This window comes from Bradyrhizobium sp. JYMT SZCCT0428 (assembly GCF_018131075.1).
Classification (GTDB): domain Bacteria; phylum Pseudomonadota; class Alphaproteobacteria; order Rhizobiales; family Xanthobacteraceae; genus Bradyrhizobium.
This window is the reverse complement of record NZ_JAFCLS010000031.1, coordinates 1-103,513: the sequence shown is the minus strand read 5'-3', so window position 1 is coordinate 103,513 and position 103,513 is coordinate 1. Positions and strand designations below refer to the sequence as shown.

Sequence of the window (103,513 nt, the reverse complement as noted above, 5' to 3'; positions counted from 1 at the left end):
AAAACCGAAAACACCCGCTCGGCCTATCCGCTCGACTTCATCCCGAACGCCTCGCGCACCGGACGTGCCGGCCAGCCGAAGAACGTGGTGATGCTGGCCGCCGACGCCTTCGGCGTGCTGCCGCCGATCGCAAAGCTGACCCCGGCGCAGGCGATGTATCACTTCCTGTCCGGCTACACCGCCAAGGTGGCGGGCACCGAGCGCGGTCTCGGCAACGAGCCGCAGCCGGAATTCTCCACCTGCTTCGGCTCGCCGTTCCTCCCGCTTGATCCGTCGGTCTACGGCAACATGCTGCGCGAGCTGATCGCCAAGCACAATGTCGATTGCTGGCTGGTCAACACCGGCTGGACCGGCGGCAAATACGGCACCGGCAGCCGGATGCCGATCAAGGTGACGCGGGCGCTGCTCACCGCGGCGCTCAACGGCTCGCTTCGCAATGTCGAATTCCGCACCGACAAGTATTTCGGTTTTGCGGTGCCGACGGCGCTGCCGGGCGTGCCCGGCGACATCCTCAACCCCGTCAACACCTGGAAGGACAAGGCCGAGTTCGACAAGACCGCGCGTGCGCTGGTCGGCATGTTCCAGAAGAATTTTGCCAAGTTCGAAGCCCAGGTCGACGCCGACGTCCGCGCTGCTGCGCCCGAGGTCAAGCTCGCGGCGGAGTGATCCGAACGTCATTCCCGGAAATGAAGAAGGGCGACCGCAAGGTCGCCCTTCTTTTTCACAGAGCGCTTGTTCTTGATACGGCCGCTTCTTGCTATCGTCCTTGCAGCATCGCGTTTGTCGGCGTCCGGCGGTCGGTGATCTGCAGGCCGAACAGGCTGCCGATCAGTTCGACCGCGACGCGCGCGGTGCGGCCGCGCTCGTCGAGGAACGGGTTGAGTTCGACGATGTCGACCGAGCGCACCAGTTCCGAATCATGCAGCAGTTCCATGATCAGATGCGCCTCGCGATAGGTGGCGCCGCCGGGCACGGTGGTGCCGACACCCGGCGCGACCGCCGGATCGAGAAAATCGACGTCGAAGCTGAGATGCAGCACGCCATTCTTCGCCTTCACGCGTTCGATGACGCGGCGGATCAGCACGCCGACGCCGAACTCGTCGAGCGCGCGCATGTCGGCAATGGCGACGCGGCGGTCCTGGACCAGTTTCTTTTCCAGGGGATCGATCGACCTGATGCCGAACAGATCGAGTTGATCCGGCGTGATCGACGCGCGCGGCTGCTCGCCGAGCAAATCGTCAAGCCCGCCTTCGCCGCACAGGAACGCCGAGGACATGCCGTGCATGTTGCCGGTGATGGTGGTGTGGGGCGTGTTGTAGTCGGCATGCGCATCGAGCCACAGCACGAACAGCGGCCGGCCCTGTTCTTTCCAATAGCGCGCGACGCCATTGACCGATCCCATCGAGAGCGAATGATCGCCGCCCATGAAGATCGGCACCGCGCCGGATCGCGCCAACCCGTAGGCGCGCTCGCTGAGCATCCGAATCCAGGTTTTCACCTCGTCGTAGAATTTGGCGTTGGCAGGCGGCGGCCCGTCCGGCGTGACCTTCGATATCGCGAGATTGCCGTGATCCTCGACGGCAAATCCCAATTGGTCGAGCACGCGCGCGATGCCCGCGGTCCGCAGTGCATCGGGACCCATCAGCGTGCCGGCCTGCGAAGCACCAATTTCGATGGGGATGCCGAGCAGGGCGATATCGGGCTTCTTGGCGTCGGGTTCGGACATGAGCCGCCTTCCAGGACCGTAGGGAACGGAAGATGAGGCCCGTATGTTCCCTTACGCCTTGAAATACGCGATTTGCGTCGTCGTTGCGAGCAGCCGTCCGTTCGGCGACCACAATTCACCGTTCTGATCGCCATAAGACTTGTGGAAAATCTTGGCGTCGGCCACCGCCAGCACGCGCGTAATGTCTTCCGCGGCGAGGTCGGCGGCGTCGGCGTGGAAATAGGTCGTGATCGACACCGTGCCGAACGGCACCAGCTCCCGCCTGGCGTGGAAGATGCGGCCGAAAAACGCGTCCGACATCGACATCAGCGACAGCGCGTCGATCTTCCGCGGCACCCGGTCGCCGATCCACAGTTTCGAGAACGAATTCGGCTCCGCCGACGACGCCGAGCCCCAGCCCGGCTCGCCCTCGACGAAGCGGAAATCATACTGCTTGACCCAGGGCGCGGCGACCTTCCCGTAAGGCAGCGTCTGCTCGTAGGGTTTTGACGACGGGAACGGCGCCTGCGGGTGCGACCAGGACGGGCGGCGCTCGGCGAACACCGCGGTGGCCAGCGTCGCCACCTCGCCGCCATCTTGCGTCATCTCCACGCACCAATGCTGCGTCGAGCGGTTGGCCTTGACCAGCCGTACGTCGAGATCAAACGCGCCTTGCGCGACGGGCGCGCAGAAATTGACGGTGAGCGACAACGGATCGCCTGATCGTTGCGGGTGGTCCATGAGAGCGCGCAGGATTGTGGCCGCCGTGCAGCCGCCGAACGGGCCGACAAAGGCCCAGTAATCCTCGCTGGTCTTGCCCTGCCAGCGGCTGTCGCCGGCGGTGACCTGCGTGGCGTCGTCGAACAGATGCGGTGTCTTGGTGAGCATGGATACTTCCGTCATTGCGAGCGATAGCGAAGCAATCCAGAGGCGACAAAGCAAGACTGGATTGCTTCGTCGCTATCGCTCCTCGCAATGACGCTCTGTGGTCTGGGCGGCAGTATCACCACCCTCATCGTACATTCAATGATGTGGCAGGTAATGGCTTTGGGGAAATTTCTCCGTCATGGCCGGGCTTGACCCGGCCATCCACGTCTTCCTTGCTTACGAGAAACAAAGACGTGGATGCCCGGGACAAGCCCGGGCATGACGACCGAGAGGGATCGCCGGAATTCAGCCCGACACGCCGCGTTGGGCATCCTGCTCCTGCACGGGCGCGCTTGGGAGCACCGGCACGTGCCAGATATCCTCGGCGTATTCGCGGATGGTGCGGTCGGAGGAGAACCACGGCATCCGCGCCACGTTGAGGATCGAGGCCCGCGTCCACGCTGGCATCACCTGCCAGCGGGCATCGATGCCGCGTTGCGCCTCGTAATAAGAATCGAAATCGGCGGCGCACATGTAGTGGTCGAACTGGCGCAGCGTGTGACCGATCGCCTCGAACCGCGCGGGGTCGCCGGGCGAGAAGTCGCCGCTCTCGATCGCGCTGATCGCCCGCGACAGCCGTGGCGAGCGGCGGATCACGTCGGAGGCATCCAGTCCCTGGCGGCGCCGGACCATCACGTCGCCGGCTTCCATGCCGAAGATCGCGATGTTTTCCGCGCCGACATGGTCGCGGATTTCGATGTTGGCGCCATCGAGCGTGCCGATGGTCAGGGCGCCGTTGAGCGCGAGCTTCATGTTGCCGGTGCCGGAGGCTTCCATGCCGGCGGTCGAGATCTGTTCGGACAGGTCCGCCGCCGGGATGATCACTTCGGCCAGGCTGACATTGTAATTGGCGAGGAACACGATCTTCAGCCGTCCCGCGACCACGGGATCGTTGTTGACGATCTCGGCGACGTCGTTGATCAGCTTGATGATCAGCTTGGCGGTGCGATAGCTCGCCGCGGCCTTGCCGGCGAAGATTTTCACCCGCGGCACCCAGTCGCGCTGCGGTTCGTCCTTGATCGCCTGATACAGCGCAACCGCTTCGAGGATGTTGAGCAGCTGCCGCTTGTATTCGTGGATGCGCTTGATCTGGACGTCGAACAGCGCCGACGGATCGACCTTGATGCTGAGGCGCTCGCCGATCACCCGCGCCAGCGCCAGCTTGTTCTGCAGCTTGACGTCGCGGAACCGCTGCTGGAACGAATTGTCGCCGCAATGGTCTTCGAGGCGCTGCAGCTGCGAGAAATCGTCGAGCACGGCTTCGCCGCAGGTTTCGCGCAACAGGCCGGTGAGTTTCGGGTTGGCCAGCATCAGCCAGCGCCGGAAGGTGATGCCGTTGGTCTTGTTGGTGATGCGCTGGGGGTAAAGATGATTGAGATCGTGGAACACGGTCTCCTTCATCAGGTCGGAATGCATCGCCGAGACGCCGTTGATGCGGTGCGAGCCGACAAAGGCCAGTTGTCCCATCCGGACCCGGCGGCCGGAGCGCTCGTCGATCAGCGACACCGAGGCGCGGAAGTCGATATCGCCGGGAGCGCGTTGCTCGGCCAGCGCCAGATGCGCGGCGTTGATGCGGTAAATGATTTCAAGGTGCCGCGGCAGCAGCCGTTCGAACAGTTCGACCGGCCAGGTCTCGAGCGCTTCCGGCAGCAGCGTGTGGTTGGTGTAGGACAGCGTCGCGACCGTGATCTTCCAGGCTTCTTCCCAGCGGAAATTATGCAGGTCGACCAAGAGCCGCATCAGTTCGGTGACGGCAAGGCTCGGATGGGTGTCGTTGAGCTGTACGGCGGCCTTTTGCGCCAGGCTGCGCAGCTGCCCATCGGCGGCGAGGTGCCGCTTGACCAGATCCTGCAGCGAGGCGGAGACGAAGAAATATTCCTGGCGCAGCCGCAATTCGCGGCCCGCCGCGCTCTCGTCGTTCGGATAGAGGAATTTGCAGATCGATTCGGCGCGCGCTTCCTCGGCCACCGCGCCGAGATAGTCGCCGGTGTTGAAGGCGTCTAACCGCAGCGGATCGGGCGAGCGCGCCGACCACAGCCGCAGCGCGTTCACATGCTGGCCGCGCCAGCCGACGATCGGGGTGTCGTAGGCGACGGCCTGCACGGTTTCGCCGGGATGCCAGCTGGCGCGTTCGCGCCCTCTGTCCGCGACATGGGTGACATGGCCGCCGAAATGCACCTGATAGACCACTTCGGAGCGCTGGAATTCCCAGGGGTTGCCGAAGCCGAGCCACTCGTCGGGATATTCCTGCTGCCAGCCCTGCGCGATGATCTGGCGGAACAGGCCGAAATCATAGCGGATGCCGTAGCCGATGGCGGGAATGGCGAGGGTGGCCATGCTTTCCATGAAGCAGGCCGCCAGGCGCCCGAGGCCGCCATTGCCGAGCGCCGCATCCGGCTCGCAATTGCGCAGGTCCGACAAATCGACGCCGAGATCGCCCAGCGCCGCCTCGAACAGCGGCAGCAGGCCCATATTGTTCAGCGCGTCGGTAAACAGGCGCCCGATCAGGAATTCGAGCGAGAGGTAATAGACCCGCTTGCGGCCGGCGTCGTAATTATCCTTCTCGGCGGTCAGCCAGCGGTGCACGATGCGGTCGCGCAGCGCCAGGGCTGCGGCCTTGTACCAGTCGCGCTTGGTCGCCATGCCGGTGTCCTTGCCGATGGCAAGCCGCAGCTTGGCGAGGATCGCGCCCTTGATTTCGGAAAGCGCCAGTTCGTCGATCGGTTGGCCCGGCACCGGAAAACTCCCTGCGAATGCTTGTTCTTGCAACGCGTCAATCCCTGCAGTTCAGACTCACGAAACGATACGCGCCTTGCACCACAACCGAAACTATCCAGACGTTTGTTGTGCACCGCGCTGGTATGTTTTTATGCAAGGACCGGGCCGATTTGGAGGCATCGGCACGCCGATTTCGGTGCTAGAATGGCATTTGAAAGCAGTGATATCACGCCAGTTGAGGGGAGGCCGCGCCATGAGATTGATCATCGAGATCGCCGCTGCGACGCTTCTGGTGTTCTGCATCAGCGCCACCAGTGCCGCGTTCGCCGCCGGCAAGGCCGGCAAAACCGCCGATGGATTGGGCTGCTCGTTCAGCGTCGCGAAGAATGCGTCGCCCGCCGCCCGCTGTGCGGCGATGAAGCGGCAATGCGGCGGAAAATTCTACGCCAATTATTGCGGCGGCAGGATGCTGTCGGCGATGTGATTGATAGTCGTAGCCCGGATGGGGCGAAGCGCAATCCGGGATTGGCCAAACCACACATGGTTAGGTTCCCGGATTACGCTGGCGCTTCAACCGGGCTACGTGGCGCGGCGTTGTTCCGCCAGATCGCCAACACACGCGAGTCGTCAAAACATCACATGCCTCTGCTAGCAGGCGGCATGACCTATCTCTATTTGGGCATCGCGATTCTCTCGGAAGTCGTGGCAACAACCTTCCTGAAACTGTCTGATGGTTTCAGCAAGCCGCTGCCATCGCTGGTGACGGTCGCGGGTTACGCGGTGGCGTTCTACTTTCTCTCGCTGACGCTGCGAAGCCTACCGACGGGCGTGGTCTATGCCGTCTGGTCGGGCGTTGGCGTCGTCCTCATCGCTACGATCGCCTGGGTGTTCCAGAGCCAGAAGCTGGATACGGCGGCGCTCTGCGGCATGGGACTGATCGTCTCCGGGGTCGTTGTCATCAATCTGTTTTCCAGCGCTTCGTCGCAGTGAAGGGGCCGCGGTACTGAAGCATCGCAGCACTCATCAACCTGCCAATCGTATCTCGCTATGCCGCCATGCGCGAACGTCGCCCGCGCTCTCGATATTTCCGGCTTCGGCCAATGCCTGGATGCGCGCAGCCAGCATTTCCGAGTCGATGGGCCATGCAAGGGCTTTGCAGCGAATAGCAATGTCGCCGATAACCCGGGCGGTCTTCTGCCAATTCGGTTCCAGAGCGGAAAAGATCAGTTCGTCGAGATCGGCCTGGGACACGGACTTGGGGAGCACGACATCCGCCCATTGCAGGGTCGAATCGATCGAGGACTCTTCGTCCGATGGCGGTCGCAAATCCGGATAGCGATCGTAAATAGCTCGCAAAAGTCCGAAATGCAGCGCGGAAACGATCTCTCCAAGGGGATCGGCGAGTGCTGCCCGATCCTGTTGATCAAGGTCAGCTATGATGGTGCTTGCTCGGTCCATGGCCGCGGCATCATCGTGCAAGTGCCTGGCAATGTCGGTAGCCTGCGTCCGGTCCATGTCGAGATCCCACAAACTCAACTCATTGGAACAAATTAAGAACACTTTAGCAAGTACTTGATATATCATTGTGATTCGGCGCCGTGCCGACACAATATCTAGGGTCTATCACTGGTATCGAGGACTACATGTCCATGTCCACCATCGCCTTCGATCAATTCGCGCTCACCCGTATCGCCGATTTCGCGCGCTCGCTGTCGCGGCTGCATCAGGCCTCGCGCCGCCAGCCGGTCGACGACGACGCCATCGACCGTGAGTTCAACGCCGTCTGCATGTCGGTCTGGGGTTACACGACCGACGATTTCAGCGACGACCTGTTCTCGATCGCCGATCACGCCTGGCTCGATTCGCTCGATGAGGCCCATGCGCGGATCTTTGCCGCCGAGCAGGGCTATGACCTCGTCGACGACCAGGGCATGCTGTCGGACTGGTGGGGCTATTGCTGGATGATCCTCGCCGAAAAGCGCGGCCTGCTGACGCCGGAAAACCGCGCCGCGGCGCGTGCGGCGATCGAGGAAAAATATCTGTCGGCGCCGAACGTGATCGGGGTGATCGTCGGGCGGTGATGTAGATTGTCCTCATCCTGAGGAGCGCGCTCTTGCGCGCGTCTTCGAAGGATGCAGGCCCGTCTGTGGCCTCATGGTTCGAGACGGCGCTGAAGAAGCGCCTCCTCACCATGAGGGTTTATGAATTCGTTTAATTCACTTCCGCCCGCTTCGCCGCCTTCGGCGCTGTGCTCTTCGGCACCACCGTCGCCGGCATCGCGATTTCGTTTCGCGTCTCGGGCATCACGGTTTCACCGACCATTTCAGCGCTGACAGGTGCGACCTTCATTTCGCCGAGCCGGGCGCGGACGCTGGCGGTGAGGCCGGGATAGGACGACACCGGCGTGAATTCGGCGGTCTGATCGGCGCCGAGGCGGACGCCGGTATAGGCCACCAGGCCGTCGGCGGTGGCGACGACGTCACCCGAGCGCAGCGAGGTGTCGAGCGCGAGGTCGACCGGCGCGAGGCCCGACGGGCTTCTGCCGTTGCAGGTGCAATCGGCGCGCAGAGCCTTGCGGTAGGCGAAGGCGTTTTCACTGTCGGCGTAGCGCTCGCCATTGCTGGCCGATGCGCTGTCGATATTGCTGCCGTAGAACACTTTGGTGGTGCTGGCGGGACAGAACGCCTGGCACATCTGAACCGGCGTGGCGTTGCCGCGCGTGGTCAGCGGAAAATATTTGCCGTCGCAGCTTCGCACACAAAAGGCGGGTCCGGAGCCGGCGACACGCGGCGCGGGTGCGGGTTGGGCTGGCGGCTGATTGAGGCCGAACGGATCGGCAAAGAAATTCGCCTGTGCCGGGGCTTGCCGCGCCTGCTGTTTCTGGCCACCGCCAAAGAACATGTCGAACAGGCCTTCGGCCGATACGCTGCCCGGCACCAGCATGAAAGATGCTGCAAGCGTGGCGGCGGAAATAGAGGTCGCGCGGCGCCGCATGCGCGAAAAAGCCAACTCTGTACGCAACGCTAACTCCACCCAACGCAACACTTACGCAACCGACGCGAAACAGGCGTCAGTGGATTCACCATAATCCGGGATGGTAAACGAGCTGTGAGCAAGCGCTCGGCGGCGGGAAAAGAATTGGTGTCTCTCTTCGTCATTGCCGGGCTTGACCCGGCAATCCATCTTCTTGGAGTAAAGCTCTTGCGAAGATTGATGGATGCCCGGGTCAAGCCTGGGCATGACAACTGAGGGAGCGGTCGACCTCAGCTCTTTAAAAATTCACTGGCCTTGTAGAGCGATCGAAACTGTATGCCCGCTTCGGCAAACGCTTCGGTCGCGCCCTCTTCGCGATCGACCATGGTGAACACCAGCACGATCTCGCCGCCGGCTTCGCGCACGGCCTCGGCCGCCTTTAGCGCCGAACCGCCGGTCGTGGTGACGTCTTCCACGATCACGATGCGCTTGCCTTGCAGGCTCTCGCCCTTGGCGAGGCCCTCGACCGCAAGGCGGGCGCCGTGCTCCTTAGGCTTCTTGCGCACGAAGAAGGCCGCAATCGGATGGCCCTTGATCCACGATAGCTGCGCGATCGCGCCGGCCAGCGGCACCGCGCCCATTTCCAGGCCACCGACGTAGTCGAGCTGGTCGTCCTTCAGCGCCTCATAGGTCAGTTCCGCCAGCAGCGCCGCGCCCTCGGGGTCGAGCATGGTCGGCTTGAGGTTGAAGTAGAAGTCGCTCTTGCGGCCCGAGGCCAGCGTGATCTCGCCGCGGCCGAACGATCGCTTGCGGATGATCTCGGCGAGGCGGGCGCGGGAGGCTGACTTGGACAAGGCGTATTCCCAAAGGTTTGAGGCGGGCGGCAATCTATCGGTGCTTTCCCTTTCATTCCAGAGCCGATCTGGCCAAATCAACAGGGCGCGGCAATGTGCCGGGCCCCCGCCGGGCGCAGGGAAGCCCCCTCGGAAACGGCGGTTGTAAGGCCGCAAGCTTCCGCGCTACGGGAAGTCCAAGCCTTATTGGGGGAAACCGTAGATGACCATCGAACTGCACACCTGGAACACGCCGAACGGCCGCAAGATTTCGGTCGCTCTGGAGGAAATGGGGCTGCCCTACAAGGTGATCCCGGTGAACATCAGCAAGGGCGAGCAGATGGCGCCCGCCTTCCTCAAGCTCAGCCCGAATAACAAGATTCCCGCGATCGTCGATCCCGATGGCCCGGACGGCAAGCCGGTCAGCATTTTCGAGTCCGGCGCGATCCTGCTTTATCTCGGCGAGAAGACCGGCAAGTTCCTGCCCAAGCCGCTCAGCGACCGCATCCCGGTCTATGAATGGCTGATGTGGCAGATGGGCGGCTTTGGGCCGATGCCCGGCCAGGTGCACCATTTCATCGCGCTGGAGAACGAAACCAACCGCGCCTATGGCCTGAAGCGCTACATGGACGAGACTCGCCGGCTCTACGGCGTGCTGGACCGCCGGCTCGACGGCCGCGACTTCGTCGCGGATGCGCTGTCGGTCGCCGATTTCGCGATCCTCGGCTGGGCCTGGCGCCACCCGCGCCACAAGGTGGAGTTGAAGGATTTTCCGAATGTCGAGCGCTGGTACAACGCGCTGATGGCCCGCCCGGCGACGAAGCGCGGGATGGAAGCGAAGCTGGATTGAGATGTTCTCCCTCGCCCCGCGCTTGCGGGGAGAGGGTTGGGGTGAGGGGCTCTCTCCGCGAGTTCTGCGCGCGTTGAGACCTGTACCCCCTCACCCGGCGCTGCGCGCCGACCTCTCCCCGCAAGCGGGGCGAGGTTAAAAAGTTCACGCCTTCCTTGCCTCAAACGCCATCTTGACGGCGAGTCCCGCCAGCACCGTCCCCATCAGCCAGCGCTGCAGCAGCAGCCAGCTCGGCCGCGTGCCGAGGAACAGTGCGATCGATCCGGCCGCCAGCGCGATCATCGCGTTGACGCTGACGCTGATCACGATCTGGATCGCGCCCAGCGCCAGCGACTGCGTCAGCACGCTGCCGACGGTGGGATCGATGAACTGCGGCAGCAATGCCAGATAGAGCATCGCGATCTTCGGGTTCAGCAAGTTCGTTACAAAGCCCATCGCGAACAGCTTGCGCGGGCCATCGACCTGCAGCTTCTTCACCTGAAACGGCGAGCGGCCGCCCGGCTTCAGCGCCTGCCACGCCAGCCACAGCAAATAGGCCGCGCCCGCAAAGCGCAACGCGTCGTAGGCGTAGGGAATGGCGAACAACAGCGCGGTGATGCCGAACGCCGCGCACAGCATGTAGAACACAAACCCGAGCGCCACGCCGCCAAGCGAGACGATCCCGGCTGCCGCCCCTTGCGTGATCGAGCGCGAGATCAGGTAGATCATGTTCGGCCCGGGCGTCAGCACCATGCCGAGCGAGACGAGAGCAAAACCGAGCAAGGCTGACGTGTGGGGCATGAGGGGACTCGCGAGGGAATGCGCACGTTTCTAGCGCCAGACACGCCGCGATGTCATTTCGGAAATTGTACGGAGTGCAATTCGGCGGCGAGCCCAGTGCGCTCCCTCTCCCGCACTTGCGGGAGGGCTGGGCTGGGGGTCTCGCCCAGCAATGGGCGTCAAAGTTTGGCGCGAGAGCCCGCACCCGCCGCGCTCTGGCGCGCAAGTGCGGGAGAGGTAAGAATCAATGCGCCTCGTCCCAATTATTCGCAGCTCTTGCATCCACCTGCAGCGGCACCGAGAGCAGCACGGCCGGGAATGGCGCGTCCTGCATCACGTGCTGCACCACAGGCAGCGTCGCCGCGACTTCCTTCTCGGGCACTTCGAAGATCAGTTCGTCGTGAACCTGCAGCAGCATCTGCGCCGAGAGCTTCTCCTCGGCCAGCGCGTCTTCCATCCGGATCATGGCGCGGCGGATGATGTCGGCGGCGGAGCCTTGCAGGCGGGCGTTGATCGCGGCGCGCTCGTTGAAGGAGCGGACCGAGGCGTTGCTCGCCTTGATATCGGGATAGTGGCATTTGCGGCCGAACAGCGTCTCGACATAGCCGTTGGCGCGGCAGAAATCCCGTGTCGCATCCATGTAGGCGCGGATGCCCGGAAAGCGCTCAAAATATTTCTTGATGTAGGCTGACGCCTCCTCGCGCGCGATGCCGAGCTGATTGGCGAGGCCAAACGCCGAGATGCCGTAGATGATGCCGAAATTGATGGCTTTCGCGCGGCGGCGCACCTCGCTCGGCATGTCCTTGATAGGCACGCCGAACATTTCGGAGGCCGTCATGGCGTGGATGTCGAGCCCGTCGCGGAAGGCCTGCTTCAGCACGGGAATATCGGCGATCTCGGCCAATAGCCGTAGCTCGATCTGCGAATAGTCAGCCGACACCAGCTTGTGGCCGGGCGTCGCAATAAAGGCGCGGCGGATCTTGCGGCCGTCCTCGGTTCGAACCGGGATGTTCTGCAGGTTCGGTTCGTTGGAGGACAGCCGCCCGGTGGTGGTCGCGGCCAGCGCGTAGGTGGTGTGAACGCGATGGGTCTGCGGATGGACATATTCCGGCAGCGCATCGGTGTAGGTCGATTTCAGTTTCGAGACCTGCCGCCATTCCAGAATTTTCTTCGGGAATTCGTGGCCCTGCTCGGCGAGTTCATCGAGCACCTGCGCCGAGGTCGACCATGCGCCGGTCTTGGTCTTGCTGCCGCCGGTGATGCCCATCTTGCCGAAGATGATATCGCCGATCTGCTTGGGGCTGCCGACATTGATCGGCTCGCCCGCGATTTCCTGCAGCTCGGCTTCGACCCGCGCGGCGGTCTGGGCGAATTCGCCCGACAGCCGCGATAACACTTGTCGATCGATCGAAATGCCGCGGCGTTCCATCCGCGCCAGCACGCTGACCAGCGGCCGTTCCAGCGTCTCATAGACCACGTTCATGCGCTCGGCGACGAGGCGCGGCTTCATCACGCGCCACAGCCTCAAGATCACGTCGGCGTATTCGGCCGAGTAGGCGGTGGCCTTGTCGACCTCGACCTGATCGAAGGTGAGCTTGTTCTTGCCGCTGCCGACAAGATCGCCATAGCTGATCAAGGCGTGGCCAAGCCAGCGCTCCGCCAGCCCGTCGAGCCCGTGGGCATTACGGCCGGCGTCGAGCGCGTACGATATCAATTGCGCGTCTTCGACATTGCGCAGGGTGACGCCATGCTGCGCCAGCATCACGGCGTTGAACTTGATGTTGAAACCGACCTTCAGGATGCCGATCGATTCCAGCAGCGGCTTCAATGCGGCGAGCGCGTCGCTCGGCTTGATCTGGTCCGGCGCGAGGCCGGCGTCGAACAGCCCGGAGCCGCCGCCGGATTGCTTGTGGGCGAGCGGAATGTAGGCGGCCTCGTTTGGTCCCAGCGCCAGCGCAATGCCGCAGATGTCGGCCTGCATCGGATCGTCAATGTTCGCCTGCGCATCGATCGCGAAATGACCGACATCGTGCGCGCGTGCGATCCAGGCTTTGAGTTGATCGGGGCTCCGGATGGTCTGATACTTGGTGCGATCAACCGGAATTTTACGCGCGGCTTCGGCGCGGGCGGCGGCGAGCGAAATGGGCGTGCCCTTGGGGCTTGCCGCTTTGTCCTGCTTGTCGGCCCCTGGTTTTGCCGTAGCAGGCGGGCTGGCAAAGAGGTCGCCGGTAGCGCCGCCGGCCGCTCTGGCCGTGGCGGGCGCGGCAGCACTCTTGTTGCCGGCCGCAGCTTCCACGTCGGACGGATCGATCTGCGAATAATCGGCAACGCGGCGGGTGAGGGTGGAGAACTCCATCGCCTTGAGGAACGCGATCAGCTTTCGGGCGTCGGGGTCATGGACGGCAAGATCATCGAGCGGCACGTCGAGCGCGACCTTGTCGTCGAGCAGCACCAGCTGGCGCGAGATCCTGGCCTTCTCGGCATTCTCGATCAGCGCCTCGCGCCGCTTCGGCTGCTTGATCTCACCGGCGCGGAACAGCAATTGCTCGAGATCGCCATATTCGACGATCAGTTGCGCCGCGGTCTTGATGCCGATGCCGGGCACGCCCGGCACGTTGTCGGTGGAATCGCCCGCCAGCGCCTGCACCTCGACCACCTTCTCCGGCGGCACGCCGAACTTCTCGATCACTTCGGCAATGCCGATGCGGCGGTCCTTCATGGTGTCGTACATCACGACCTTGTCGGTCACGAGCTGCATCAGATCCTTGTCGGAGGAAACGATGGTGGTGGTGGCGCCGCGCTCGCCCGCGATCCGGGCATAGGTCGCGATCAAATCGTCGGCCTCGAAGCCGCCCTGCTCGAGGCAGGGCAGGTCGAAGGCGCGCACGGCGTCGCGGATCAGCGCGAATTGAGGGATCAGATCGTCCGGCGCCGGCGGCCGGTGCGCCTTATAATCGGGGTAAAGCTTGTTGCGGAACGTGATCTCTGACTTGTCGAAGATAATCGCCAGGTGGGTCGGCCGGTTGTCCTCGGGCATGTCGCGCAGCAGCTTCCACAGCATGTTGCAGAAGCCGAGCACGGCATTGACCTGCAGCCCGTCGGATTTGCGGTTCAGCGGCGGCAGCGCGTGATAGGCGCGGAAGATGTAGGAGGAACCGTCGACCAGAAAGACATGGTCGCTCTTGCCCGGAACTTTGGCAGGCGCCTTGGTTTCAGCCTTTGTTTCTGCCTTGGTCTGAGACTTGGTCTCGGACTTGGCGGCGGCTTTGGCGGGGGCGGGTTTGTCGGCTTTGGGGGCTATTTTCGGCATGGCCGAAATTTAGGGATTTTTGGCAAGGATTGACAGCCTCGGCGGGCGATTTTCCACGCTGTCATCAGCTGCCATTGGGCCGGAATCTGGGATTGCCCAGCAAGCAATTTTCGTCGTCCCTGCGCACGCAGGGACCCATAATCCCGGAGGGTAGTTTTGCATCGGGCTGGGGCGACAGCGAATGTAACCACGGAGAGCGGTGGCTATGGGTCCCTGCGTTCGCAGGGACGACGATGGAATTATTCTGCCGCCTGCAGCACTGGGCCGGCCTTTTTCGGCGCGATCCAGAACGCGCCGGGGCGATCGAACAGGAAGTTGGCATGCAGCGCCAGTGCCAGCCGCCAGATCGCCAGCGCACCGACGACGCCTGCGGCGGTGACGATCAGCGAGATCGTGCCGACGTCAAGGAGTCCGCTGCGGAGCATCAGCGCCCTTGTCGCGGCCATCGGCAGGAAGAAGGCGAGATAGATCACGATCGAATGCTCGCCGCAAAAACGCAGGAAATTGAGCCAGCGCATTCGCGCCAAAAGCGTGCCCATCACGATGATAGCGCCGGCGCCGGCAAATCCCAGTGCGAGCGAGACCAGCGGCAAGTCGCTGTAGCCCGCAATGACCAGGCCGCCATTGATCAAGGCCCACAATGCCAGACCCGTGAGCGCCAGTGCGGGCTGCGCCCGCGCGCGATCCGACACGGCGAAGACGTAGGAAGCCAGCCAATAACCCGCATAGAAATAGACGAAGCGCGCGCAGAATTCGTCGATCACGGTCCAGCCGGTCGCGACATGCGCCATTTCCAGCAACGCGGCGGCGGCAAAGATCGCTGGCGGAGGCGCGCTGCGTGTCAGTTTTGTGACGACGAAGAAGATCGGCAGCAGATAGATGAACCACAGCGTGCCAAACGGCTCGATGAAGGATTCCAGATACAGATAGCCGACATGTGCCCAACCGGTCCCGGCGGCAAAGGACGGCGCCTTGAAACCGAACTGGATCGTCACCCACAGCACGTAGAAATAGGCGAAATGCACCACCTTGCGGTCGAGATAGGTGCGCCAGTCGCGGTCGATTACGACCGCCAGGAACAGGCCTGAAATCAGGAAGAAATCCGGCATCCGGAACGGTTTGGCGAACATGACGAGCCAATGCATGAAGCCGGTCTGGCCCGCTGCGGCCTCGACCCCCAGCACCGAATGCATCATCACGACCATGACGATGCAGATGCCCTTGGCATAGTCGACCCAGTCCACGCGTCCGGCCACGAAAGACGTGGCGCGTTCGGCGACAGGCAATGTGCCGTTTGGTGTCATGGATGTCCTGTTTTGGCCCGTTGGCGGCGCATCATCGGCCCGATCCGTTGCTTTCTCCTTTATTCATACAAATGACATGCCGGTTTTCTTGCCGGTTTCTTGCCGTTCTCCGGCGCTTTTCCGGTTTCCTCTTTGCCGCCAAATGCTTTAAGAGGCGGGCACCGTTAACCATCAAAAACAGGCTGTTTTCATGCGCATTGCCATGATTGGCACGGGCTATGTGGGGCTGGTATCCGGCGCCTGTTTTGCCGATTTCGGTCACCAGGTTACCTGCGTGGACAAGGACGGCGACAAGATCGCGGCCCTCAGGCGCGGGGAGATCCCGATTTTCGAGCCCGGGCTCGACGCGCTGGTGGCTTCCAATGTGAAGGCCAAACGGCTGGATTTCACCACCGACCTGACCGGGCCGGTTGCGGACGCCGACGCGGTGTTCATTGCGGTCGGCACGCCGTCGCGGCGCGGCGATGGTCACGCGGATTTGAGTTACGTGCATGCCGCCGCGCGCGAGATCGCCGCCGTGCTCAAGGGCTTTACGGTGGTGGTCACCAAATCGACGGTGCCGGTCGGCACCGGCGACGAGGTCGAGCGGCTGATCCGCGAGGTCAATCCGTCAGCCGATGTGGTGGTGGCGTCCAATCCGGAATTTCTGCGCGAGGGCGCGGCGATCCGCGATTTCAAGTTCCCCGACCGTATCGTGGTCGGCACTTCGGACGAGCGCGGGCGCAAGGTGCTCGGCGATATCTACCGGCCGTTGTCGCTCAACCAGGCGCCGCTGATGTTCACGGCGCGGCGCACCGCTGAGCTGATCAAATACGCCGCCAATGCGTTCCTCGCCACCAAGATCACCTTCATCAACGAGATCGCGGACCTGTCGGAAAAGGTCGGCGCCGACGTGCAGGAAGTCGCGCGCGGCATCGGGCTCGACAACCGCATCGGCTCGAAGTTCCTGCATGCCGGCCCCGGCTTCGGCGGCTCGTGCTTCCCGAAGGACACCCGCGCGCTGGTGAAGATCGCGCTCGATCACGACGTGCAGCTGCGCATCGTCGAAGCCGTGCTTGGAGTCAACGACAACCGCAAGCGAGCGATGGCCCGCAAGGTGTCAAACGCGGCCGGTGGCAGCTTGCGCGGCAAGACGGTCGCGGTGCTCGGCCTCACCTTCAAGCCCGACACCGACGATATGCGCGAGGCGCCGTCACTTCCGCTCATCACCGGGCTGCTCGACATGGGCGCCAAGGTCCGCGCCCACGATCCGGTCGGCATCGAGCAGGCGCGCAAGGAATTGCCCGATATCGAATATTGCGACGATCCCTATGACTGCCTGCGCGGCGCGGACGCCATGGTTGTCGTGACCGAATGGGTGCAATACCGCACCCTCGACCTGGAGCGCGTGAAGCGCGAGATGGCCAAGCCGGTGGTAGTCGACCTGCGCAACATCTATCGCCCCGAGGACATGGCGGCCCACGGCTTCACCTATGACAGCGTGGGACGGGGATCTGACACCGGCGTTTGATGGCTTCTTGAACTGCGCCACCGCTATTTCCGTCATGGCCGGGCTTGTCCCGGCCATCCACGTCTTGTTTTCTGACCGTTCGAGAAAGAAAGACGTGGATGCCCGGCACCCGTCTCCGCTAAAGCTTCGACGTGGCCACGAATGGTTGGCCCGCCGAAGCTTTAGCGAAGGCGGCAAGGCCGGGCATGACGAATGAGTGAAAAACTTGCCCCTGACCTTCGACACGCCACTTCCGATCGACGCGGCTCTCCCCGAGCTGACGCGCACGCTCGAAAGGCACAACGCCGCGGTGCTGGTGGCTCCGCCCGGCGCCGGCAAGACGACGCGGGTGCCGCTGGCGCTGCTGGACGCGCCCTGGCTCAAGGGCAAGAAGATCATCATGCTGGAGCCGCGGCGGATCGCGGCGCGCGCCAGTGCGGAGCGGATGGCCAAGACGCTCGGCGAGCGCGCCGGCGAGACCGTCGGTTATCGCGTTCGCTTCGGCTCCAAGATATCGCGCGCGACCCGGATCGAGGTCGTCACCGAGGGGATTTTTTCGCGCCAGATTCTCGATGATCCCGAACTGAGCGGTGTTGCCGCTGTGCTGTTCGACGAATTCCACGAACGATCGCTCGACGCTGATCTCGGTCTGGCGCTGGCGCGCGATGCGCAGACCGGTCTGCGCGAGGATTTGCGCATTCTCGTGATGTCGGCGACGCTCGACGGTGCGCGGGTCGGCAAACTTTTGGGCGACGCCCCGGTGGTCGCCAGCGAGGGCCGCGCCTTTCCGGTGGAGACGCGCTATCTTGGCCGCAAGTCCGACGCGCCGCTGGAGCGGCAGATGGCGGATGCGATCGCAACCGCGCTGCGCGCCGATCCCGGTTCGGTACTGGCGTTCCTACCGGGCGCCGCCGAAATCCGCCGCACGCAGAATTTTCTCGGCGAACGGGTCCATGATGCCAGCGTCGAGATCGTGCCGCTGTACGGGGCGCTCGATGCCGCGGTGCAGGATCGCGCGATTCAGCCGGCGCCCAAGGGGCAGCGCAAGGTGGTGCTGGCCACCTCGATTGCCGAGACGTCGCTGACCATTGAAGGCGTTCGGATTGTCGTCGATTCCGGCATGGCGCGGGTGCCGCGCTATGAGCCGGATATCGGCCTGACCCGGCTGGAAACCGTGCGTGCCTCGCGCGCGGCGGTCGATCAGCGCCGCGGCCGCGCCGGCCGCACCGAGCCCGGCGTCTGTTACCGGCTGTGGGACGAGCCGCAGACCGCATCGCTCGCCGCCTACACGCAGCCCGAAATTCTCTCGGCCGATCTGTCCTCGCTGGTGCTCGACCTCGCGCAATGGGGCGTGCGCGATCCCGCGACATTGGCATTCCTCGATCCACCGCCGGCGCCTGCTTTGAAGGAGGCCAACAGTCTTCTTTCCGAACTCGGCGCGCTCGATGGCGACGGCCGGATCACCGCTGAGGGCAAGAGCCTGCGTGCGCTGGCGCTGCCGCCGCGGCTGGCGCGCATGATCGTGGATTCGCATCGCGCCGGCACGGGCGCGGAGGCCGCCGAAATCGCCACTGTTCTGACCGAGCGCGGCCTCGGTGGCGACAGCATCGATCTCGATTACCGGCTGGATCAATTCCGCCGCGACCGTTCGACCCGCGCCTCCAGCGCGCGCAGTCTGGCGCAGCGCTGGGCCTCGCAGGTTGCCGCCGAAGCGCCGGCTTCGTCCGCGCAAGCGGACGGCGATCTGAGCACCGGCGTCATGCTGGCCTTTGCCTTCCCCGATCGGGTCGCGCGCAACCGGGGAAACGGCAGTTTTGTGCTCGCCAACGGCAGGGGGGCGGCCGTGGAACAGACCTCGTCGCTGGCGCGCGCGCCCTATATCGCGGTCGCCGAACTGACCGGCACCGCCGCGCAGGGCCGCATTCTCTTGGCGGCGCCGATCGCGCAGGAAGAGATCGAACTGCGCTTCGCCGACCAGATCGAGAACGCCGAGGAGATCACGTTCGATCGTGGCGCGATGGCGCTCCGTGCCCGGCGCAAGCGCAGCCTGCACGCCATCACGCTGTCGGAAGCGCCGATGGCGCTGCAGCCCTCGGCGGAAACCGCAAAAACATTTGCGGCCGGATTGGTCGCGGCGGGGCTCGACAAATTGCCGTGGTCGAAATCGCTGAAGCAATGGCGCGACCGCGTCATGTTCCTGCGCAAGGCGGAAGGCGAAAGCTGGCCTGATCTGTCCGACGACGCGCTCGCTGCCACAAGCGAGGCGTGGCTGGAGCCCGTTCTCTACGACAAGACTTCGCTGAAGGAGTTGTCACCAGGCGATCTCTCGGACGCGCTGATGTCGCTATTGCCGTGGGATTTGCGCGCGCGGCTGGAGCGCGAGGCGCCGACCCATTTCGAGGCGCCGACCGGCACCATGCTGGCGATCGATTATGAAGCCGAGCAGGGGCCGACGATTGCGGTGCGGCTGCAGGAATTGTTCGGGCTCAACAGCCATCCCTCGATCGCCAAGGGCGCGGTGCCGCTGGTGCTGGAGCTGCTGTCGCCGGCGCAGCGGCCGGTGCAGGTGACGCGCGATTTGCCCGGGTTCTGGCGCGGCAGTTACGCAGCTGTGCGTTCCGACCTGCGCGGCCGCTATCCCCGGCATCCCTGGCCGGAAGACCCGGCCAATGCCTTGCCGACGCGGCGGGTCAAACCGCGCGGCACGTGAACCCCATAGGCTTGTCATTGCCGGGCATAGTAGGCTGCCTTGCGCAGACTACGTAAACTTGTCTGCGCCCCCGGCAATCCATCCTTTAATGAAGAGCATTTTACGAAGATTGATGGATGCGCGGGTCGAGCCCGCGCATAACAGCCTTGGGCGTTAACGCTTCGCTCATCCTTTTCGTCAAAATGGCAGCCTCGGCCGGCGTTGTTAGTCGCGGCTTGGCCGGCGCCGTGGTGTTATCGGCGGCAAAAGCGTTTTCGATGGAAGTGGACTCCCGGTTCGCGTGAAGAAAACGCGTCAAAACCAAAAGTCCCAAATGTAGCGTATCGAGTGTGGCGTCATGCGTAACCTGATGATTCTTGCCGCCGTCCTGGTTGCCCTCGGCAGCTTCATGGCCCAGATGGCGGATAAGTTTACGCCGGCGCTCGCCAATACTGCTCCGCCAAAAGCGCAGGCCGCAGCAACAGTCGCGCAGGCCAGCGGCCGCAGCCTCAGCATTCCCAGAGACGCACGCGGGCATTTCCAGACCGATGGCCGGATCGACGGTCAGCGCGTCGATTTCATGGTCGACACCGGCGCTTCGCTGGTGGCGCTGAACGAGAAGTCCGCGGCGCGGTTCGGCCTGCGCCCCTCGCGCGGCGATTACAATGCCACCGTCACCACCGCCAACGGCACCATCAAGGCTGCGCGCGCGCGGATTGCCATGATTGACCTCGGCGGGATTGTGGTGCGCGACGTCGACGCCATGGTGCTGCCCGACGAAGCCCTTTCGGAAAATCTCCTTGGCCTGTCGTTCCTGTCGAAGCTGAAGCGCTTCGAATACGCCAATGGCCGACTGGTGCTGGAGCAATAGAGCGTTTTCGAGCGAAGTGGATGCCGGTTCGCGTGAAGAAAACGCGTCAAAACAGGAATTTAGAGCTTCAGTCCTGATGCAATCAGAGCTGAAGCTCTAGGCAGTTCTGCCTTCAAATCCGCCGCAATTAATCGCCAAAAGCCGCTAATCCCGCCTTCCGCTGCAGTCAGGCTTTCGCTAAGCCTGCGGCGCAGCCCTTCTATGTCTCAAGAGGCCATCCCCCATGTTTCCGAAGCCGAAATCCGTGCTGGTTCCGAATACCTATGCCTATGAATCCGAGCCGATGGTGAAGGCGACGGGTTTTCGCGAATATGACGCGCGCTGGCTGTTCGGCAAGGAAATCAACCTGATGGGCATTCAGGCGCTGGGCATGGGGCTCGGCGCGCTGATCGCGGAACGCGGCGTCAAGCAGGAAATCGTGACCGGGCACGATTTCCGCGGCTATTCGGCCTCGATCAAATACGCGCTGATTTCGGGCCTGATGGCGGCGGGCTGCAAGGTGCACGACATCGGGCTCGCGGTGACGCCGATGGCCTATTTCGCGCAGTTCGACCTCGACGTGCCCTGCGTCGCCATGGTCACCGCATCGCATAACGACAATGGCTGGACCGGTGTCAAGATGGGCGCCAACCGGCCGCTGACCTTCGGCCCCGACGAGATGACGCGGCTGAAGGAAATCGTGCTCAACGCCGATTTCAAGAACAAGGCCGGGGGCTCCTATCAATTCCACGAGAATTTTCCGGCGCGCTACATCGCCGACCTGACCCAGCGCCCGAAGCTGAAGCGCAAGCTGAAAGTCGTGGTCGCCTGCGGCAACGGCACTGCGGGCGCGTTCGCGCCGCAGGTGATGGAAGCGATCGGCTGCGAGGTGATCCCGCTCGATACCGAGCTTGATCACACCTTTCCGAAATACAATCCGAACCCCGAAGACATGGAGATGCTGCACGCGATCCGCGACGAAGTGCTGAAGCACAAGGCCGATGTCGGTCTCGGCTTCGACGGCGACGGCGACCGTTGCGGCGTGGTCGACAACACCGGCGAGGAGATCTTTGCCGACAAGGTCGGCGTGATGCTGGCGCGCGACATGTCGGCGATCCACAAGGATGCGCTGTTCGTGGTCGACGTGAAGTCGACCGGACTTTTCGTCACCGATCCCGTGCTGCAGAAGCAGGGCGCCAAGACCGAGTATTGGAAGACCGGCCATTCCTACATGAAGCGCCGCACCAACGAGCTGGGCGCGCTGGCAGGCTTCGAAAAGTCCGGGCATTTTTTCTTCAACAAGCCGTTCGGCCGCGGCTATGACGACGGCCTGGTCTCGGCGATCGCGATCTGCGAGATGCTCGACCGCGCCACCGGCAAGTCGATGGCGGACCTGAAGGACGCGCTGCCGAAAACCTGGTCGTCGCCGACGATGTCGCCGCATTGCGCCGACGAGACCAAATACGGCGTCGTCGACGCCGTGGTGAAGCATTTCGAGGCGCTGCAGAACAAGGGCGAGAAGGTCGCAGGCCAGAAGATCCGCGATCTTGTCACCGTCAATGGCGTGCGTGTCACCGTCGAAGATGGCAGCTGGGGCCTGGTGCGGGCGTCTTCCAACAAGCCGGAGCTGGTGGTGGTGGTCGAGAGCCCCGTTGCGGAGCAGCGGATGCACGACATGTTCGAGGCGATGAATGTGGTGCTGCGCACCCATCCCGAAGTCGGCGAGTACAATCAGAAGATTTGAAATTGACTTGTCATTGCCGGGCTTGACCCGGCAATCCATCCTCTTCGCGAAAGTTTTCTGAGAGGATTGATGGATACGCGGGTCATACGCGAGCGGAAGCGACGCCGTCCTTCAGACGGCTATGCCCGCGTATGACATTTGTGTACGTGGCGCCTACGCCGCGTGAAGCGAGCCGAGGAAGCTGTCGACCTCGGATTTCAGCCGGTCCGATTGCGACGACAGGCCATTCGCGGCATCGAGCAACCGTTCCGTCCCGCGGCCGGCTTCATCGGAAGCCCGGCTGACGCTGAGGATGCTGTCGTTGACATCCCTTGTGCTGTTCGCGGCCTGCTGCACGTTACCGGCGATCTCGCGCGTCGCGGCGCCCTGCTGATCGACGGCGGCCGCTATCCCGCTTGAGATCTCGTCGATCTCGGCGATGGTGCCGCTGATCACCTGGATGGCGTTGACGGCCTCGCCGGTGGCGGTCTGGATGGCTTGAATCTGCGCGGAAATTTCCTCCGTCGCGTTCGCGGTCTGATTGGCCAGCGCCTTGACTTCGCTCGCCACCACCGCAAATCCCCTGCCATGTTCGCCGGCGCGGGCGGCTTCGATCGTGGCGTTCAGCGCCAGCAGATTGGTCTGGCTGGCGATGCTCTGGATCAGCGTCACCACTTCGCCGATCTTCTGGGTGCCGGCGGCCAGTCCCTCGACCACGGCGTTGGTGCGACGCGCCTCTTCGGCGGCCTTGTTGGCGATCTCGGCGGAGCGCGTCACCTGCTGGGCAATGCTGTTGATCGAAGCCGCGAGCTCTTCGGTCGCCGCCGCCACGGTTTCCACGTTCGCCGAGGCCTGCGTCGATGCGGCGGCGACCGTGGCGGTCTGCCGCGTGGTTTCGGCGTTGCTTTCGCCCATCGAAGCCGACAGGCCCTGCATCTCGCTGGCTGCCACGGCGACGGCCTCGACGACGCCACTGATCCTGCGCTCGAAGCCGGCGGAGAGTTCGCGCCTTGCGGCATCGCGGTCGCGCTTGGCCTGCTCGGCCATGTTGCGGTCGGCAGTAGCGCGCGCTTCGGCAGCGCTTGCCGCATCGGCCTCCGCGGTCTTCCGTGCCGCCATTTCGAACAAATGGGTGACCGTGGTCGTGAGCCAGATCAACACGCCTGCCTCGATAAGGAGGATGACGGCGTGGAGAACGACGCGGCCAAAGTCGGAGCCGCCGGGATAGACCGCGGCCGGCAGCAGGAAGTTCAGCGTCAGGTGGTGCAGCGCGACAGCCACCGTACCGAGGACGATCGGCCGGTAGTCGCAATAGGCGACCAGACAGGCTAATGCTGCGAAGAAGTACATGTGCATGTCGACCTGCCAGCGATGTCCCGCGAGCTGGAAGACAAACATGGCGACATCGGCCATCAACGCGACCGCAACGATCAGGCGGGTGGAAAGTCCGTTCCCCGACATGCGCCACGACACGGTCGCGGCCAGCGCCATTGTGGCCATGAATGCGGCCGGCACCAGCCAGTCGGCGTCGCGCGCCATGCCGATGACGAGAGCGATCGGAACATGCAGCCAGAGCACCGCGAGCAATATCTTGCTGGCGGTTTCGCGCAGGATTACCAGGTCTTCGCTTTCGAAGGTCATTCCCAGCTCCCAAATTGTAGGTCGTGAAGTACGCGTTTATTTCGTGAAGCAGGCCGCGATCGCTTGCGGGTCCATGGTTAGCCAGGCGCCGGCTTTGCGCAGCTGCGTCAGCCCGTCATTGTCGTCCGGTCGCACGATCAGAAGGGCCGGAACGGCGGTCGTCCTGACGATGGCGGCGTTGGCGGACGCGGTAGCAAGGAAGGCTTGCTGGTCGCTCCACCATGGCGGGAAAGCCACCGCTACGACCTCGGTGCCGGTCCTGACCTGCAACGACAGTGCTGCGATTCCGATCCAGCTCGCGATCAGCAGCGCGGCAGCGTTCAGCCAGACAGGCCGTCGGGTCGTTGGAGTGATTTCCCCCCGCTCCATCACAAAACAATATCGTGACGAAGCTAACGGCGCGTAAACCTTCAGCCTCAGGTAGCGTTAGGGGTGCAATGATGTCCGGCGGTTACGCCGCCGGCACCGGCAGTGCGGTGACCGACTTGATCTTCTCCATCGCAAAGCGCGAGGTGACGTTCTTCAGCGGCACGGCGCTGATCAGCTTCTTGTAGAACACGTCATAGCTTGCCATGTCGGCGACCACCACGCGCAGCATGTAGTCGACGTCGCCCGCCATCCGGTAAAATTCCATCACCTCGGGCATGGCGCTGACGGCACTGGCGAAGGTCTTCAGCCAGGCCTCGGAATGGTCCGAACTCTCGACCGAGACGAACACGGAGATGCCGAGCCCGATCTTGTTCTGATCCACAAGGGCAACCCGGCGCAGGATCACCCCGTCGGCCTCTAACCGCTGGATGCGCTTCCAGCATGGCGTCGAGGACAGCCCGACCCGGTCACCGATCTCGGCTACCGACAGCGAGGCGTCCTCCTGCAGCACCGTCAGGATTTTGCGGTCAATGGCGTCAAGGCGGCGATTGGCTTCGTGAAGCTGGACGGCAATGTCGGTCATGAGAAGAATGTTCCATGAATGAGGCTTTCATTCCTCATATATAGAAAATTCTTCTATAGCAAGCCTATCTTATTGGCCGGTCGAGGCTGGGTTGGTATTCTGGCCTTGCCTCAAAAGCTCTTCAACTTCAATGCGTTGCGGAGCAGCAAAGGCGCCGCCAAATCGGGTGCATTTCAAGGCCGCGGCAGCCGAGGCAAACCGAAGCGCCTGCCGCAATTCCTGCCCCTCGGTGATCGCGAGCGCGAAGGCGCCGTGGAACACGTCGCCGGCGCCGAGGGTGTCCACCGTGTGGATCGGGAAGGCCGGGGTTTCCTGGATCTCCTGATTCTCGTCGAGCCAGATCGTGCCGCGCGCACCGCGGGTCCCCGCCAGGAACGACTTGGTCAGCTTGGCGATCTTCTTCAGCGCCTGGGCGTCGTCGGCGACATCAGCGGTCTCCTGCAGCGGCTCGCTCGAGAACACCAGATGCGAGGATGCATTGAGCAAGCCCTCGCGCAGCGACATCGCGCGGTCGACGTCGACGATCACAGGGATGCCGCGCCGTTGCGCCTCGGCGCATAGATCCGTGCAGAATTCGGCGCAACGGCTCTCGGTGAGAATGGCGGCACAATCGTCCAGCAGCGTGTCGAAGTCGGGCAACTTGACCTTCCACAGCTCCGGATCGCGGAAAGTCACGATGGTGCGCTCGCCGGAAGGATCGATCATCACAGCCGAGATCGGGGTCACCAGGCCGGGCATGTGGATGAGATGTTTCGTCTCAATGCCCTCATGCGCCATCTGATCGAAGATGAAGCGGCTCGATGTTTCCTTGGCATCGCCCATCGGCCCGCAGATCGAGGCGCGGCCACCGAGCCTGACGATGCCGATCGCGCCATTGAGCGCGTTGCCGCCGCAGATCTCGTCGAATGCGGTGGCGTTCTCCTTGGAGCCGCGCCCGGGAACACCTGGCGTATGAAAGGTCAGGTCGCGCACCGGCATGCCGATGCACAGGATGCGCGGCGGGATCTTTGGCGCTTTATCGTGAAAATTCATGCCGGAATCCGTCATGCGGGTTCCTCCGTGTGCTGGAACCCAGAAGAGAGTCCGGGGGTAATGATCTGGTCCATCGGAGAGTTCCCGCTATGCGCCCGAATCGCTACCCCCATGCACCCAGCGGCCGATCAAATGGTGAGCGATCGCGAACGGATGCGCGGCAAACATGCCGTCGGGGTGTGTGCGGCTGTGCATCAGGGCCACTTCGTCGCGAGTGAACCAGCGCGCATCCTCCAGCTCGGCCTTGTCGACCACGATTTCGTCCGAGGTTGCGCGTGCGGCGCATCCGATCATCAGCGACGACGGGTAGGGCCATGGCTGCGTCATGTAATAGGTCACGTCGGTGCAGCGAATCCCGGATTCCTCGAAAATCTCGCGCCGGACCGCGTCCTCGATGGTTTCGGCGACCTCGACGAAGCCCGCCAGGCACGACCACATTCCCGGCAAAAACTGCTTCTGCCGTCCCAGCAGACATCTGTCGCCATGAGTGACCAGCATGATGACGACCGGATCGGTGCGCGGAAAATGCTCGGCCTTGCAGTTCGGGCAGTCGCGCTTCCAGCCGCCCTCCTTCATCGCGGTGCGGGTGCCGCAATTGGCGCAATAGCCATGGCGCTGATGCCAGGTCACCATCGATTTCGCCGTCGCGATCGCCGAGAGCTGTTCGGTCGGCACCGCGCCCTGCATCACCATGCCGCGCAGTTCGGTGACCGCGACGTCGTCGCGCGTCAGCAGCCTTTCTACCGCCGCCGCCGCGATCCCCATGCCGAAAACAGGCGCACCGTCGCGCAGGCCCAGAAAGATCGTGCCCGGATTGGCGCCCAATTTGACGGCCTCGTCGACGCTGAGCAGGACGCGTGATCCTCCGGCCTCCTGCCGCACCACCAGCGAGTCGCGGTAGATCACATAGGCGCCGGCGTCGCGGTGGCTTTCCAGCGCGAACAGTTTTTCGTCATTGCCGCGCAGATGGGCGGCGCGGTCGAGAATGTGAGTAACGAAGGCCGGCTTGCCGAGCGGAAACGAATCGAAAATTGACATGAATTCAACCTAGCCAAATCTTGCGGCGGAGCGCGCTGATGAAATTCTGGACTTCCTCGGCGTCATGCGCCAGTGGCGGCATCACGCCCCAGACCGGCCGCGGCCAGGCGGCGTCGCTGGTGCGGCGCGCGACGACGTGAACATGGAGCTGTGGCACCAGATTGCCCAGTGCCGCGATATTGAGCTTGTCGCATTTGGTGATCTCTTTGAGAGCACGGGCGACGCGCGAGACTTCCGTCATCAACTGCGCCTGGGCTACCTCGTCGAGATCGATGATTTCCACCGCCCCCTCGCGGCGCGGCACCAGCAGCAGCCAGGGGTAATGCGCGTCCTTGATCACCAGCACCCGGCACAGCGGCAGGTCGCCGATATCGATGGTGTCTTTCTTAAGCTGGGAGTGCAGCGACCAGGCGGCGTCGGACATACGTATTTCCCCGTCATGGCCGGGCTTGTCCCGGCCATCCACGTCTTTCTGGTTGGGAACCGAGGAAGGCGTGGATACCCGGCACAAGGCCGGGCATGACGGCAAGTAAAGCCTTTCCGCGTTTCTGCACAAGTCCCGCAAACCCCCGCTCACCCCGCTTGCTTTCCGGCCCTTTTGGCCCCAAATAAGGACCGGGAGATTGGCGGTGGACGAGCCACTCGCCAACCGGGTCAGGTCCGGAAGGAAGCAGCCCTAACGAGGTCCGGATCGGGTCGCTCGTCAGTCTCCTACCTGTTTTTCGAGCGAATCGCGCTGAATGCGGCGAGGCCGCTTTTGGCGCTCGATTCCTCTCCCGTTCCGCAAGCCGGCCTTGAGAGACAATCAATTGCGGATCGACCGATGAGTGATGCTGGCGCTCCCCAAGAAAAGCCTGAAGCCAATGCAGGCGGCCTCGATCTCGGTGGGCTGCCCGAGGCCGGAAAGCCCTACCGGGTTCTGGCGCGCAAATACCGCCCCTCCAGCTTCGAGGACCTGATCGGCCAGGAGGCCATGGTCCGCACCGTTTCGAATGCGTTCGAAACGGGGCGAATCCCGCAGGCCTGGATCCTGACCGGGGTGCGCGGGGTCGGCAAAACCACCACGGCGCGGATTCTCGCCCGCGCGCTCAATTACGAAATGGCTGACGGCTCGGCGAAGGGACCGGCGATCCAGATGCCCACGCTCGGCGTGCACTGCCAGGCGATCATGGAAAGCCGGCACATGGACGTGCTGGAAATGGACGCCGCATCCCATACCGGCGTCGACGATGTCCGCCAGATCAATGACAGCGTGCGCTATGCACCGGCCTCTGCGCGCTACAAGGTCTACATCATCGACGAAGTCCACATGCTGTCGACGGCCGCCTTCAACGCGTTCCTGAAGACGCTGGAGGAGCCGCCGGAGCACGCCAAATTCGTGTTCGCGACCACCGAAATCCGCAAAGTGCCGGTCACGGTGCTGTCGCGCTGCCAGCGTTTTGACCTCCGCCGCGTCGAGGCCGATGTACTGATGGGACATCTGTCCAACATCGCGACCAAGGAAGGCGTTGAGGTCGAGCCCGAGGCGCTCGGCATCATCGCGCGCGCCGCCGAAGGCTCGGTGCGCGATTCGCTGTCGCTGTTCGATCAGGCGATCGCGCATGCGGCCGGCACCGTGCGCGCGGACGCGGTGCGACAGATGCTCGGGCTTGCCGATCGCACCCGCGTCATCGACCTGTTCGAATCGCTGGCGCGCGGCGATATCGCCAGCGCCTTCAAGGAATTCCGCGAGCAGTACGACGTCGGCGCCGATCCCGTGGTGGTGCTGTCGGATCTCGCCGAATTCGTCAATTTCGTCACCCGCGTGAAAGTCGTGCCGGCGACTGCCGACAACGTCGCCTATGGCGAGACCGAACGCGTGCGTGCCCGCGATTTTGCGGCAAAATTGTCGATGCGGGTGCTGTCGCGGATGTGGCAGATGCTCCTGAAAGGCATCACCGAGGTGCAGACCGCGACGCGGCCGGCCGCGGCCGCCGAAATGGTGCTGGTGCGCATCGCCTATGTCGCCGACATGCCGACGCCGGACGAAGCGATCAGGATGCTTGAACAAAACGGCGGCGGCTCGCCGGTCGTTTCGGCAAGTGCTGCGCCCTCGCGCGCGGCGCCGGCCTCGACCGTGTCTTCCATGTCGTCAGCACCGATGCGCGCGCCCACGGCGCAAAGGTCCCGCGCCGAGGCGTCCGCGCGCCCGCAAATGGCGGCGCCAGCGCCGGAGTCGCAGTCCGCGCCCGCTTTGCGAATCACCAGCTTTACGCAGCTCGTCGCGCTGGCCGGTGAGAAGCGCGATCTGCTGATCAAGGCGGCACTCGAGGCCGACATGCGATTGGTGCGCCTGGAGGATGGGCGGCTGGAAGTCGCGCTCGAGCGCCACGCGGCGCGGGCGCTGGTCAGCGATCTCTCCCGCAAGCTGGAACTATGGACCGGCCGGCGCTGGACCGTGATCGTCTCCAACGAGACCGGCCAGCCGACGGTTCGTTCGCAGAACGAGCATGCGAAGAACGAACATGCGCGGGCCGCGGAAGCCGATCCGCGTGTGCAGGAAGTGCTGGCGCGGTTCCCGGGCGCCAAGGTCGTCGAGGTGCGCAAGCTTGCCGCCGAGCCGCCGGAAACCGATGCGATCGGTGAGGACCCGGCCGAGCGTTCGGACAACGACGACGATTGATCGATACTTGAGAGGACGCAACCATGGCTGATTTTCTCGGCATGATGAAGCAGGCGGCGCAGCTGCAATCCAAGATGCAGGCGATGCAGGAAGAACTCGGCAATGTCGAAGTCGAGGGAATTTCCGGCGGCGGCATGGTTGCCGTGCGCATGACCGCGAAGATGGAAGTGAAGGGCGTCAAGATCGATCCGTCGCTGATGAAGGCGGAAGACCGCGAAATCCTCGAAGACCTGCTGGTGACGGCGCATAACGACGCTCGGCGCAAGGCAGAAACCGCGATGCAGGAAAAGATGCAGGCGCTGACCGGCGGGCTCGGCCTGCCGCCAGGGCTTGGTCTCACCTAATGCTCGGTCTCACCTGAAATGGCTACTGCGGTTGCCGGCCCCGAAATCGAACGTCTGATCCAGCTGCTGGCGCGGCTGCCCGGGCTTGGGCCGCGTTCGGCGCGGCGCGCGGCGCTGCATCTGATCAAGAAGCGCGAAGCGCTGATGACGCCGCTCGCCGGCGCGCTGCAGGTGGCGATAGAAAAGATCCAGGTCTGCAAGACCTGCGGCAATATCGATACGCAAAATCCCTGCACGGTATGTACGGATCCGCGGCGCGATCCCACCACCATTGTCGTGGTCGCCGACGTCGCGGATTTGTGGGCACTGGAGCGCGCCAATGCGACCAACGGCCGCTATCATGTGCTGGGCGCCACGCTGTCGCCGCTCGATGGCGTCGGCCCGCAGGATCTCACCATCGACGCGCTGGTGGCGCGCGCGCATGACCAGCAGGTCAGCGAGATCATTCTGGCGCTGAATGCAACGGTTGATGGCCAGACCACGGCGCATTACATCACCGATCTGCTGCAGGAAGCCAATGTCAAGGTGACGCGGCTGGCCCATGGTGTGCCTGTCGGCGGCGAGCTTGATTATCTCGATGAAGGTACGCTATCGGCTGCGATGCGACAGCGAACCCTGTTCTGATTCTCTTTATCATGGAACTATCGGAAATGACGAAACGACGATTCGCCACACGCTCGGCTTTTGTGTTGGTAATGGTCACGGCGTTTGCGGCGCCTGCTGCTTCCGCGCAGACGGCTCAGCAGGAGGAACCTGCACCGGCCAAGGCAGGCAAGCTGATCAATGTTGGAGACATCCTCTCGGGCGAGCTCAACGCCATGAAGACGCGCGGCGGCAAGCGTGGCGCCAAGATCTCGACCTACCAGATCACGTCCGAGCCGCGTCGCCTGCCGCCACCGAGCGGTCTGTGCAACCTCGAGACCGGACCGGAGACTTTCCAACTCGTCATCACCAGCGACGCGCAGGCCGCGCAGTTGAAGGGCAAGGTCGGCAAGGAAATTTCGGTGAAGGTCGATGAAGTCGCCTGTGCCGAGGCTGCCGGACAAATGAGCGAAGCCGTGATCACCAAGTGGAGCGTCGTGACGAAGAATTAGAAGTGCTGCAAATCGTAGGATGGGTGGAGCGAAGCGATACCCATCGACGCTGTTTGTGATGGGTATCGGTTCGCTCCACCCATCCTACGCATTAAACCTTCACCGGCCCCAGTTCGTCGAAATGCCCGCGTCGCTGCAGCCACACCAGCAGGATCAGGCTCGGCACCGCGACCAGTACGGAGACCACGAAGAACAGTGGCCAGCCCATCGCCGCGGCCACATAGCCCGAGCCGGAAGACAGATAGATGCGGCCGACTGACGCCAGCGCGGTGAGCAGCGCATATTGCGTGGCGGTGTGCAGCGGGTTCTTGCACAGCGCGGAGAGATAGGCGACGAAGATCACCGTGCCGATCGCGCCGGTGAACGCTTCCACCGAGACGGCGACGGTCAGCGCCCATTGCTGCGGCCCGACCAGCGCCAGCCAGGTGAAGGTGAGGTTGGACACCGCCTGCAGCAGGCCGCCGATCCACAGGCAGGTCACCAGCGAGGTGCCGCGCGCGAGGAAGCCACCGGCGAAACCGCCGATCAGGGTCGCGGCCAGGCCGACGCCCTTGACGATGATGGCGTAGTCGTTGCGGGTAAAGCCGATGTCGATGATGAACGGCACTGTCATCGCGCCGGCGAAGGCGTCGGTGAACTTGAACAGCATCACGAACACCAGCACGACGATGGCAAAGCGCTGGGTCAGGAACTCGCTGAAAGCGCCCATCGCTGCCTCGGCGATGCGGCTGACCGAAGGCTTTCCGCCTGCCGCGGCGTCAGCGATGCGGGACTGCTCCGGCTCCCGCGCGCACAGCACCGTGACGATGCCGATCAGCACCAGCGCCGCCATGACAGCGAAACTCGCCATCCAGGCATCGAGCCGGCTCAGCCCGACATATTCGAAGCCGGTGACGAGAAACAGCGCACCGGCCGTGGACGCCACCATGCCGACGCGATAGGCCGCCACATAGGACGCCATACCGGCGGCCTGTTCGTTCTCCGCAAGGCTTTCGACCCTGAAAGCATCGACCACGATGTCCTGCGTTGCCGACGTCGTGGCGACCAGCAGGGCGCCGAGCGCCACGAAGAACGGCGAGCGCGCGGGATCGGTCAGCGCCAGTCCGAGGATCGCGGCCATCAGCAGCAGTTGGGTGAAGACCAGCCAGCCGCGCCGCCGCCCGAGCCACCGCGTCAGCAGCGGAATGTTAAGGCCATCCACCAGCGGCGCCCACAGGAACTTGAGCGTGTAGGGCGTGCCGACCAGGGTGAACAGGCCGATGGTGCCGAGACTGACGCCGTTCTCGCTGACCCAAACCAATAGCGTCGATCCCGACAGCGCCAGCGGCAGCCCGGACGAGAAGCCGAGCATCATCACGATCAGCACGCGCGGCTGCAGATACACGGCCCACGCTTCGCGCCAGGAGGCGCGGGGTGGTGTTGCCGATGTCGAGGGGGCTTCAGGTGCGTTCATGATGAGGTGTTAGCAGATTCGGCGTCAATTGCTGCCATCGCCGGCTTCGTAGAGTGGGTAGAGCGTACCGAAACCCACCATCTTTGCGGCGATGGGTTTCGCTACGCTCTACCCATCCTACGCGCCCTCACTCCCCCGCCTGCAGCTTGCGCTGCAACGGAAACAGCTCCGGCGCGCCTGATTTGACGATGCGCGGGGCTTCTGCCGGCGCCTCGGTCTTGCTGAAATCCAGCTCCTCGATCCTTCCGGCGCGCTTTTCGATCTTGTCGGCGGAGATCAGGATTTGCCGCACGTCCTCGTTCACATCGCCAAAATGTTTCTGCAGCTTCACCACGCGTTCGCGCAGCCGTGTCAAATCGTCGCCGAGATGCATCACCTCGTTGCGGATCTGGTCGGCCGCATCGCGGATTCTCGCGTCTTTCAAAATCTGCTGCATCACCTGGATCGCGAGCATCAGCAGCGACGGCGACACCAGCACGACGCGGGCGCGGTAGGCTTTCTGGATCACGTCGTCGAAACCATCATGGATCTCGGCGTAGACCGATTCCGACGGCACGAACATCAGCGCGGTGTCCTGCGTCTCGCCGGTGATCAAATATTTCTCGGCGATGTCGCTGACATGTTTCATCACGTCGGCGCGCAGCCGCTGGGTGGCGTATTTCTTTTCCTCGTCGGTGCGGGCGTCGTGCAGCGCGGTCATCGCTTCCAATGGAAATTTCGCATCGATGCAGAGCGGGCGCTGGTCCGGCAGGAACACCACGCAATCCGGCCGCTTGCCTGATGAGAGCGTGTACTGGAACTCGTAAGCACCTTTCGGCATGCCGTCCTGGACGATCGCCTCCATCCGCGCCTGGCCGAAGGCGCCGCGTGATTGCTTGTTGGCGAGCACGTCGCGCAGCGTGGTGACCTGCGAAGTCAGATCGGTGAGATTTTTATGCGAATTGTCGATGATGCCGAGCCGCTCATGCAGGGCACGCAAACTGTCCATGGTGTTGCGCGTGGTCGCTTCCATCGACTGGCCGACCCGGTGGGTCACCGAATCCAGCCGCTCATTGACGGCGCGGGCCATCTCGGCCTGGCGGCCGGCCAGCGCCTGTCCCATCGCATCGACCCGGCCGGTGGATTCGCTCTGCGCCCGCAGCATTTCGCTCAGGCGTTCCTCGAGCTCGTCGGCCCGGATCGCCTGCGCCATCGCGAGTTCCGCGCCGCGGCGGCCGGAGCGGGCGATGACGATGGCAATGGTCAGCAACAGGATTAGCGCCAGCACGCCAAAGCCAATCAGCGCGTCGCTGGTCCGAATCGGCAGGTCACCGACGATAAAAAGGATCTCGTTCATGGCCTGCTTGTAGCCGATTCGCCGGTAATCGCGAACGAAGAGGGAACATTTATGGTAAATGACCTCTTAATTTTCGTGGTTAACGCCGCCTTAAAAATCATGGTTAAGGCCGCCTTAACCGGTTTCGACGCGCATTGACCGCGGCAAATCAGCAGCTTAAATCGCCCCATCATGGCAATCCGAGAAATCATCATCCTGCCGGACAAACAGTTGCGGCTCGTCTCCAAACCCGTCGAGAAGGTGACGGCGGAGATCCGCAAGCTCGCCGACGACATGTTCGAGACCATGTACGACGCGCCCGGCATCGGCCTCGCCGCCATCCAGGTCGCGCAGCCGCTGCGGCTGATCACCATGGATCTCGCCAAGAAGACCGAGGATGGCGAGACCAAGCCGCAGCCGCGGGTCTTTATCAATCCGGAGATCATCTCCTCGTCCGAGGAACTGTCGGTCTACGAGGAAGGCTGCCTGTCGATCCCCGAATATTACGAGGCGGTGGAACGGCCGGCGCAGGTGCGTGTGCGCTTTACCGACCTGGACGGCAAGGTGCATGAGGAGGACGCCGACGGCCTGTTCGCCACCTGCATCCAGCACGAAATCGATCACCTCAACGGCGTGCTTTTCGTGGATTACTTGTCCAAGCTGAAGCGTGACCGTGTGCTGAAGAAGTTTACCAAGGCCGCGAAGAGGGCAGCGGAGTAGTTCGCAATTCGCTCCGCCGTCATGCCCGGCCTTGTGCCGGGTATCCACGTCTTTCTTTCTCGCCACAGCAAAGACGTGGATGGCCGGGACAAGCCCGGCCATGACGAGTAGAATTAAATCGTCTCGGGATATCGTCACCACATGCCACTCCGCTTGATCTTCATGGGCACGCCCGATTTCGCGGTGCCGACGCTGCTGGAGCTTGTGGCCCATGGCCATGACATCGCAGCCGTCTACACCCGCGCGCCGAAGCCGGCCGGGCGCGGCATGAAGCTGCAGGTAACGCCGGTCGAGCAGGAAGCACGGCGGCTCGGTATTCCCGTGTTGACGCCGACGACCTTGAAGACGGCGGAAGCGCTCGAAGCGTTTCGCGCGCACAACGCTGATGCCGCGGTCGTCGTCGCCTATGGCATGATCCTGCCGCAGGCGATCCTGGATGCGCCGCCGCTTGGCTGTTTCAACCTGCACGGCTCGCTGCTGCCGCGCTGGCGCGGCGCAGCCCCGATCAACCGCGCCATCATGGCAGGCGACGCCGAGTCCGGTGTGATGGTGATGAAGATGGATGTCGGCCTCGATACCGGCGACGTCGCGATGGCCGAGCGGCTGCCGATATCGGACACCATGACGGCAGCCGATCTGCATGACGCGCTGGCCCCATTGGGGGCCGATCTGATGGTGCGCGCGATGGGCGGGCTGGAACGCGGCGGTCTGCAATTACGCCAGCAAAGCGAGCAGGGCGTCACCTACGCCGCCAAGATCGAGAAGGCCGAGGCGCGGATCGAATGGAGCCGGCCGGCGCGCGAGGTGCTGCGGCATATCCACGGGCTGTCGCCGTTTCCCGGCGCCTGGTGCGAGGCCGCGCTCGACGGCGAAGCGGCGCGCATCAAGATCCTGCGTTGTGAGCCGGCGAAGGGTACGGGCGCACCGGGCGATGTACTTGACGAGCATCTGACGATCGCCTGCGGCGACGGTGCGATCAAAATTCTCGAACTGCAGCGGGCGGGCAAGGCGCCGATGAAAGCCGCGGACTTTTTGCGCGGCACGCCGCTCAAGCCGCCGGCGCGGCTCGGCTGATGCCCCGTTACAAGCTCATCATCGAGTATGACGGCAGCCCCTTCAGCGGCTGGCAGATCCAGGACAACGCGCCGACGGTGCAGGGCGCGCTGGAAACCGCGGTCAAGGCGATCTGCGGCGAACAGGTTCGCGTGCACGGCGCGGGGCGCACCGATGCCGGCGTGCACGCGCTGGGGCAGGTCGCCCATTGCGATATCGAAAAACCGTTTCCGCCGGGGCGCTTGCGCGACGGGCTGAACGCGCACTTAAGGCCGCATCCGATCGGCGTGCTCAGCGCCGAGATCGTGGCCGACGATTTCGAGGCGCGATTTTCAGCCATGAAGCGGCATTACCGCTATCGCATCACCAACCATCGCGCCAATCTCGCGCTCGATATCGGCCGCACCTGGCGGGTACCGCGGCGTCTCGACACCGACGCGATGCACACCGCCGCGCAGCGGCTGCTCGGCAAGCATGACTTCACCACGTTCCGCGACACCGAGTGCCAGGCGAAATCGCCGGAGAAGACGCTCGACCAGCTCGACGTCATCAGGGACGGCGACGCGGTTGCCATCGTGACCTCGGCGCGCTCGTTCCTGCACAGCCAGGTGCGCTCGATGGTGGGCTCATTGGTCTGGGTCGGCGAAGGCCGCTGGAGCGCCGACGATCTTGCCTCAGCCCTCGCCGCCCGCAACCGCGCCGCCTGCGGCCCCGTCGCGCCGCCGGACGGGCTATATCTGGTGCGAGTGGACTACTAGGGCCCCCAGCCATTCTTTGCATGGGGTTGTTTTCGCGTTTTTTCTGGCGGCCTACAGCCGCCATCACGCAAAGTACCGATCCAGTATCCCGCGATACACCTTCGTCAGCTTCTCGATATCCGAGACCGGTGTGCGTTCGTCGACCTGGTGCATGGTCTGGCCGACCAGGCCGAATTCGATCACCGGGCAATAGCTCGAGATGAAGCGCGCGTCGGAAGTGCCGCCGGAGGTCGACAGTTCCGGCTTGCGTCCCGTCACCTCTTCGATTGCGCTGACGGCCAAATCAGTGAAGGTGCCGGGCTTTGTCACGAACACGTTGGAGTTCGACGGCTCCCATTTGATGTGCGCGCGGATGCGGTTGCCGCAGGCTTTTGCCAGCCGCTCATCGACCAGCGCCCGCAGCGTCTCCTGCGTGTGATTGTCGTTGAAGCGAATGTTGAATTTCGCGCGCGCCTGTCCGGGGATGACGTTGCTGGCGGTGTTGCCGACATCGACGGAGGTGAATTCGAGGTTGGAGGCCTGGAACTGGGCGCTGCCTTGGTCGAGCGGCTCGTCGGAGAGCGCCACGATCAGCCGGGAAATATCCGGCACCGGGTTGGCCGCGCGATGCGGATAGGCGACGTGGCCCTGCACGCCGTCGACGAACAGCGTGCCGGATTGCGACCCGCGCCGGCCGACCTTGATGCAATCGCCTAACACTTCGACATTGCTGGGCTCGCCGAGCACGCAATGGTCGAATTTCTCGCCGCGATCGGCGCACCACTTCAGCAGCTTGATGGTGCCGTTGACGGAAATGTCTTCCTCGTCGCCGGTGATCAGGAACGAGATCGATCCTTTGCCATCTTCCCGCGGCTTGCCGTCATGGTCAGCGAGATGTTGCAGCACCGCCGCGACGCTGCAGGCGATGCCGCCCTTCATGTCGACCGCGCCGCGGCCGTAGAGAAAGCCGTCCTTGATGTCGCCGGAGAACGCGCCATGGCTCCATGCGGTTTCATCGCCGGCGGGCACCACGTCGGTATGGCCGGCGAAGGTGATGTGCGGGGCACTATCGCCGATGCGGGCATAGAGATTGTCGATGTCAGCTGTGCCGGGCTCGCTAAAGGTGACGCGATGCACCTCGAAGCCGGCGGTCTTCAGGAGGTTTTCGAGAACACCGAGCGCGCCGGCATCGGCCGGGGTGACGGAAGGGCAGCGGACGAGGTCGCGGGTAATGGAAACAGCATCATTCATACCCCGGCTTAACACGCCAAACCGGCGGCGGGCCAGCCTTGTGCGGCACCATTTCGATCTCGCTTTGCTGGTCCCATGCGGGCCGCGTATCGACCGGCGCCAGCGGGTCGGCGCCGAACCGGTTGGGGCCGGTGGTACCCTTGAGGAAGAATAGCTCGATCATTCCCCAGACCCACAGAACGAGAATGCAGACGGCCAACAACAAGCCGAGTACGTCGGGAAGCCAGTCGGTGAGCTGGTCGAAGGGACTGGTAAAGACCACGAGCGTGGACATCCACCAGCCGCTTCTGCCGCGATCGTGCAAGCGCTTGACCGAGGTGGCGAAAAACACCCACAGCATCAGTACCGAGCCTGCGGCCTGGAAAAACAGGAATGGCGCGTTGACCCATGACAGCGATCGATAGGAATCAGGATCGAATAGCTTGAGGATTTCCTCGATGCCGAGGCTGAAATTGAAAGGTCCGCTACCGCCAAGGAGGAGGACGGCGCCTATCGTCAGGATGGCAAGGAATATCATCCAGCAAATGCTGATCAGCAGCGCCTGCCAATATCTGGCGCGGTTGAGGCGACCCTCAACGCGGAACAGGTACCAAGTGTAATCCATGCGCGTAACTCCGGGCTAACAAGCCAGGTATCAACCACGTGCGACCGGGCCGGCACGGTGCAGGAGAAAATCCGAAACGCCGAACGACTGTGGGTGCGGAACCAGGGGAGCTTTGAGAAGGGTACGCGTCGGATCCGGTCCAAAGCGGTTGCGGCCATCGGTTCCGATCAGGAAAAACAGCTCGATGACAATCCAGGTTTGCAAAACGGACAGCGCCACTGCACCCATCACGAGCAGCATCTCCCGCGCGGCCGAAGCATCAACGCCGAAATAGAGCCCGAAGAAGAGCGCGTAATACACGTAGCAGAGAGGGTTCACGATCAGCACCGCAATCGCCCACCAGCCGCTCCTGTTGCGGTCGTGAAGCCGCTTGGCCGTCGTGGCGGCGTTGATCCAGAGCATCGCGATGACGGCGCCGGCCTGCAAAACCTCCCATTGCCCGAACGGGGATTTCAGCCAAAGCACCAGCCAGAAGGTCAGGAGTGCGAGCTGGACAGCAAGGTACCTGGCGCGGTTGGTGCGGCGACTGAAACTGAACAGTAAGCGGGCGTAGTCCATCGCAACCTCCGGACGGCGGAAAAATCCCGCGGTTCCGGAATATTGGTCGCGTCAGACGGCCGCGGGGTTCGAGCTTTGGGCTCGAAATCAGTCCCGCAGCAGTTCGTTGATGCTGGTCTTGGCGCGGGTGCGCTCGTCGACCCGCTTGACGATGACGGCGCAGGCGGTGGACGGGCCGGGCTGGCCGTTCTTGAGAGGACGCGCCGGCAGGTTGCCGGGCACCACAACGGCATATTCCGGAACTTCGCCGATGAAGGTCTCGCCGGTGTCGCGGTCGACGATCTTGGTGGAGGCGCCGAGGAAAACGCCCATCGAGAGCACCGCGCCCTTGCGCACGATCACGCCTTCGGCGACTTCCGAGCGCGCGCCGATGAAGCAATCGTCCTCGATGATCACAGGCTCGGCCTGCAGCGGTTCCAGCACGCCGCCGATACCGACGCCGCCGGAAATGTGCACGCGCTTGCCGATCTGCGCGCAGGAGCCGACCGTGGACCAGGTGTCGATCATGGTCGCCTCATCGACATAGGCGCCGAGATTGACGAAGGACGGCATCAGTACGACGTTGCGGGCGATGAAGGCCGAGCGGCGCACGATCGCGCCGGGCACCGCGCGGAAGCCGGCATCGCGAAAACGGTTCTCGCCCCAGCCATCGAACTTCGACGGCACCTTGTCCCACCACGTCGCCTTGCCGGGGCCGCCCGGGATCGCACCCATGTCGTTGAGGCGGAACGACAGCAGCACCGCCTTCTTCAGCCACTGATTGACTTTCCACTTGCCGTCTTCAGCGCGCTCGGCAACGCGCACTTCACCCTTGTCGAGCAGTTCGAGCGAATGATCGACAGCCTCGCGAACTTCACCCCTGGTCGACGTCGAGATGCCGTCGCGGGCATCGAACGCGGTGTTGACGGTGGATTCCAGCGCGGACAGGGACATCGGGATTTCCTTAGGACATTGGGCCAGTTGTAACGTGAATTGGGAGGCTTTTTCGGGATTTGGCGGGAGAGAGTCAAGGCTTGCTCTACTGTCGTCCCGGCCTTCGCCGGGACACACAGTATCCCTAAACCTGCGGCATTCCCTGCAAAAACCCCGTCAAATCATCAGTGACATGATCGACATAGGCGGCGTCGCGGCCTTCCAGTTCCCAGTCCTCGCGCACCACTTCCTTGGCGCCGTCAGGCACCACCAGCACCGTCGTCATTCCAAGCTCGTGCGGCACCACGAGGTTGCGGGCGAGATCCTCGAACATCGCCGATTTCGTGGGATCGACGCCGTGAACCCGGAGGAATTTCTGGTAGGTCTGCAGCGCCGGCTTCGGCTCCAATTCGGCGGCGATGATGTCGAACACCGCCTCGAAATGGTCGCCAATGCCAAGCCGCGCCAGCACCGCGCCGGCATGGTCGGTCGAACCGTTGGTCAGGATCAGCTTGCGCCCCGGCAGCCTGGCGATCGCAGCTCCCATCGCGGGATTTGGCTCCAGCGGCGAATGATCGATCTTGTGCACGTAAGCCAGGTAATCGTCGGCGTGCACGCCGTGTTCGGTCATCATGCCGCGCATGCTGGTGCCATAGCGGCGGTAATAATCCTTCTGCAGCACCCGCGCTTCTTCCGCCGGTATCTTCAGGTAGGTGCTGATGAACTCGCCGATGCGGGCGTCGACCTGCTGCCACAGATTGACGTGATGCGGGTACAGCGTGTTGTCGAGGTCGAACACCCAGGTGTCGATGTGGGTGAAGGCGCGGGGGGAGTTCATGATTCGCTCTCCACCGTCGTCCCGGCGAACGCCGGGACCCATACGCCGTGCAGATTTTTGTTGAGCACAGTGTGAATTGCCTTTTCTTGTGGCGCCGTCATCAGCCAAAACTCAGATCGGTGGTTATGGGTCCCGGCCTTCGCCGGGACGACGATAGACTGCATCATGGCATCGCGAACCTTAGCGTCTTGCCGCCGCCCGTCATGTCGACGACGGCAAAGCCGATCGGGCTAAGGCCGCGGCTGCCGCAATCGCCCTGTTCGTTGATTTCGAATTTGCTCTCGCGGGTGCAGAGCTCCTTGGTGCCGCCCCAGTTCAGCGGCTTGTCCTTCAGCTTGACCGTGCGGTTCTCGCCGTCGACGGCCTCGGCGAAACTGAACACCTGCTTCGGCTGGCCGATCACGTCGGGATGGAGGCATTTGCCGGGATCGATCCGATACCAGCCGCGGCTGGTCACGGCCTTGCCGTCGTCGGTGGCGACCGCGGCCATGATCTTGTGCGGCGTGTCGTTGCACCAGGTGAGCCCCGTCGCGGACGGCGACTGCACCGCATCGATCATGGCGGTGAAGAAGTTCGGCGACTGCACGATGTCGGGGCTAAGCCCGCGATTCTTCAGGAAGGCGCTCAGCGCGGCTTGCGTCTTCGGGCCATCGACGCCGTCGATCGGGGCGGCGTCATAGCCCGCGATCACCAGCAGCCGCTGGATGCCGGCAAGGCGCGCCTGTTCGTCGTCATACTCGCTGCCCTCGGCGAGATAGGCGACCAGATTGCCATCGTCGGTCTGCGTCGGCGTGACCTGGGTGAACGGCGCCGGGGTCTGTCCGGTCCGGCACTGGCGCGCCGCGGCGATGATGAAATTCTCCGGTGCGATGCACAGCGTGTCGTTGCCGCCCTGCGGGATCGGCGAGGCGCCGTAGACGCCGAGCGCGCGCGCATTGAGGAGGATGCGATCCGCGGTCAGCGCGCCCTGCAGCACCACACGGCAGGCGGCGGGATCGATGCGAAACCAGCCCCGGGTGGCGGTCGCCGATTTGTCGTCGATGCCGATCGCCGCTTCGACCACATAGCTCATGCGATTGCAGAGCTTCAGATCGGCCAGCGCCGGCAACGACGAGACGAACAGCGAGATCGCGGCGGCCGGCAGCGCCAGGACCGTGCGCCTCCCATACCGCCGCATTCTGGCGCGGAAGCGGCGCGTGAACTTCGCGGGCGGGGAGATCGCGCTTGTCACTTGTGGATCAGCGTGCCGGTGCCTTGATTGGTGAACAATTCGAGCAGCACGGCGTGCTGTGTCTTGCCGTCGATGATCACGACGCCCTGCACGCCCTGTTCGAGCGCATAGATGCAGGTCTCGACCTTGGGGATCATGCCGCCGGAAATCGTGCCGTCGGCGATCAGCTTGCGCGCATCCTTCACCGACAGTTCCGGAATCAGCTTCTTGGACTTGTCGAGCACGCCGGGAACGTCGGTCAGCAGCAGCAGGCGTTTTGCTTTCAGCGCGCCGGCCACCGCGCCGGCAAAGGTGTCGGCGTTGACGTTCAGCGTCTGCCCGTCATGCGAGGTCGCCAGCGGCGCCAGCACCGGGATCAGCTCATAGCCGATCAACTGGTTCAGCAAGGTCAAATCCACCTTGTCGGGGTCGCCGACGAAGCCGAGATCGACAGCCTTTTCGATGTTGGAATCCGGATCGACCATGGTGCGCGTCGTCTTCGACGCCTTCACCATGTTGCCGTCCTTGCCGCTGAGGCCGACGGCCTTGCCGCCGGCTTCGTTGATGTAGCCGACCAGTTGCTTGTTGACCGAACCGGCCAGCACCATCTCGACGATTTCGATGGTCGCCGCGTCGGTGATGCGCAGGCCCGCGGCGAATTCGGACTGGATGCCGAGCCGCTTCAGCATGGTCGCGATCTGCGGCCCGCCGCCATGCACGACCACCGGATTGATCGCGGTCTGCTCCAGGAGCACGATGTCGCGGGCGAAAGCCTTGGCCAGATCCTCGGCGCCCATGGCATGGCCGCCATATTTAATGACGATGGTTTCCTCGTCATATTGCTGCATGTGCGGCAGCGCCTCGGACAGGATGCGGGCCTGATCGAGCGGGCTGATATTTGGCGAGTCGGTCATGAAGCGGCTCTCGTCATTTCCAGATGTCGGGCCGGGTTCTAGCTGATTGGCGGGCAGGGCGCAAAGTGGGGATTTATTAGCCTCTCCGCGTACATTCTTCCCCTCTCCCCTTGGGGAGAAGGAAGAAAAAGCGGCTCATCCTCGCCTCGGCCACGCCGCAGCCGCGGCGATCGCCAGCCAACTCAGAATCAACAATGTCCCACCCGTGGGCGCGGCCATCGGAAACAGGCCATGTCCGGCATATTGCCGCAGCGTCAGGTCGCCGGCGAACAGGCCGGCTGCGATGACGAAGCCGAAAGCCGCCACGATTCCGATCCGGACATGGATAACGCCGCGCTCGGCGAGGGCCACCGCTGCGAGTACGGCGGTGGCATGGAACAGCAGCATCGATGACGCCGACGCCAGCCGCGACGCGTCGGCCTGATGCGCGGAGGCAGCCGCCAGCATCACGCCATCGGCGCCCATGATGGCGGCCAGCACGATCAGGATGCGACAGGCGCGTGACATCAGCTGCGCTCGCCGAGCAGACGCACCATCGCCGCGCGCAATTCCGGCATGCCGCTGCCATCGCGCGAGGAGGTCACCAGCACGTCCGGAAACGCGGCGGGATGTTTGGCCAGCGCGGCCGTCGTTTCTTCGATGTGCTTTTCCAGCTCGGTGCGCTTGACCTGATCGGCCTTGGTCAGCACCACCTGATAGCTCACGGCGGATTTATCCAGCGTCTTCAGCACGTCCTGGTCGACATCCTTGATGCCGTGGCGGGCATCGATCAGCACATAGACCCGCGCCAGCGTGGCACGGCCCTGCAGGAACTGATGGATCAGCTTGGTCCAGGACGCGACCTTGGCCTTCGGCGCCGAGGCGTAGCCATAGCCGGGCATGTCGACCAGGCGCAGCCCGGCGTTCTCGGGGCCTTCGAAGAAGATCAGTTCCTGGGTGCGTCCGGGCGTGTGCGAGGTGCGCGCCAGCGCGTTGCGGCCGGTCAGCGCGTTGATCAGGCTCGATTTACCGACATTGGAACGGCCGGCAAACGCCACCTCCATGCTGGCCATCGGCGGCAGCGTTTCGATCGACGGCGAGGCCCAGACGAACTGCCATTCGCCGGCGAAAAGTTTGCGCCCCTCTTCGATCAGCTTCGCATCAGGTTCGGCGGTCATGCGAAGATTTTTCCATTCCTCGTCATGGCCGGGCTTGTCCCGGCCATCCACGTCTTCTCTTTTTGCGAGTCCCAAAGACGTGGATGCCCGGCACGTCTAGCGCGAAGACGCGCTTCGCGCTTCTGGCCGGGCATGACGAATTGGAGTTTGCGTGGTCGTCAGCTTTTCTGCTCGGCCTTCTTGGCGAACGTCGCCTTGAGATTGTCGAATAACTCCACCTTCACGCCGTTCTTGCGCATGATGAAGCTCTGCTGCAGCACCGACAGCAGGTTGTTCCAGGCCCAGTAGATCACGAGACCCGCCGGGAAGCCGGCCAGCATGAAGGTGAAGATCAGCGGCATCCAGTCGAAGATCATCTTCTGGGTCGGATCCGGCGGCGTCGGGTTGAGCTTCATCTGGAACCACATCGTGATGCCCATGATGATCGGCCAGACGCCGAGCATCAGATACGGGCCGATATGCGGTCCGAGCACCATCGGATCGAACGGGATCAGCCCGAACAGGTTGAAGACCGTGGTCGGATCGGGCGCCGAAAGGTCCTTGATCCAGCCGTAGAACGGCGCGTGCCGCATTTCGATGGTGACGAACAGCACCTTGTAGAGCGAGAAGAACACCGGGATCTGCAACAGGACGGGAAGACAACCGGCGATCGGGTTGATCTTCTCCTTCTTGTAGATCTCCATCATCTCCTGTTGCTGCTTCTGGCGGTCGTCGGGATAACGCTCCTTCAGCGCGGCCAGTTGCGGCTGCACCGATTTCATCTTGGCCATCGAGGCGTAGGATTTGTTGGCGAGCGGGAAGAACAGCAGCTTCACCAGCACCGTCACCAGCAGGATCGAGACGCCGAAATTGCCGACCAAATGGAAGAAGTAATCCAGCGCCAGGAACATCGGCTTGGTGATGAAGTAGAACCAGCCCCAGTCGATCAACAGGTCGAAATGGTTGAGTTCGAGCTGCTTGTTGTAGCCGCCATGGCCGGCGAAGGGAAAGTTGATGCCGACGACGTTGGCTTCCTTGGCGCCGGCGAACAGCCGCGCGTTGGTGCTGCCGGTGCCGCCGATCGCGACGGTCTGCGGATCCTGCAGATAGTCGGTCTGATAACGGACCTTGGCGCCCGGCTCGGCGAGGAAGCGGGCCTTCAGGCGCGCCGAAGTGTCAGGCAGCAGCGCCGCAGCCCAGTACTTGTCGGTGATGCCGAGCCAGCCATTGGTGACATTGAACTCGAAGCCTCGGCCGCCACTGCCCAGCACGGGCGCCTCGGCGACGGCTTTATAGCCGTGTTCCTGCAGGCCCTTGTCGCCGAGATAGCCGATCAGGCCCTCATGCAGGATGTAATACCCCGAGACCTCAGGCGTGCCGTGACGAGAGATGAGGGCGAACGGATAGAGCGTGACCGGCGCGGTGCCGACATTGGTGACGGCGTCCTTGACGCTGAACAGATAGCGGTCGTCGATCGAAATGGTGCGGCGGAAGGTGAGGCCTTCGCCATTGTCGTATTTCAGCGTCACCGGGTGGGTCGGCGACAGCGCGCCGGAGCCTTCCTGCTGCCACACCGTATCGCGGTCGGGAAGCCGCGCCGTCGAACCTGCGGCCGCGACCCAGCCGAACTCGGCATAATAGGGGTGAGCGGTGTTCGACGGAGAGAACAGCACGATCGCAGGCGATTTGGGGTCGACGGTGTCGCGGTATTGCACCAGTGCGAGATCGTCGATGCGGGCGCCCTTCAGCGCGATGCTGCCCGTCACCCGCGGCGTGTCGATCTTGACGCGGGGGGTTGCGGCAATCGCAGCCTCGCGGCTGATGACGGGCGCAGCCGCGCCCGGCTGGGCGGGCGTGGTGGCGGACGGGGGCGAACCTGGCGTCGGCGTGGTGGTGGCGGAGCCCGGCGCTGTCTGCGGCGAGGACTTTGCGAGCTCGGCCTGGGTCTGCGACTGCAGGCGCTGCCTTTCCATCTGCGGCGCATTGTAGAAATATTGCCACGCGATCAGCACGAGGCCGGACAGAATGACGGCGAGGATGGTGTTGCGATTGTCGGTCATCGTTTCAAGGTCTCGTCATTCAACTCGGGTTCCGGCTCGCGCCGTCGTCGTTATCTGGTGTCTTTGGACGCGTTGTCTTGACGCGGAAGCGCTTTGGCCACTTTTGCCGGCTGCCGGTCGAGGCGGAGCAGCGCCTGGCGAAGGTCGTCGAGCATGGTCGTAAAGTCGCGGTGCAGCGCCGCGCGCCGCCCGACTAGCACATAATCATGGTGCGGTCGCATCGGTATGACGTCCAGCCGCTTCACCAGTTCGCGAAGCCTGCGCCGGATACGATTACGCTCGGTAGCGGTACCGTTCTTTTTGGTAACGGTAAAACCGATCCGGATCGGGCCATCATCGTCGCGGCAGCGTTCCTGCACCACGAAGGCGGCGCTGTTGGCTCGCGCGCCATTGGCAACGGCGAGGTAGTCCGCCCGCTGCCTTAGCCGATCCATAATAAGGTCTCCGGAGACGTCCGGCTCAGGCGCTCAGGCGCTTGCGGCCACGCGCACGGCGCGCAGCGAGAACCTTGCGGCCGCCGGTCGTGGCGAGACGGGCGCGGAAGCCGTGACGGCGCTTGCGCACCAGTTTGCTGGGTTGATAAGTCCGCTTCACGGGTAGTTCTCCGCTAACCTGGCAAGCTGCCGCTGAATTGCAAACTGCCGCTGAATTGATGGTAAGTCCGGTAATGCTGGCCGGCCCAAGACGGGCCATTGACGGCCCCAAATGAGCCGCCCCCGGTCAGACCGGGCCATAGCGGACAATTGCGCGGCTTATACGGGAGCGACCTGTTTTCGTCAATGTTGCGCCGTGCCGCAATCGGGCTTCTTTGAAATGGCACAATTGGGTCGAATATTATTGTTTTCGCGGGGTTTTTAGGGACGGGACGGCAGCTCGCCCCTGACATCGGAACCGGCCGACATTAGCGATCGGTAATTTGACCGGTCCGTGGCTGGAACGCATCCTCGCAAATCAGCGTGCGGGTGGCGGGAGTGAAGCCGGTCTTAAGCTCCGACCCTGCGCGTAAAACAAGGTTATCAAGGCGGATATTTCGTGTCAGCGACCGACGACCAGCCGACCATTGAAGCGCCGCGGCCAACGCCGCCGCGCCGGCTCGGCCTGTCCGGCAAGCTGCTGCTGCTCACCATTCCCCTCGTCATGATCGCCGGCCTGATGATCTATGTGCCCGCGATCGCGAATTTCCGCATCAACCGCCTGAACGACCGCATTGCCGCGGCGAGCACCGCGGCGCTGGTGCTGGACGCCGCACCCTCGGGCATGGTCCCGGAATCGCTGGCGCGGCAGATTTTGAAGAGCGTCGGCGCGCGCGCGGTCGCCATCAAGATGGGGCAGCAGCGCCGTCTGCTCGCCAGCGCCGATTTGCCGACGGCGATCGACCACGACATCGACATGCGGACCATCACGGTATGGTCCGCCATCGTCGATTCCATCGAAACCATGCTGGAGACGGACAACCATGTGATCCGCGTGGTGGGACCTGCGCCCGGCGGCGGGCAATTCATCGAGGTCGTCGTCGACGAGGCGCCCCTGCGGCAGGCGATGTACCGCTTCTCGCGCAACACGCTCCTGGTCTCGTTGGCCATCGCGATGCTGACGGCGGCGCTGGTCTATTTCGCCATGCATCATCTGTTCGTGCGGCCGATGCGACGGCTGACCGCGAACCTGGTCGGCTTCCACGAAAACCCGGAAAGTTCGGCGCGAATCATCGTGCCGAGCCAGCGCGGCGACGAGATCGGCGTCGCGGAGCGCGAATTGTCCGACATGCAGCGCGATCTGGTGTCGATGTTGCATCAAAAGAGCCGGCTCGCCGCACTCGGCCTTGCGGTCTCCAAGATCAACCATGATCTGCGCAATCTTCTGGCGTCGTCGCAATTATTGTCGGACCAGCTCGCCAGCGTGCCCGATCCGCGGGTGCAGCGTTTTGCGCCAAAGCTGATGCGCTCGCTGGAGCGCGCCATCGATTTCTGCCAGTCGACCCTCTCTTACGGCCGCGTGCAGGAAGCCGCCCCCGACCGTCGCATGATGCTGGTCGAGCCTGTGGTGGCCGAAGTGCGCGAATCCGCAGGCATTGCCGCCGACGCCTCGATCGCCTGGGTCAGCGCGATCGAACGCGGGCTCACGGTGGACGCCGATCCCGATCAGATGTTTCGCGTGCTGCTCAATTTGGTGCGCAACGCCGCGCAGGCGCTCGAAAGCCGCCCGAAGGGCGATGCGGCGGCGCTGCAGATTCGCATCACCGGCCGCCGCGAAGGCGCGGTCGCGATCATCGAGGTTTCCGATACCGGCCCCGGCGTGCCGGCGCGGGCGCGCGAGCATTTGTTCGAGGCATTCCAGACCTCCGGCCGGCCCGGCGGCAGCGGGCTGGGCCTCGCCATCGCCGCCGAACTGGTTCGCGCCCATGGCGGCGATATCCATCTGGTCGAAGGCACCATCGGCGCCACCTTCCGGATCTCGATTCCCGACCGCCCGGTGGAACTGCAAAGCGTTCGCAACGAGCGGGCACGGGCGTAAATCACGCTATTTGCTGCATTTTGTGACCGATCTGGCCGGTTTGCCCCGGCCAAATCGTTTGCCAAAACCCGCGTTCCGGAGCTTGCCAATCGGACGCGGAGCGGGTAGCTAAAGCGCTCTTTCGCGACGTTTCCGACACCATTCGGATGCATCGGGGCGACCAGCCCACGATGGCCTTTGCTAAAAAGGGTCTTGGCGAAAAACGCGCCCGTAGCTCAGCTGGATAGAGCACCAGACTACGAATCTGGGGGTCAGGAGTTCGAATCTCTTCGGGCGCGCCATTTGCCGTTTCAGTGACGGCTTATTTTTCCCGACGAAGTGGCTCCAACTGCAAGTTGCAGTCGGGTGCTCGCCGTCAGTCGGACGAGCCCGAACGACCTTCGCGCTCGGGATGATCGCCCCCACCCAGATCTTCGCCTTGCACGCCCGTCGGCGCCGATGCGCTCCGGGATCGAATGACGATCGCGATGATGTCGACCTCGACCTTGAGCAGGTCGAGGTCGCGCGTCATCTCGCGCAATTCCTGACCCTTGCGGGCAATCTCCTCCGAGACGTCGATAGCCATGTTGCGCTCGGTGACCCCGCCGGTGCTGCCGGTGAACATTTCGGCCTCATCCACTCCAGCCGCGCCCGGTGTGTATCGCGCGTGAATTCTTTTCGACGAATTGTCGCCGGCCTTCGGCATAGGCGGTCAGTAATTCCACGTCGGACATTTTGTACAGAGCGTCGGCTGAAAGGCTCATGTTACCGCGCTGAGGTAGTTGAGATCAGGAACTCGCCAGGCGGACGTGCCGCCCCCGCCATGTGGTTCGGAACCTTGTCCCCAGAATATTGGCGCGCCCGCGCTCAACCAAGTGGAATCTTCCCCGTACCACGCGGGAATTTCGAATCGCTGGAGGAATTGGCGATGGGATTATGGTGACAGTGCACCTAATCTCAGAGAAGCGCGCGTCGACTCGGCAGGCGGAAACGGCAACATGGCGAAACACCGGATCTATACAACGAGCTTTGCAAGCGTCTATCCGCTGTACATTGCCAAAGCAGAGAAAAAAGGACGTACAAAAGCGGAAATCGATCAGATCATCGCTTGGTTGACGGGGTATCGTGGTGAAAAGCTGAAGGCGCAACTGGAAAAGAAAACGGACTTCGAAACCTTCTTTGCAAAGGCCCCTCGGCTGAACCCTTCGCGAACCCTGATCACAGGCACGGTCTGCGGCGTCCGCGTCGAGGAAATTGCCGAACCGACGATGCGTGAAATCCGCTACCTGGACAAACTCATCGATGAACTTGCAAAGGGGAAAGCGATGGAGAAGATTCTGCGGAAGCCGTAATCGACTGTGCTCGCGAGCGCCACTTCAGACGATGACGGTAGCGATTCGTTGTCCTAGGGCGGCCGAATGCGTCTCGGCCGTCCTAGCCATTCGGACGACGTGTGGCCTATGTCAGCCGAACGGAGATGCCGCCATCCACGATCATCGGGCTTCCCGTCATGAAGGTCGAGCGATCGGAAAGCAGGAAAAGAGCCGCCTGCGCCACCTCCTTTGCATTCGCCATTCGTTTCATTGGATGCAGATTTGCGATGAAATCCAAAGCGGCGGGATTTCCCTCTCCGCCGCTTGGCGTGATCGTGCCGCCCGGCAACAGTGAATTGACCCGGACGCCATCTGCGGCGTGGTCGGATGCCAGCGATTGCACCAGGCCGATCAACCCGGCTTTGGACGCCGCATAGGCCCCCATTCCCGGCATTCCCCCGTTGCTGAAGCCGACAAAGGAAGACGTGAAGACAATCGAACCTTGCCCTCGCTTCTTCATGACCGGTATCTGCGCCTTCGCGGCCAGGAACGCGCTTGTCAGATTGACCAACATGACATCGTTCCAATTGGCGATTCCCATATCGGCGACCGGCCCCATCTCTCCCACGATGCCGGCGTTATTGAATGCGCCATCGAGCCCACCGAACTCCCTCATGGCGAGATCAACGAGAGCATTGGCGTAGTTTTCATCCCTTACATCGCCGGAAAGGAACACAGCCCTGCCATTGCCTTGATTGATTTGCCCGGCAAGCGTTTCCATCTCCGCCGATCGGCGCGCGCCAAGGACCACATGGGCGCCCTCGGCTGCGAACAGCAAAGCCGCCGCTGCGCCTATCCCACTGCTTGCGCCAGTCACGATGATCGACTTGTTTTTCAGTTCCATAACGAGCGCTCCAGAAGGTTGTGTCAGCGCGCTCTAACAGTTCGGTACACGGCGCAGCCACCCGTTTCCCGACCTCAAACAACCGGTATCGGCGACATCGCAAGAGAGACATCGCAAGAGAAATGGATCGTGTCAGCTTGCCGATGAAGCCAACCATCACGGATGAGCAAAGGTTACGCTTATCAATTTCGCCAATCGCGAGGGGTCCGCCAGAACGACTGGCTTGCCTCGTAGTAGACAGTGCCGGGATCGAGGCCGATGTCGCGGAGCATCCGCTCGTCGAGGCTGGCGAGTTCGCGGCGCGCCACGCGGCGGCAATGCCACAGGTGCAGCGTCGCGACGATCAGTTCCAGGATCAGGCTCCAGCTGGGGCGCGGCGTCACCACCGCGTGAGCGGGGACAGCGGCTGCTGGCTCGTGCGTGGCCGGTGTCCGCGGGGTCGAGCGTTGCGCCGGGACCCGGTCCAGAAGTTTGGGTGCGATGATCGGCTGACGGCGTTCTGACACCAATGTCGACATGATCGTCTCCTGTGTTGCGGCTCTCGAAAGAAATATCGTCGTAATTTCAGTGTCTTATTTCGTGTTTCGCAGACCCGAGACGGTGTCGGCGATTGCTGTTTTGATTGTGCGCCGCCATACCTGACAGGGTGTGTCAGGTATTTCTGCTAGGCTGCGAAAATGCGCGCGAGCCGGCTGTTGTCGATCCTGTTGCTTCTGCAAGCCCGCGGCCGGATGACGGCCGAAGAGCTGGCGAGCGAGTTCGAGGTTTCGGTTCGCACCATCTATCGCGACGTCGATCAGCTCAGCGCCGCGGACGTGCCGATCTATGCGGATCGCGGCCCGAGCGGCGGATTTCAGTTGCTCGACGGCTACCGCACCAAGCTCACGGGCCTTTCGCCCGCCGAGGCCGAGACATTGTCGCTCGCCGGCCTGCCGGGACCTGCGGCGCAACTCGGGCTTGCCGACGTGCTCACGGCGGCTCAACTGAAATTGAGCGCGGCATTGCCCGAACGGTCGCGCGCGAATGCAGGCCGCGTCGCCGCACGATTCCACCTTGATCCCGTCGGCTGGTTCCGCAATGCCGATGACGCTAGGCTGCTGCCGGCCATCGCCAACGCGGTGTGGAACGAGAAGTGCCTCGACGTGCACTATCGGCGCGCCGAGGGCGCGGTCGAGCGCCGGCTGCAGCCGCTCGGTCTCGTGCTCAAGGCGGGGATCTGGTATCTCGTGGCGCAGGTCGGCGATCAGCCGCGCACCTATCGCGTCTCCAACTTCATCGATCTTGCCGTGACCGAGGAGTCGTTCGAACGGCGGAAGGATTTCGACCTGACGCGCTTCTGGGTCACCTCGTCACGCGCGTTCGAAACCAGCGTCTACCATTCCAACGCCACGCTGCGCGTAACGGCGCGCGGCCTCGCCAGGCTCGACGTGCTCGGCTCACGCGTTGCTCAGGCGGCCGCCGAGACGGCAACGCCTGTTGATGCCGACGGTTGGGTTAGCGTCACGATCCCGATCGAATCGGTTGAGCGGGCCGCGACCAGCCTGATCGCGCTCGGCGCCGACATCGAGGTCATCGAACCCCCGGAACTGCGTGAGCGGCTGGTCGCAATGGTGCAGGAGCTCGTCCGCCTCTACGCGCCAATGCCGCCGACGGCGCGCCGGCGACCGCGCAAGCGGCGCTGAAGGCCGTACTTCGTGCCGGGCCTGAGATGAGCACCGCCTGCAGAAAAAATTGCCTGTGAAGCAATTTTTGTTGACGACTGAACAAATTAAGGAAATGCTCCATGCATGAAAATCCAGGATGAAGCCTTGGTGAGGCTGGGTGGTCGCATCCGCACGTTGCGCGAGGGGCGCGGCATGAAGCTGAAGCAATTGGCCGACGTCACCGGGCTCTCGGATGCGTTCGTCTCGCGCCTGGAACGGGGGCAGGTCTCAAGCTCCGTCGCCAACCTGATCCAGATTGCACAGGCGCTCGACATCGGCGTCAGTGAACTGTTCGCCGATCCGCCGGACCGGCTTCGCAGCGATATCACCGTGCATCGCCACGGAGATGGCGGCGAAGACCAGAGCATTCCGAGCACCGGCTATCGCTGGCGGCTGTTTGCCGGCGGCATGCCGAACGACGACCTCGAGGTCTTTCATCTAGCATTCCCGCGCAAGAACCGGATGGATCTGATGGTGTCGCATCCGGGGCAGGAATATTGCTACGTGCTCTCAGGCCGCATCCGCTTTCATGTCGGCGCCGAAATCTTCGAGTTGGCGGCGGGCGAAGGCATTTTCCTCAATTCCGAACTGCCGCACCGTGCCGACAATATCGGTGACGACGAAGCGCGGATATTGATGGTGGTCGCCAAATCCTCGCACGGCAAATCTTCCGAACATTTCGATTGGTGGCGCGTGGCCGGTGCCGCGGCCCCGACATCATCCAGCACGCAAAAAACGACCAAAACCAAAACCAGCCAGGGAGAATGACGATGCAACCAGCGGCCAGTTCAGCCGGCGGCAAGCATTTGCCGTACGAAGCCAAGCACATCAACGATTTCGAGTGGGAGACCATTCGTTGGCCGGGCGAAACCGGCAAGATGCTGTTTCACCCGCGGCCGGAACGGCCGACCGAACCAAACGCCGGAATTTTGCGGTTGGAGCCTGGCGCCCATCATCCGATTCACAATCACGATTTCGCGCAGGTCTGGTACATCCTGTCAGGCGAGTTCAAGATCGACGACGTCATCTACACGGCTGGGACGATGATCTTTCATCCCGATCCGCATTTCGAAGGCAAGTTCGAGACGGCGACCGGCGGCGATATCCTGATCGTGCAATATCCGGGACCAACCACCGGCGGCAGGCCGATCTATGCCGGCCGCTTCAACATGGAAAAACGCCGCGATATCTCCGAGGAACGAACCGATCTCTGATCGCGGCTGATTGCAGCGGCGCGCGGAAGATTTGATCGTCGCGTGACGTCAAATGCACAGCGCGCGCCGCAAACTCCTGCGACGGTGTTGATGCCGCGACGGCGACGCCCCTCAGTTAGGCGTCGCCACGATATCGAAATTCTTCATCGCCGGATTGCAGGCCATCTTGGCCGCCTTCTCGCAGCTTTCCAGAGCGGATCGCTGCGCGGGTTCAAGCCCGCCGGTGCTCGCGGAATAGCTCGGGACGCCGTTCGGCGCGCGGACCAGGACTTTTGGGGTGTAGAGCGAGAAATATCCCTCGAGCCACGGCCGGCGGGTCGCCGGCATATTGTATTTCTGCATCAAGGCATCGAGCTGTTGCGCGCTCCAGGTCGGCAGGTTCTGCGCGCGCAGGAAGGGATCGAGCGCCGCCAGCCAATGCTGCCGCCCTGCCGGAAGTTCGAAGATGTTGTGACCGTCGGCCGGTTGCAGCGACGGAGCAATCTTCAAGGTGGCGACGCCGCCTTGTGCGACATAGGCCGCATGCACCTTGCGTGCCGCATCGGGCCCGAAATTGCCGTCGTTCTCCGAATAGACCCACAGCGTCGGCGTCCTTGTCTGGCTGCCGAAAGACGCCAGCGCCGCGATCGGCATATCCTGCGGACAGGCGAGCTGCCCCTGGGCGTCGGTGATCCGCATGGCGCCGGCGAGATTCACGACCGCTTTCAGCCCCGGAGTATTGCGCGCCGCAAGCGCGAGCGCGGCGCCGCCTCCCACCGAGCCGCCGATCGCGATCACCTGCGTGGCATCGGCATCGCCGCGTCCGGCCACGACGCGCAACGCGCGCTCGAGATCATCGGCTTCCACCGAGAAGTAGCGACGCAGGTCGGCATCATTGCATCTGGCATAGGCCGCATTGGTGGGCTGGCCCGTCGTCCCGCCCGACACCCCGTACCCTCGCCGCACCACGGCGACAGCGAGATAGCCGCGATAGGCAAGGTCGCGGGCCTGCGGCGCCATCAACGGGGCACGCAGGTTCACGAGTTCGGACGGCAGCCGAGGCTTGCCATGCGTGAGCAAAGCGACCGGCAGCCGTCCCTTTGCGGCAGCCAGCCGTACGATCAAGGCTTCCAGCCGGTAGTTTCCGCCCGGCGCGCGAATATCGAGGAAGGTGATTTCTTCGAGCAGGGCCGGGTGGTCCGGTGGCGCGGCAGGGCCGGCTTGCGTCAGGCCGGGCGTAGAAGCCGCCATGGTCGTGATCAGCGCCATCGCCGCCGCGATCGTTGAAATGAACTTCATCGCCGATCCTCCGCAGGCACACTGTGCCGTGTGACCTGAAAATGCAGTAGCACATTCGGCCCGTGCCGATCGTGTCGTCGAATGATCAACCTCACTCATGCCACATAGAACCGTGATCTTTCTCACCTAGCCGGCAGGGAGCTTGTCTGCGGATGGGCGCGTTATGCGCGAGCGCCCGATTGCGGCATTCACGCAGCCCCGTCTCTGGCCAAACGGCGGCGGACCAACTATCGTCGCGGCATGTCAGCCCCAAAACGCGTCGACGCCGATAGGTGTTGCGGCGCGATCATCGACTATCAGGATTTCTTTTTGGCGCAGCTCGAGCCGCGCAACCGCTCCCGCTTGCGCAAAAACATGCGCAACTTCGCGCGCCTTCTGGCGTACATGCGTATCCCAACGGTTGTCACACTCGAGCGGCCAGTCCACCGAAAAGGCGCGGTGCCGCAGGATATCAAGGCGCCGGTCGGCAGCGCCGCAAAGGTCTTCGAGAAGGATTTCTTCGACCTCACCAAGGAGAAGCCGATCCGGGCCCATCTGAAACGGCTGAAGAAGACGCAAATCGTCGTTGCGGGTTGCGAGACCGATGTGTGCGTCCTGCAATCCTGCCTCGGCCTTCTCGAAATGGGTTTTGAGGTTTTCGCGGTCGAGGAGCTGCTGTTTTCGTCGGCGCGCAATGTCGATGCTGCGTTGGTGAGGCTTAGGTCCGAGGGAGTGATCTTCCTGTCCTACAAGACGCTGTTCTTCGAACTGGTCGAAGCCGTGGCAGGTGCGCCGCATGCCGAAAAGATGATCGCGGCATTCGGCGAGTTTCCTTCCGATCTCCCGGAAGAAGCTGTGTCTTGATGTGCAGGCGTCCCCGCGTGGCACGGCGCCGCGCCGCCATGATCAAGGGAGTACCACCATCGTACGACGTCACGGCCTTTGCACCGCGCCGCTACATCTGATGCTCCATGGTGCCTTCCTCAGAACATCTATTGACTTAGGTCTGCTTGCGGATCCTGTACTCGGGAGCCACATTTCTTCCTGACTGCTTGCGAACACCATTAAAATTGGAGTTCTGCGATGGACGCGGCTTCGGGGCGCTTTTCGGCGGCAACGCCTGAGGCAGGAAATGCCGGCGACGGACCGGCACTCTCCAACCAGGTCAGGACAATCAATCTGGCCCTTCAGGGTGGCGGCGCCCATGGCGCCTTCACCTGGGGCGTGCTCGACCGGCTCCTCGACGAAAAGGACGTTGCCTTCGAGGGATTGAGTGCGACCAGTGCCGGCGCGATGAATGCGGCGGTGTTTGCCTACGGGCTTTCCGTCGGCGGCCGTGAAGGGGCGCGCAAGGCGCTCACCGACTACTGGAAACGTGTCAGCGATGCGGCGAGTCTGGGGCCGTTGCAACCAAGCCCGATCGACCGGCTGCTGGGGAACCACAAGCTGACCTGGTCGCCGGTCTTCTCGCTGCTCGGCTTCGTGACGCGCGTGCTGTCGCCCTATGAGTTCAATCCGTCGGACTATAATCCGTTGCGCGAGGTGGTCGAGCAATCGATCGATTTCGAGGTGCTGAAGCGCCCGGACTGTCCGGTCAAGCTGTTCCTGTCTGCGACCAACGTTCGCACCGGCAAGGTGAAGATCTTCTCAGGCGCAGAAATTTCAGCGTCGGCCGTGATGGCCTCGGCATGTGTTCCGACCATGTTTCACGCCGTCGAGATCGACGGTGAGGCCTATTGGGACGGCGGTTACATGGGAAATCCGGCGCTGTTCCCACTCATCTACAACTGCAAGAGCTCCGATATTGTCATCGTTCATATTAATCCGCTGTTCCGCAAGGAGCTGCCCCATGCAGCAGGCGATATCCTGAACCGCATCAACGAGATCAGTTTCAATTCATCGCTGATGCGGGAGATGCGGGCGGTCAGTTTCATCACCGGCCTGGTCAAGCAGAACCGTATCGTGGGCGGAGACGTCCGGCAGATCTTCATCCATAGCGTCGCCGACGATGAATTCATGGGGGCGCTCAGCCCGACCAGCAAATACAACGCCGATTGGGACTTTCTGGTTTTTCTTCGCGACCAGGGCCGGAAATGCGCGAACGACTGGCTGGCGAGCCATTTCGTCAAGCTTGGCGTGGAATCGTCCGTCAATATCGACGAAGTGTATCTCTAGATCTGCATGCTGAAGGATGGCGTGCCATTCGTTATTTGCTGGTGAATTATTCGCCGCGTTGTGCGATGACGGCAGCAACAACGCCACCTCCAGACCCGCCATGCCATGACCCCACCCACCGTCACACCCTCGCAAGTCCGCACCGCGCTTCTGCTGCGCGATGAAATCGCGTTGCTCGATCTGCGGCACGAGGCGGCTTTCGCCACCGGCCATCCGCTGTTTGCCGCCAACATGGCCGCCGGCCGTATCGCGCTCGAAGCCGGGACGCGGCTGCCGCGCAAGGACGTGCCGATCGTGGTTTACGACGCGGGCGAAGGCCTCGTCCCGCAGGCGATCGATCGGTTCAAAACGCTGGGATACACCAACGTCCGCGCGCTCGATGGCGGGCTGCAGGGCTGGCAGGCCGCGGGCTTTGAGCTGTTCCAGGACGTCAATTCCTACGCCAAGGCGTTTGGCGAACTGGTGGAGCATCGCCGCCATACGCCGTCGCTGGCGGCGGAAGAGGTCGCAAGCCTGATTGCGCGCAAGGCCAATATCCGGATTCTCGACGTTCGCCGCTTCGACGAATACGCGACCATGAACATCCCGGGCTCGATCAGCGTGCCCGGCGCCGAGCTGGTGCTGCGTGCCGGCGAGGCGGCGCCGGATCCCGAAACCACCATCATCGTCAATTGTGCCGGCCGCACCCGCTCGATCATCGGCACCCAGTCGCTGATCAATGCCGGCGTCGCCAATAAAGTCGTGGCGCTGCGCAACGGCACCATCGGCTGGACGTTGGCAAAGCAGGATCTCGAACACGGTTCTGGCCGTCGTGGTGCCATCGGCGCTTCCGAGAATGCAAAAGCCAATGCGCGCGATGTCGCCTATCGCGCCGGCGTGCGGCGTGTCGGCCCGGAAGAGGCGCGGGCGCTGGCGGCGCAGACCAGCCGTACGCTCTATCGCTTCGACGTGCGTGATGCCGAGGAATATGCCGCCGGTCACCTCGCGGGCTTCCGCCATTACGCCGGCGGACAGCTGGTGCAGGAAATCGACATGGCCGCGCCGGTGCGCGGCGCGCGGATTCTGCTGTCGGACAATCTCGGCGTCCGCGCCGACATGACCGCGTCCTGGCTCGCGCAGATGGGATGGGAAACCTATGTGCTCGATGGCGGCTATGACGGCGCGCTCGAAGTCGGCCCGCCAGTGGTCCTGCCAAAGCCCGATCCGTCGCAGCGCTACCGGCGTCCCTATGAGGGCACCGATGTCGCGACCGCTGCAATGCAGGCCTATCTCGACTGGGAATATGGCCTGGTCGACCAGCTCCGGCGCGACGCCAGCCATGGGTTCTTCGTGATTTGAATGGCTACCTCGTAATTTGATGCCGAAGGCGGCGGCACGGTCGTTGTCGGCGTGATAGACTTGGCCTTGCTGGGCGCCGCGAGGTGAGTCGAAAGGCAATGCGAGACAAAAAGGACATCGTGGAAAACTGGCTGCCGCGTTACACCGGCACACAGCTTTCTGAATTCGGAGACTATGTTCTCCTGACCAATTTCGACAATTACGTGGAATGGTTCGCCGCAGGGAACGGCGTTCTGGTCAACGGCATCGATCGGCCGATGCCCAACGCCACGGCCGACGGCATCACGCTGATCAACTTCGGCATGGGAAGCCCGAACGCCGCGACCGTGATGGATCTGCTCAGCGCCATCGCGCCGAAGGCCGTGTTGTTTCTCGGCAAGTGCGGCGGGCTGAAGCGCAAAAACCAGATTGGCGATTTGATTCTGCCGATCGCCGCCATCCGCGGCGAGGGGACGTCGAATGATTATCTGCCGCCGGAGGTTCCTGCGCTGCCCGCGTTCGAATTGCAGCGCGCGGTGTCGACGATGATCCGCGATCTCGGTCGCGACTATTGGACCGGCACCGTATACACCACCAATCGCCGCGTCTGGGAACACGATGATCGCTTCAAGGAAGTCTTGCGCCGCACCCGAAGCATGGCGATCGACATGGAGACGGCAACGATTTTTGCGGCAGGATTCGCCAACCATATTTCGACCGGCGCGCTGCTTTTGGTGTCCGATCAGCCGATGATCCCCGAGGGTGTGAAGACCGAAGTGTCGGATCGTACGGTGACCGAGAACTATGTCGAGATCCACATCAGGATCGGGATCGAGGCCTTGAAGCTGGTGCGCCGCCGCGGCCGCAGCGTCAAGCATCTGCGCTTCGAAGACGATTTCGACCGGGGGATCGAGACGTAGGGCATCGATCGTCAGCGCCACGCCAGGAGTATCGCGACCAGGATGACGAGGCTCGCCGACAATACTTTCCAGAACACCAGCGGGTTGCGCTCATAGAGCGCCCGTCGCTTCTCGGCGGCGGGCTTCGCCCACATGGCGCCGTTTTCCAGTTCGTGGGCGAATTCGATGACGTCGCCGAAGCGTTGGGTGGGGTCGACGGCGAGCGCCTTGCCGATGACGGCATCGAGCCAGGCCGGCAGATCGGGACGGTAACGCGACAGCGAAACCGGTTTGCCGAAGCGTGGCCGTGAAAACGGTTCGATCTCGCCATAGGGGTAGGCGATGCTGAACATGCGGTAGACGGTCACGCCGAGGGCATAGAGATCGGAAAATTCGTCTCCCGCGCGGCCGCTGAAGAGTTCGGGGGCCATGTAACTCGCGGTGCCCGGAATGTCCTGCGCCGGGAAATCCTCGAGCAGCGGCACCCGGGCGACGCCGAGATCGACCAGCCGCAATCCGCCGGCCGCCAGCAGGATGACGTTGTCAGGCTTGATGTCGCGATGGATGATGCCGGCGCGATGCAAGGTCGCCACCGCACGTGCCAGCTTGGTGGCAATCCCGATGCCTTCGGTGAGCGAAAGCTGCGGCGAGCGGTTCAGGCGCTGCTCGAGCGTTTCGCCCTCATACAGCGGCATCACCGAATAGAGCCGCGTCTGGCGGCCGGCGGGAACTTCGATGATCTCGCCGATCCACAGGCTTCTGACACGGGCCGCCACCCATGCTTCGCGTACAAAGGCGAGTCGATATGAGCCTTCGCTGGCAACGCGCGGGTGAGGAAATTTCAGCACCAGTTTGCGGTTTTGCCGCTTGTCGGTGGCGACGAACAGCCGGCTATAGCGGCCGTCGGAAAGCACCTCCTGGAGCACGAAATCGTCGATCGTCTCGCCGGACGACGGCAGCTCCAGGATGGGAAGGGTTTCGATGGCGTGGGTGAGTTCGTTGCGGTCGGCCGGCGGCAGGTCGATGACGTCGAGCACCAACGCGGTCATGTTGTCGCTGCTGCCGGCTGCCAGCGCCGTGTCCACCAGCTTGCGCGCGGTTTCCTCAGGCGAAGCGCGCTCGTCGAGCAGTACCTGCAGGCGGCCGTCGTCGAGGACGCCGTGAATGCCGTCGCTGCAGATCAGCAACCGGTCGTGTTGCCGCAGGCCGACCGCGGTATAGTCGACGCGCGCGAAATCCTCGAAGCCGATCGCGCGGTTGAGCAAATGGGCGAGGTCGCCGCGTCCCGCGACGTGATCCTTGGTCAGCCGCTCCAGACGGCCCTCGCTCAAACGGTAGGCGCGTGTGTCGCCGATGTGAACGATGTGACAGGTGCGGCGCGACAGGATCATCGACGAGAACGCGCAGCTCATGCCGCTGAGCCTGGAATCGACGCGGCCCTGCGCATAGATCCAGCTGTTGGCGGCCTCCAGCGCCCGCGAGGCGATGCGCCGGACGCCCAGCGTTTCCGGAAGCGAATAGTAGGCGTCGAGAAAACAACGCACGGTCAGTTCGGCGGCTTCCCGTCCGCCCTTGTGGCCGCCGACACCATCCGCCACCGCGGCAACGATGTCGCGGTTGAATGCGCCGGTCTGACCGAGGCAGGCCGCGACGTAGTCTTCGTTGGTCGCCCGTTTGCCGGTCTCGCTGACGAAACCGACGCGCACCTGAAGATTTCTCTGCGAACCGATCGTCACGTCAGAGACCTGCCGAGCCTTTGGAAGCGCGCGGCGTCAGACCCGCGCTCCCGATGCAGCGCCCCATGTCGTGCGCCATCGGACCTTGACCATGGCAAGTCCGATAAAGCCAAGCAATGCCAGCGCTCCGAAAAACAGGAAGCCGGCGCCGAAGCCGCCGGTTGCGGCCTTGGCGGTGCCGAGCGCCTGGGCCAGGAAAAAGCCGCCGACGCCTCCGGCGCACCCGACCAGACCGGTCATCAGGCCGATGTCCTGACGGAAGCGGAGCGGGATGAGTTGAAACACCGCGCCGTTGCCCATGCGGAGCGCCAGCACGCCGACCGAGAACAGCAGCACCGACATCCACGCGATGCGCGGCATCTGCAACAGCGACCAGCCCGCCGCGGTTGGAGCCGCCGGCCCTTCCGGCATGAAGGCGATGACGAGATAAGCGGCGACGACGACCGCGAACAGCACCGACAACGAGCGGATGCCGCCGATGCGGTCGGCAATCAGTCCGCCGACCGGGCGGAAGCCGGAGCCAAAGGCGACGATCAGCGAGACCAGCAGACCCGCCGCCACGCCGGAGACATGATACTGCACGGTGAAATACAGCGGCAGCGCGTTGGCGAGGCCAACGAAGCCGCCGAATGTGATGAAGTAGAAGAACATGAACCAGCGGCTATCGGGATCGCGCAGCAGCGTGGCATAGGCCTTCAGCGAGATCGGCTTGCGCTCGCCCGGCGCATCCTTGGCCGCGAAGACGTAATATGCGAGCACCAGCACCATCGGAATCAGCAGGAAACCGAACACGGCCTGCCAGCCGAAATGCTCGGCGATCGTCGGTGCGAGCATCGTATCGATGACGACGCCCATATTGCCGGCGCCTGCGATGCCCATCACCACGCCCTGATATTGCGGCGGGTACCAGCGGCTCGCCTGTGGCAAAGCGACGGCGAAGGACGCGCCGCCAATGCCGAGCACCAGGCCGAAGATGATGATCGCGAGCTTGCTGTCGAGCCCGTACCGCCATACCCAGGCCGTCGCCGCGGTGACGATGAGTTGCGCGATGATGCCGGTTCGCTTGGCGCCGATGATATCGGCCAGGATGCCCATCGGGACGCGCAGCAGCGCGCCGGCCAGAACCGGGATGGCCACGAGCGTAAACTTCTCGCTGACCGCGAGGTTCATGTCGTGCGCGATGTAGACCATCAGCGGGCCGAGCGCGACCCAGGCCATGAAACTGATGTCGAAGTAAAGAAACGCAGCCAGTAGCGTCGGCCAATGGCCAGCCTTCTTGAACTCAGCAAACTTCATTGCGACAGCCTCGCGATCGTGCAGCCAACACCGACGCGCGGGCGCGGAAGGTCTCTGCACAACAGATGGAATATGGGTGAAAGCGAGAGCCGTTCTCGTCATTGAGACGGGTCTCGATTGGCGCTAAGGGCAGCAATATCTGTGCCATTCGATTGCGAGCGGCACTTTGCCTTTAATCGCAACGCGTTGACCGCTATTCCGCCGCTGGGGAAGAAAACCCGATCTGCTGCCGCGGGCAGCAAATCGCGCCACTCAAACGCGCAGGGTGGTGCTTTTTTGTGCGGTGCGCACAAGCGCCTGAATTCGCGGCAGCCGATAAACGTATTGATATCGCTCGCGGAATCGCTGCTGCGGAGTTGGCACGCGTTTTGTATTCAAGGAAATATCGATCGTCATTGATGATGGTCAGCTGCCCGCGGATGGGCTCCTCAAAACTCCCAATCTCTATTCCACCGATCGACGACGCATGTCGCGTCGACGCGCGGTGTCGTCGGAATGCGAAAGGCAGATCATGCTCGAGAAAGTTAGCAGGCAGAAGCTGGTGGTGATCGGCAACGGCATGGCCGGCATCCGCACAGTGGAAACGCTGCTGGAGCGTGCGCCTGATCTCTACGACATCACGGTGTTCGGTTCCGAGCCTTACGGCAATTACAATCGTATCCTGCTGTCACCGGTTCTCTCCGGCGAGAAGTCCGTCGACGACATCATGCTCAACACCGAGCAATGGTACGACGACAACGGCATCACGCTGCGCAAGGGCGAGACGATCGTGATGATCGACCGGCGCACCTGCGAGGTCGTCACCGCCACCGGCGCGCGCGTCGCTTATGATCGGCTGCTGATCGCCACCGGCTCCAACCCGATCATGTTGCCGCTTCCCGGCAAGGATCTTCCCGGCGTCATCGGCTTTCGGGATATCCAGGACGTCGAGCGCATGGTTGAGGCGTCGACGAGCCATCCGAACGCCGTCGTGATCGGCGGAGGCCTGCTCGGCCTCGAGGCCGCCAACGGGTTGATGAAGCGCGGCATGAACGTCACCGTCGTGCATCTGCTCGACTGCCTGATGGAGCGGCAGCTCGATCCGGTTGCCAGCGGAATGCTGCGCAAGTCGCTGGAAGAGCGCGGCATGGTGTTCAAGATGCCGGCGCAGACGCAGGCGATCCTCGGCGAGGACCGCGTCACGGGCGTGCGCTTTGCCGATGGCGTGGAGCTTCCGGCCGATCTGGTCGTGATGGCCGTCGGCATCCGCCCGAACATCGAGCTCGCGCAGAAGGCGGGCATCCATTGCGAGCGTGGCATTGTCGTCTCCGACACCATGCAGACCTATGACGGGCGCATCTACGCGGTCGGCGAATGCGTGCAGCACCGTCGCCAGACCTACGGTCTGGTCGCGCCGCTGTTCGATCAGGCCAAGGTCTGCGCCAATCAGCTCGCCATGAAGGGCTTTGCCAGCTATTCGGGATCGGTGGTCTCGACCAAGCTGAAGGTGACGGGCATCGACCTGTTCTCCGCCGGCGATTTCGCGCCCGGCGCCGACAAGGAAGAAGTCGTGATGCAGGACGCCGCGCGCGGCGTCTACAAGCGGATCGTCCTGCGCGACAAGAAGATCGTCGGCGCCGTGCTCTACGGCGATACGGTCGACGGGCCCTGGTACTTCCAGCATCTGCGCGACGGCACGGATATCTCGCAGATGCGCGAGCGCCTGGTGTTCGGCGCGGCCAATCTCGGCGACGGCGGTCATGCCGGCCAGAATTCGGTCGCCGCCATGGGCGACGAGGCAGAGATTTGCGGCTGCAACGGCGTCTGCAAGGGCACCATCGTCAAGGCGATCGCCGAAAAGAAGCTGTTCACGATCGATGACGTGCGCGCCCACACCAAGGCATCATCATCGTGCGGTTCATGTACCGGCCTCGTCGAGCAAGTGCTCGCGTTCACGCTCGGCGGCGACTATTCGACGGCGCCGAAGGTCAAGCCGATGTGCAAGTGCACCGATCACAGCCATGACGACGCGCGCCGCGTCATCGTCGAGCAGCAGTTGAAGACCATCCCCGATGTCATGAAGTTCATGGATTGGAAGACCGCCAACGGTTGCCATTCCTGCCGGCCGGCGCTGAACTATTATTTGCTCGCCACCTGGCCCGGCGAATATCGCGACGACCAGCAGTCGCGCTACATCAACGAACGCGTTCATGCCAACATTCAGAAGGACGGCACCTATTCGGTGGTGCCGCGGATGTGGGGCGGCGTGACCACGCCGAACGAATTGCGGGCCATTGCCGACGTCGCCGACAAGTTCAAGATTCCGACTGTCAAGGTCACCGGCGGCCAGCGCATCGATCTGCTCGGCGTCAAGAAGGAGGATCTGCCCGCGGTATGGGCCGACCTCAACGACGCCGGCATGGTGTCGGGGCATGCCTATGCCAAGGGGCTGCGCACGGTGAAGACCTGCGTCGGCTCGGAATGGTGCCGCTTCGGCACCCAGGACTCGACCGGGCTCGGCATCAAGATCGAACGATTCATGTGGGGGTCATGGGCCCCGGCCAAGGTGAAGATGGCGGTGTCGGGTTGTCCACGCAACTGCGCCGAATCGACCTGCAAGGATGTCGGCGTGATCTGCGTCGATTCCGGATACGAGATCCATTTCGCGGGCGCCGCCGGCCTTCACATCAAGGGAACCGAATTTCTTGCCAAGGTGGCGACCGAGGAGGAGACGCTGGAGTTGATCGCGGCACTGACGCAGCTCTATCGCGAGCAGGGCTGGTATCTGGAGCGGATGTACAAGTGGTGCGATCGTGTCGGTCTCGATGCCATCCGCAAGCAGGTGGTCGATGATCTCACCAACCGCAAAGCGCTGTACGACCGCTTCGTGTATTCGCAGCAGTTCTCACAAAGCGACCCATGGGCGGAGCGCGCCCAGCGCGGTGTCGATCGCAACGAGTTTGCGCCGATGGCGGAGCTGGAACTCGCATGACCGGAGCTCGTATGACAAGGTGGATTGAAATCGGAGCCCTGGATCAGATTCCGCGCCTCGGCGCCCGCGTGGTGCGCACGGCGTCGGGAAACATCGCGGTATTCCGGACCGAAGACGACGAGGTGTTCGCGCTCGACGACCGTTGCCCGCACAAAGGCGGACCGTTGTCCCAAGGCATCGTGCACAACAAGCGCGTCACCTGTCCCTTGCACAATTTCGTCATCGAGCTTGCGAACGGCGAGGCGGTCGCTCCTGACGAGGGATGCGCGCACTCGTATCCGGCCAAGGTGGAGAACGGCACCGTGTGGCTGTCCGTTCGTGAGGCAGTCACCGCTTCCGTCGATTGAGGGTAACGACGCGTGCCAGTCAAGACGACATGTCCCTATTGCGGCGTCGGCTGCGGCGTCGTGGCCGACAGGGATACGGCGGGGGCGGTCACGGTCCGGGGTGATCCGCTGCATCCGGCAAATTTCGGGCGGCTGTGCGCAAAAGGATCGGCGCTGGCTGAAACCGTCGGTCTGGAAGGACGCCTGCTCGAGCCCATGGTCAACGACCGGGCGGCGAGCTGGGATGCCGCGCTCGGCCATGTCGCCGATGGATTCAGCAAGGCGATCCGGGAGCACGGGCCGGATTCCGTGGCGTTCTACGTTTCGGGCCAGCTTCTCACCGAGGACTACTACGTCGTCAACAAGCTCGCGAAGGGCTTTGTCGGCACCGCCAATATCGATACCAATTCGCGGCTGTGCATGGCCTCCAGCGTGGTGGGTCACAAGCGTGCGTTCGGCAGCGACACCGTTCCGGGTTGTTATGAAGATCTGGAACTGGCCGACCTGCTGGTCCTGGTCGGATCCAATGCGGCCTGGTGCCATCCCATCCTCCATCAGCGCATGCTGGCGGCAAGAGCGAAAAATCCCGCTTGCCGCATCGTCGTCATCGACCCGCGCCGGACCGCGACCTGCGAGGGCGCCGATCTGCATTTGCCGGTTCGTTCCGGCAGCGACTCCGTTTTGTTCAACGGATTGCTGGCCTATCTGGCGAAGAACAAGGCGGCCGATGGCGCGTTCGTCGGCGATTTCACCACCGGCGCGGAGGCTGCGCTGGCGCAAGTCGCCGGCCAGACCGTGGCGCACACGGCTGATGTCTGCGGGCTGACGGGCGGTGCAGTCGAGCAGTTTTTCAGCTGGTTCGCCAAGACCGAGCGCGTCGTCACGCTCTATTCCCAGGGCATCAACCAGTCGAGCAGCGGCGTCGACAAGGTCAATGCGATCATCAACTGCCATTTGCTGACCGGCCGGATCGGAAAGCCCGGCATGGGGCCGTTCTCGCTCACCGGCCAGCCCAATGCGATGGGCGGCCGGGAAGTCGGTGGCCTCGCCAATCAGCTCGCCGCCCATATGGAGATCGAGAATCCGCGCCATCGCGAACTCGTGCAGCGGTTCTGGCGCTCGCCTGTCATCGCGGACAAGACCGGGCTGAAGGCGGTCGAGATGTTCGACGCGATGGCCGCCGGCCGCATCAAGGCGGTCTGGATCATGTCCACCAATCCGCTGGTCAGCCTGCCGGATGTTACGCGTGCGCGCGCCGCGCTGGATGCCTGCGATCTCGTCGTGGTGTCGGATTGCATGCGCCACACCGACACCACGCGTCACGGTCATGTGCTGCTGCCTGCGACGGCATGGGGCGAAAAGGACGGCACCGTCACCAATTCCGAGCGCCGCATCTCCCGGCAACGGCCGTTTCTGCCGGCGCCCGGCGCCGCGCGCCCGGACTGGCGGATCATCTGCGATGTCGCCCGCCGCATGGGATTTTCGGGCTTCGACTATACGAGCGTGGCCGAGATATTTCGCGAGCACGCCAGCCTCTCCGGCTTTGAGAATAATGGCGCGCGGGATTTCGATCTGTCCGCCCTAAGCACCCTCGATGATCGCGCTTACGAGACGCTGGCCCCGGTGCAATGGCCGGTGACACGGGATTATCCGACCGGCACGCAGCGGCTGTTCGAGACCGGAGGCTTCTTCACCCCCGATCGCAAGGCGCGCTTTATTCCGGTTGTGCCGCGCTCGCCCAAAAACCCGACCAGCCGCGAGCACCCTTTGGTGCTCAACACCGGCCGAATTCGCGACCAGTGGCACACCATGACACGGACCGGGAAATCGCCGCGACTGATGATGCACATGTTCGAACCCTGTGCGGAATTCCATCCCGAGGATGCGCGCAAGGCGGGTATCGAAGATGGCGCGCTGGCCCGGCTGTCCAGTCCGTGGGGCCAGATGGTGGCGCGCGTGACCGTCACCGCCGAACAGCGGCGCGGCTGCGTCTTCGTGCCGATGCACTGGAATGGCGAGTATGCCGGCGACGGCCTGATCAACGCGCTGGTCAACCCCGCGACCGACCCGATATCCGGACAGCCGGAATCCAAGCATACGCCCGTGAAGGCCGAGCCCTATCTGCCGAAATGGCACGCCTTTATTCTCAGCCGTTACGAGATCGAGCGCCCGGAGAAGGGGTACTGGGTTTCCGGACGGTCGGGCATGTGCTGGCGCATGGAGCTGGCGATCGAGGAGCGGCCGGCGAGCTGGCGCGATTGGGCGCGCGCGCAGCTCCGCGCCGAGCAGGCGGACATCGAATGGATTGCCTATCGCGATCCGAGCATCGGCCGGTATCGCTATGCGAGCATTCGCGACGGGCGGTTGGAGGGATGCATCTTCATCGCCTCGGACCACAGGCTGGTGTCGCGTTCATGGCTGACCAATCTGTTCGCGGAAAACACGCTCTCGCCAAAGGCACGGATGTCGCTGCTCACAGGGCAGCCGCTGGAAGCCGGCGAAGATATCGGGCCGATCGTCTGCTCGTGCTTCGGCATCGGGCAACGGCAAATCTCGGCCGAAATTAACAAAGGCGCGAGAAACGTCGAAGCCATTGGTCAACGATTAAAGGCCGGCACCAATTGCGGGGCCTGCAAGCCGGAGATCGGCAAGCTGCTCAATGGCGCGCCTGTGCCAAAACCTTTGCCGGCGTGAGCTTTTCCGTTTCCCGGCCTATTTGCTCGGTCCATCCTTGCCCGTGACGAACACGTCGCGATGAGGAAACTTCCCGAACAGTTCAGGCGGCTGGCTGAAATTGGTGGCGAGCACGTCGGCCGGGTTGGCCGCGATCCATTGCGACAGGTCGATGGTCTCGTAGATTCCGGAATTGAAGCCGATCAGGATGCGCGCGGGCTTGTCGCCGATATTTTCGATCGAGTGCCCATAACCTTGCGGGATATAGCCGACGTCGCCCTGCTGCAGTTGTTCGGTCCTGATGCGCCCGTGCGAGCCGAACAGGGTGACGCTGACCGTGCCGTCCAGCACGTATTGCCACTCGTGGGCGTTCGGATGCCAGTGCAGCGTGCGCAACGCGCCGGGATCGAGATCGAGCACGACGCCGGTGATGGTCTTGGCAATCGGGAAGCGGCTTGAATCGACGCGCCATTCGCGGCCGCCCTGAAAGGTGCCGTGCGGCGGCTCCGCCAGCAGGCGGTATTTGTGCGTTTGCGGCGGCAGCTTCCAGCCCTGCAGCGGCACCGACGGCTCCGCGGGTGGCGGCTTGCCGCGGGCAAAATACACTTCGTCTTTGGGGAAGTTGTCGAACGCCGCTTCCGGCACGCCGAAGTTCTTTGCCAGCAGCGCTTTCGGGATGTGCCCGATCCAGTCGGTGATGCTGAAGGTGCCGAATTCGGAAAAATAACCGTTGTCGAAGATCAGAATGAAACGGCAGGGCTTGTCGCCAAGACACTGCAGCATGTGGCCGTGACCGCGGGGAAAGTACCAGACGTCGCCTGGATCGAAATCGTTGGTCTCGGCAAGGCCGTTGGGATCGACGACGGTGGTGCGAACGCGCCCCTCGAACACGAACGCCCATTCGGCCGCGGTGGCGTGCCAGTGCATCTCGCGCATCGCGCCGGGCTCGAGCCGCATCGAAACCCCGGCTATTCCCTTGGAGATCGGCAGCTGCGTGACGATGGCTTCCTTGCCGTAGCTGTTGCCGATCACCTTGCCGGCGGATTTCTCCAGCGCGAACTTGAACGTCGGCAGGTCCTTTCCCGACACGGCGGGATCGGGGACGTTGTTCATGAAGCTGGGATCGCCGGCGACCGCCGCTTGCGTTCCAGCCAGCGTCACCATCGAGGCGATGGCGGCGGCGGCAGTGAGAAACTCCCGGCGTTGCGGATCGGACATGTCGGTCCCCCTGGTAAGGCCTCCGGCGGGCGGCCATGCGGCCTCCTGCGCTGGCACGGGCCAGTGATCTCACGGGATCATGCTGGCAGCCTGGCATCACGTCCAGCCTGCGCAGGTCCGCTTGCAGTGCAACGCGGACTTGGCAAAAGGCGATGTCCGACAACCATGTTCCCACGGCCTCGCTCGTCTTTCAGCCGCCAATGGCTATTTTGAACTGATCAGGATAAGCTCTTGGAGCTTTCTGACGCGTGGCCGCATGCTCGTCTTCGACGAGGGAAAGATGCAGTGATGCTATGTGACGGCTCTTGGATCGCGACGGGATTTGATGATCCGGCTAACGCGAAGGGCTTGTCATGAACCAGACGATTCCAGCCAACGAGCCCGGACGCCTTGTCGCGCTGACAGATTACGCAATCCTTGACACGCTTCCGGAAGCCGGCTTCGACGAAATCACCGAACTGGCGGCGCAGATCTGCGGCTGCCCAGCCGCTCTGGTCAGCTTCGTCGACGCGTCGCGGCAATGGATCAAGGCGAAGTATGGTCCACTTCCAGCAGAGCTTTCCGAATGCCCGCGGGAAATTTCGATTTGCACGGCCACCATCTGCAACAACGACATCCTCTACGTTCCCGACCTGATCAAGGATCAAAGATTCAATACCAGCCCGCTGGTGACGGGCGATATGCACATTCGCTTCTACTGCGGCGTTCCACTCATCACGCAGGATGGCTATGCGCTGGGCACCTTGTGCGTGATCGCCTTCGAGCCGCGAGAACTAACCTTCGAGCAGCAGGAGGCACTCAGGCGTCTGGCGCACCAGACGATGGTTCACCTCGAATTGCGCCGGCAATTGCTCGTGCGCAACGAGATGCTGCGTGAGTTGGAGCGCGCGCGCGACCTGGCAATTGCCGGCAAAGCCGAATCGGACAAGCTGCTGCTGAACATCCTGCCGTCATCCATCGCAGCCGAGCTCAAGGCAAATGACCGCGTTCAGCCGCGCTTCTTCGACTCTGCAACGGTGATCCTGATCGATTTCACCGGCTTCACCCGACTGGTCGAGACCATGGAGCCGGCGAGCGTCATTAACCAGCTCGACCAGCACTTCACCGTGTTCGACGACATCATGGCCAAGCATCGCCTCGAAAAACTCAAGACGATCGGAGATGCCTATCTCGCCGTTGGCGGCGTGCCGGAGCCCAACCGCTCGCACGCCATCGATGCCGCATTGGCGGCGCTGCAGGTCATCGATCACCTGGCCAGGATCAATCGGCAACGCGAGAAGCTGCACCTGCCGGCGTGGCAGGCGAGAATTGGAATCAATACCGGACCGGTCATCGCCGGCGTCGTCGGGAAACACAAATTTACCTACGATATCTGGGGCAACACCGTGAATATTACCCAGCGCGTCGAAGCCGCCGGCGTTCCCGGTCGCATCAGCATCGCCGAATCGACCTGGCAGCACATCAAGACGCGCTTCGATACCGAGGCCCGTGGCGCCGTCGAAGTGAAGCACCAGGGTTTGGTGAACATGCATTACCTCAACCGCATCAGGCCCGAATTTTCCTCTGATCCAGCCGGGATAATGCCAAACGACCGCTTCTGGAAACAGGAATGAGCGAGCGTTTCGCCGCCGCCCGACGTCCGGGAAGGGCGCCATCGCCGGATCATCCCGATGCGACAGCGCGCCATGCAGGCTTGCCTTTAGCGGAAATGGCAGGCGACCCAGTGGCCGTCGGCGCTTTGCTTGAGCGGCGGCGCCTCGCTCTTGCATAGCGGAAACTGCGCGATCGGGCATCTGGTGTGAAAGTGACAGCCGGTCGGCGGCGAAATCGGGTTCGGCACTTCGCCCGACAGCCGGACGCGCTGCCGCTTCACTTTCGGATCCGGTATCGGCACCGCCGACAGCAGCGCTTCGGTGTAGGGATGCCGCGGCGAGGCATAGAGCTCGTGGGCCGACGCCATCTCGACAATCCGCCCGAGATACATCACCGCGATGCGCTTGGAGATATGCTCGACGACCGCGAGATCATGCGCGATGAAGAGATAGGCGAGCCCGAACTTCTCCTGCAGATCTTCAAGCAGGTTGATGACCTGGGCCTGGATCGAGACGTCCAGCGCCGACACCGGCTCGTCGCAGATGATCAGTTTGGGCTCGACCGCGAGCGCCCGTGCGATGCCGATGCGCTGGCGCTGGCCGCCGGAGAATTCGTTCGGATAGCGGCCCATATGGTCCGCGCGCAGCCCGACGGTTTCCAGCAGATCCACCACGCGTTCTTCGAACTGCTGTTTGGTTTTGGTCAATTGGTGGATGATCAGCGCTTCGCCAACGATCGCGCCCACATTCATGCGCGGATTGAGCGACGCATAGGGGTCCTGAAAGATGATCTGGATGTCGCGGCGCAGGATGCGAAGGTCGTCGGCCTTGAGCGAGCGGACATCCTTGCCGTCGAAATGGATCTCGCCCGAACTCGGTTCGATCAGGCGAAGCACGCAGCGGCCGGTGGTTGACTTGCCGCAGCCGGATTCGCCGACCAGGCCCAGCGTTTCGCCGCGGTCGACGTGGAAATCGACGCCGTCGACCGCATGAACGCTGGCGATTTGACCGCTGAACAGCCCGCCCTTGAGCGGAAATTCCTTGGTCAGTTTGGCGACTTTGAGCAGCGGCTCGCTCATTGAACCACCGTCGTTTCGGCGTGGATGCAGGCCACTTTGTGGCCGGGTTCGAGCTCGCGCAACGCCGGCTGCGCGCGCACGCATTCATCTGTGGCAAAACCGCAGCGCGGCGCGAAGCGGCAGCCCTGCGGCGGGTTGATCAGCTTCGGCACCGTGCCGGCGATGGTCTGCAGCCGGGCCTTGCGGCCGCCGCCCCGGTCGACGCGCGGGATCGAGCGGATCAGGCCCTGCGTATAGGGATGGCGCGGATTTCCAAACAGCTGATCGACCGCGGCTTCCTCCACCACCTTGCCCGCATACATCACCACCACGCGCTGGGCGACTTCGGCGACGACGCCCATGGCGTGGGTGATCAGCATGATCGACATGCCGAGGCGCGATTTCATGTCCTGCAGCAGATCGAGGATCTGCGCCTGGATCGTGACGTCGAGCGCGGTGGTCGGCTCGTCCGCGATCAGGAGCTTCGGATGGCACGACAGCGCCATCGCGATCATCACGCGCTGCCGCATGCCGCCGGAAAACTGGTGCGGGTAGTCGTTGACGCGGCGCGCCGGGTTCGGGATCTGGACCAGCGCCAGCATGTCGATGGTCCGCTCCAGCACGGCGCGGCGCCCTAAGCCCTCATGCAGGGCGATCACTTCGCCGATCTGGTCGCCGATGGTGTAGACCGGATTGAGCGAGGTCATCGGCTCCTGGAACACGATCGCGATTTCCTTGGCGCGAATCTGGTTCATCTCGTCCGCTGCCATCGGCACCAGATCGCGGCCCTGCCACAGAATCTGCCCGCCGGCGATCCGTCCGGGCGGCATGGCGATCAGCTTGAGCACCGAAAGCGCCGTGACCGTCTTGCCGCAACCGGACTCGCCGACCACGCAGACCGTCTCGCCGCGCCGGACGGCAATGTCGACGCCGTCGACCGCCTGCACGATGCCGTCATCGGTCGCAAAATGCGTCTTCAAGCCCCTGATGTCGAGCATGGGCGCTTCGTCGGTCGGTTTCACACCCACGCTCGCGGTATCCTCCGGACGCAACATTACATGACTCTCCGGGGGTCGAGCGCGTCGCGCAATCCGTCGCCGATGAAATTGATGGTGAGCACGGTCAGGAAGATCGCGGCGCCCGCGAACAGCGCCCAGTGCGGTGCGATGTCGAGATAATCCTTGGCGTCGAACAACAGTCGCCCCCAGGTCGGGATGTCAGGCGGAAAGCCGAGGCCGAGAAACGACAGCGTCGATTCCGCGATGATCGCCGCCGCGACGTCGATGGTGCCGGCGACGATCACCGGCCCGAGCGAATTGGGCAGGATGTGCCTGATCACCAGCCGCGGCGTGGTGGCGCCGAGCGCGCGCGCCGCCTCGACGAATTCCTTTTCGCGCAGCGACAGGAACTGCGCGCGCACCAGCCGCGCCACCGGCATCCAGCGAAACGCACCGATCACGAGCACGATCAGGATGAAGACGCCGCCCTCGGGGCCGACCCAGTTCTTGAGAAAATCCCGGAACAGATAGATCACCAATAGCAGCAGCGGCAGTTGCGGCAACGCCAGGAACAGATCGGTGATCCACATCAGCGCGGCGTCGACGCTGCCGCGGGAGATGCCGGAGATCGCCCCGATCAGCACGCCGACGATGATGGCGACTGCCATTGCCGCGAAGCCGACCGCCAGCGAAATGCGTCCGCCATACAGCATGCGCGCCAGCAGGTCCTGGCCGAGATCGTCGGTGCCGAACGGGTGATCCCACGACGGGTGAGCGAGCCGCGCGGTGAAATCAATTTCGTTGATCGGTATCCGCCAGATCAGCGGTCCGAACAGAACCGCCGCGGTCAGTAACGTCAAAACGCCGATGCTCGCCACCGCCATGCGATGGCGACGAAATTTTCGCCACACCTCATAGCCGGGCGAAATGTGGCGCGGGCGTCCCTCGAGCGGAACGACGACGTCAGCGATAGGAGATGCGTGGGTCGAGCCAGCCATAGATGATATCGGCCAATAGGTTGAAGATGACGACGAGACAGGCGAACACGAAGGTCACCGCCATGATGACCGGCGTGTCGTTGGCGAGGATGGCGCTGATCAGCAGTGAACCAATGCCGGGGATGCGGAAGATCTGTTCGGTGACGATGGCGCCGCCGAACACGGCGGGCATTTGCAGCGCGACCAGCGTCACCACGGGAATCAAGGCGTTGCGCACCACGTGCTTGATGACGACCTTGCCTTCATTGAGGCCCTTCGAGCGTGCCGTCGTGACATAATCGAGCCTGATGACGTCGAGCACCGCCGAGCGGACGTAGCGGGTATAAGAAGCGGCCTGAAACAGGCCGAGCACCGAAATCGGCATGATCGCCTGCTTGAAATATTCCCAGTGCCAGAGCCAGCCGGTGGCCGGGATATCGACCCGGTAGACGAACGGCAGCCAGCCGAGATTGATGCTGAAGATCAGGATCAGCAGCAGCCCGGTGAAGAACGTCGGCAGCGAGAAGCCGATGAAGGCAAAGGTGTTGGCGATCTGGTCGAAGATCGAATAGGGCCGCATCGCCGCATAGACGCCGACCGGCAGCGCCACTGCCAATGCCAGGATCTGCGACGAGCCGACCACGAACAGCGTGGTCGGCACCCGTTGCAGGATCAACTGGTCGACGTTGATGCGGCTGGCGAACGAAAAGCCCCAGTCGCCCTGCAGCATCGCGGCGAGCCAGCGCAAATAGCGGATGAAAATCGGATCGTCGATCCCGAACTTCACCCGCAGCGCCTCCCGGACTTCGGGCGGCACATTGGAGTTGGTCGCAAGTTCGCCGAACGGGTCGCCCGGCGCCAGCGCCAGCAGCACAAAGAGAATGAGGCTGATGCCGAGCAGGCTGGGCAGGGCGATGATCAGGCGCCGGAGGATGTATTTTCCCATGGTCGTCCAGCCACCGCCCGTTCAGATCTTGCGCATCGCAAATCGCACCTCAGGTCTCGCGGTACCAGTTTGCGATCTGCCACAGATCGTTGTCCCAGCCGCTGAGAGGCACCGTCAGATTGCCGGCGACGGCCGAGACCTTCGGCCGGCGGAGCAGGGGCTGGATGTAGTTGTCTGTCACGACGAGGTCGTTGAGCTTGATGAACATCGCGGCCCGCTTCACGGCATCGAGTTCCTGCTCGGCCTGCTTGTAGATCTCGTCATATTCCTTGTTCTGCCAGCGCGAGACGTTGCGGCCTTGCCACTTGTTTTCCTTGTTCGCAGCCCGCCACGACAGATACTGGTTCATGAAGAACCCGGGGTCGGGCTGCGTCATGGTGGTGTTGTACATCTGCGCATCGCAATAGAAATGCGTGTAGGTGTCGGGATTGGCGGCGTCGGAGGAGAAAAACACCGATGCCACCACCGACTTCAGTTCGACGTCGATGCCCGCCTTCTGGCACGCCTGCTTGATGATGGCCTGCGTTTTCTGCCGCGGAGCGTTGATCGAGGTCTGGTAGACGAACCGCAGCGGCTTGCCGTCCTTGGCGCGAATGCCGTCGCCGCCTTTTTTCCAGCCGGCGGCCTCCAGGATCGCGTTGGCCTTCTCGATGTTGAACTCGAATTTGGTGTTTGTTGAGCGAACCTTGGCCGGGGCGTTGAGGAAGTTTGCGGTGGCGCTCGCCGTTCGGCCGTAGATGAACTTCTCGATCGAGGCGCGATCGATCAGGAGGTTGATGGCCTGGCGTACCGCCGGGTCGCTGAACAGCGGATGCTTGGTCTTGACGCTGGCGCGCTCGCCGTCGACCTCCGCCGCCGGATCGGTCGAGTTGAGCATGATGAATTCGATATTGCCGGTCTCGACGATGCTGACCTTGCCCTTGCCGGCGCCTTCCAGCTTGGTCAGGATTTCATCTTCGACCTGCATGTTCCAGGCATAGTCATATTCCCCGGTCTGCAGCACCGCGCGCGCGGCCGACACCGCATCGCCGCCGCCCTTGATCTCGATCGTGTCGAAATACGGACGGTTGGGCATGTGGTAGTTCGGATTGAGCTTGCCGCGGACGATGTCGCCCGGCTTGAAATCGACGAAAACGTAGGGACCGGTACCCACCGGCTTGAGGTTGGCCGGCGCATCGCGCGACTTGCCGCCGATGTAATCGGCAAACAGATGTTTCGGGATGATCATGCCGTAGGTGCCGACAAAGGCATCGGCCCAGAACGGCGTCGGCTTTGAAAAGGTCACGCGAACGGTGAAATCGTCGATCTTGTCGACCTTGGCGTCCTTGTAGCTCGCGATCGAGACCGCGGCGGTTTCGGGATTTCGCGCATATTCCCAGTTGAACACGACGTCGTCAGCCGTGAACGGCATGCCGTCATGCCATTTGACGCCCTTTTTCAGCTTCCAGACCACCGAGAGGCCGTCCTCGGTGAGGCCGTTGTTTTCCTTGCTCGGAATTTCGGCGGCCAGCACCGGGACTAGATTGCCCTCCTGGTCCCATCCGGCCAGCGGTTCATAGAAGACGCGGGCGCCGTCCTGGTCCTTGGTGCCGACGGCGAAATGCGGGTTGAGCAGGGTGACCGCCTGCCAGTACAGGATTTTCAAAAGCCCGCCGCCGCCGGCCTTGGTCGGCTTGTAGGGGATCGCGGTCTGGGCCATCGCCACGCCGGATTGGGCCAGCATCATGCCGGCCATCGGCGCGGTCAGGCCGACGGCGATCATCTGCTGGACAAAGGACCGCCGCGACATGCGTCCGGTCTTGACGTCTGCAATGAGATCTCGAAGTTCCCGTTCTTGCATCGGATTGACTCCTCGGCTGGTGCTGAATGCCTGACTTGCGCCCCCTGGCGCCCCCGCCGCCGCGGGGGCTGGACCCAAATGATTGGATCGCCAAGGAAATGGATCAGGTTAGTACCAGCCTGTCAAAGCAGGAACCGGGCCACGCTTCGCCAAAACCGTCTTGACCAAAAGTCCGGCTTGACCTGGCTGATCAGGCGAACGGCTACGCCAAGCGACCGGCTAACCGCCGCAGCCACGCAAGTTCGTTGGGAAAAGCGGCGTCAGCGACTAATTGCGGTGGTGCACCATGACGGGATCAAGCCCGGCGACAACCGCCGGCGCCTGCGACGAAATGCTCGCGGTCGACGGCAAGCTCGCGACGGGCGCTGGGGTGCGATAGCGCGGCAGATGATCCTCGAGCGAATAGAACACGCACAGCGCCAGGCTCGACCAGACCGCCAGGCTGAAATAGAGCGACATCCAGGCAATCTCTTCCTTCCACTCGGCAATGTCGTGCGTCACGATCCAGCGCGTGCGCACGGCGCGCAGACCCTCGAGCGGGTGCAGCAGCGGATTGCCGTCGGCGACATCGGCCCGCCACCGGTTCAGATACATCGGCACATCGACGGTCATCAGGAACGCCAGATAGAACGCGATCCCGACGATCGTGACGATCAGGATCGCGCGCACCGCGCCGTCGAACTCCGGAAGCAGGCGGCAGAGACCGACGCCGATGATGAAGAAGACGACGGCCCAGATCGAATTCTCGATCGCGTTGTTCAGATATTTGGTGGTCAGCACCGCGTGCCATGAGTAGCACTCCGCGATCACGATCAGCGGCACGATCACCCAGGCGGCGTTCACGGTAGTGTCGGCGCCCGTGATGGTGCCGAGCTGGTGCAGGATAACAGCCCATTGCGCCGCGAAGGCGATCTCGGCCACGGTCGCGACCGAGCGGCCGACGAACACGCTCGAGAGCCAGGTGTCGAACAGGCAGATCCGCTGCACGTCGGCGCGCGGCAGGATCGAGCGGAAGGCGCAGCCGAACACATAGGCCGCGCTAAGCGCGAGCATCAGCTCGACGCCGGACGTGCTGGCAGGATTTCCAATCGGCTGTCCGTGGAGCTGGCGGTACAGCACGAACCAAACCGCGATGTTGGCGCCGCTGACCAGCGTCAGCATGCCCCACCACCGGATCACCGGATTTGACCAGGCCAGGGAGGCTGGTTGCGCACGCCATTCCAAGCTCATTCACCGCTCCGCATTTAATCGAACTGACATCTGATTGTTTTACTTCTGTCATGAATCGCGGCGAATCACGACAAAAATATGCGTGCGGCGGGAGTCTTGCGGGGCGATGCTGAGCGCGTCGGCGCTCTGCGCTTGAGGAATCGGTCTTGCCGGCGCCGATGGAGGCCGCTGTCATAAAACTGTCATCAAATATTTAGGCCGCGAGCGAATTCATCGCTTTCACGGCACTTCCGAGAAGTGCCAAACGCGGACAGCAGCAACTCACCGTGCTCATTCTGGCAAGCCCGCGAGCCGGAGCCCTTGGGCATACTTTTCGACAAATTCCGGCTTCTGGTATGGGCCGAGGTAGGACGCCACACGCGACATGCGAAACTCCGGATCGATGGCGTGCAATCGCGCACACATTTTCAAGGCGGTGTCTGTCATGTTGGCAAAAGCGGCGCTCGCGGTGAAGATGCGAAGCCCTGGATGCGATTCCGAATTCTCCCGAAGAATTTTTTCAGCCCAGGCCATCGACTCGTCGTACTTGTCGAGAAAGAAAAGGGCATGCGCCATGGCGTTCTGCATGGATACATGATGACGGCCGTGCAGCGGGTCGTGCCGCATGGCCCGGGTCAGATGCTCCACCGCCACGGCCGGATTTCCTGACCACACATTGATCCATCCGCTGATTCCCCAGGCATGCGCCAGATTGGGATTCATTGATAAAGCCCGATCAACGAGTGACTGCGCATGAGGAAGGTCGCGCAGAACGTAAGCGATGGCCCAGCCCGCGCTACTGAGAGCGGCCGCGTCGTCCTGGCCAATACGCAAAACGATTCGGGCCAGGCGGGCGACTTCGGCGTTCTCCTCGTCGGGATTCGACACTGGCCCGGCGCCCTTCCGGTAGGCATAGCACTGAGCAAGCAGGCCGTAGGCGGGGGCAAACTCCGGGCCGAGCTCAATGGCGCGCCTCAGCAGCGGCATCGCCTCTTCAAGGTTCTGCTTTGATGGAAGCTGCAGATAGGGGAGACTTCGAAGATAGCAATCGTAGGCACTCAGGTTTCCAGCCGTCTTGCGCTTCGAACGGTCGATCTCGGCCTGTTCGAGACGCGGTGCAATGGCCGTGACGACTTTCTCTGTGACCTTGTCTTGCAATTCGAAGACGTCTTCGAGGGCGCCGTCGAAGCGGTCCGCCCAAAGATGCGCGCCGGTGCTGGTGTCGATAAGCTGGCCGGTGATTCTTATTCGGCTGCCGGCTTTTCGCACGCTGCCTTCGAGAACGTACCTCACACCGAGCTCGCGTCCCACTTGTCGTATATCGGGGGACTTTCCCTTGTAGGAAAACGACGAGTTCCGCGCGATGACGAACAGCGACTTGAACCGCGACAGCGCAGTAATGACGTCCTCGACCATGCCGTCAGCGAAATACTCTTGCTCGGGGTCGCCGCTCATATTCTGAAACGGGAGGACGGCGATGGATGGCTTGTCAGGAAGCGGCAGAGGATCATTGGCATTCGACGGCATCGTCGAAGCTGCTTCGGTGGTCGTCGTCGCAGATAAACTCGCGCCTCGTACAGAGTATAACCGCACGGGGCGCTCTATGTTCTTCAGTGTGCGCTCGCCCAAATCATCGAATTCGAACTTGATCTTGCCTCTAATCTGCTCAAAGGCATTTCCAGAGACGTAAACACCGCCCGGCTCGCACTCATTTTCGACACGCGCGGCAATATTGACGCCGTCGCCGAAAATGTCGTTATCGTCAATGATGATGTCGCCGACGTGAATGCCGATGCGAAATTCGATCCTGACATCCTGTGAGACGCCAGCATTTTGGGCGGCCATACCGCTCTGAACTTCGATCGCACAGCGCGCAGCATCGACCGCGCTGGCAAACTCCACCAGCATGCCGTCGCCGGTGGTTTTGACGATACGGCCGTGATGCGCAGTGATGGCCGGATCGAAGAGGATCTTCCGCAACGACTTTAGGTCAGCAAGCGTACGTTCTTCGTCGCGTCCCATCAAACGGCTGTAGCCGGCGACATCCGCCGCCAGCACCGCCGCCAGCCGCCGTACTACACGCTCGTCGGTCAAAAGAGCCTCGAACTTGGTAGGTTCAGCCAAATCCATCAAAGCATGAATGGCTACACGGCCGCTAGGCCCAATGTCCGGGTTGGGTCAATCGCTTAACCCGCGCTTGCCGCCAGGCAGGTCCGGTGTCCGCTTTCGCCTGGAGCCAGACCTGATTTCATCTCCTATCCGGGCGGTTCATGCTTCACGCCTCTGAGCCCGCGCCCCAATTGCCTGCTATTCAGGCTGGATACCCAGCTCCTGAATGACCTTGCCTGCGGACGCGTGCTCGGCGTCGAGAAATCGCTTCGCGCCTGCAGGCGTCACCGCATCACCAATGCCGACATCAAAGCCGAGGGCGGGGGCACGCTCCTGCACCTCCGGAGACTTTAATGCGCCCGCAATCTCGGAACTGAGCTTCTGGATGATGTCGGTGGGCGTGCCGGCCGGCGCCATCAACATGAACCAGCCTTGCAGGTCGACGCTCTTCAACGTTTCCGCGATCGCCGGCACGTCCGGCAACGAGCCGATACGCTTGCTGCCCGCAACGGCAACAGGTCGAAGCGTGCCCGCGGCGATGAAGGATTCTGCAATCGATGCGGCTTGAATCGTGACCTGGACCCGTCCCGTCATGCTGTCCTGCACCGCGTTCGTGGTCGTGTTGTAGGGGACCAGGACGAAACCGGTCCCGGCCTGCTTGTTGATGGATTGTGCGATCAGGCCCGAGAGGTTGCGTGGGCCATCGACCGCCATGCTCAGCGATCCCGGCGCCGACTTTTCCAGCGCGATCAGTTCCGCGAGCGTCTTGGCCTTGACCTCGGGGTTGACGAGAAGGACGTGGTTGCTGCGGGCCACCATCGCGACCGGCACAAAATCCTTCATCGGATCGTAGGGAAGCTTCTTGAACGTATAGGGGTTGGTGACCAGCGCAGCCGACGTGGCAAACAGGAAGGTGTAGCCGTCGGGGGCGGCGCGGGCGACGGCCTGCGTGCCGACGAGGTTCGCGGCGCCTGGACGGTTCTCGACGACGAACTGCTGCCCGAGCGCCCGCGAGAGTTTGTCGGCGATCAGGCGACACAGCACATCCGGGCTGTTGCCCGCCGCCTGCGGCACCACGACCGACACGGGTCGTTGCGGCCATGATTGCGCGTACACCGGACCCGAGAGGCAGAGCGCAATGCCGGTCAGCAGCACGCGGCGGGATAATTTTGGCATGGTGATCCTCCCTGAAATATTCGCCTGCGATTTCTGATCGCTTGAGGCGGCATCCGCTCGAACAAATCAAATCTCGTCGGCGACGCCATTGCGCAGCACGCCAAGGCGATCGATTTCGACCTCGACGGTATCGCCCGGCTTCAACCAGAGCGGCGGGGTTCGCTTGGCGCCAACACCGCCGGGCGTCCCCGTTACGATCACGTCGCCCGGCTCGAGGCGCGTAAAGGACGAGCAGTATTCGATCTGACGCGGGATATCGAAAATCATCTGATCGATCGTCGCATCCTGGACGACCTGACCATTGACGCGGGTCTGCAGCCGCAGCGGCGCGACATCGCCGAGTTCGTCCGGCGTCATCATCCAGGGACCGAAAGCGCCGGTCTCCGGAAAGTTCTTGCCGGGCGTGAACTGATGCGTGTGGCGTTGAAAATCGCGCACGCTGCCTTCGTTGTAGCAGGCATAGCCGGCGATGTGGCTCCATGCATCGGATCGCGCAATATGGCGTCCGGGCTTTCCGATGATGATCGCGAGCTCGCCCTCGAAGTCGAGATCGTGTGAGAGTTTTGGCCGGATGATGTTGGCGAGATGCCCGGTCTGGCTGTTGGCAAACCGGCCGAACACGGTGGGGTTCTCGACTTCGGCGCGTCCGGTTTCCTTGCGGTGCATCTCGTAGTTCAGGCCGATGCAGAGAATTTTATCGGGGTTTGGAATGACCGGTAGCCAAGTGATCTCGGCTGTGGGGTAACGTTCCGCCGTGCGGATGGCGTCGCGCACAACGGACAATGCGTCGGCGGCGATCGCGGATTTGAGGTCGGGATAGCGATCCCTGAGGCGCGCGCCGACGTCAATCGCTTCCTCGCCCTCGATCACGCCCCAGGTGCTGGCGCCGCCGATTTTGAAGCTGGCCAATTTCATTGTGATGTCCTCGCTTTGGAAACCGCGTAACGGTGTGAGTGTTTGAGCCCCGATGAAATCATTGAAGTCGTCCCGCAAGCTCTGACAGCATCTTGCTGAGCGCGCTCTCGTCGTTCGCGACACCGAAGACGTAATGGTCCGGCCGGACGATCGCGGCCCGGCAGCCATGGCGGTCGAACCAGGCTGCGAGAACGCCATCTTGTTCAGTGAAGGCGTCGTGCCCGGCCTGATCCGCTGTGTCAGCAGGACGGATTCGGATCAGTCGCATGCCAAGCCTGGTCAGATGTGCCCGCACATCGGCGGTCAGATCCGGCGGGTTGCGCTGGTCCAGTACGAGCCGCCATCCGGTTCCTGCGGCGCTGTCGAGCAGACGCCGCCCTTGCGCCGTTCTGATCCAGGGCTGCGGAAACAGCGTGCCATGCGCCGGATGCAGCGGGAACGCCAGCAGGCCTTTCTGAAGCGGCGGAACAATTTCCTGGCGGGTGAAGGTGCGGGGAAGCCCGCCGCCTTCGGCAAGGATGCTGATATCGCGCGCCTCGGCAGCGACGGGATCACGCTCGCAAATCACGTGCCCGATCGCCTTGATCCGGGTGGTGAGTTGGCGAACATGCTCGCTTCGCTCCTCGCCATAGGTGTCGAGCAGCGTGGCGCCGGATTGTCCCTTCAGGACGCGATCGAGCTTCCAGACGAGATTTCCGACGTCGCGAATGCCCTGGCACATGCCCTGGCCGATGAACGGCGGCTGCTGATGCGCGGCATCGCCGGCCAGGAAGATGCGGCCCCGCCGCCACTCCTCCGCAACCAGCGCATGAAACCGGTAGCTCGCCGCACGCCACAGCGCGGCGTCATCAGGCGTGATCCATCGGCTGAGCAGCCGCCAGACTTGATCAGGTGCTTCCATCTCACGGGGATCTTCGCCCGGCAGCAGCATGATCTCGAAACGGCGATGATTGCCGGGGCCGACGATGAAGGACGTCGGCCGCGACGGATCGCAGAATTGCGCCGCCGTCTCCGGCAGTTTTCCGAGTGCGGCATTGTTGACCCGGAGATCGACGACAAGCCAGGGCTCGTCGAACACGAGGTCTTCGAAGGTGATGCCAAGCGCTTGCCGCGTTCCGCTCGAGGCGCCGTCGCACGCGATCATATAGTCGGCGGTGACGGAGCGCGTCGCTCCCTTGTCGTCACGCAGATGCAGCGTCACTCGGTCAGGCGCTTGATCGAAACCAATGAGCTCTGTTCCGAGTTCGACGTCGACGCTGTCATAGGCCGCCGCGTGCGCGCGCAGCGCCGCCTCGACCGGCGGCTGCGTGAACACCATGCTGGGGGTGTATCCAAGCGGATAAGGTTCGGGAACCATATCGATCCGGCGTATCAGCTGGCCCTTGGCGCCGAAATGCTGCGAGGCAGGAAACGGTGCGATGTAGGGCAGCACACGCTCTGCGGCGCCGAGGTTATCCAGCAGGCGAAGGATCTCATGATCGATCGCGATCGCGCGCGGCTTGTCGTAGACGTCGCGCTGGCGGTCGATCGCGAGCGTTCGGATATTCCTGTCCCCGAGCAGGCTGGCCGCAATGGCGCCCGACGGGCCATGACCGACCACGACAACGCTGTAATCGCTCCTAGGTTGCTCCGATGAAACCGTCACTCAGGACTCCACTTGGGATTCTACGATGAGGTGGATCGCGCGGTTAAGCATCGGCGTAGGGCACGGCCGTCTGAGCCGTTTTGACGTGATCGGCCTTGGGAGGGGCGATGCCCCAGTGATCGGTCCTGCCGGGCGGCCAGACCCATTCCGACGGCCCGCGCACCACATAATTGTCGTCGACCTGCAGAACTTCGGCGGTGTATTCGATGACGATCCCGACCGGATCGATGAAATAGGCGAAGACGTTGTCGCCCGGGCCGTGGCGGCCGACGCCCCAGGCGATAGGAAATCCGGCGTCGATCATGCGGCCCGAGCCCCGCATGACCGCTTCCAGGTTCGGCATCAGGAAGGCGACGTGATTGAGGCCGTTCACGGCGGCATCGGCGATGACGATCGCATGGTGGTCGTCATTGCAGCGGACGAACGCCATTGCCTTGGTGCGATCCGTCAGACGAAAGCCAAGCGCCCGCTGATAGAACGCGGCCGAGCCGTCTACATCTGCAGCGTTCAGATTGACGTGGGCCAGTCGCGTGGGTCGGTTCGGGGATGGAAGAACTGCGGCGTGTCGCATGTCCCCCGAAACAAAGCGCAGCACGCCGCCGCCGGGTGCCCGAATGGCCATGATCGTCCCGCCATCGGGACCCGGATTTTGAACGGGGCCGTGGAGCAGCGTCGCGCCCTGCTGCTGTGATGCCGCAGCGATCGAGTCGAACTCCCCATCGGAATCGAGTCGGAAGGTGACAGCCCTGAGCGCAGGGCGATCGCCCTGCCGCAAGCCGACCACATGATGATCGGTGCCGCTGGCCCGCAAGTAAGTGACGCCCTCGTGGCGCGTCACCAGATCAAGCCCCCAGACGGACGTATAGAACTGCTCCGACAGGCCGATGTCAGGCGTTTCGAGCTCGACGCTGCGCAATGCCGTGACGGGAAAATGGGTCATTCCGTAGCGTGCTCCCAAATCCGGGAAACGTTGATCGTTGTCGCGGCAGCGTGGCTTTCGGTCCCGCTCGGTTCGTTTCCTCGGATATCGGAGACTCCTAACCTATAGAAAATGTCTTTTGCAACAAAAATTTATATATTTCGTGCAAATTCAAGAAAGTGTATATAGAGAGGAATAGGCCACCAGTTTGAGGGCCGAAAGGAGAATTTGGGCGTGGTCACCACATCAGCGCTTCGCTTGGCGTCGGTTACGCCATCCTGCACGCAAGCGAGCACGGTCTATGATCGGCTGAGGGAAGACCTGCTTTCCGGGAGGCTTGAGCCAGGCCGGAAGTTGCAGATGCGCTTCCTGACCGAGACGTATCAGACCAGCCAGACGCCTTTGCGCGAGGCGCTCAATCGCCTGACGGCCGATGGCCTGGTCGAATGCCGCGAACAGCGCGGGTTTTACGTCGCGGACATCAGCCGCAACGAACTGATTGAACTGACCAAGACCCGATGCTGGGTCGAAAGCCTTGCGCTGCGGGAATCCATGGCGGCCTCGACGCCGCAATGGGAGGAGGTGCTGCTGCTCGCGGAGCATCGTCTCAGCAGAACTCCTCGCTCGCTCAAGTCAGAACATTTCGAAGACAATCCGGAGTGGGAAAGACTGCATCGCGTCTTCCACAGAACCCTAATCGGAAATTGTGGCTCCCAGTCGCTGATCGCATTTTGCGGACAACTTGCCGACCAGCTGTACCGGTATCGGCGCCTGTCAATCCAAAGGGCCTTTCCATCGAGGCACGTGAGCGACGAGCATCAGGCGATCATGGCGGCCGTATTGAGCAAGCAGGCGGACGATGCCGTGGCCTTGCTTACGGCGCACTACAAGCAAACGGCTGATGTCATCCTGAGGGATCAGAAGATATTCCCGGAATTGCAGAACGACGGCGAACGCGCATAGGCCGCGCGTCGTGACCAGACCGGCCGCTGGCGCGCTTGAAAGCTCAAGCCTGCAGCTTTCTCTGCGCCATTTCCGCCGCAAGCAGGATCGCCGCATGTGCGGCGCCGATCCCCGCGATTCCCTTCCCGGCGATGTCGTAGGCCGTTCCGTGGGCCGGCGTACAAATCGGAAACGGAAAGCCGCCCAGCAGCGTCACGCCACGATCGAAGCCCATCAGCTTCATCGCGATCTGGCCCTGGTCATGATACATCGTCAGCACCGCATCGAACGCGCCGCCTTTGGCGCGGAGGAACACGGTATCCGCGGGAAACGGGCCTTCGGTCGCGATCCCGTCAGCGCGAGCCTCTTCTACCGCGGGACCGATCGCGTCGATCTCTTCCCGTCCGAAATTCCCGCCATCACCGGCATGAGGGTTGAGGCCGGCGACCGCGATGCGCGGGCGCTTGAATCCGGCGGTCCGCATCGAGGCATCGGTTAGCCGCAGCGCACGCAGGACGCGTTCCCTGGTGATATGCGAAGCGACCTCCGCAAGCGGGATATGCGATGTGACGCGGGCGTTCCAAAGCCCATCCAGCACATTGAATTCGCTTGCCGGGCCGTCTAAGCCGACCACGTCGGCCGAAAAGCTGATCTCGTCATCATAGACGGGATGTGCAAGCCGCATGGCATTCTTGTTGAATGGCGTAAAGCAAACGGCGTCGGCCCGGCCGTCGCGCGCCATCGTCAGCGCCTGACGATAATTCGTCAGCGCAAACCGGCCGCCTTCGGCTGTCGCGGTGCTTCGCGCGACCGATGCCGGATCGAGATGACCGAGATCGATGAAAACCGGTGCCAGCTCTTCCTTCGACAGATCGGCGTCGGGCGATGCGGATATCAGGTCAAGCTTTACCGCGGCAACGCGCGCGCCGTCATCGAGGACGCGGCGGTCGCCGATGACGACGATCCGGGCCTTGGCGACGACCTCATCGAGGGCGAGGAGTTTTGCCGTCAGTTCCGGGCTGATGCCGGCGGGATCACCCATCGCAAGCGCTATGATCGGTCTCATTGGAATCCCCGTTCTGCGGTCAAATTGTTCTCTACGACGATCATGGCTTCACCTCCGACCGCGGCATCATCCGGCCGATCGTTCGCCAGATCGTCGGCATCAGCAGCAGCGCCACGCCAAGCAGGATCAGCGTTGTCACCAGCGGTTTGGCAAAAAATATTCCGAGCGAGCCCTTCGACATCAGCATGGATTGGCGAAATGCGTCTTCCGCCTTGTCGCCAATCACGATCGCGAGCACCAGCGGCGCCAGCGGATAATGAAGCTTCTTGAACAGATATCCGAGCACGCCGAACCCCATCATCAACATGACGTCGAGATAGGAATTGGAAACCGAATAGGCTCCAACGGTGCAGATGATGACGATCACAGGCGCAATGATGAAGAACGGCACGCGCATCAGCGCCGCGAAGATCGGCACCGTCAGCAGCACCAGGACCACGGCCACGACGTTGCCGAGATACATCGAGGCGATCAGTCCCCAGACGAAGTCCTTTTGCTCGACGAACAGCATCGGTCCGGGGTTCAGTCCCCAGATCATCAGGCCGCCCATCATGACGGCTGCGGTCGCCGATCCCGGGATGCCCAGCGACAGCATCGGAAGCAGGGCGCTGGTGCCGGCGGCATGATCCGCGGCTTCCGGAGCGACGATGCCTTCCGGCTCGCCCTTGCCGAAATTCGCGCGCCGGGGCGAAAGACGCTTGGCGATGCCGTAGCTCATGAACGATGCCGCGGTCGGACCTCCCGGCGTGATACCCATCCAGCAGCCGATCGCCGCGCTGCGCAGCAGCGCCCAGCCATGTTTCGGAAGACCCACGAGCGTGCGGAAGACTTCGCGCCACTCCACCTTGGAGGAGATCGCCTTGACGTGAAATTCCTCTTCCACGGCAATCATCAACTCGCCGATCCCGAACAGGCCCATGACGGCGACCACGAAGCTGACGCCCTTGACCATCTCGTCGATGCCCATGGTGAGCCGCACGCTGCCGGACACAGTGTCGATCCCGACGGCCGCCAGGGCGAAGCCGATCGCGAGCGATACCAGCGTCTTGATCGGCGGCGAGCCGCCCATCCCGATGAAACTCGCAAACGCCAGAAAATAGACCGCGAAATATTCCGGCGGCCCGAAGGCCAGCGCCACTTGTGCGACCCATGACGCCGCAAGCGTAATCAGAACGACACCGGCGAGCGCGCCAAAGGCAGCCGAGCCGAACGCCGTCGCCAGCGCCGTGGTCGGCCTGCCGTCGCGCGCCATCGGATAGCCGTCGAACGTGGTCGCGACCGAGGATGGCTCGCCGGGAATGTTGAACAGGATTGATGTGACCGAGCCGCCGAACAAGGCGCCCCAATACATCGACGAGAGCAGGATGATGGCCGATACCGGCTGCATTCCGAAGGTGAGCGGCAGCAGCAGCGAAACGCCGTTGGGCGCGCCGAGGCCGGGCAGCACGCCAACGAGAATGCCGAGAAGCACGCCGATCACCATCAGGAAAATATGATTGCCTGACAGCGCGATGCCAAAGCCGTGCATGAGAGCTTCGAGATTTTCCAACGAAGCGCTCCCCTAGAAGCCAAAGAAGGTGCCGAGCGCGCCGCGCGGCAAAGAGATCTGGAACGTCAGCTCGAACATCAGATAGAGCGCCAGCGCTGCGCCGATTGCGGCGATGGCCGCAAGCAACAGCGATCCGCGCCTGTGCCAGGCCAGCGCGCCGAACACATAGAGCGCGGCGGCCGGATACATCCCGATCAGCGGAATGACCCCGACAAACACCGCGGCCGGGACGAACAAAGTTGCCAATCGCCTCAATTCGCTTGGCCCGAGAATAACGGCCCGCGCGTGCAACCATCCCTGCACGAGATTGAACAAACTGCCAGCCAGGATGACGAGGCCGACGATCAATGGAAAGGTTCCGGACTCGACGCCGGCGGCGGACCACCCGATACCGTTGTCGAGGCTGGAGACGATCACGGCTGCGCCGAACGCCCCGGTGATGAGCGCCGTCGCCGCTTCCAGGCTGCGTCCAGAGACCATCGTCCGAACTCTAGTTGGAGATCAGCCAGCCTTCATCGGCGGCAACCTTGCGGGTGCGTTCGATATCTTCCTTGATGAACTTGTTGAAGGCATCACCGGTCAGGAAAGTGTCGGTTTGCGACGTCCGCTCGATATATTCCTTCCACTCCGGCGTGGCCTGCACCTTCTTCATCAGGTCGACATAGAAGGCGGTCTGATCTGATGTCACCTTTCCCGGCAGCCAGACCGTGCGGGGTTGCTGGAACTGCGGAATGGCAAGGCCCGATTCAACGCAGGTCGGGATGTCGTGCCAGTTCTGCGTCGCGGTGACCTTGGGTCCGTCGGGCAGGCGCTGCGGGCTGAAGGCGCATAGCGGGCGCTGCGTGCTGCCCTTCCACTGTCCGATGCTTTCGCTGGGATTGTTGACATGGGCGTCGATATGGCCGCCGGCCAGTTGCACCGCGGCTTCGGCGCCGCTCTTGAAGGGAATGTAGACGAATTTCACCTTGGCCGCCTTGTCGATCATGCGGGTGAGGGTCTCGTCGGTGTCCTTTGACTGCGCGCCGCCCATCTTGACATCGCCCGGCGGCTTCGCGGCAACGGCTTTGATAAAATCCTGCACGTTCTGGTAGGGCGCGTCCTGCTTCACCCACAGCAGGAATTCGTCCTGCACCATCGCGGCAATCGGCGTCAGGTCGGTGTAATTATAGGCGACCTTGGAGACCATCGGCTGGTTCCAGGCGTTCGATGTGCCGAACACGACCTTGTAGGGATCGCCCGCCATCGCCTTGGTGTAGGTGTAGCCTTCTGCGCCGCTGCCGCCGGCCTTGTTGACGACGACGATCGGCTGCTCGACCAGTTTATACTTGGTGACGATGTTCTGGACCGCACGCGCGAAATTGTCCGTGCCGCCGCCCGGGCCTGCCGTTGCAATGAATTCGATCGGCTTGGCCGGTTGCCACGCGGCATTCGCCGCTCCCGTGAACCCGATGGCGAGACCGAAGGCGATCGCAGCGAATGTCGGCTTCTGAGACATCTAGTCCTCCCGTGTATCTCTGATTTTTGTTTTCTTGGTCTTGGCGTTTGCTGGGCTTTGCGTCAGCCTACTTCATCCTTCGCAAACTCCGGCGCGGCAATCGCGCCCTCCTTGTGAAGTGCTGCAATTTCGTCGGCGTCAAAGCCGTAAGCGCCCAGGATTGCATTGGTATGCTCGCCGTAGAGCGGCGCGCCCGAGCGCACCTTGCCGGGCGTCTGCGAGAACTTGATCGGCAATCCGATCGTCTTCACGCTGCCGAGCGTGGAATGCTCGACCTCGACCACCATTTCACGCGCGATGGTTTGCGGGTCGGCAAGGGCCTGCAGCATGTCGTTGACGGGGCCGCAGGGGACGCCGGCCTCCTCGAGCGCAGCCAGCCAGTATTCGGCGGATTTGGTTTTGAAGCGCGCCGTGAGCACGGCTTCCAGTTCCTTCAAATGCCCCATTCGATCGGCGCCGGTCGCAAACCGCGGATCCCGCGCCAGTTCGGTCGCGTCAAGCACTTCGAGCGTGCGCATCCAGTTTTTCTGGTTGGCGCCGCCGACCACGATCCATTTGTCGGATGTTTCGAACGCCTGGTAGGGCGCATTGAGCGGATGGGCCGAACCCATCGCCTTCGGCGCCACGCCGGTGGCCATCGCAATCGCAGCCTGCCAGTAGGTCTGAACGAGGGCTGCCTCGAACAGGGAGGTTTCGACCCATTGCCCTTCGCCGGTTTTGAGACGGTGGGCATAGGCGGCGAGGATGCCCATGGCCGCGAGAATTCCCGCCGTGATGTCGGACAGCGGCGCGCCGCATTTGACCGGCGGTCCGTCCGGCCGCTCGCCGGTGAAGCTCATGATGCCGCTCATCGCCTGCGCCACCAGATCGAAACCACGTCGATGCTTGTAGGGACCGGTGCGGCCAAAGCCTGATAGCGAGCAGTAGATCAGGGCAGGGTGCGCCTTCTTGATATCGGCGTACCCGAAACCGAGCTTGTCCATCACCCCGGGGCCGAAATTCTCAACCAGCACGTCCGCCGATCCGATCAGGCGCCGCAGCACCTTTGCGCCGCCCGCTGTCTTCAGATCCAGCGCAATGCCCTTCTTGTTGCGGTTCATCATCAGGAACGAGGCCGCGACGTCGCCGATTTTGGGAGGAACCATGTAGCGGGTGTCGTCGCCGGCCGGAATCTTTTCGATCTTGATGACCTCGGCGCCCATGTCGGCGAGCATCAGCGTGCAGGTCGGGCCCGCCATGACGTGCGTCAGATCGACAACCTTCAATCCACTCAGGGGGCCCATGGTTTCTCCCGCAATGTTGTTGTTCTTGTTGCTTAGTCACCAGTCCATTGCGGCTGGCGCTTACCCAGGAACGCGTCCATGCCTTCGCGGAAATCCCGGCTTTGGTAACACATCAGGATCAGGTCCTCGTCTTCGGCCGGCTTCGGCTGCGCGCGAAGCAGCGCCTGCTTGGTGGCCCGCAGCGTCAACGGCGCATGACCAGCGACAAGCCGCGCCAGTTCATCGGCCCGCCGTTCGAGGGCGGAAAGATCCTCCACGACCTCGTGCAGCAGGGCGATGCCGGCGGCCTCTTCAGCCTCGATCAGCCGCGCGGTGAAAATGATCTCCTTGAGCCGCGTCGCCCCGATCAGGCCCGAGAGCCGGCCGATGCTGGATGCCGACAGGCAGTTGCCGAGTGTGCGCGCGATCGGAAACCCGAATTTCGCGGTCCTGGTGCCGATGCGCAGATCGCAGCATGCGGCGATCGCGGCGCCGCCGCCGGTGCACGCGCCGTTGATCGCCGCAATGGTCGGCACCTGGCATTGTTCGAGCGTGGTCAGCACGCGGTCGATCCTGGCTTCGTAGCCGATGGCGTCTTGCGGAGTCTTGAACGCGCGAAACTGGTTGATGTCGGTGCCGGCCGCGAACGCCTTGTCGCCCGCGCCGCTGAGGACCAGCACCTTGAGGCTGCGGTCGTCGGCGGCGGCTTCGCAGATTGCGGCCAGCCGCTCATACATGCCGAAGGTCAGCGAGTTTCTCGCCTGCGGCCGGTTGAAGATGATCCGGCCGATGCCGTCGCGGACCTCGTAAAGCAGGTCTGTGTCGGGGGTGACGTTTTCATTCATTTTCTTGACAGACCCCTCAGGATGGAACCTCAGTTTGAGCTGCGGAGGCATTTTTGAATGCAAAAACTGTCTAATGCAACAGGATTCTGGTCGAATTTGCTTGGTGCCGATCACTTTTGCATTCAAAATGGTTCCATCGAGTCGCCGAGGAGAACCTCGATATGATGCATGACGAGGTGGTTTCCCGCCTCAGGCACGTCTTGACGGAGGGCGAAATCCCGCCGGGGGCGCGCATTCCGGAGCGCGAACTGTGCGCGTCGTTCGCGATATCGCGGACGCCGCTACGCGAGGCGCTCAAGGTGCTCGCGGCCGAAGGGCTTGTGGTGCTGCTGCCCAATCGCGGCTCGCGTGCCGCCAAGCTCACCCGGAAGGACGTCAAGGAACTGTTTGAAGTCTGCGAGGCGCTCGAGGCGGCGGCCGGTGAGCTGGCATGTCCGCGCATTTCGGACGCGCAACTGCGCGAAATTGCCGAGCTGCAGGCCAGCATGGTCGAACATTATCGCGCGCAGGATCTGCTGTCGTACTATCGTTGCAACCGGTTGATCCACGAGGCAATCGTTCGCGCGGCCGATAACGCGGTGCTTGCCGGCTTCTATGAGTCGATTGCCGCACGGATACGGCGGGCACGGTTCATCACGCCGATGTCGCCTGAGCATTGGACGCTCGCCATCCAGGAGCACGAAGGAATCCTGAACGCGCTGCAGCGGCGCGACGCCGGCGGGCTCGCCCATATCCTGCGTAACCATCTGCGGCGCAAGCGCGAGGAAGTCGTTCGGGCCGGCTTCGCCGAGGGCGAATGATCGTGGAATTTGCAAGGGCCCGTGTCGGATTTATCTCTGGCCGGAGCCCCCGATGTTCCTTGTGGCGCCAGCGCCAGCTATGGGCCAATGGCGGAAGCCGCGTGTTAGTGCCCGACATCGGTAGCGAGAAATGAACGTAGCTCGTCAAGGAAGTGGGCAAGTCCCGGTTCGCCTTCCAGCATCACATGGTTGCGGCTCTCAAGCGGAACGAAGCGAGCGCCCGGGATGCCTGCGGCCAACCGTCTGCCCGATTCAAACGGTACCCTGGAATCTTGACGGGCATGCATGACGAGCGTCGGTACCTTGACCTGCGATAGCAGCGAACTCACATCGACCTCGCCATTCGCCAGGAGATTGCGCGCCGCGTCGTTGGGCGAGCTCGAAATTCGTTGCAGCTCGTTGAACCAGTCGGCCTGCTCCTTGTTGGCGTCCGGAATGAATTGGGAGGTGAACATTTGTCTAAACGCCGGATTTTCCTGGCCCCATCCAAGGCGCATGAGGGTGAGCATCGCTTCGCCCGCCTCCTTCTCGGCCTCGGTTCTGGCACGTTTCTTCCAGCCGACGGCATAGCCTCCCAGCAGGATCAGATGCGAAACGCGCTGAGGATGCCGGTTCGCGTAAGCGATTGAAACCGCGCAACCCTGCGATATGCCGAGAAGCGCGAACCGATCGATGCCGGCGGCATCGACGACCGTTTCGAGATCGCCGACAAATTTTTCAAAAGTGACTTCCGGGACTTCGCGATCCGATAGCCCGTTGCCCCGGGCGTCGTATCGGATGAAGGTGTGATCGTGCGACAATTCCCGGTAGAGATATCGCCAGATCGGACCTTCGAAATCAAATTCGATATGGGTCATCCAATGGCCGGTTTTGACGAGCGGGAAACCCTGGCCTATCCGGGCATAGGCAAGCTGCACACCATCTGCGGTCTGGCAGAAATGTATTTCCTGTTTGTACTGGATGGTTGCTGTCAGGGTGTCTTCAGTAGATGAGAGAATGGCGGAATCCGGAATGCCTTCGATATCCTTGGCGGTAAGCCCGAATACGCCGACCGCGCGCGAGATGTTCTTGACGGTTTGCTCGCCCAGATCAGCGAAAGCCATCGAAAGCTTGTCCCTGATCTGGTCGTTCGCCGCCCTGGAAATACAAACGCCGCCGGGCTCGCAGAGCGTTTCCAGCCGAGCCGCGATATTGACGCCGTCGCCAAAAATATCGTCGCCATCAATGATGATATCGCCGACGTTGATTCCGATTCGGAATATGATTTGTTTTTCTGAGGGAATTCCGCAATTGCGGCTGACCATCTTGCGCTGAATGGCGACCGCACAGCCAACCGCATCCACAACGCTGGCGAATTCCACCAGCATGCCGTCACCCGTGGTTTTGACGATGCGGCCGTGATGTTCTGAAATTCCGGAATCGACCAGTTCGCGGCGGTGCGACTTGAGCGCGGTGAGGGTCCCTCTCTCATCGGCGCCCATGAGGCGGCTGTAACCAACCACATCCGCCGCCAGGATGGCTGCAAGTCGGCGCTGCATGGCGTTCCCCGTCTTCCTGCCAATGGCAGTCTGCCCGCGATCAGTGGCGACGGCAAGGCCGAAGCGGACGCTGCTAATGGTAAGCAGAGGCCGGCGATCAAGGTCGGCTGCATGGCGCGTGCGTCCTCGACGGCCCGGCGACGCCGGTGTTCTGGAATATCGAAAAGTCGGAGTGGCGGACGCGCGCCGGCTGCGCGCGCGATCATCGCAAGCTGATTAAAACGATTCCATTTTCAAGCGCTTCTAAACTGAACACGCGCTATCGGCCTTGAGGGCGATATGGGCGGATTGCATAGTGGCGCATGAACTTTTCCGAACCGCGTTGATGCCGCATATCTACGACCACATTTTCGAGCAGTTCCGCATCGTCGATCCCGATGACAATGACAGGTCGATCGTGGAAGATTTTGCCAGCCGCACGCAGTGGCTGGAGACGCCGGGCTGCCTTTTCCAACGCAACAACATGGTGCTGGGCACCCGGATTCGTACTGAAGGCGTCATCAAGGCAGGGCTTTTTGTCTCCGTGATACTCAAGGGGGCGGGGAGCGGCCGGGCGCGCAAGGGCACGACCTGGATCAGCTATTCGGATGCTTCCCTCGTAGTCATGGCGCTCAAGGAGCCGACGCTGTGGGACGGCGATGCGCCGCGCGGCGCGCACATGCAGGCGGCCGGCGTCGCCTTTCCCGTCGCGTCCCTGGAGCGGCTCGGACTGATGGACGAATTCATCGGACTGTTCGACACGAGGGACCAGAACGTCTTCGTCGCTTCGCTGAAGGCGTCGCCCCGGATCAAGGCGATCGCCATGGAGATGATTTCCCCGGTGGCCGACGGCCGGACCGCCGAACTGCTGCTGTCGGCGCATGCGACCGAGATGTTGGCCCGAGCCATGCTGGCGCTGCGCGGCAACGAGGGCGTCAGTCTGGTATCCGACCATAAGCGTTTACGCCTGCAGGCGGTCAGGGAACTGATCGAATCCGATCTGCGGCATCCCTGGACGATTGCCGAACTGGCAAGGCACGCCGGCGTCAGCCGCCGTTCGTTCACGGCGCAATTTCATCGGGTCTATGGCGTCAGCGCAACGGAATATCTTCGAACCAGCCGGCTGAAATCGGCGCGCGAAGCCTTGCTGCATCAGGGATTGTCGGTCACCGAGGCGGCCTATGCCGTCGGCTACGCCAACCCGGCGAATTTTTCCACGGCGTTCCGCCGGCATTTTGGCTACGTGCCGAGCAGCTGCCATCGCGACGGATTGTCCTGACATCACCGCATTTCTGAGGAGGAACCGGGTCGCATGGGCGGCAGCGAGCGGCATCGCTGCGCCGGCGTGGCCGGGCAGATTGTTCCCACATTCAGATTGGAGAGTGTCGACGCACGATCAAAGGTTTTTTGCGCATACGCAAAGGCGTCCCAAAATCAAATCTGATCTCTCGTGAATGGGGATTAGTTAACGGGGATGTGATGATGCGTGATTCTGTAAAGCCGTCGGCGTGGGGCGCGGCATCCAAGGCGTTTTTCTGCGTAACCGTATTCGGGTTGAGCATGCAGATCGGGCCGGTTCACGCGCAGACCGGCCAAACCTTGCCGCCTGTCACCGTCGATGCGCCGAAGCCGCAGGCGGCACGTCCAACCCAGCCGGCGAGAAGGGCCGCAAGGTCGCAACGCGCGACCAGGCAGGTCGCGGCACCCGTCCGGCAGCAGGTGGTGGAACAGGCCGCCGGTGGCGGCCCCGCGAGAGAGCGCGCCAACGGCCCGGTTAACGGGATTGTCGCGCGGCAGAGCGCAACCGGAACCAAGACCGACACGCCGATTCTCGAAACGCCGCAATCCATCAATGTCATACCCAGGCAGCAGATCGAGCAGCAGGGCGCGCAGAGCGTCGCAGAGGCCATTCGGTATACATCGGGCACGCAGGGCAGTTTGTACGGCGCGGCGTCCGTGTTCGACACCGAGGTCAGGGTCCGCGGCTTTATCGCACCGCGTTATCTTGACGGCCTGCGCCTGCCTTACGATACGACGATCCAGTTCGCTCAGCCAAGGACAGAGCCGTACGGGCTCGAACGAATCGAGGTTCTCAAAGGACCCGCATCAGGCATTTACGGCCAGGCGTCTCCCGGCGGCATTCTCAACATGGTGAGCAAGCGCCCGACCACTGAGCAGCGCGGCGAGGTAGAGGCACAGACAGGCAGCTTCAATCGGATTCAGGGGGCCTTCGATGTCTCCGGTCCGATCGACAAGAATCGCGAGTTTCTCTATCGCTTCGTCGGCCTGGCGCGCGAAAGCGACACGTTTGTCGACATGAACAAGGAGCAGCGCTATTTCATAGCGCCGAGCTTCACGTGGCAGCCGACCACCGACACCAGCCTCACCGTGCTGGCCAGCGCGCAGCGCGACCGCCTTAACGGCCAGGTCCATCAATACCTGCCGGCGTACGGTACGCTCCTCGCCAACCCCAACGGTCGAATTCCCGTCAGTAGGTACACCGGCGAACCGGCGTTCGACCGGATCGGGTACGACCAGGCCATGATCGGCTACGAGTTCAAGCATCGCTTCAACGAGGCCCTCGAGTTCCGCCAGAACATGCGGGTGGCGTCGGTCGATATTGATATGTTTTCGATGCGCAATGCCGGAACGCTTTGCCCTGTGGCGGGCGGCCATCCCGCCTGCGCGGGTGCTTTCGATCCGGCGCAACGCATCACCTTGCGCGATGCGAATTTTGTTGGCGGCAGCACGAAGAACTTCGCGATCGACAACCAGCTGCAGGCGGATTTCAACACGGGCTGGCTGCGTCACAAGGTATTGGCCGGCCTGGACTACCAGAAAACCTCGATCGATACGGACTACCGCGGGACCTTCCCCGGCTTCCCGATCGATGTCTACAATCCGGTCTATAATGCAACGCCGCTGCCGACCAAGGCCGGGCTGATCCCGTTCATCAATACGTCGACAAGCAAGGACCAGATGGGCGTCTACATTCAGGACCAGATCAAGCTGGATCGCTGGAATCTGGTGCTGACGGGACGTCATGACCGTGCGACTGCCGAGACGACCAACAGGCTGGCCAATCAGATTGTCCCGCAGGATGATTCCGCGTTCACCGGAAGGGTTGGCCTCAACTACGTGTTCGATATCGGCCTGGCTCCCTACATCAGCTATTCCACGTCGTTCGAGCCGGTCGCAGGACTGTCGCTTGTTTCGGCAACGGGACAACCCTTCAAGCCCACGACGGGCGAGGGTATAGAGGCGGGCATCAAATTCGCCCCACCCGGCACCAGTATGCTGTTCACGGCTGCGATCTTTGACATGACCCAGAAGAATGTCGTGGTGAACACGCCGACATTTGTTCCGTTCCAGGTGGGCGCAATCCGCGTCAAAGGGGTGGAAGCCGACTTCCGCGCGAGCGTTACGGACAATTTCGACATCATTGCCGGCGGTTCCCATCTCATACCGATCGTGGAGGATCACGTAAATCCTGCCATCATCGGCAAAGATGTTGCGAGCGTGAATCGCGATAGTGCATTCCTGTGGGGCCTCTACAAGTTTACCGGGGGACCGGTCGCCGGCCTTGGTTTGGGAGGGGGCGTCCGATACACGGGGAGCTTGTTCGGCGACGACGCCAACCTGATCAGGGTCCCCGGCTATACGCTGTTCGATGCGGTGCTGACGTACGATTTCAGCTATCTGAACCGTGATTGGCGTGGTCTTCATCTGCGGGTCAACGCCATCAACATCACCGACAAATATCACGTGACGAATTGCTTCACCGGCCTTGCTTTCTGCGCGCTGGGTCAGCCCCGCACCGTCCTCGCGACACTGACCTATCGCTGGGGCGAAACCGCAAAGCCGCCAGCGCTTGTGACGAAGTATTGAGTTCGGATGTCGGGATGCCGGAGGTGTGAATGGCACCGGCACCCTATCGGGACGGAGGAAGAGTCAATTGACGCCGGCGACACGATCCCTTCGCAGATGGGGCGCCGTCCATAAATGGACGAGCCTCATCTGCACGATTTTCATGCTCATGCTGTGCATCACCGGCCTGCCGCTGATCTTTCATCATGAGATCGACGAGCTCCTGCACAGCGAGGTGAAGCCGGCCGAGGTCGCGCCCGGCACACCGTTCGCCGATCTGGACAAGCTGCTCGCCAACGCGATGGCGAATGCACCGAAGAACATGCCGGTGCCGCATTTCCTGATCTGGGACCGCGACGATCCCAACGCGATGTTCGTCAGCGTGGGCGAGTCCCTCACGTCAGACCCGACCAACAACCGCTTCGTCCGGATGGATTCGCACACCGGCGCCTATCTCGATTCGCCCGACGTCACCGGCCGCTTCACCTACATCATGCTGAAGCTGCACACCGACATGTTTGCGGGTCTGCCGGGCAAGCTTTTCCTTGGCCTGATGGGAATTCTGTTCTGTGTCGCCATCATCTCGGGCATCGTGGTCTATGCGCCGTCGATGCGGAAGCTGGACTTCGGCACCTACCGCAGCCAGCGCCCGCGCATCGTGCGCTGGCTCGACATCCACAATCTGGCGGGCATTCTGCTTGTGATGTGGACGCTCGTGGTCGGCTTCACCGGCGTGATCAACACCTGGGCGGATCTCGTCCTGAAGATGTGGCAATACGGCCAGCTCGCCGAGATGACGTCGCAATACAAGGATCGCGCGCCGCCCACGAGGCTAACCTCGCTGCAATCGGCCGTGACCGTCGCGACGGACGCGGTGCCGGGCATGACGCCGAGCTTTGTCGCGTTCCCCGGAACGCTGTTCAGCAGCAAGAGCCACTATGCCGTCTTTCTGAAGGGCGACACGCCGGTGACCTCGCGCCTGCTCAAGCCGGCGCTGATCGATGCGGAAACCGGCAAGCTGACCGACAGCCGCGACATGCCGTGGTATGTCACCACGCTGTTCATTTCGCAGCCGCTGCATTTTGGCGACTATGGCGGCATGCCGCTGAAGATTCTCTGGGCGCTGCTCGACGTGCTGACGATCATCGTGCTCGGAACCGGAGTCTATCTCTGGGTGCGTCGGCGCAAGACCGGCGTCAGCGTCGATCGCGCCATCGCGCAGGGTTCCGCCATCGATACGCCCTTGCTGTCGCGGTGATCGCTTGAGAAATCATCGCAACCTGCGGCAAATCTTTGCGCTGCCTATACTGATCGGCATCCTCTCCACCGTGGGCCTCGTCGCGGCCCTTGTCGGTGACGGCTGGTGGGACGGCCTGTCATGGACTTCGCTGTCCTTGCCGGTCCTAATGTATTTTTTCTTCACCATCCGCAGACAGGCGACGTCGCGCGATTAATTGCTGCGACATTTGTGTGACGTGGCATGCAAGAAATGCCGAGAGCAATGCCAACAGCAAATGCCAAGAGAAAGTCGTCTCGCTGGCAAACTTCCGACACATGATGGCGGCGAAAAGGGGCTCTCCGACATGACGCTGGCGCGGCGGCAAACCGGTTCCGGTTTTGCCGTCGTGCGCATTTAAAAGGGGCCTCGATGTCGCACAAATTCCTGCCCTCGCTCCTGCTTGCTTGTGCGCTGTTTGCGTTCCCCGCGCTTGCGCAGACCAATGCGGCGCCGCCCGCCGCTGCCCCGGCAACCAACAACGCCGCTGCGCTGACGCCTGATCAGGCGAGGCGGGCGCTGGAGACGTTGCAGGACGACAAGAAGCGCGCGCAGATGATCGACACGCTGCGGGCGATTGCGGGTGCGTCTTCATCGCCGCAGGCCGCCGAGCCGACGCCCGAAGCGAAGCCGGCCATCCCGCTCACCGCGGATAGTCTTGGCGCGCAATTGCTGCTGACGGTCTCCGAACAGGTCGGCGATATTTCGCGCGAAGTCACCTATCTGGTGCGGTCGGTGACGCATTTTCCGGCGTTCTATTATTGGTTCCTGCGAACCGTCAACGATCCCGCGGCTTACGGCCAGATCTTCGACATCGCATGGAAGCTGGCGCTGGTGTTCGGCTGCGCCTTCGCCGCCGAATGGCTGATGTTCCGCCTGATCAAGCGGCCGGTGGCGCTGTTGGAAGCGCGCCTGCCGCAAACCGCGCGCGCGCCGGCGCAGACGCTGGCAATGGTCGATCCGCCGTCCTCCGCCGCTGACGTCACCGTCGAGCCGGCGTTGCACCGGCGGCGTCTTAGCCTGGCGCGGGCCTGGCAATCGCTGATCAGGTTGCCGTTCGTGCTGGGGCGGCTCGCGCTCGAACTGCTGCCGGTGCTGGTCTTCGTCGGCGTTTCCACCATGCTGCTGAGCACCGAGATCGGCGATCGCCCGACGGTCCGGCTTGCCATCCAGGCGGTCGTCAATGGCTATGCGCTGTCGCGCGCGCTGATCTGCGCCGCGCGGGCGCTGGCCGGGCCGTACGGCCTGTTCCGGGTCCGCGCCGAGACCGCGGCCTATATCGAGATCTGGGTCCGGCGCATCGTCGCGGTCGGCGTATCCGGCATCGCCTTTGCAAACGTGGCGCTGCTGCTCGGGCTGAGCCGTGGCGGCTATGCCGCGCTGCTGCGCCTGGTGATGCTGGTCGTGCATCTCTTCATTGTCGTCATCATCCTGCAATGCCGCCGCCCGATCGCCGACGCCATTCGCGCGCCGCACGGTCGCACGGGCGCCGCCGCCCAGATACGCAACCGCATTGCCGGCGTGTGGCACTATCCCGCGATCGCGCTCGACCTTGCGCTCTGGACGGTGTGGGCACTGCACATCCGCAACGGCTATTCGCTGCTGTTGCAGTATTTTGTCGGCGGCATCGCCGTCATCCTGATCGCACGGCTCGCGATCATCGTGGTGCTGAGCCTGATCGATCGCGGCTTCCGCATCCGCCCCGAAATTCTGCAGCGCTTTCCGGGTCTGGAGACCCGCGCCAATCGCTATCTGCCGCTGCTGCGCAAGATCGTCGCTTCGGTCATCGCCTTCATAGGCTTCGTCGTATTGCTCGAAGTATGGGGCATCGACGCCATCGTATGGTTCTACGGCGGGCAGATCGGCAGCCGGCTGCTGTCGGCGGTGGTGACGATCGGCATCGCCGCGCTTGCGGCCGCCGCGATCTGGGAGATCAGCAACGCGCTGATGGATCGCCAGGTCAATGCGCTGTCGCGCGAGGGGCATTACGCGCGCGCGGCGCGGCTGCGCACGTTCCAGCCGATGTTGCGGACGGCGCTGCTGTGCCTGATCGTCACGGTGGTCGGTCTGACCACGCTCAGCGAAATCGGCGTCAACGTTGCGCCGCTGCTGGCCGGCGCCGGCATCGTCGGCATCGCCATCGGCTTCGGTTCGCAGAAGCTGGTGCAGGATCTCATCACCGGGCTGTTTCTGCTGCTGGAAAACACCGTCCAGGTCGGCGACAACGTCACGGTGTCCGGGCTATCAGGGACGGTCGAGAATGTCTCGATCCGCACCATCAGGCTGCGCGCCGGCGACGGTTCGGTGCACATCGTTCCCTTCAGCGCGGTGACGACGCTGACCAATTCGAGCCGCGGCGCCGGCAATGCGTCCGTCAGCGTCAATGTTTCCTACAAGGAAGACACCGACCGCGCCGGACAGATCCTCAAGGACATCGTCGCCGAAATGCGGCGCGAGGACGCCTACCGCCACGCGATCCGCGGCGATCTCGAATTGTGGGGCGTCGACAAGGTCGACGGCTCGATGGTCTCGATCGTCGGCCAGATCCGCTGCACCGACAGCGGGCGCTGGCCGGTGCAGCGCGAGTTCAACCGGCGCATGAAGCAGAAATTCCAGGACGCCGGAATCGAAATCGCCTCCGCGGGGCAAACCATCCTGATGCAGATCCCGCAGCCCTCGGAAGCGAAGCCGGAAGCGATGCCCCGACGCGCGGCGGGCTGATGGTGACGATCAATGTTAGGCCGTACTAATACACCCCGCGCGGTCGCCGTCCCGCAGTCGCCCTTGCACCACCATAGTATGGATTGGTGATGCACTGGGCCGCGCGCCCCGATGCCGTCGCGGCGCACTGCGCCATCGAGGTAAAACGGCATATGATGGCGCTGCCGTTGTGGCTGTAGGTCTGGATGCAGATCGGGTAGGCCGGATCATAGGTCTGCGCCCGAACAGGCGCTGCGGTCAAAAGTGCCGCGACGCCCACGATAGTCAAAGCGGGAATGCGCATGGGCTGCTTCCTTTCTGCAGGCAGCTTCTCGATCACGGGAACCCCAACATCAGGCCCTCATTCCTCGCCACCCAAAAACGGCGCCAGCGTCTCGTTGCTGTAATTCTCTCCCGCCGACATCGCGCAGATGCGTGAGAGCTGCACGTAAGGCAGGCCGGTTTCCTCGACCCAGGCGTTGAACTGCGCCTGCACCTTGGCAAGGTCGCGCTTCGAGGTCACCGTCTCCGCGATATCGAGGCCGGCGTCGCGCAGGCACGCCACCATGTCCTTTGAGGTGACGAAGCCGTCGAAGCCGAGAAAGCGCAGCATCATCTGCCCGGTGTTGCCGCCGAGCCGGCTGCCGCGCTTGGCCAGCAGGTCGAGTAGTCCGACCTGGTCGGAGGAGGGCCAGTTCGAAAGAAACCTGCCGAAGCTGCCGTGCTCCCCGGCAATCTCGCGCACGAAACTCGCATTTGATCGCACCGACATGATCTTGGCGCCGTTGCGCACGATGCGCGTGTCTTTCATCAGCCCGTCCCAGAATTCATCCGCCTGCAGCGTCAGCGGCCCGGGCTTGAAGCCGAGAAACGCCTTCTCGAAGCCCGGCCATTTGTTCTCGATCACGCTCCAGGCAAAGCCGGCCGAAAACACCCGCTTGGTCATCTCGGCGAGAATGCGGTCGTCGCCAAGTTTGGCGAGCGCCTTCGCCTCCGGCTTCGGCGGCAGCAGCTTTTGCAGCGCCTTCGGCCCACCCTTGCGCTTCTCGGCGCGCGCGCGAATGGTTTTGAATGAAATGGTCATGCGGAATTCCTGCGGGCTGTCTCGGCCTCTGGCGCTGCACTTGGGATGAGTCGAGTGCAGCGGCCAATTGATGCGCATCCATCCTACGCAATGATGCCGAGCTTGCGCCACACGAATGGTCGGGGAGGGTTGGGGAGAGGGGTTCACACGGGCAGTCCCGATGACGCCACCCCTCTCCCTGACCCTCTCCCGCAAGGGGAGAGGGAACGGATAGAGCGCGACAAATTGGCGCGACGGGCAAACCGATTCTGAGTTTCAGAAATCGTGTCAAGAAGAAAATTTCTGTAAATCAAAATATTCCTGTTGTCGTCCCGCCCAAATCAGTGCGCATCTATCGCCATCCCGTCCCACTCAGAGGGCGTCGGCCGTCGTCACGGACGTTGGACGGGTTGCGGTGGACGCTGGTCTACGCCTCGACGACGGCGTGGATAAGCGTACGGCAAAACCGTGTGGTCCTGGCGCCCGTTGCAGGTGTCAAGTTGCCGGAGAAGCGCGAGCTGAACCGGCAGCGACGGAGTCAACCAAGAACTCGTCTCCGGGGAGATCACGGCATAAGCCGTAAAGCCATTGCGCAGGGAAG

94 protein-coding genes, 1 tRNA gene and 1 other RNA gene are annotated in these 103,513 nt (G+C 62.9%); 38 read left to right on the top strand and 58 right to left on the bottom strand.

Annotated elements, in window-relative coordinates; all coding sequences use genetic code 11:
* The coding region (locus JQ575_RS28295) for a phosphoenolpyruvate carboxykinase (ATP) (RefSeq protein WP_212036485.1) at positions 1-666 on the top strand (666 nt) is incomplete at its 5' end.
* 91 nt (positions 667-757) lie between these two features.
* Here JQ575_RS28295 and rocF read toward each other — a convergent pair.
* From rocF to JQ575_RS28280, 3 genes are all read right to left on the bottom strand, one after another.
* A complete protein-coding gene (rocF, locus tag JQ575_RS28290) occupies positions 758-1,726 on the bottom strand; it encodes an arginase (RefSeq protein ID WP_212036484.1) in 969 nt (322 codons plus the stop codon).
* 51 nt (positions 1,727-1,777) lie between these two features.
* Entirely contained in the window at positions 1,778-2,593 is an 816-nt protein-coding gene (locus tag JQ575_RS28285; protein ID WP_212036483.1) for an acyl-CoA thioesterase II, read from the bottom strand.
* A 285-nt stretch (positions 2,594-2,878) separates the two neighbouring features.
* Entirely contained in the window at positions 2,879-5,401 is a 2,523-nt protein-coding gene (locus JQ575_RS28280; protein WP_212036482.1) for a glycogen/starch/alpha-glucan phosphorylase, read from the bottom strand.
* 202 nt (positions 5,402-5,603) lie between these two features.
* Between JQ575_RS28280 and JQ575_RS28275 the strand changes: the two genes are divergently transcribed.
* Both JQ575_RS28275 and JQ575_RS28270 read left to right on the top strand, forming a co-directional pair.
* Entirely contained in the window at positions 5,604-5,834 is a 231-nt protein-coding gene (locus JQ575_RS28275; RefSeq protein WP_212036481.1) for a hypothetical protein, read from the top strand.
* Between the two features lie 176 nt (positions 5,835-6,010).
* The gene (locus JQ575_RS28270) at positions 6,011-6,340 is read left to right on the top strand and encodes a multidrug efflux SMR transporter (protein WP_211999553.1); all 330 of its coding nucleotides are present in this window, start codon (positions 6,011-6,013) and stop codon (positions 6,338-6,340) included.
* Between the two features lie 33 nt (positions 6,341-6,373).
* Here JQ575_RS28270 and JQ575_RS28265 read toward each other — a convergent pair whose 3' ends face one another.
* Positions 6,374-6,865, bottom strand: coding sequence for a DUF3658 domain-containing protein (locus JQ575_RS28265; protein WP_212036480.1), 492 nt, complete (start codon positions 6,863-6,865; stop codon positions 6,374-6,376).
* A 134-nt stretch (positions 6,866-6,999) separates the two neighbouring features.
* Between JQ575_RS28265 and JQ575_RS28260 the strand changes: the two genes are divergently transcribed.
* Positions 7,000-7,431 carry a hypothetical protein gene (locus JQ575_RS28260; protein ID WP_212036496.1) on the top strand — a complete coding sequence of 144 codons (432 nt, stop codon included), beginning with the start codon at positions 7,000-7,002 and terminating at the stop codon, positions 7,429-7,431.
* Between the two features lie 130 nt (positions 7,432-7,561).
* Here JQ575_RS28260 and JQ575_RS28255 read toward each other — a convergent pair whose 3' ends face one another.
* Together JQ575_RS28255 and pyrE are read right to left on the bottom strand one after the other, a co-directional pair.
* Positions 7,562-8,344: a DUF2865 domain-containing protein gene (locus JQ575_RS28255; RefSeq protein ID WP_212036495.1), complete on the bottom strand. Its 783-nt coding sequence runs from the start codon at positions 8,342-8,344 to the stop codon at positions 7,562-7,564.
* A gap of 269 nt (positions 8,345-8,613) precedes the next feature.
* The gene (gene pyrE, locus JQ575_RS28250) at positions 8,614-9,177 is read right to left on the bottom strand and encodes an orotate phosphoribosyltransferase (RefSeq protein WP_192739194.1); all 564 of its coding nucleotides are present in this window, start codon (positions 9,175-9,177) and stop codon (positions 8,614-8,616) included.
* A 202-nt stretch (positions 9,178-9,379) separates the two neighbouring features.
* On the opposite strand from pyrE, the gene JQ575_RS28245 reads away from it, so the two are divergent.
* Positions 9,380-10,006 carry a glutathione S-transferase family protein gene (locus JQ575_RS28245; RefSeq protein ID WP_212036479.1) on the top strand — a complete coding sequence of 209 codons (627 nt, stop codon included), beginning with the start codon at positions 9,380-9,382 and terminating at the stop codon, positions 10,004-10,006.
* Between the two features lie 144 nt (positions 10,007-10,150).
* Here JQ575_RS28245 and JQ575_RS28240 read toward each other — a convergent pair whose 3' ends face one another.
* The 3 genes from JQ575_RS28240 to JQ575_RS28230 all read right to left on the bottom strand — a co-directional run bounded on the left by JQ575_RS28240 (position 10,151) and on the right by JQ575_RS28230 (position 15,379).
* Positions 10,151-10,786 (bottom strand): LysE family translocator, encoded by a 636-nt coding sequence (locus JQ575_RS28240; protein WP_212036478.1) that lies wholly within the window; start codon positions 10,784-10,786, stop codon positions 10,151-10,153.
* Between the two features lie 223 nt (positions 10,787-11,009).
* Entirely contained in the window at positions 11,010-14,075 is a 3,066-nt protein-coding gene (gene polA / locus JQ575_RS28235) for a DNA polymerase I (protein WP_212036477.1), read from the bottom strand.
* Between the two features lie 239 nt (positions 14,076-14,314).
* Positions 14,315-15,379, bottom strand: coding sequence for an acyltransferase family protein (locus JQ575_RS28230; protein WP_212036476.1), 1,065 nt, complete (start codon positions 15,377-15,379; stop codon positions 14,315-14,317).
* Positions 15,380-15,569: 190 nt separating this feature from the next.
* Here JQ575_RS28230 and JQ575_RS28225 point away from each other — a divergent pair, with 190 nt between their 5' ends.
* Together JQ575_RS28225 and hrpB are read left to right on the top strand one after the other, a co-directional pair.
* Positions 15,570-16,889, top strand: coding sequence for a UDP-glucose/GDP-mannose dehydrogenase family protein (locus JQ575_RS28225; RefSeq protein WP_212036475.1), 1,320 nt, complete (start codon positions 15,570-15,572; stop codon positions 16,887-16,889).
* 205 nt (positions 16,890-17,094) lie between these two features.
* Positions 17,095-19,578, top strand: a complete 2,484-nt coding sequence (hrpB, locus tag JQ575_RS28220) for an ATP-dependent helicase HrpB (RefSeq protein ID WP_212036494.1) — start codon at positions 17,095-17,097, stop codon at positions 19,576-19,578.
* 100 nt (positions 19,579-19,678) lie between these two features.
* On the opposite strand, the gene JQ575_RS28215 is transcribed toward hrpB, so the two are convergent.
* Positions 19,679-19,876: a hypothetical protein gene (locus tag JQ575_RS28215; RefSeq protein ID WP_212036474.1), complete on the bottom strand. Its 198-nt coding sequence runs from the start codon at positions 19,874-19,876 to the stop codon at positions 19,679-19,681.
* 39 nt (positions 19,877-19,915) lie between these two features.
* Here JQ575_RS28215 and JQ575_RS28210 point away from each other — a divergent pair, with 39 nt between their 5' ends.
* Positions 19,916-20,428, top strand: coding sequence for a TIGR02281 family clan AA aspartic protease (locus tag JQ575_RS28210; RefSeq protein ID WP_249166939.1), 513 nt, complete (start codon positions 19,916-19,918; stop codon positions 20,426-20,428).
* 223 nt (positions 20,429-20,651) lie between these two features.
* Entirely contained in the window at positions 20,652-22,151 is a 1,500-nt protein-coding gene (locus JQ575_RS28205) for a phosphomannomutase/phosphoglucomutase (RefSeq protein ID WP_212036473.1), read from the top strand.
* A 153-nt stretch (positions 22,152-22,304) separates the two neighbouring features.
* Here JQ575_RS28205 and JQ575_RS28200 read toward each other — a convergent pair whose 3' ends face one another.
* The 6 genes from JQ575_RS28200 to JQ575_RS28175 all read right to left on the bottom strand — a co-directional run bounded on the left by JQ575_RS28200 (position 22,305) and on the right by JQ575_RS28175 (position 27,217).
* Positions 22,305-23,771 (bottom strand): methyl-accepting chemotaxis protein, encoded by a 1,467-nt coding sequence (locus JQ575_RS28200; protein WP_212036472.1) that lies wholly within the window; start codon positions 23,769-23,771, stop codon positions 22,305-22,307.
* Positions 23,772-23,807: 36 nt separating this feature from the next.
* Entirely contained in the window at positions 23,808-24,140 is a 333-nt protein-coding gene (locus JQ575_RS28195) for a hypothetical protein (protein ID WP_212036471.1), read from the bottom strand.
* Between the two features lie 82 nt (positions 24,141-24,222).
* Positions 24,223-24,723 (bottom strand): Lrp/AsnC family transcriptional regulator, encoded by a 501-nt coding sequence (locus JQ575_RS28190; protein ID WP_192739183.1) that lies wholly within the window; start codon positions 24,721-24,723, stop codon positions 24,223-24,225.
* Positions 24,724-24,792: 69 nt separating this feature from the next.
* Positions 24,793-25,755, bottom strand: coding sequence for a sugar kinase (locus JQ575_RS28185; RefSeq protein ID WP_212036492.1), 963 nt, complete (start codon positions 25,753-25,755; stop codon positions 24,793-24,795).
* 87 nt (positions 25,756-25,842) lie between these two features.
* The gene (nudC, locus tag JQ575_RS28180) at positions 25,843-26,793 is read right to left on the bottom strand and encodes an NAD(+) diphosphatase (protein ID WP_212036470.1); all 951 of its coding nucleotides are present in this window, start codon (positions 26,791-26,793) and stop codon (positions 25,843-25,845) included.
* A gap of 4 nt (positions 26,794-26,797) precedes the next feature.
* The gene (locus JQ575_RS28175) at positions 26,798-27,217 is read right to left on the bottom strand and encodes an HIT domain-containing protein (RefSeq protein WP_212036469.1); all 420 of its coding nucleotides are present in this window, start codon (positions 27,215-27,217) and stop codon (positions 26,798-26,800) included.
* A gap of 194 nt (positions 27,218-27,411) precedes the next feature.
* Here JQ575_RS28175 and ffs point away from each other — a divergent pair.
* From ffs to JQ575_RS28150, 5 genes are all read left to right on the top strand, one after another.
* An RNA gene (gene ffs / locus JQ575_RS28170) (signal recognition particle sRNA small type) lies at positions 27,412-27,508 on the top strand.
* 108 nt (positions 27,509-27,616) lie between these two features.
* Positions 27,617-29,455 (top strand): DNA polymerase III subunit gamma/tau, encoded by a 1,839-nt coding sequence (locus JQ575_RS28165; protein WP_212036468.1) that lies wholly within the window; start codon positions 27,617-27,619, stop codon positions 29,453-29,455.
* Between the two features lie 23 nt (positions 29,456-29,478).
* Complete coding sequence (locus JQ575_RS28160; protein ID WP_192739178.1) at positions 29,479-29,799, top strand: YbaB/EbfC family nucleoid-associated protein; 321 nt, start codon at positions 29,479-29,481, stop codon at positions 29,797-29,799.
* Between the two features lie 18 nt (positions 29,800-29,817).
* On the top strand, positions 29,818-30,423 hold the full coding sequence (gene recR / locus JQ575_RS28155) for a recombination mediator RecR (RefSeq protein ID WP_212036467.1): 606 nt from the start codon (positions 29,818-29,820) through the stop codon (positions 30,421-30,423).
* Between the two features lie 26 nt (positions 30,424-30,449).
* Entirely contained in the window at positions 30,450-30,893 is a 444-nt protein-coding gene (locus JQ575_RS28150; protein ID WP_212036466.1) for a hypothetical protein, read from the top strand.
* Between the two features lie 91 nt (positions 30,894-30,984).
* On the opposite strand, the gene JQ575_RS28145 is transcribed toward JQ575_RS28150, so the two are convergent.
* Both JQ575_RS28145 and JQ575_RS28140 read right to left on the bottom strand, forming a co-directional pair.
* Positions 30,985-32,346 (bottom strand): AmpG family muropeptide MFS transporter, encoded by a 1,362-nt coding sequence (locus JQ575_RS28145; RefSeq protein WP_212036465.1) that lies wholly within the window; start codon positions 32,344-32,346, stop codon positions 30,985-30,987.
* Positions 32,347-32,473: 127 nt separating this feature from the next.
* Positions 32,474-33,682 (bottom strand): DNA recombination protein RmuC, encoded by a 1,209-nt coding sequence (locus JQ575_RS28140; RefSeq protein WP_212036464.1) that lies wholly within the window; start codon positions 33,680-33,682, stop codon positions 32,474-32,476.
* A gap of 171 nt (positions 33,683-33,853) precedes the next feature.
* Here JQ575_RS28140 and def point away from each other — a divergent pair, with 171 nt between their 5' ends.
* The 3 genes from def to truA all read left to right on the top strand — a co-directional run bounded on the left by def (position 33,854) and on the right by truA (position 36,192).
* Positions 33,854-34,381 carry a peptide deformylase gene (gene def, locus JQ575_RS28135; RefSeq protein ID WP_192739172.1) on the top strand — a complete coding sequence of 176 codons (528 nt, stop codon included), beginning with the start codon at positions 33,854-33,856 and terminating at the stop codon, positions 34,379-34,381.
* A gap of 141 nt (positions 34,382-34,522) precedes the next feature.
* Positions 34,523-35,455 (top strand): methionyl-tRNA formyltransferase, encoded by a 933-nt coding sequence (gene fmt / locus JQ575_RS28130; RefSeq protein ID WP_212036463.1) that lies wholly within the window; start codon positions 34,523-34,525, stop codon positions 35,453-35,455.
* The gene (truA, locus tag JQ575_RS28125; RefSeq protein WP_212036462.1) at positions 35,455-36,192 is read left to right on the top strand and encodes a tRNA pseudouridine(38-40) synthase TruA; all 738 of its coding nucleotides are present in this window, start codon (positions 35,455-35,457) and stop codon (positions 36,190-36,192) included. The genes fmt and truA overlap by 1 nt, the downstream gene beginning before the upstream one ends.
* A gap of 63 nt (positions 36,193-36,255) precedes the next feature.
* Here truA and dapE read toward each other — a convergent pair whose 3' ends face one another.
* From dapE to rpmH, 12 genes are all read right to left on the bottom strand, one after another.
* Positions 36,256-37,422, bottom strand: a complete 1,167-nt coding sequence (dapE, locus tag JQ575_RS28120) for a succinyl-diaminopimelate desuccinylase (protein ID WP_212036461.1) — start codon at positions 37,420-37,422, stop codon at positions 36,256-36,258.
* Positions 37,415-38,026 carry a DUF805 domain-containing protein gene (locus JQ575_RS28115; protein WP_212036460.1) on the bottom strand — a complete coding sequence of 204 codons (612 nt, stop codon included), beginning with the start codon at positions 38,024-38,026 and terminating at the stop codon, positions 37,415-37,417. Before JQ575_RS28115 ends, dapE begins: the two co-directional genes overlap by 8 nt.
* Positions 38,027-38,056: 30 nt before the next feature.
* Entirely contained in the window at positions 38,057-38,584 is a 528-nt protein-coding gene (locus JQ575_RS28110; protein WP_212036459.1) for a DUF805 domain-containing protein, read from the bottom strand.
* A gap of 87 nt (positions 38,585-38,671) precedes the next feature.
* A complete protein-coding gene (gene dapD, locus JQ575_RS28105; protein WP_212036458.1) occupies positions 38,672-39,517 on the bottom strand; it encodes a 2,3,4,5-tetrahydropyridine-2,6-dicarboxylate N-succinyltransferase in 846 nt (281 codons plus the stop codon).
* 124 nt (positions 39,518-39,641) lie between these two features.
* Positions 39,642-40,334, bottom strand: a complete 693-nt coding sequence (locus JQ575_RS28100) for a pyrimidine 5'-nucleotidase (protein WP_249166938.1) — start codon at positions 40,332-40,334, stop codon at positions 39,642-39,644.
* 163 nt (positions 40,335-40,497) lie between these two features.
* Positions 40,498-41,484 (bottom strand): DUF1036 domain-containing protein, encoded by a 987-nt coding sequence (locus tag JQ575_RS28095; protein WP_212036490.1) that lies wholly within the window; start codon positions 41,482-41,484, stop codon positions 40,498-40,500.
* 77 nt (positions 41,485-41,561) lie between these two features.
* Positions 41,562-42,458, bottom strand: a complete 897-nt coding sequence (gene argB, locus JQ575_RS28090; RefSeq protein WP_212036457.1) for an acetylglutamate kinase — start codon at positions 42,456-42,458, stop codon at positions 41,562-41,564.
* Between the two features lie 135 nt (positions 42,459-42,593).
* Positions 42,594-42,965 carry a DUF423 domain-containing protein gene (locus tag JQ575_RS28085; RefSeq protein ID WP_212036456.1) on the bottom strand — a complete coding sequence of 124 codons (372 nt, stop codon included), beginning with the start codon at positions 42,963-42,965 and terminating at the stop codon, positions 42,594-42,596.
* Positions 42,965-43,615, bottom strand: a complete 651-nt coding sequence (yihA, locus tag JQ575_RS28080; protein ID WP_212036489.1) for a ribosome biogenesis GTP-binding protein YihA/YsxC — start codon at positions 43,613-43,615, stop codon at positions 42,965-42,967. The genes JQ575_RS28085 and yihA overlap by 1 nt, the downstream gene beginning before the upstream one ends.
* Positions 43,616-43,773: 158 nt before the next feature.
* Positions 43,774-45,654, bottom strand: a complete 1,881-nt coding sequence (gene yidC / locus JQ575_RS28075; RefSeq protein ID WP_212036455.1) for a membrane protein insertase YidC — start codon at positions 45,652-45,654, stop codon at positions 43,774-43,776.
* A 50-nt stretch (positions 45,655-45,704) separates the two neighbouring features.
* The gene (rnpA, locus tag JQ575_RS28070) at positions 45,705-46,088 is read right to left on the bottom strand and encodes a ribonuclease P protein component (RefSeq protein ID WP_212036454.1); all 384 of its coding nucleotides are present in this window, start codon (positions 46,086-46,088) and stop codon (positions 45,705-45,707) included.
* 25 nt (positions 46,089-46,113) lie between these two features.
* Positions 46,114-46,248 (bottom strand): 50S ribosomal protein L34, encoded by a 135-nt coding sequence (rpmH, locus tag JQ575_RS28065; protein WP_006609582.1) that lies wholly within the window; start codon positions 46,246-46,248, stop codon positions 46,114-46,116.
* 438 nt (positions 46,249-46,686) lie between these two features.
* Here rpmH and JQ575_RS28060 point away from each other — a divergent pair, with 438 nt between their 5' ends.
* Positions 46,687-48,165: a HAMP domain-containing sensor histidine kinase gene (locus JQ575_RS28060; protein ID WP_312016040.1), complete on the top strand. Its 1,479-nt coding sequence runs from the start codon at positions 46,687-46,689 to the stop codon at positions 48,163-48,165.
* 204 nt (positions 48,166-48,369) lie between these two features.
* Positions 48,370-48,446, top strand: a tRNA-Arg gene (locus JQ575_RS28055).
* A 74-nt stretch (positions 48,447-48,520) separates the two neighbouring features.
* Here the strand turns inward: JQ575_RS28055 and JQ575_RS44965 are convergent.
* Positions 48,521-48,769 (bottom strand): hypothetical protein, encoded by a 249-nt coding sequence (locus JQ575_RS44965; protein ID WP_249166937.1) that lies wholly within the window; start codon positions 48,767-48,769, stop codon positions 48,521-48,523.
* Positions 48,770-49,142: 373 nt separating this feature from the next.
* Between JQ575_RS44965 and JQ575_RS28045 the strand changes: the two genes are divergently transcribed.
* A complete protein-coding gene (locus tag JQ575_RS28045) occupies positions 49,143-49,496 on the top strand; it encodes a DUF2200 domain-containing protein (protein ID WP_212036453.1) in 354 nt (117 codons plus the stop codon).
* Between the two features lie 106 nt (positions 49,497-49,602).
* On the opposite strand, the gene JQ575_RS28040 is transcribed toward JQ575_RS28045, so the two are convergent.
* Positions 49,603-50,361 carry an SDR family oxidoreductase gene (locus tag JQ575_RS28040; RefSeq protein ID WP_212036452.1) on the bottom strand — a complete coding sequence of 253 codons (759 nt, stop codon included), beginning with the start codon at positions 50,359-50,361 and terminating at the stop codon, positions 49,603-49,605.
* Between the two features lie 182 nt (positions 50,362-50,543).
* Positions 50,544-50,879 (bottom strand): DUF1127 domain-containing protein, encoded by a 336-nt coding sequence (locus JQ575_RS28035; protein WP_212036451.1) that lies wholly within the window; start codon positions 50,877-50,879, stop codon positions 50,544-50,546.
* 159 nt (positions 50,880-51,038) lie between these two features.
* On the opposite strand from JQ575_RS28035, the gene JQ575_RS28030 reads away from it, so the two are divergent.
* The 3 genes from JQ575_RS28030 to JQ575_RS28020 all read left to right on the top strand — a co-directional run bounded on the left by JQ575_RS28030 (position 51,039) and on the right by JQ575_RS28020 (position 53,278).
* A complete protein-coding gene (locus tag JQ575_RS28030; RefSeq protein ID WP_212036450.1) occupies positions 51,039-52,043 on the top strand; it encodes a YafY family protein in 1,005 nt (334 codons plus the stop codon).
* A 105-nt stretch (positions 52,044-52,148) separates the two neighbouring features.
* Entirely contained in the window at positions 52,149-52,832 is a 684-nt protein-coding gene (locus JQ575_RS28025; protein ID WP_212036449.1) for a helix-turn-helix domain-containing protein, read from the top strand.
* A gap of 2 nt (positions 52,833-52,834) precedes the next feature.
* On the top strand, positions 52,835-53,278 hold the full coding sequence (locus JQ575_RS28020; protein WP_212036448.1) for a cupin domain-containing protein: 444 nt from the start codon (positions 52,835-52,837) through the stop codon (positions 53,276-53,278).
* Positions 53,279-53,389: 111 nt separating this feature from the next.
* Here JQ575_RS28020 and JQ575_RS28015 read toward each other — a convergent pair whose 3' ends face one another.
* Positions 53,390-54,556: a S9 family peptidase gene (locus JQ575_RS28015; protein ID WP_212036447.1), complete on the bottom strand. Its 1,167-nt coding sequence runs from the start codon at positions 54,554-54,556 to the stop codon at positions 53,390-53,392.
* A 240-nt stretch (positions 54,557-54,796) separates the two neighbouring features.
* On the opposite strand from JQ575_RS28015, the gene JQ575_RS28010 reads away from it, so the two are divergent.
* The 4 genes from JQ575_RS28010 (at position 54,797) to JQ575_RS27995 (ending at position 58,947) form a co-directional block, all read left to right on the top strand.
* A complete protein-coding gene (locus tag JQ575_RS28010; protein WP_212036446.1) occupies positions 54,797-55,399 on the top strand; it encodes an isochorismatase family protein in 603 nt (200 codons plus the stop codon).
* A gap of 219 nt (positions 55,400-55,618) precedes the next feature.
* Positions 55,619-56,710 carry a patatin-like phospholipase family protein gene (locus JQ575_RS28005; protein ID WP_212036445.1) on the top strand — a complete coding sequence of 364 codons (1,092 nt, stop codon included), beginning with the start codon at positions 55,619-55,621 and terminating at the stop codon, positions 56,708-56,710.
* A gap of 105 nt (positions 56,711-56,815) precedes the next feature.
* Positions 56,816-58,048 (top strand): rhodanese-like domain-containing protein, encoded by a 1,233-nt coding sequence (locus JQ575_RS28000; RefSeq protein ID WP_212036444.1) that lies wholly within the window; start codon positions 56,816-56,818, stop codon positions 58,046-58,048.
* A 98-nt stretch (positions 58,049-58,146) separates the two neighbouring features.
* Positions 58,147-58,947, top strand: a complete 801-nt coding sequence (locus JQ575_RS27995; RefSeq protein WP_212036443.1) for an AMP nucleosidase — start codon at positions 58,147-58,149, stop codon at positions 58,945-58,947.
* A gap of 11 nt (positions 58,948-58,958) precedes the next feature.
* On the opposite strand, the gene JQ575_RS46185 is transcribed toward JQ575_RS27995, so the two are convergent.
* From JQ575_RS46185 to JQ575_RS27980, 3 genes are all read right to left on the bottom strand, one after another.
* On the bottom strand, positions 58,959-60,632 hold the full coding sequence (locus tag JQ575_RS46185) for a bifunctional protein-serine/threonine kinase/phosphatase (protein ID WP_212036442.1): 1,674 nt from the start codon (positions 60,630-60,632) through the stop codon (positions 58,959-58,961).
* A 66-nt stretch (positions 60,633-60,698) separates the two neighbouring features.
* Positions 60,699-61,958, bottom strand: coding sequence for a NarK/NasA family nitrate transporter (locus JQ575_RS27985; RefSeq protein WP_212036441.1), 1,260 nt, complete (start codon positions 61,956-61,958; stop codon positions 60,699-60,701).
* A gap of 252 nt (positions 61,959-62,210) precedes the next feature.
* Positions 62,211-62,354, bottom strand: a complete 144-nt coding sequence (locus JQ575_RS27980; RefSeq protein WP_212036440.1) for a hypothetical protein — start codon at positions 62,352-62,354, stop codon at positions 62,211-62,213.
* A 115-nt stretch (positions 62,355-62,469) separates the two neighbouring features.
* Between JQ575_RS27980 and nirB the strand changes: the two genes are divergently transcribed.
* From nirB to JQ575_RS27965, 3 genes are read left to right on the top strand one after another with little or no spacing between them, the layout of a single operon-like run.
* On the top strand, positions 62,470-64,929 hold the full coding sequence (gene nirB / locus JQ575_RS27975) for a nitrite reductase large subunit NirB (RefSeq protein ID WP_212036439.1): 2,460 nt from the start codon (positions 62,470-62,472) through the stop codon (positions 64,927-64,929).
* 11 nt (positions 64,930-64,940) lie between these two features.
* Positions 64,941-65,276, top strand: coding sequence for a nitrite reductase small subunit NirD (nirD, locus tag JQ575_RS27970; RefSeq protein ID WP_212036438.1), 336 nt, complete (start codon positions 64,941-64,943; stop codon positions 65,274-65,276).
* Positions 65,277-65,288: 12 nt separating this feature from the next.
* Positions 65,289-67,949, top strand: coding sequence for a nitrate reductase (locus tag JQ575_RS27965; RefSeq protein WP_212036437.1), 2,661 nt, complete (start codon positions 65,289-65,291; stop codon positions 67,947-67,949).
* An 18-nt stretch (positions 67,950-67,967) separates the two neighbouring features.
* On the opposite strand, the gene JQ575_RS27960 is transcribed toward JQ575_RS27965, so the two are convergent.
* Positions 67,968-69,146: a cupin domain-containing protein gene (locus JQ575_RS27960; RefSeq protein WP_249166936.1), complete on the bottom strand. Its 1,179-nt coding sequence runs from the start codon at positions 69,144-69,146 to the stop codon at positions 67,968-67,970.
* 353 nt (positions 69,147-69,499) lie between these two features.
* On the opposite strand from JQ575_RS27960, the gene JQ575_RS27955 reads away from it, so the two are divergent.
* Complete coding sequence (locus JQ575_RS27955; protein ID WP_212036436.1) at positions 69,500-70,759, top strand: adenylate/guanylate cyclase domain-containing protein; 1,260 nt, start codon at positions 69,500-69,502, stop codon at positions 70,757-70,759.
* 86 nt (positions 70,760-70,845) lie between these two features.
* On the opposite strand, the gene JQ575_RS27950 is transcribed toward JQ575_RS27955, so the two are convergent.
* The 11 genes from JQ575_RS27950 to JQ575_RS27900 all read right to left on the bottom strand — a co-directional run bounded on the left by JQ575_RS27950 (position 70,846) and on the right by JQ575_RS27900 (position 84,551).
* The gene (locus JQ575_RS27950) at positions 70,846-71,817 is read right to left on the bottom strand and encodes an ABC transporter ATP-binding protein (protein WP_212036435.1); all 972 of its coding nucleotides are present in this window, start codon (positions 71,815-71,817) and stop codon (positions 70,846-70,848) included.
* On the bottom strand, positions 71,814-72,851 hold the full coding sequence (locus JQ575_RS27945; RefSeq protein WP_212036434.1) for an ABC transporter ATP-binding protein: 1,038 nt from the start codon (positions 72,849-72,851) through the stop codon (positions 71,814-71,816). Before JQ575_RS27945 ends, JQ575_RS27950 begins: the two co-directional genes overlap by 4 nt.
* Positions 72,851-73,792 carry an ABC transporter permease gene (locus tag JQ575_RS27940; RefSeq protein WP_212036433.1) on the bottom strand — a complete coding sequence of 314 codons (942 nt, stop codon included), beginning with the start codon at positions 73,790-73,792 and terminating at the stop codon, positions 72,851-72,853. Before JQ575_RS27940 ends, JQ575_RS27945 begins: the two co-directional genes overlap by 1 nt.
* Complete coding sequence (locus JQ575_RS27935; protein ID WP_212036432.1) at positions 73,758-74,717, bottom strand: ABC transporter permease; 960 nt, start codon at positions 74,715-74,717, stop codon at positions 73,758-73,760. Before JQ575_RS27935 ends, JQ575_RS27940 begins: the two co-directional genes overlap by 35 nt.
* Before the next feature lie 49 nt (positions 74,718-74,766).
* Complete coding sequence (locus JQ575_RS27930) at positions 74,767-76,557, bottom strand: peptide ABC transporter substrate-binding protein (RefSeq protein ID WP_212036431.1); 1,791 nt, start codon at positions 76,555-76,557, stop codon at positions 74,767-74,769.
* 267 nt (positions 76,558-76,824) lie between these two features.
* Entirely contained in the window at positions 76,825-77,787 is a 963-nt protein-coding gene (locus tag JQ575_RS27925) for a hypothetical protein (protein ID WP_249166935.1), read from the bottom strand.
* 270 nt (positions 77,788-78,057) lie between these two features.
* The gene (locus JQ575_RS27920; RefSeq protein WP_212036430.1) at positions 78,058-79,896 is read right to left on the bottom strand and encodes an adenylate/guanylate cyclase domain-containing protein; all 1,839 of its coding nucleotides are present in this window, start codon (positions 79,894-79,896) and stop codon (positions 78,058-78,060) included.
* A 177-nt stretch (positions 79,897-80,073) separates the two neighbouring features.
* A complete protein-coding gene (locus tag JQ575_RS27915) occupies positions 80,074-81,030 on the bottom strand; it encodes a tripartite tricarboxylate transporter substrate binding protein (RefSeq protein WP_312016039.1) in 957 nt (318 codons plus the stop codon).
* A gap of 87 nt (positions 81,031-81,117) precedes the next feature.
* Entirely contained in the window at positions 81,118-81,966 is an 849-nt protein-coding gene (locus JQ575_RS27910; RefSeq protein ID WP_212036428.1) for a fumarylacetoacetate hydrolase family protein, read from the bottom strand.
* A 58-nt stretch (positions 81,967-82,024) separates the two neighbouring features.
* On the bottom strand, positions 82,025-83,611 hold the full coding sequence (locus tag JQ575_RS27905) for a bifunctional 3-(3-hydroxy-phenyl)propionate/3-hydroxycinnamic acid hydroxylase (RefSeq protein ID WP_212036427.1): 1,587 nt from the start codon (positions 83,609-83,611) through the stop codon (positions 82,025-82,027).
* A 43-nt stretch (positions 83,612-83,654) separates the two neighbouring features.
* The gene (locus JQ575_RS27900) at positions 83,655-84,551 is read right to left on the bottom strand and encodes a VOC family protein (protein WP_212036426.1); all 897 of its coding nucleotides are present in this window, start codon (positions 84,549-84,551) and stop codon (positions 83,655-83,657) included.
* A gap of 237 nt (positions 84,552-84,788) precedes the next feature.
* On the opposite strand from JQ575_RS27900, the gene JQ575_RS27895 reads away from it, so the two are divergent.
* Entirely contained in the window at positions 84,789-85,493 is a 705-nt protein-coding gene (locus JQ575_RS27895; RefSeq protein ID WP_212036486.1) for a GntR family transcriptional regulator, read from the top strand.
* A 43-nt stretch (positions 85,494-85,536) separates the two neighbouring features.
* Here the strand turns inward: JQ575_RS27895 and JQ575_RS27890 are convergent, their stop codons facing one another.
* The 6 genes from JQ575_RS27890 to JQ575_RS27865 all read right to left on the bottom strand — a co-directional run bounded on the left by JQ575_RS27890 (position 85,537) and on the right by JQ575_RS27865 (position 91,689).
* Positions 85,537-86,538: a 4-hydroxythreonine-4-phosphate dehydrogenase PdxA gene (locus tag JQ575_RS27890; RefSeq protein WP_212036425.1), complete on the bottom strand. Its 1,002-nt coding sequence runs from the start codon at positions 86,536-86,538 to the stop codon at positions 85,537-85,539.
* 40 nt (positions 86,539-86,578) lie between these two features.
* Entirely contained in the window at positions 86,579-88,087 is a 1,509-nt protein-coding gene (locus JQ575_RS27885) for a tripartite tricarboxylate transporter permease (protein ID WP_212036424.1), read from the bottom strand.
* 12 nt (positions 88,088-88,099) lie between these two features.
* On the bottom strand, positions 88,100-88,567 hold the full coding sequence (locus JQ575_RS27880; RefSeq protein ID WP_212036423.1) for a tripartite tricarboxylate transporter TctB family protein: 468 nt from the start codon (positions 88,565-88,567) through the stop codon (positions 88,100-88,102).
* A gap of 10 nt (positions 88,568-88,577) precedes the next feature.
* The gene (locus tag JQ575_RS27875; RefSeq protein WP_212036422.1) at positions 88,578-89,582 is read right to left on the bottom strand and encodes a tripartite tricarboxylate transporter substrate binding protein; all 1,005 of its coding nucleotides are present in this window, start codon (positions 89,580-89,582) and stop codon (positions 88,578-88,580) included.
* Between the two features lie 62 nt (positions 89,583-89,644).
* Positions 89,645-90,865 carry a CaiB/BaiF CoA-transferase family protein gene (locus JQ575_RS27870; protein WP_212036421.1) on the bottom strand — a complete coding sequence of 407 codons (1,221 nt, stop codon included), beginning with the start codon at positions 90,863-90,865 and terminating at the stop codon, positions 89,645-89,647.
* A 32-nt stretch (positions 90,866-90,897) separates the two neighbouring features.
* Positions 90,898-91,689, bottom strand: coding sequence for an enoyl-CoA hydratase/isomerase family protein (locus JQ575_RS27865; protein WP_212036420.1), 792 nt, complete (start codon positions 91,687-91,689; stop codon positions 90,898-90,900).
* Positions 91,690-91,850: 161 nt separating this feature from the next.
* Here JQ575_RS27865 and JQ575_RS27860 point away from each other — a divergent pair, with 161 nt between their 5' ends.
* The gene (locus tag JQ575_RS27860) at positions 91,851-92,489 is read left to right on the top strand and encodes a GntR family transcriptional regulator (RefSeq protein WP_212036419.1); all 639 of its coding nucleotides are present in this window, start codon (positions 91,851-91,853) and stop codon (positions 92,487-92,489) included.
* A 104-nt stretch (positions 92,490-92,593) separates the two neighbouring features.
* Here JQ575_RS27860 and JQ575_RS27855 read toward each other — a convergent pair whose 3' ends face one another.
* A complete protein-coding gene (locus JQ575_RS27855; protein WP_212036418.1) occupies positions 92,594-94,027 on the bottom strand; it encodes an alpha/beta fold hydrolase in 1,434 nt (477 codons plus the stop codon).
* Positions 94,028-94,322: 295 nt separating this feature from the next.
* On the opposite strand from JQ575_RS27855, the gene JQ575_RS46180 reads away from it, so the two are divergent.
* The 5 genes from JQ575_RS46180 (at position 94,323) to JQ575_RS27830 (ending at position 101,870) form a co-directional block, all read left to right on the top strand.
* Positions 94,323-95,285, top strand: a complete 963-nt coding sequence (locus tag JQ575_RS46180) for a helix-turn-helix domain-containing protein (RefSeq protein ID WP_212036417.1) — start codon at positions 94,323-94,325, stop codon at positions 95,283-95,285.
* A 203-nt stretch (positions 95,286-95,488) separates the two neighbouring features.
* Entirely contained in the window at positions 95,489-97,894 is a 2,406-nt protein-coding gene (locus tag JQ575_RS27845; protein ID WP_212036416.1) for a TonB-dependent siderophore receptor, read from the top strand.
* Positions 97,895-97,961: 67 nt separating this feature from the next.
* Positions 97,962-99,131 (top strand): PepSY domain-containing protein, encoded by a 1,170-nt coding sequence (locus tag JQ575_RS27840; RefSeq protein WP_212036415.1) that lies wholly within the window; start codon positions 97,962-97,964, stop codon positions 99,129-99,131.
* Between the two features lie 4 nt (positions 99,132-99,135).
* Positions 99,136-99,327: a hypothetical protein gene (locus JQ575_RS27835; protein WP_212036414.1), complete on the top strand. Its 192-nt coding sequence runs from the start codon at positions 99,136-99,138 to the stop codon at positions 99,325-99,327.
* A 194-nt stretch (positions 99,328-99,521) separates the two neighbouring features.
* Positions 99,522-101,870: a mechanosensitive ion channel domain-containing protein gene (locus tag JQ575_RS27830; protein WP_212036412.1), complete on the top strand. Its 2,349-nt coding sequence runs from the start codon at positions 99,522-99,524 to the stop codon at positions 101,868-101,870.
* Positions 101,871-101,895: 25 nt separating this feature from the next.
* On the opposite strand, the gene JQ575_RS27825 is transcribed toward JQ575_RS27830, so the two are convergent.
* Positions 101,896-102,153 (bottom strand): DUF3551 domain-containing protein, encoded by a 258-nt coding sequence (locus JQ575_RS27825; protein ID WP_212036411.1) that lies wholly within the window; start codon positions 102,151-102,153, stop codon positions 101,896-101,898.
* A gap of 57 nt (positions 102,154-102,210) precedes the next feature.
* Positions 102,211-102,933 carry a DNA-3-methyladenine glycosylase I gene (locus tag JQ575_RS27820; RefSeq protein WP_212036409.1) on the bottom strand — a complete coding sequence of 241 codons (723 nt, stop codon included), beginning with the start codon at positions 102,931-102,933 and terminating at the stop codon, positions 102,211-102,213.
* Positions 102,934-103,513: the final 580 nt, after the last annotated feature.

Excerpts from the sequence above, each read along its gene's own strand:
- rocF (WP_212036484.1), bottom strand. The coding sequence starts at position 1,726 with ATGTCCGAACCCGACGCCAAGAAGCCCGATATCGCCCTGCTCGGCATC.
- JQ575_RS28285 (WP_212036483.1), bottom strand. The coding sequence starts at position 2,593 with ATGCTCACCAAGACACCGCATCTGTTCGACGACGCCACGCAGGTCACC.
- JQ575_RS28275 (WP_212036481.1), top strand. The coding sequence starts at position 5,604 with ATGAGATTGATCATCGAGATCGCCGCTGCGACGCTTCTGGTGTTCTGC.
- JQ575_RS28270 (WP_211999553.1), top strand. The coding sequence starts at position 6,011 with ATGACCTATCTCTATTTGGGCATCGCGATTCTCTCGGAAGTCGTGGCA.
- JQ575_RS28265 (WP_212036480.1), bottom strand. The coding sequence starts at position 6,865 with ATGGACCGGACGCAGGCTACCGACATTGCCAGGCACTTGCACGATGAT.
- JQ575_RS28260 (WP_212036496.1), top strand. The coding sequence starts at position 7,000 with ATGTCCACCATCGCCTTCGATCAATTCGCGCTCACCCGTATCGCCGAT.
- JQ575_RS28255 (WP_212036495.1), bottom strand. The coding sequence starts at position 8,344 with ATGCGGCGCCGCGCGACCTCTATTTCCGCCGCCACGCTTGCAGCATCT.
- JQ575_RS28245 (WP_212036479.1), top strand. The coding sequence starts at position 9,380 with ATGACCATCGAACTGCACACCTGGAACACGCCGAACGGCCGCAAGATT.
- JQ575_RS28240 (WP_212036478.1), bottom strand. The coding sequence starts at position 10,786 with ATGCCCCACACGTCAGCCTTGCTCGGTTTTGCTCTCGTCTCGCTCGGC.
- polA (WP_212036477.1), bottom strand. The coding sequence starts at position 14,075 with ATGCCGAAAATAGCCCCCAAAGCCGACAAACCCGCCCCCGCCAAAGCC.
- JQ575_RS28230 (WP_212036476.1), bottom strand. The coding sequence starts at position 15,379 with ATGACACCAAACGGCACATTGCCTGTCGCCGAACGCGCCACGTCTTTC.
- JQ575_RS28225 (WP_212036475.1), top strand. The coding sequence starts at position 15,570 with ATGCGCATTGCCATGATTGGCACGGGCTATGTGGGGCTGGTATCCGGC.
- JQ575_RS28210 (WP_249166939.1), top strand. The coding sequence starts at position 19,916 with ATGCGTAACCTGATGATTCTTGCCGCCGTCCTGGTTGCCCTCGGCAGC.
- JQ575_RS28205 (WP_212036473.1), top strand. The coding sequence starts at position 20,652 with ATGTTTCCGAAGCCGAAATCCGTGCTGGTTCCGAATACCTATGCCTAT.
- JQ575_RS28200 (WP_212036472.1), bottom strand. The coding sequence starts at position 23,771 with ATGACCTTCGAAAGCGAAGACCTGGTAATCCTGCGCGAAACCGCCAGC.
- JQ575_RS28195 (WP_212036471.1), bottom strand. The coding sequence starts at position 24,140 with ATGGAGCGGGGGGAAATCACTCCAACGACCCGACGGCCTGTCTGGCTG.
- JQ575_RS28190 (WP_192739183.1), bottom strand. The coding sequence starts at position 24,723 with ATGACCGACATTGCCGTCCAGCTTCACGAAGCCAATCGCCGCCTTGAC.
- JQ575_RS28185 (WP_212036492.1), bottom strand. The coding sequence starts at position 25,755 with ATGAATTTTCACGATAAAGCGCCAAAGATCCCGCCGCGCATCCTGTGC.
- nudC (WP_212036470.1), bottom strand. The coding sequence starts at position 26,793 with ATGTCAATTTTCGATTCGTTTCCGCTCGGCAAGCCGGCCTTCGTTACT.
- JQ575_RS28175 (WP_212036469.1), bottom strand. The coding sequence starts at position 27,217 with ATGTCCGACGCCGCCTGGTCGCTGCACTCCCAGCTTAAGAAAGACACC.
- JQ575_RS28165 (WP_212036468.1), top strand. The coding sequence starts at position 27,617 with ATGAGTGATGCTGGCGCTCCCCAAGAAAAGCCTGAAGCCAATGCAGGC.
- JQ575_RS28160 (WP_192739178.1), top strand. The coding sequence starts at position 29,479 with ATGGCTGATTTTCTCGGCATGATGAAGCAGGCGGCGCAGCTGCAATCC.
- recR (WP_212036467.1), top strand. The coding sequence starts at position 29,818 with ATGGCTACTGCGGTTGCCGGCCCCGAAATCGAACGTCTGATCCAGCTG.
- JQ575_RS28150 (WP_212036466.1), top strand. The coding sequence starts at position 30,450 with ATGACGAAACGACGATTCGCCACACGCTCGGCTTTTGTGTTGGTAATG.
- JQ575_RS28145 (WP_212036465.1), bottom strand. The coding sequence starts at position 32,346 with ATGAACGCACCTGAAGCCCCCTCGACATCGGCAACACCACCCCGCGCC.
- JQ575_RS28140 (WP_212036464.1), bottom strand. The coding sequence starts at position 33,682 with ATGAACGAGATCCTTTTTATCGTCGGTGACCTGCCGATTCGGACCAGC.
- def (WP_192739172.1), top strand. The coding sequence starts at position 33,854 with ATGGCAATCCGAGAAATCATCATCCTGCCGGACAAACAGTTGCGGCTC.
- fmt (WP_212036463.1), top strand. The coding sequence starts at position 34,523 with ATGCCACTCCGCTTGATCTTCATGGGCACGCCCGATTTCGCGGTGCCG.
- truA (WP_212036462.1), top strand. The coding sequence starts at position 35,455 with ATGCCCCGTTACAAGCTCATCATCGAGTATGACGGCAGCCCCTTCAGC.
- dapE (WP_212036461.1), bottom strand. The coding sequence starts at position 37,422 with ATGAATGATGCTGTTTCCATTACCCGCGACCTCGTCCGCTGCCCTTCC.
- JQ575_RS28115 (WP_212036460.1), bottom strand. The coding sequence starts at position 38,026 with ATGGATTACACTTGGTACCTGTTCCGCGTTGAGGGTCGCCTCAACCGC.
- JQ575_RS28110 (WP_212036459.1), bottom strand. The coding sequence starts at position 38,584 with ATGGACTACGCCCGCTTACTGTTCAGTTTCAGTCGCCGCACCAACCGC.
- dapD (WP_212036458.1), bottom strand. The coding sequence starts at position 39,517 with ATGTCCCTGTCCGCGCTGGAATCCACCGTCAACACCGCGTTCGATGCC.
- JQ575_RS28100 (WP_249166938.1), bottom strand. The coding sequence starts at position 40,334 with ATGAACTCCCCCCGCGCCTTCACCCACATCGACACCTGGGTGTTCGAC.
- argB (WP_212036457.1), bottom strand. The coding sequence starts at position 42,458 with ATGACCGACTCGCCAAATATCAGCCCGCTCGATCAGGCCCGCATCCTG.
- JQ575_RS28085 (WP_212036456.1), bottom strand. The coding sequence starts at position 42,965 with ATGTCACGCGCCTGTCGCATCCTGATCGTGCTGGCCGCCATCATGGGC.
- yihA (WP_212036489.1), bottom strand. The coding sequence starts at position 43,615 with ATGACCGCCGAACCTGATGCGAAGCTGATCGAAGAGGGGCGCAAACTT.
- yidC (WP_212036455.1), bottom strand. The coding sequence starts at position 45,654 with ATGACCGACAATCGCAACACCATCCTCGCCGTCATTCTGTCCGGCCTC.
- rnpA (WP_212036454.1), bottom strand. The coding sequence starts at position 46,088 with ATGGATCGGCTAAGGCAGCGGGCGGACTACCTCGCCGTTGCCAATGGC.
- JQ575_RS44965 (WP_249166937.1), bottom strand. The coding sequence starts at position 48,769 with ATGTTCACCGGCAGCACCGGCGGGGTCACCGAGCGCAACATGGCTATC.
- JQ575_RS28045 (WP_212036453.1), top strand. The coding sequence starts at position 49,143 with ATGGCGAAACACCGGATCTATACAACGAGCTTTGCAAGCGTCTATCCG.
- JQ575_RS28040 (WP_212036452.1), bottom strand. The coding sequence starts at position 50,361 with ATGGAACTGAAAAACAAGTCGATCATCGTGACTGGCGCAAGCAGTGGG.
- JQ575_RS28035 (WP_212036451.1), bottom strand. The coding sequence starts at position 50,879 with ATGTCGACATTGGTGTCAGAACGCCGTCAGCCGATCATCGCACCCAAA.
- JQ575_RS28030 (WP_212036450.1), top strand. The coding sequence starts at position 51,039 with ATGCGCGCGAGCCGGCTGTTGTCGATCCTGTTGCTTCTGCAAGCCCGC.
- JQ575_RS28025 (WP_212036449.1), top strand. The coding sequence starts at position 52,149 with ATGAAAATCCAGGATGAAGCCTTGGTGAGGCTGGGTGGTCGCATCCGC.
- JQ575_RS28020 (WP_212036448.1), top strand. The coding sequence starts at position 52,835 with ATGCAACCAGCGGCCAGTTCAGCCGGCGGCAAGCATTTGCCGTACGAA.
- JQ575_RS28015 (WP_212036447.1), bottom strand. The coding sequence starts at position 54,556 with ATGAAGTTCATTTCAACGATCGCGGCGGCGATGGCGCTGATCACGACC.
- JQ575_RS28010 (WP_212036446.1), top strand. The coding sequence starts at position 54,797 with ATGTCAGCCCCAAAACGCGTCGACGCCGATAGGTGTTGCGGCGCGATC.
- JQ575_RS28005 (WP_212036445.1), top strand. The coding sequence starts at position 55,619 with ATGGACGCGGCTTCGGGGCGCTTTTCGGCGGCAACGCCTGAGGCAGGA.
- JQ575_RS28000 (WP_212036444.1), top strand. The coding sequence starts at position 56,816 with ATGACCCCACCCACCGTCACACCCTCGCAAGTCCGCACCGCGCTTCTG.
- JQ575_RS27995 (WP_212036443.1), top strand. The coding sequence starts at position 58,147 with ATGCGAGACAAAAAGGACATCGTGGAAAACTGGCTGCCGCGTTACACC.
- JQ575_RS27985 (WP_212036441.1), bottom strand. The coding sequence starts at position 61,958 with ATGAAGTTTGCTGAGTTCAAGAAGGCTGGCCATTGGCCGACGCTACTG.
- JQ575_RS27980 (WP_212036440.1), bottom strand. The coding sequence starts at position 62,354 with ATGACGATCGATATTTCCTTGAATACAAAACGCGTGCCAACTCCGCAG.
- nirB (WP_212036439.1), top strand. The coding sequence starts at position 62,470 with ATGCTCGAGAAAGTTAGCAGGCAGAAGCTGGTGGTGATCGGCAACGGC.
- nirD (WP_212036438.1), top strand. The coding sequence starts at position 64,941 with ATGACAAGGTGGATTGAAATCGGAGCCCTGGATCAGATTCCGCGCCTC.
- JQ575_RS27960 (WP_249166936.1), bottom strand. The coding sequence starts at position 69,146 with ATGTCCGATCCGCAACGCCGGGAGTTTCTCACTGCCGCCGCCGCCATC.
- JQ575_RS27955 (WP_212036436.1), top strand. The coding sequence starts at position 69,500 with ATGAACCAGACGATTCCAGCCAACGAGCCCGGACGCCTTGTCGCGCTG.
- JQ575_RS27950 (WP_212036435.1), bottom strand. The coding sequence starts at position 71,817 with ATGAGCGAGCCGCTGCTCAAAGTCGCCAAACTGACCAAGGAATTTCCG.
- JQ575_RS27945 (WP_212036434.1), bottom strand. The coding sequence starts at position 72,851 with ATGTTGCGTCCGGAGGATACCGCGAGCGTGGGTGTGAAACCGACCGAC.
- JQ575_RS27940 (WP_212036433.1), bottom strand. The coding sequence starts at position 73,792 with ATGGCTGGCTCGACCCACGCATCTCCTATCGCTGACGTCGTCGTTCCG.
- JQ575_RS27935 (WP_212036432.1), bottom strand. The coding sequence starts at position 74,717 with ATGGGAAAATACATCCTCCGGCGCCTGATCATCGCCCTGCCCAGCCTG.
- JQ575_RS27930 (WP_212036431.1), bottom strand. The coding sequence starts at position 76,557 with ATGCAAGAACGGGAACTTCGAGATCTCATTGCAGACGTCAAGACCGGA.
- JQ575_RS27925 (WP_249166935.1), bottom strand. The coding sequence starts at position 77,787 with ATGAGCTTGGAATGGCGTGCGCAACCAGCCTCCCTGGCCTGGTCAAAT.
- JQ575_RS27920 (WP_212036430.1), bottom strand. The coding sequence starts at position 79,896 with ATGGATTTGGCTGAACCTACCAAGTTCGAGGCTCTTTTGACCGACGAG.
- JQ575_RS27910 (WP_212036428.1), bottom strand. The coding sequence starts at position 81,966 with ATGAAATTGGCCAGCTTCAAAATCGGCGGCGCCAGCACCTGGGGCGTG.
- JQ575_RS27900 (WP_212036426.1), bottom strand. The coding sequence starts at position 84,551 with ATGACCCATTTTCCCGTCACGGCATTGCGCAGCGTCGAGCTCGAAACG.
- JQ575_RS27890 (WP_212036425.1), bottom strand. The coding sequence starts at position 86,538 with ATGAGACCGATCATAGCGCTTGCGATGGGTGATCCCGCCGGCATCAGC.
- JQ575_RS27880 (WP_212036423.1), bottom strand. The coding sequence starts at position 88,567 with ATGGTCTCTGGACGCAGCCTGGAAGCGGCGACGGCGCTCATCACCGGG.
- JQ575_RS27875 (WP_212036422.1), bottom strand. The coding sequence starts at position 89,582 with ATGTCTCAGAAGCCGACATTCGCTGCGATCGCCTTCGGTCTCGCCATC.
- JQ575_RS27870 (WP_212036421.1), bottom strand. The coding sequence starts at position 90,865 with ATGGGCCCCCTGAGTGGATTGAAGGTTGTCGATCTGACGCACGTCATG.
- JQ575_RS27865 (WP_212036420.1), bottom strand. The coding sequence starts at position 91,689 with ATGAATGAAAACGTCACCCCCGACACAGACCTGCTTTACGAGGTCCGC.
- JQ575_RS27860 (WP_212036419.1), top strand. The coding sequence starts at position 91,851 with ATGATGCATGACGAGGTGGTTTCCCGCCTCAGGCACGTCTTGACGGAG.
- JQ575_RS27855 (WP_212036418.1), bottom strand. The coding sequence starts at position 94,027 with ATGCAGCGCCGACTTGCAGCCATCCTGGCGGCGGATGTGGTTGGTTAC.
- JQ575_RS27845 (WP_212036416.1), top strand. The coding sequence starts at position 95,489 with ATGCGTGATTCTGTAAAGCCGTCGGCGTGGGGCGCGGCATCCAAGGCG.
- JQ575_RS27830 (WP_212036412.1), top strand. The coding sequence starts at position 99,522 with ATGTCGCACAAATTCCTGCCCTCGCTCCTGCTTGCTTGTGCGCTGTTT.
- JQ575_RS27825 (WP_212036411.1), bottom strand. The coding sequence starts at position 102,153 with ATGCGCATTCCCGCTTTGACTATCGTGGGCGTCGCGGCACTTTTGACC.
- JQ575_RS27820 (WP_212036409.1), bottom strand. The coding sequence starts at position 102,933 with ATGACCATTTCATTCAAAACCATTCGCGCGCGCGCCGAGAAGCGCAAG.